Below are 112,443 nucleotides of genomic sequence, written 5' to 3'. Positions count from 1 at the left end.
TCCGTATATCTGAAAGCTGACTTGCTCATTTGAAGCTAGCGAGATTTTGCAATCTCTTTTATAGTCGATTACTCGACTGTGCTTACTCACTCGTTGTTCAGTTTTCAAAGATCAATTATTCTTTCGTACGCTGTCGTGTTACCGAAGCAGCGAGAAGTAATATACCATGTTCATTTTTTATTTGCAAGCTTTTTTTGAAATTGTTTTTTAATTCTTTTTCGTTACCAGCCTGTCTGTCTTGCGGCCGGAGTGATAATATAGCATGGATGGTAAACACATGGCAATGTTTTATTTTTCCAATTACAAAATGATTTATTGGCATCAGCCACCACCAGTTACAGCTCCGAATATTTTGCAATCAAACAGATCTCTTCAACTTGGGAACCGCTCTGGTACGTCCACTGTAGTATTGGGTACCGAGCACGCCAGCTATGATGAATATTGAGCCAATAACATGATAGCGGGTTACTTCCTCTCCTAGGAATAATGCGCCCGCGGCAATTGTAACCAACGTGGAAAGATTCGTAAAGACGCTCATTTGGGAAGCCTCGATTTTGGACAAGACATACGTTGACGCTAGAGCCGTTACCAGTGAAGACACTAAACCTAAGAATAGAATAGACACGAGAAAGAGTGGGTGAGACAAAGGCGTTAATAAACTCTCAAAAGATCCTAACTTCCTATGTGTAAGCAAAGAGGAGATCAGAAACACTACAAATCCAGTGCTCAGCATCAAGTAACTGATTTCAGACGGACTAAATTGTTTGGATAAGGAGCGTGYCATTACGCTGTATCCCGCAAATGAAACACTAGTAAGAATTAGCAAGGAAATGCCTGTTATATTAGAGATATCTAACTCAGCTCCCTTCATTAGAAAGATAAATACAACACCGAACACCGAGCAAAATATTGCGAGCTTCTGAGCCCGATTGGTGGATTCTTTCAAAAAGATCGATGCGCACAACATGGTGACGATAGGTGTAAATGCGTAGAGGATCCCCGCCTCAGCGGCCGTTGCGTGTTTTAAGCCATATGCTTGTAAGGTGAAGAAGCCCAATGGATACATAGATGAGAGTAAAAGTGCTTTGCCAATAGGCTTGCCGCGATAACGCAATTTTACGATTCCCAAAGCAACTGGCAGCGATAGTCCAAGAAACGATACGGCGAATCGGTACATCAGAGTATCAAGGGGGGGCGCGTAGTCCAGCGCTATTTTGGCAAATAGAAAAGAGATACCGATGATAACTGCATTAAGTACAGCTAATAAATAAGCAAGTTTTCGTTCTTTGTGGGATGTCATCTCTCCAACTCCTTACAATATAGAATACAAATTGTCTTACAACTGAATGAAACATTCTCTGATATCAGCATAAATCCGCAAGCCCTGCACAACAATCCTTTTACACAGCAACTGTACCGGTACAATTCAAAGTTGAAGATCGGAGATCCAACGCTCATGTACAAATATTTGCTTATTGTGAATGACATTGAACAGCAACTCGAACAGGGACAAATCAAAGCAGGACAGAAGCTTCCTTCTATTAGAGATCTCTCCCTCCGGTATGCATGCAACAAGAGCACTGTGATTCGTGCTTTTACCCTTCTGGAAAGTCGCCATCTCATTTATTCGATTCCACAAAGCGGCTATTACGCGGTTCAACAACGAGGAGCAAGTCTGAAGTTACCTGAGAATACGGTCTTTGACTTCTCCTCTGCTGCACCAGATCCCGAGCTGTTTCCTTACTTGGATTTTAAACATTGTGTGGATAAAGCCTTTGATATGTACAAAAATGAACTATTTATTTATGGGACATCGCAAGGCCTGCCCTCCTTATTACGTCTGCTATGTAAGCATTTGGCTAACTATCAGGTATTTACGAAGCCCGATCACATTCATATCACTTCTGGTGTGCAGCAGGCACTCGCTATCTTGGCGTTGATGCCTTTTCCAAACAAAAAGCGCGGCATTCTAATGGAGCAGCCTAGCTATCATTTGTTTATCCAATTAGTTGAAAGCTACCAGCTGCCCGTACACGGAATTCGTCGGTCACCTCATGGTGATATCGACTTGAATCACTTAGAACATCTCTTCTGTACGGAGGACATAAAGTTCTTCTATACGATGCCGCGTTTTCATAACCCGCTTGGATGCTCCTACTCTGAGCCTACGAAGAAAGCAATTGCCAAGCTGGCCAAACGATACGATGTGTATATTGTTGAAGATGATTATCTGGCCGATCTGGAACTAGATTCAAAATCAGATCCGATCTACGCCTATGATTCTTCTCACGTCATTTATTTAAAAAGCTACGCTAAAATCCTGTTCCCCGGGTTACGGGTTGGAGTTGCCGTTCTCCCATCAGCTCTGGATGACGTATTCGGTACATTTAAAAAGATAGCCGACATTGACAGCCCCATGCTTTCACAAGCTGCCTTGGAAATTTATATTCAGAGTGGCATGTTTGAACGGCGTAAACATGCCATCCGGGATGCCTATTCGAGACGATTAGAACAGTTGCACGAATCTCTGCATGCCTATAACGAGGATAGCTATACCGTGGCTTCCCCACGCCAATCCGGTGTACACACGCATATCACGCTCCCTCCTCACTTGCCGATTCCGCTTTTGTTGGAAAGATTGCGAAAGAAGCAGGTACTCATTCAAAACCTTACACCCCATTATTTACCGAGTTTTGAACCGCTGCCGCTGATGAATCTTAGCATCACACGCGTATCAGAAGAGCGCATCGACAGGGGTGTACGCATTATTGCGAATGAGATCAAGCATATGGTGAAACAGGGCTGGCGCGTCTAAATATAAAAGCTGAGCACCGGACACCGCGTCACTTCCTGCCGACACGGTTCCAAGGACTCAGCCCTTATGTGATTATGGTGTTATCGTTAACTTAGGTCGATCCGTACTGGTGATGCTCTCACTTGATGCAAAAGAGACATTCCCATTTGAATTTACTGCTGACCTGTGGATTGGCTTCAATGTGATCGTTGCGTTAGAGCTGTACCGCTATAACTATTAAAATCAAATTAAAATAACCATCCCGTTTGTGGCTGATTAAGTCGTTCTTCGTATCAACGGTAACGGCCGTTGTTCCTGCTTGATTCGTCGTAGAGTAAGTGCCCTCTCTCACATTCGCGTCATCCACGTCAATCCACGTATTCGGAGCCGTTAGGACAATACCAGCACCATTATAGGCGCCCCGATTCGGAGAAGTTCAAGATGAGACGGAGTTGCCCCAGTAATCTTTGCCTCCATTGCTGCTGATTAGAACCCCAGAGGACAAGGCTGGCGAACCTGTTCCCGGCATATAACCATCCACCGTATTTAAAAAGATACCACCACTGCCTGCCCCTGCGAGGAGCGGATCTGTCGTTAATTCATGCGCATCACTTGGCTCACTGGCAGGGTGGTTACTATAGAAAACATACTGGTTTATTTACTTAGTGGTTTTGCGTGGAATCACACTTTACTACCTATATTTTACACCAAATTGTTGCCTATTTCTCGAGGTACAGCGTTTTATAGAAACAGTAAGATTCATCAAGTATAAGAGGAAGATCCATCATTCTCGTCAAACCAGTACGCGGATTATAATAGTGTTTGTAAGCAATATAGTGATGGAGGCGGAGTACAGTGAACCAGGAGAAACAGTATGATATTGTAATTTATGGAGGGACGGCTGCGGGCATTGTTGCGGCTGTTCAAGCAAAAAGAATGGGCAAAAGTGCGGTCGTGATCGAGCCAAGTCAGCGGATTGGTGGCTTGACCACAGGAGGCCTGGGAGATACGGATGTGGGAATGAAGCAAGCTATTGGCGGCTTGTCCTTGGAGTTTTACAAACGAGTAGCTCGCAAATATTCGCAAGACGGGGCTTGTTGGCTTTTTGAACCCAAAGTAGCGCTCGAAGTACTGCAAGATATGGTTGCGGAAAACAACATCGAAGTCGTTTACGGAAAAAGGCTCGATCTAAAGGACGGGGTGACAAAACAAGGATCAGAGATTATCTCCATTCGGATGGAATCCGGCATTGTATATAAAGCTAAGGTGTTTATTGATGCTTCGTATGAAGGAGATCTGATGGGCAAAGCAGGCGTATCGTATGTTGTCGGCCGGGAGTCCAATGCACAATACGGGGAGACGTTAAACGGCATTCATCCCGGGGATGAACTTAATGAACTACCCAGAGGGATCGATCCTTATGTGCTTAAAGGTGTGCCTTCAAGTGGCTTGCTTTTGCGCGTCAATGCGCACCCMGGTGGCAACGTCGGCGATGGGGACACCAAGCTTCAAGCTTATAACTTTCGCATGTGTTTGACGAACAACCCAGACAACCGGCTGGAGATTGAAAAGCCTGAGGGATACAACGAAGCCGATTATGAAATTTTGTTTCGTGCTATCGAGCAAGGGCAAAACACAAAATTCTTTAAATTAAATATGGTTTCGCCGGATAAGACGGATTCCAATAACAACAGTGGCATTTCTACAGATTACAACGGTATGAACCATAACTATGCGGAGACAGATTATCGTACACGGGAAGAAATATTCAATGCCCATCGAATCTATCAGCAAGGCTATGCCTGGACTATTCAGAATCATCCCCGTGTGCCAGAGGAAATTCGGGCCGTCTACAAACCGTGGGGCTTGCCGCTCGATGAATTCATCGAAAACGGCCATTGGACGCCCCAGCTGTACGTCAGAGAATCCCGTAGATTAATTGGCGATTATGTGGTGACAGAGCATGTCGTCAGACTAGAAGATGAGGTGCCGGATTCCATAGGAATGGGTTCCTTTGCAATGGACTCACACCATACCCAATACTATGTAAACGAAGACGGGCATGTAAGCACGGAGGGCGGTTTCTATGTAAAATTAAAAGCGCCTTATCCGATCAGCTATCGGGCGATTGTACCGAAACGAGCAGAATGCACGAATCTAATCGTACCGATATGTGTTTCTGCTACCCATGCAGCATACGGTTCTATCCGAATGGAGCCTGTATTTATGATCCTGGGGCAATCGGCTGCTATCGCAGCTGCACTGACGCTGGATGCGGACGGCATCGTTCAAAATGTGAAGTATGAGCAACTTCATGCCCTACTTGATAAAGGAAATCAAGTCTTGTATACAGATGTCTAATACCAAGATCACTCATGATTGAACTGGAATCCGAATTTGCGCCGATATTCTCCTGGGGGATGGCCAAATCGTTCGCGGAACACCCGGCTGAAATGGGGGTAGTTCTGGAAGCCAGTCTTCTCGGAAACTTGCTCCAATGAAAGATTGCTGTACAGCACCTGCTGCTGTGCAAGCTTTAACCTAACATCAATACAATAGGCGAACAGGGATTGGCCAAAAGCAGCTTTGAACAGATACGAGCAGCGAGAGACGCTTAATCCGACGGAGGCTGATATTTTTTCCAAACGAAGATGTTCCTGGGCATGATTTTCTATGAATAGCTTAATTTTATATGCGGTATCCGCGCTCTTCGTGCGCTGCTTAATCTGAATCACTTGCTCCAGTGTCAAACAAAGTGCCCTCAACAGATAGTCCATGATCTCTTCATGGTTCTGCATCACTTTTTTCTTTTCGCTAATAATATGCTTCCATAAGGTAATGACTGTATCGTCAAAGCCGATATTGGTTTTGGTTGGCAAGCCTTTGTTATTCCACCACGCGTCTAGCCATTCCCCATTGCCAGCTAGGAAATAGTCTCCAACGGGTTGTACCGCACCCGATTCCGGTGCGCTTCGGGGCTGCACGTTTAGTTCGTTTGGCTGATCTGGCGGATAAATGAGCAGGTCGCCGGGGATGATGGTCTCATATTTCCCATCCACGAGCGCGCGACAGGTTCCTTCTACCTGCAGCCGAAACAGGTAGAAGGTCAGTCCATCTCCATACTTAACGGAATGAGGCTTCGTGTGCGTGAAATAATTCGCATAAATGACGCCGGATCCGTGTAAATCTGACTTCGTCATAGGTAAGGTTCCTCCTGGCAACAGCGATTCTTCTCCGATTGATTATATAATTTGTCTATAAGACAGTACAAGGAGCTGTCCCTTGCAGCCGTTACATGGCTTGAGGGGCAGCTCCTTTGTGACCTTAGACTGACACTAGTTGGAAGATACAACTAAAGCATCATCAAACGATACATTCACTGAGGTGGTTCTGAATCCGATTTTCCCTGTTGTTAATTCCGTTACAGGATTGGTCCATTCTGTCTTCAATGCGCCATCTACATAACCTTTAATCGTATTGCCTTGGATGGAAGCCTTGATCGTATACCACTGGTTCGCCTGAGCTGTGAAAGAAGTGCTGGATACTAAGGTCAACTGTCCATTCACAGCTTTATACAACTCCAGCTTTTGATTCGCTACATTGATTCGATACATATAATAATTATCTGCATTCTGCACCCTGAAGACGATACCTGCATTGGCATTGGTAATAGGCATTTTCACTTTGCCCTCATACGTATAATCTGTCCATGAATCACCAGCAGTAATAAGCGCAGTGGTCGAAGCACTCTGGAGCAGGGTTTTCGTATCTGCACTCACCACACTCCATGAACCTGAAGATGACGTCCATCCTGTCATATTTCCATCTTCAAAATCATCGTTCAAGGGGACAATAGGGTAAACCATCGCATCGTCAAAATGGACACCCATCGAGGTGGTGCGGAATCCGATCCCCCCTGTGGTCAATTCCGTTACAGGATTGGTCCATGCCATTTTTAACTCTCCATCCACATAACAAGAGATCTTGTTCCCCTCAATAACCGCCTTAACCGTATACGACTTCTTCTCTATGGCTGCAAACGGGGTACTTGTTACAAGCGTCATTAGTCCATTAATGGATTTGTACAATTCCAACTTCTGATTGGATGAATTGATGCGATACATATAATAGTTATTGGCGTCCTGGACCCTGAAGACAACGCCTGCATTGGCATTGGTAATACCCATTTCCAGTCTGGCCTCATACGCATAATCCGACCATGAACTTCCTGCATTGGCAGTAATAAGAGATGTTGATGTCTGACTGCCGCTAGACAGTACTTTATTTGTGCCGTCTGTCGGTACGGTCCAACTGCCTGTAACGGATGTCCAACCTGCCATATCTCCGTCTTCGAAATTGTCGCTGAACAACGGCTTTGTATTGGCGAAGATAATGCCACTTACATTTTCATTTATTACACTAACCTTCAAGTCGGTCAGGTTTGTTGCAAGCTTACCTTTCACATATACATCAGAGAACATGACACCGTTAACCATTCCGCCTTTGGTGACATTCCCGGAAAGTCTGGATTGCTCAGATCCTACCTCACGAAGATTAATGTTCTTTAATACGACATTGCTTACATTGCCGGAAGTGCTAGTACTAACTGTAAGCCAATGATTCCCGAATTGATTGATACCTACTCGTTCGATGTCAATATTTTCAAACGTAATATTTTGAGCGTAACCTTCCTCCGGAAGCGTATTAAGTGTGTAACCATGATCAATCAGCAATGCCCTTGCGCTTTGATACACATACGAATTTCGGACGGTCACTCCGATCTGCGCCTGGGCTACCCCCTGCCCAATTTTGAAAGCTGCGCATCTTGTCCATGCAAGGGCATCATCAAAGACTACATTTTCCAAATGTTCAAGTGCTCCAGGCCATCCGCTAGACATTCCCGTCTGCAACCAGGTTTTCGTAGAATACGTGTCATCATCCGATATGGCAATCGCATGTTTAACAAGCACATTCTGACTCTCATTGATATCGATAACATCATTCTCGATTTTGTATAAATCTTGGAATCCCTTGAGATTTTTGATGGTAACATTGTCGGAACGAACAACCATGAACGACCAGAAACCCGCATCCCGTAAGATTAAACCATCAAAATTAAAATTTGTAGTTGCCAGCGGGACTAACAAGTTATTAATAAGTCCTTCATTTTTATTCGGTGCTGGCATTTTCCGCTCTCGCATCGCTATGCCTTTTCCATCAATGGTTCCCCGTCCTCGTATGGTAATATTGCTGGAGTCTACGGCAGTACGAATATAATACGTGCCATCCGCATTTCGTGAATCTTTCCGAAAATCAATCGCGTAGTCTTCACCCCTGCCTGTGCCGACAATGACAGCGCCTCCGGCTAGGTAAAAGGTTACATTGCTTTTTAACGTTAGGTTGCCGCTTTTATAGACACCGGCCGGAACAAATACAGTGCCGCCGCCAGCTTGATAGGCGGCATCGATAGCCTGCTGAATCGCATTCGATGCCATCGATGTCCCTGTATTATCCGCGTTGTATGGCGATTGGGTCACATTATAAATCCCTGCGCCTGTGGACGGGGGAATATTCGTCTCCAAGGGATCTGCTGCAATGACAATCTTCTTCGTCTGGTCATTGATATTTACGATCACATATGTTGAAGAAGAAAGTGAAAACGTTAACTTGTTCCCATTGACCGTTCCCTCGATGTTTTTGGCCATTGGACTAATGGAATAAGATGTAATCGGCACATTAGCAGTAACTTCGATACTGACCGTGCCGGAAAAAGAAAATTCAGCATAGTCATAGTCATCCTTATAGCTGATTACAGGAACCGATTGGTTATCCGCTTTCAATGAATATACACTGGATGAGGTATAGATGGATGGCATCGGGTAATTCTGAATCGTGGCCGGAGCTGCTTCAGATGTCCGAGGTAAAAATCCAATGATTATTATGGCAAGCACTACCAACAAACTGACAGATTTTCTTGTAATTGCAAACATTATAATACCTCCTTAAAATTATTCACTGCCCACCGATAAAAAGGGAGCGAAGCTCCGTTCGTCATACAAGCTCCTTGCATTCCGAAATTTGAAAGCGTTAACATTTTCACGAAAACAAACAGATTTATTTTGGGGCATCCCCCCCTTTCTCTTTGCATGAAAACACAGATAAGAGGAGAACCTACGCCAGTCGTTGCAAGCAAGTTCTCCTCTTATTGTCATTTCATGATGATTACTTATTTTTTCACAGTTGCATACCAGTCATTTACTTCTTTGAAGCTTGCATCTCCGCCTGATGTTTTGAATTTAGCAATAAAAGCATCCAATCCTGCAAATTGCTCAGCCCCAAAGATCAACTTCGTTGTGTAGTCGTTTGACAACGTGTTAAGTTGTTGGAAATTTTTGGAGAATTCTGCCATGTATGGCGCATATCCTAATTTGTCGATCACTCTTGTTTTTTCTGGCGCCAAACCGTTCATAAGGTTCCAGCCATCGAATAAACGCATATCTTTACGTACGCGTGCTTGCCAGTAAGTTGGATAATTTTTATCATCGGATCCCATTAAGAAGTTGTTCGCTTGATTACGCTCATCGGTAAAGATCGGTTGAATCGGTGTATAGGCCCCGTCTTTGAACGTGTAGTGTTTGTTTTCTTCCCCGATAGCCATCGTTTTGAATGTTTCTTTCTCCAGCTTCGCGTTTATCCATTTAATGGCATCTTCAGGATGCTTGGAAGCCTTCGGGATGAATGTAATACGGTCAAAGCCTTTGGAAGCGGACAACCCTGCTTTACCATCTTTACCTGTCAAAGCTGGAATAAATGTTGCTTTCGCAGTTGGAATGTTTTTCGTTAAAGCATCAGCGATCGTAGGTACATCCGACCAGTTCATCATCAGTATGCCGGCTTTACCACTAGTAAATTTCTCTTTGGTTGTTGCGGCTTTATTCGCAGCAAACTCTTTATCGATAAGACCTTGTTTAAATAAATCGGATACAAAAGTGGCATAATCTTTGAATGCTGGGTCAAGCACACGAGGCGTTAATTTTCCATTGACATCATTCCAGAAATTCGGCATTCCGAAAGCGCCTACAATATTAGCAATGAAGGAAGAATCTCCACCAACAGTTAATGGAATATTCGTATCGCCATTTCCTCCTGGATCTTTCTCTTTAAACGCTTTCAATACAGTAACTAGCTCGTCAAGTGTTGTAGGCATCTTCAGACCGACCTTATCCAACCAATCTTGACGAATGTACAAGCTGGTAGATACGGTATTCAAGCTCTTTGTTGGGATACCATACAGTTTGCCATCGACTTTCGCTGCTTCTAATGCTTCTGGGTCAATGGCTGCTTTAATGTTAGGTCCATATTTATCGATCAAAGGTCCTAGGTCAACAAGTGCACCTTTTTTGGCATAGTCAGCATAAAGCGCCTTGAAGTCAGTGGATCCAGCTGTCGTAACCACATCATACGATTCCCCGGAAGCGATCAAGATATTCAGCTTATCTTGCGGTTTATCTTGAGGGAGCATGTCGTATTGAACCTTATACCCTGTTGCCTTTTCCAAAAATGTTGCAACCGGGTACGTGTTGTAGTCCTCCTTCTGCCAAATCTGTAAAGATTTGAGTCCTGGCTTCGGCGCTTCAGGTGTTGGTGCTGCTGTTGCAGCAGCAGTTGCAGGGGCATTGGTGCTACTAGTTTTCGTGTCACCTGAGGAACAAGCCACGAGCGATGAAGCGGACAAACCAGCTGTAAGCGTAACGAGCATCAGCTTTTTGTATCTTTTTAACATACATAAACCTCCCTAGTTCATTTTGTTATCATATCATTAGGCCCTCGATGAAAACATCTAAGGCGTTAACGCAACACTAGCCTTTCACAGAACCAATCAGAACGCCTTTGACGAAATGTTTTTGAAGAAACGGATACACAAGGAGCATCGGGATAATGGAAGCAATAACCGTTGCTGAGCGAATACCTTCTGGTGAAATATTCATCATGTCATCCACACTTTTATTCAATGCCGTTGAGCTGTCTGCATCCATAACAATATCCCGTAGATATAATTGAAGTGGTTTCAAACTTCCTTTTGAGATATACAGCATAGGATGAAAGTAATCATTCCAGAAGTACACCGCATAGAATAGCGCTATTGTGGCAACAACCGGCGTACTAAGCGGAAGAATGATACGGAAGAGAATCGTGAAATTGCGAGCACCATCCATTTTGGCTGACTCCTCTAACGCTTCTGGTAAAGATTCATAATAGCTCTTAATTACCAATAGATTAAACACACTAATCAGTGCAGGCAGCATTAAGGACCACAAACTATTGATGAGGTGGAGTTCTTTCATAAGTAAGTAATTCGGAATGATTCCACCGTTAAACAGCATTGTAAATATGAACATAATTAAAACAAATGGAATTCCTGGCAGATGCTTCTTAGATAATGGATACGCTGTCAAAGCCGTTAACATAATAGCAAGTACAGTCCCCACAACCATGACAATCAGGGAGACCGAGATCGAATGTAAAAACTGACTTGAAGATACAACATATTTCATCGTATCTAGCTGAAAACCTACAGGCAGAATACCGACCTTACCTGACAGAACAGCAGTTTCCTCACTTAATGCTTTGGATAGCACGTTGAGCATTGGCAATAGCGTAAGTACGCCAGACAATAACAGCGCAGCATATACGCAGATATCTAGGGTCAAATCTCCGATTGTTTTCTTTTTCATAGCTGCACCTCCTACCAAATGCTTCGCTTGACCACTTTTTTGCTGAGCTCATTTCCCAACACGATCAAGAGGAATCCAATTACGGAATTGAACAAACCTACTGCTGTACTAAAGCTATAATCTTGCTGTCCAAGACCTACCCGATAAACGTAAGTCCCTATGACATCACCTGATTGATAAACAACCGAATTATACATGGTTAGAATTTGTTCCGTACCCGCTTCTAGCAAGTATCCCAGTCGCAAAACCAGAATCAAAATGATCGTTGGCACGATACCTGGTAGGGTAATGTGTGCCATCTGACGAATTCGCCCAGCACCATCAATGGAAGCTGCTTCATATTGTTCTTGTTCGATGCCTGCAATGGCTGCGATGAAAATAATCGTGTTCCAACCGGATTCCTTCCACCCTGCGGTAAATACCAGCACACTTCGGAAATAATGGTTATCTAGAAAGAAAGCAATGGGTGTTCCACCGAAATATTGAATCACATTATTAATTAAACCACCGCTCGGAGAAAGGATCGTTAGAAATAACCCTGAAATGATGACCCATGATAAGAAATGAGGTAGAAATATAATCGTTTGAATCGTACGTTTGAACCAGCTCTTCCGCACTTCATTTAATAAGAGCGCGATGAAAATCGGAACTGGGAAGAGCAGCACGAGCTTGTACAAGCTGATTAAGAGCGTATTGATAAACACTTGTATAAATTCATCCGAATGGATTAGCTTCGTGAATTGTGCTAAACCAACCCATTTGCTGCCCGTAAAGCCATCGAAAATGTTGAAATCCATAAACGCGATGATAATACCGTACATAGGCGTGTATTTGAATAAAAGCAGAAAAAGCAATCCAGGAATGAGCAGAACGTAGAGATCTATGTTCGTGCGGAAAAGCTTCCATCTATTTTTGCTGACCTTCGTCGTTTCCACACGTTGTTTTACTTCTGTTGTTGCAACACTCATTTCGCGTTCACCTCCAAGTTGTTATATCTGTATTATAAAGAGCCTATGAACCTATCTGTAGATGGTGATCTTTGTGTTTCTGGTACTATCTTATGGTGTTTTTACAAATAACGACATGAAAGAGACTCGCGATATACTCGCGAGCCTCTTTCGGTAATGCGCTTATTTCTTAACGCTTATATACCAAGCATTCACTTCTTGGTAACTCACTTCGCCACCAGCATCTTTGAATTTCTGCCGAAATGCCTCCAAATCATGAATAGCCTCAGCACCGAAAACAAGCTTCGTGGTGTATTCAGCTACAAGCGTATTCAGCATTAGGAATTTCTTCGAAAATTCAGGCAAAAATGGCGCGAATCCAAGGGGATCGGGAATTCGGGTACTAGCCGGTTCTGTCACATTAATGAATTTCCATGCTTCAAATACTCGTATGTCTTTACGAACACGAGCTTGCCAGTACACAGGATAGATCTTATCATCTGTCCCCGTAAGGAAGTTGTTCGCCTGTCCTCGATTCTCATTAAACTGAGGTAGAATAGGTGTGTACGCGTTATCCTTCACCGTATATTCCTTATTCTCTTCACCAATGGTCATGGTTCTGAATATCGTTGGATCCAGCTTGCTGTTCATCCATTTCATCATATCTTCTGGATGCTTGGAAGCTTTGGGGATAAAAGTCAAACGATCAAATCCTCTACTTTCGCTAAGTCCTAGCATGCCATCCTTTCCTACAACGGCAGGAATATATGCCGTTTTGGCAGTAGGTACATTTTTCACCAAAACATCGATCATTGCTGGTATGTCCGCCCAATGTACAACAATCATCCCCGCTCTACCACTTGTGAATTTCTCTTTGGCTGTCACATCTTTATTCGCGGCAAACTCCTTATCTAACAACCCCMGATTAAAGAGATCCGACATGAAAGCGACATAATCTTTATAATGAGGGTCCAATATACGCGGCGTCAGGTTACTATTCACCAGGTTCCAGAAATTCGGCATGCCAAAGGCGCCTACGATATTGGGAGCGAACACGGCTTCGCTTTTCATCGTAAATGGTATGTTTATATCACCATTACCACCTGGATCCTTATCTTTAAATGCTTGTAAGACAGCAACCAATTCATCAAGGGTCCTTGGTGCCTTCAAACCAACCTTGTCGAGCCAATCTTGACGTATAAATAAGCTCTCGCCAGAGGAGGAAAGTGACTTCGTTGGAATGGCATACAGCTTGCCATCAATTTTGGCAGCTTCCAATGCTTCTGGATCCACGCCAGCCTTAATGTTCTGCCCATATGTATCAAGAAGAGGTCCCAAATCAAGAAGGGCCCCTTTCCTGGCATAATCGGCGTATAGTGATTTGAAATCTGTTGTTCCAGTCGTCGTGATTGCATCGAAGGGTTCTCCAGAAGCTATCAGAATATTGAGCTTATCTTGAGGCTTATCTTGCGGAAGCATCTCATATTTCACCTTATAACCCGTAGCACTCTCTAAATACTTGGCCACAGGATTCGAATTATAATCTTCCTTTTGCCATAATTGAAGTGCCCTTAGCTCCGGCTTATTGGGATTTGCCTGTACAGACGGAGTATCTTTAAGATTTGAGCTGGTCCCTGACTTACAGGCTGCAAGGCTTGTTGAAGCGAGACAGACGACAATCGCAATCAGGCATTTAATTCTAATCGAGTTACGCATGATGATCCTCCCTGGAATTCCGATGCTGTCTGCATATGCTACAGCTGAACCTTGCGGTGATTGTCGTCCCTTCCCCAGGTTGTGACTGTATACTTAATCCGTGGGATTCTCCGGAAAACAAACGAATTCGCTCGTTCACATTGAATAAGCCATACGAGCTGCCTGAGCCGTCAGTTCGCACAACAGGCCTTGGTTCAGTAAGCAGCGTTTGGGCAAAATCAGGCTCCATCCCTATGCCATCATCGGTAACGGATAATAGCAATTCATTTCCCTCAATCCAAGCACTAATCGTAATTTTGCCCGACTTTCCTTTTGATTTACGTATGCCATGAAGCAAAGCATTTTCTACGATAGGCTGCAAGGTAAGCTTCGGAATGAAACAAGATTCTAAAGAAGCTCTGACTTCATTCACCTCCTCCATTCCATCTTGGCCTCCTAACTCAAACACAAACTCAAAGCTTTTGGGAAAACGTGTCTGCTGAATTTCAAGATACACCTTCGCTAGCTCTAGTTCATCTGTCACGGTTACCACGTCTTTGCCTTTGTTCAAACTTAGTCGGAAATATCGGGCAAGTCCATCAATCATCTGACTAATATCATGCGCTTTATGCCCAATTGCAATCCAATTAATGGTATCCAGCGTGTTATACAGGAAGTGCGGATTAATTTGAGCTTGCAGCGCACGGAGCTGCGCTTCACGCTCTAAGACTTTTGATTGATAGGTTTCCTCCATCAAATCCCTAACCCGATGGATAAGATGATCCACACTTTTCTCGAGTAGATAAAAGTCGCCATCTGATGCCGTAGTCCTTTCATCCAGCCCAGCCATGCCCTCACGCTTAATAACTTTAATAACCGTCTGCACACGGCGATTCATCCCGCGAACGATGAACGCAACCAGAATGAAAACAAGAATGAGAAATAACACCGTCACACCGGTTAGTGTCGCCACGCTCGAGAATTGATTCAGCGTTGCAGCCCGAGAGCTGATTCCGTTCTTGGGAACCTCTGCAACGATCTTCCAACCGGTCGCTTTGACAGTTGTATATACAACATATTGTTGATTATCGTCCTCGATAATTGGAGAAACACCCTCCACATTGCCTTCGATTGCTTTAAGGACTGCTTCTGATTTGAACTTATTGCCTAGCAAGGATTTATCACTGTGAAAGATGATCGTACCATCCTGCGCCACCATGAAGACATGTTGATCTTTATTAAGCGAAATGCTGGAGAACATGTTTTCAAGCGACTTCGCATCCACATCTATGGATAAGAAACCTGACAAATTCGTATAATCTTCTGGATTTTTTAATAATCGGATGCCTGAATATATATACATTTGTTGCTTATCTGGATCTATAAAATTCTCTAAATAAACCCCCGTCCAAACAAGCTGTCCACCCGCGTCCACAACATTTTGATACCAAGGACGCTTTTGAAGCGTTTCGATCGGGAAGAAATTTACTTTTTCATKGGAGAACAGTTTTTTCTCATCGACATACAAACGCACACGGAACACATTTGAATTCGTTTGCCMGTTATCAATTAAATAGCGTAATTCTTTCAAAGCGTCAATTTGTTCGCTATATGTCGTCGAATTGTTTAGGTATTGCTGCAGTTTGGGATTTAAAAACAACGAATTTGAGGTATCCCGTAAGGAATCCAATTGATGATCCAAATTAATTTCAGCCTGTTTGAGAGTTTGAAGCATCGATCGCGTCACTTCTTCTTCCAGAATACGCGAATAACGCTGGGAATACGCATAGATGAAAATGGAAGCCGGAATGAGAATTAGCACCACGTAGGCAATGAGCCAGAATCTAGCTGCGAGAACGTTTCTGAGAATCATCGCGGTAAATGTCCTGCTTCTATTTTTGAGAATCATGATGGCCCCTACTCTCTTTACATGACTTGATCTCGATATGTGCTTGGTGTGTAACCGGTATATTTTTTAAAGATTTTGCTAAAATAACTAGGATCCGAATACCCCACTGCATAACACACTTCATAAAACTTATTCGCTGGATCCTTCAATAGCGCTTTCGCCTGCTCCACGCGTACCTTGGTCATATATTCGTTAATGGTTTCCCCCGTTTCTTGTTTAAAAAGCAAACACAAATACGTCGTGGACAGGAATACTTCCGTCGCTATATCACCTACTTGCAAATTCTCCGCATACCGTTTATCGATAATCGCTCGCGTTCGTTCTATCACATTTTTAGATTTGCCATTTCTTTTCTCACCAATGCGCTCACATACTTCCAACAAAAACACTTCAACAAGACGATGCAAAGCACCTAACGTTTCTTGCTGAAACACTTTGGCCATGAGCTCGTTCTCTTTGCTTTCGAGATCTTGCTTCTGTACGTGCAGCTCCAACAATATTCGGCTGGCTAGAAGCAGCAGTTGAAGACTGATGTTACGTCCATAAGCAATACCATCTGTCCGATTACGTGACAGCGCATTGTATATCTCGTTTAGCTCCTCTTGCACTTTCAACGTATCTGCAGACTTCAAGGAGGAGACGATACGCTCTTGCTGTGAGGCATCAAACCGATATACACTCTCCTCGGCTTGTTCCAAATTATCCATAGAAATGATCTGATTTTTGCCTAAAAACCATCGTTGATCGGCCGCTTCCTTCGCTTGTGAATAGGATTGCGGCAGGCTGGCAAGTCTGGAAATTCGTTCTCCTACCCCGATTGTAACACTGATTTTCAAATAATTATGAAGGCTTTCGCGGACTTCCTCCGCCAAGGTGAACAGCAAGCTTTCCTGATCAACTTCCTGAGTCATGCGAAGAATCCCTACGAATTCGCCGATCTGATTTTCAAAAACATAACCGCCAATCTCTCTCTCAATGAGCTCTTGCACAATATTCAGAACCGAATAGGACAGCAACTGTTGGTCTCTTTCAGACCTGGTTTGCGCAACCTCTGTAGCATCATCGATACGAATGGCAATGACCCAATAGGCTCCCTCCATCGGCAAGTTCAAATGAAGGAAATCAATACGATCCTGCACACGTGATGGGTACATAACACCTTCCCGAATCAGTGACATGAGGAATTTCTCCTGCAACAGGGGCATGCTCTGTATGAGCTTGACTTGCATATCTTCAATGAGCTTGCGCTCTTGATGCTCCGCATTGAGAGAGCTTACTAATCGTTCGATAACAATCTCCAGCTCGCCTAAATTGACTGGTTTAAACATATAATCAACCGCTTTAACCTTCAGCGCAGATTTCAAATACTCAGCATCATCGTGACCGCTGACGAACACAATTTTGATATGAGGAAACCGTTCACTTAATTGGTTGGACATCTGAATCCCATCCATATTGGGCATTCGTACATCTGTTAAGATGAGATCCGGCTTCTCACGCTCAATCACCTCAAGCGCTACATCACCATCATCTGCTTCGCCTACAACCTCAATTCCGAATGCCTTCCAGTCAAAATAATTACTTAACCCGAAACGAACTGTCGGTTCATCGTCCACAATGACAAGTTTATACATCTGGTGTCGGCCTCCTTAGTAGCAGTTCTCTCTATTATAACTTGGACAAAGTCATGAGACATAGGAGGATCTTATGATTTCTGGTGCGATCTTAAGGTGCGGATAGGAGGGCTGTTGTATGACCAATATAGAATTCTCCTTGAATGCGAATATGTTCAAAAGGCAGTGTCGGATTGGCAATCCGCCACAGCATCCGGTCCGCTGCGCGATATCCGGTTTGTGAGATTGGAAGAAGCGGACGTGTAAATTCCGGCAATGTTTCGGGTTGCTCATTGAGGAAGCCGACTAAAGAGATATCATCTGGGATTCGGAGCTGAAGTGCCTTGCAGGTGTCATAGACCACAGGCACTTCATGATCGATGCCGCAAATGATGGCCGTTGGCTGTAGTTGTTGAATTTGGTGGAGGAGTTCATTATGCCACTCTAAGTTGGTGTCGCGGGGGCCGATGCAATGCTCGAAGGGCGCGATCGTGATGCCAGAAGCTTGCATCGCATAGCCAAACGCCTGCCAACGCAGAATCGATCCTCGCTGCATTTGGATGTCACCCACATACATAATGCGCTCGTGCCCTTGACTTCGCAGATAAGCAACAGCCTGGCAAGTCGCTTCATAGACATCCCAGATCACGCTGTCAATTTTGACACCGGATGGTGGAAAGCTTAGCAGAATTCGGGGCATGGAAAGGTTAAAAAGCTCCGTCTCCCACTCCTGGGGCAGAATGCTCGGTGCAATAAATATACCGTCCGCATATAGGACTCCTGCTTCCTCTAGCCAAACTGCCATTTTGTCTTGTTTTAAGCGCTGCGGCAGCATAAGCAGCTCAATGCGATGCCCGAAGGAAAAGAATCGTTCTTGCAGCCCTTGCAGCAGCAGGCGATTATACGACACAGATTCCGCAGTCTGAACAAGCAGAAAACGCAGGCGCTCATTCGGGTAAGGCGCGATATGATCCAGTCTCAAACTGCGGATCTGGTCCATTGTGTAATAGCCGAGTTTCTCGGCGGTTTGGACAATAAGTTGGCGGGTCGCTTCCGACATGCCATGCTTGCCCTTCAGTGCTTTATTCACGGTTTGTACCGTTAAGCCAAGCTCGATGGCAATTGTTTTCATGGTGACTGCTTTGCGGGTTGGCATGGGGTTGTTGCACCTCCAGGACGTTGTTAATAGGTTACTCTATAAAGGACATGACTGACATTACGAATTAATGTCACTATATCATGCTTACTTTTTAGATGAAACAAAAATTAAACTAGTTCCTTCGTTACAGCGATCTATAATGAAAACAAAGACGGTCAACATAAACAACTGTGAAAGCATTGCGAAGCAAAGGTTGGCCAATGTCCACCCATTAGGAGGGAAATTCGAATGACGAACTCATCTACAAACAACTTAACCGTAACCATACCTGCTCAAAAGCTAACTGTCAGTCACACCCCGGATGTCGTCGTTGTTGGCGGCGGTGCTACAGGTATTGCCGCAGCAATTGCGGCTGCACGTAATGGTGCCAGCACGCTCCTAATAGAGCAACGGGGTTATCTAGGCGGCATGGGAACTGCTGCACTTGTACCTGCATTTTGCCCCTATACCGATGGAGAGAAGCCTGTTATTCGAGGTATCGGCCTCGATTTGCTAGAAAAAATGAAACACGCAGCTGGAGAGGATTTCCTAAACCGGTATGAACAATTGCTGGACTGGGTTCCAATCGATGTCGAAACGCTCAAACGCGTCTATGATGCCGAAGTACTTGCTAGCGGCGCACAAGTGCTATTTCATACCGTTGCTGATCAAGTGCTGCTTGACGGGGATCGCATCAGCGGTCTTGTCATTAGCAATAAATCCGGCCGTTCCGTCGTACAAGCGAAGCTGTACATTGATGCATCTGGAGATGCGGATCTTGCGGCATTGGCAGGGGTCCCTTTTCAAGTTGGCGGTGAAAATGGCGAGCTTCAGCCTGGTACGATGTGCTATGTCGTGACGGGTGCAGATAAGGAGCGCTTCAGTCAATTTCTCGCCGAAACGGGTCAGCATCCGCAACTTGAAGAACTCGTGACCTTAGCCCAGCAAAATGGTGAACTGCCAGAAGGGCGCAAACGCGTTTCAGGGATGGCATGGATTTCGAACTCCGTAGTTGGCTTTAATTTTGGCCATGTATTCAACATCGACGGAACAAAAGCAGAGGATTTAACTCGTGCCGCGATCGAAGGCCGTCAGTTGATTGATACACAAATCCGATTCTTGAAAAAGTATGTGCCTGGCTTTGAGAACATTTTCCTTGTCCATTCTGGCGATCAAATCGGTATTCGTGAAACTCGCCGCATTCAAGGTGACTACACCCTTGTCGTGGATGATTTCCTCTCGATGCGTACTTTCGAGGACGATATTGCCCGTAATTCCTACTTTATTGATATCCATTTGGCGAATGCCGGATCTACAATGACGATTAAGCATCTGCCAAAAGGAAAATCCCACGGCGTGCCTTATCGCTGTATGCTTCCGCAAGGCAAATCGAATCTCATCGTCGCAGGTCGTTCTGTTTCATCTGATCGTCCCGTGCAAGGTTCACTTCGCGTAATGCCAAATTGCTTCGCTATGGGTGAAGCGGCAGGCGTTGCTGCTTCGATGGCGAGCGTTATGGATATCGGCTTCCGCGAGGTGTCCATCCCTGAATTGCAGCGTAAATTGATCGAGCAAGGTGCCTACCTGGGAGATAATCCAGGTCTGGCGTATGCAGATCTTGAGGTCGCTGTCGGTTCTATTCATTATGAAAAAGAGAATTAATTGAAAGGGGACTCACTACCTTGCTTAACAAATGGTCGGGAAAAACCTGGGGTACCCTCGGAGATAGCATTACCGAAGCTGGCGGGTATCAGCCGCTTGTTCAGGAAGTACTGGGCTTCGCGAGTGTGATCAACTATGGCAAAAGCGGCTGTCCTATGACAGCCGGCGGTGATCGCGACTATGGTGCGACAACTCATGTTGGTCGGTTAATCGACACTACCTTGGATTGCGTCACCATCTTCGCTGGTGTGAATGACTATCGACTAGATAAGCCGATCGGGGAGTTAGGAAGTAAGGACGTGTTTACGTTTCACGGCGCGTATGCCGCTTTGATTGAGGACATTTTGACGAAAAATCCGAAATGCCGGTTGAATGTATGGACACCGCTGCAGCGGGATAAAGATCAATATGACATTTTCTATGTCAACGCTGCCGGTCATCGCCTCATTGATTATGTGGACGCTATCAAGCAGATTGGTTTGCTGTATGGGTTGCCTGTTCTTAATCTGTATGCGGAAAGCGGATTAAACAAGCTGACGCTCCCTCACTTCACTTCGGATGGCCTGCATCCGAATGAGGCTGGCCATCGGCGGATTGCTGATATGGTTGTACCGTTTTTGTTGGGTTTGTGATGTGCATAGGAACAGCTGCTCCAGAGGGTTTAGCGACCTGGGGTGGCTGTTTTTTTGTTACTTGAGAGAGTCATGGTTGGCGGGGGGCGAGGTGGCGTTACTAGGGGGAAATCTGGTGGGCGTGGTGGTGTTGATGATTATTTAGAGTTCTGATGGGCCGTGGCGGATGGTGAGTGACTAGCTATATTGAAAAAGTTTGCGAAATAACTGGATTTGTTACAGCTAATTCAGCGACTTCAGCCTATTTATTGAGAATAGATGGAAAATGTCGATCTATTCTCAGCATTTTTAGCACATCTAGTCGTATTCGCTAAAATTAACTACATAATTTCCATCTAATTGGATAAATCGAAGATTTTGCGATAAATTAACTGGATGTTTTCCATTAATCTATGTTGGCGAGCAATCCACTCCCGGCTAATGCGTACTTAACGATGCGCTGCCCCTTTCCGCTATAGGCAGGTGTGAGCATACCCTTCGAGCAAAGCTTCTTAAGCATCATGACCGCAGTCCGATGGTCGATATCAAAATGCTGCTCCACATCCTTCGGCCGGATCGGCTCTGCACGCTGAACGGCGAGACGAAGGACTTCTTTTTCTGCCATGTGGGCGCGCAGAACAGGTGTCGAACTCGCTTGATATCTCGCCATCACCATTCGCAGCAGGGCTATGCACAACTCCGGCCTTTGCTCAACATCATCATAAGCGAAGGAAATAACTTGATACCCCATCGCATGAAGAAACGTTTCACGATTCAATTCATTGCAAAATTTCTGCCTGTCCAGATCACGAACGTGTGAAGTGTAGCCTTTTATTTCGATAAGCAGCTTCACAAAGCCTGGCAACCAAGCAAAATCCGCAAAGTAGGAACGCCCGCGCCAATCGAGCACCTCATATTCAGGGTGAAGATGCTCGAAGTCACCACGTAAAATCCACCAAATTTGTTTCGCAAAAAGCGCCTCCCCATGCCCATGTCCCCTCTCCAATCTGCCGCGCCGCTCCCCACTACGATTGTTCAAATGCATCCGAATAAACGTTTCATGCTCTTCTACAACATTCATTATTCTCATCACCCTCCTAAATAAACAGAAAAACGCCMCTCATCCACTCGATTGAATGGAACGGGACGTTCTTCGTCACTTATTTGTCATTATAAGGGAAATGGGAAATATTGGTGGATGACTAGTCCTGATTAGCTAGATATAGCGGCCGCTTAGCAGGTAGCCTTCGATGCATTTCTAGAATAACTGGATTTCCTGTAGTTAAATCACAGCTTTTCACCTAATTAATTGGAATAACTGGAAAACCTACATGTAATATCGGCAGAAACTCAGATATCGCACTCAAACACACTAATTAGCTGTATATTTTCCATTTAAATGGAAAAACCAACGTTATTCCTGATTATTAACTGTAGTTTTTCCATCTATTGCGCGAGTGGGGGGCGTCTGCGTATGTCGGCGTTCTTGTGAATGACATATTTGTATTGGCGTACGTGTGAATGGCTTTCTTGTATGTGCGTACGTGTATTCCAGTACGTGCAATAGTTCCACGACTACAAGAAATAATACTGACTCAAATCCTTACCCTTCAAAGCATAGCGCTTGTAGTGTTGGTAATGCGCCTTATACAAGTCACCATCCTTCGCTGGTGCGTACGTTAGGAACAGCTGCTTGCGGCTTTTATCCGATGTATTCGTTCCACTTTGATGCGGTGTGAAAGAGTGAAAAATAATGACGTCACCCGGCTTCGTCTCAACGATTTCACCCGTAGTAGGGTCGATTTCTGCGATTTCCTGCGCGTTCATATTCCGCAGCTCCCCTGGCGTTGAGCGAAGACGCTCGTGGTACCCCGGGAACAACTCCAGCCCACCATTCACAACAGTAGCTCCGTCAATCGCAACCATCACGCTGATAAGTCCCTGGATCGGGAAGCCTTGCCACCATGCAGCATCCTGATGCATACTATAGCCGTTTGCCCCTGGCAGCTTAAAGATCAATTTATCCTTGAACAGCTGCGGCTCATCCAAATAAATGTCACGAAGCGGCGTTAGAATCCGCTCATCCTTCACCAAATCCGCGAAAACCGCAGAAATATCATGAACCGGGTCCAGTCGTTCAATTTTCACTTCACCGTTTGCATAACCTTTGTGCCCTGCTCGAACATTATTCGGTGCCGTGTACGCCTCTAGCGTGAGGAGCTTGTCACATTCCGCTTGAAGCACGATAGCCTCTTGCACGCTGAACACATTTCGCAGCACAAGATAGCCTTTCTCGTTATAGCTTTGGATCTGTTCTGTGGTAAGAATGTTAATTTTATTCATGTGTGTAATCTCCTTTGTTTGTTGCTTGTATTTGCTTCCATGACCTAATAGTACTCCGAGTTATTTACATTGCACATGCACTGGTTTATGATATTTCATATACTTTTTTGCAGTTGAAACTTCACGATGAAAGGTGAATTATGATGCCACCTATCCAAATGGTTCGATACTATTGCAGCGGAATTAGGGATAGCTTTATGATGGAAGAAGATATATATAAGGACTGGGTCCTGCTTGCCCCACAATCGGGCGGATTCTCTTACAACTTAAGTATCAATGCAGAAGAAGATTTCCAAGATGTTTCGGTTGGAGAGCTTGTCATTTGCCCGCCAGACACGTTGTTAAAACGTAAAGTAACGTCGCCTTTCTCCTTTATTTTCATAGAATTCAGTTCAGAGCACACGTATCCCCATGGCAAAGTTATGATCCGAGATATTCAGCGTTTAACATCTACCTTCACTTATTTGCGGCATCTATCCGATGAACCTTCAGACAAAAACGGAGCCTACGCAACTCACTTAATCGCGGATCTTCTGTTCCAAATTGAGAAAGAACAAGATCATACCCCGTCCTACCAGCAGGACAAAACAGACCCGATCACCTACCGCGCCCTCGCCTATATCGAGCAGCATGCGTTCGGAGCTCACTTTCAATTGCAAGACCTCGCGAAGGAGCTTGGCCTCAGCGCTTCGCAGTTAACGAGACGTTTTCAGCAGGTGTATAAGCTTTCTCCCATAGCCTATGCCACTACACTTCGACTTCAAAAAGTACGCTCCCTACTCGTCGACACCGATCTAACGCTCGAGGACATCGCTGAGCAGTGCGGGTATCAGAACGCTTTTTATATGAGCCGCATGTTTAAAAGCAAAATAAAAATAAGCCCCTCGACGTATCGAAGGACCTACCGTTTCTAAAAAGCTGTACCTACATCTTCAATTTATAGCTTACAAACGCTAATTTCTGGCTATCTGGCGACCACGAGTTGACGTTAATTGTCCCTTGTCCTCCAAATAGTGATACTAAGGTCCGAGAGGGACCTCCTGTACTTGCCATTAATCGGATTTCAACCTCTTTATTCGGGGGATGCGCATTAGGCTCGACATCTCCCTTGCGATAAACAATATAGGCAACCGTATTCCCATCTGGGGATACGTGTGGAAACCAATTATTACTGGGCTCATCTGTCATTTGTGTCTGCTCACTGCCGTCCACGTTCATTCGCCATACCTGCATCAAGCCGGATCGTGTGGAATTAAACCAAATATGCTGACCATCTGGTGAGTACTCAGGACCATCATCAAGTCCAGGAACATCAGTCAGTTGTCGCTCCACACCACCCTGAACGGGAATCGTATAAATATTGTACACACCATTCCGCTCCGCACAATACGATAATTCACGACCATCCGGAGACCACCCATGCAAATAGCTTGGGGCCATCGCTGTAATCAATGTAGGCTGACCTCCAGCCAACGGAAGCACGTAAATACGCGACTGCCCGTCCTCCTCGGTGTGATGACTCACCGCAATTTGCCTATTATCCGGGGACAACACATGGTCGTTATTACACCAATTCGCATAGCCAGAATCGATCACTTTACTTTCTCCTGTAGCTATTTCATAGGCGTAGAGCAAACCTCTCTGATTGTAAATGAGACGTTCACCATCACTCGTCCAATTCGGCGCCTCAATCAAATCATCAACTTCAGCCAATACCTGACGTTCCCCTGTGCCTACATCCACAATTTCAAGAGTACTAATGACATGTCTTTCTTCCCGCTTGCGAGGCTGCTGCAATGTATTCATGGGATACACCGTCCTTTATAGTCCCATCATACTCACTCCATAAAAGTAGTGTCAAATTTAACCAAAACGTACCTACCTTAAGCAAAAAAGAGCCGCTAAACAATCAGCAGCCCTTGCTCTGGTAAAAGTTGAACGGTCGTCGTATGACCATCTGTGGTAATCCCTAGGTGATCCTTACCAAGAAGGCCTATCGTCGCCCCCGCTCCAACACGATACACATGAATGAACCTTGCCTGCTTACCCATTTGGCGATGCAGCAATGCAGTCAGAGGTACGCTTGGATCGATGGAATGGCCCGGCGTTCGAACCGTCAGAAGCTCTTGGTCGGGAAGCACCAACGCCGTTTGATGAATCTGGGCACTACCATCCGATGAAAGCAGATACTTCATTTGAACATTGGATGCTACAGGGGTATAGCTCCCCACGATAGGCAAATCAGGCAAGTTTTCTTGGATGAGAATGGGTGGATACTGGACTTTATCTGCAAAAGAGAGCTCCTTCAGCTCCTCCGACAGCGGCGCGACCATAGGATGCATCCACCACTCGATTGACTGAGGATCATCTCTCTTGAGCGTAACCTCGAACCAATCTAACAGCCAGTCGCTTGTTAAAAAGAGATGACGATTCAGCCTGCAGCCAACGTAGGCCGAATCACTCTGCAGCCAAACGTAGGTGCTCGCTTCCGTTTGTTCAAAGCGCAGACACCGCCCTGTATGCTCGGCTTGCGATTTACCGCCTAGTGAAACCGTGTTATGACTGGCCGTTTCACCAAACCACGGACGCAACGTGGATCCATATGGAACTACGCCGAAATCTGGCGTAAGTGTTTGATCTTTATGCATCAACGACAAGTGCAGCTTATCGAGGTGTCCGTGAGCACCCCCGTGTTCGCCAAAATCCACAAGAAAAGACAGCGGGTTATCCGCATGTCTCCCGACAGCAAAACCGGATGATGGCCAAAGCTTCGAGCCACGCGGCTTCGTAAGAGCCTCAGGGTGAATCGCTATGGATGCCGTAGCGCTATACAGCAGCGCTTCAAGCCCGCAGCGCGAGCCGTCCGCCGAGCCCATCTGGCGATAGGCCTCGCGCAGAATCGGCATGAGGCCTTCCACGGCATAGTGGCTCAGCCCCAGCTCGGCTACCTCCGCGATTTCGCGGGCGTAAGGCAGCCGCTCCATCGGACCGTCGTGCAGCGCTGGCAGCACGCCTTGGTCATCGGCCAGCTCGGCTAGCGCTTCTACCATGCCGCGCATGGATTGACCCAGCGATCCCTCGCACGTGTACAGATCCTTCGCGCATCGCTTCGCCATCTCAGCGAAGATCAAATACGCCCGCAGCACGAAAACATGATAATACGTGCTGCCTTCGAACTCTAGCTGATCGGGTTTCACGCCGATCGATAGATGATGCCGGAAGCCGCCCTCGGCTTCTACTAATGCCTCTAGCTCATGCCGCTCCCCTCTGGCGGCATACACACAAGCGAGCGATGCGTTCAGCCAAGCGGTATAATTGTTCTCCGCATTGTTCCGCTCGTGGATCAAAATCCCGCGATACGCGCGCATGCTCTCTTCAAGCAGATGATGGAATGTATCTACCTTGCGCTGCTCATCTGAGCTAAAGATGACCCCTTCATCCATCAACAGGACATACGCACGAATCAGCGTCGTGGACCAGATCGATTCCGTCAGCGCTTGATGAAACGCGCGCCCCTTCAGCATCCAAGGCTGTGCATCTGGATGCACAGGGTACAGCGGAAACTGCGCCGCATACGCCACGATCAGTTGTTTGCTCAGCTCGGCATAGGCGTAGTCGCGCAGCCCCGCATAAACCGCAGCAGCCTGCAGCGCGATCCGCGCGAGCTGCTGGTGCTTATACACCAGCCATGCGCCTCGATACTCGGCGCCTTCCACTACACAGCCGTGCGGACAATGAAACTGCGTCGCATCGGCTATGAAAGGATCGAACAGCAGCTCCGTGTGGTGCTGCGGACACACATACTGGTGCCACCAGCCGCCTGGCTCCAGGGGAATCATCAGACTGCCGCTAGCCTGCAGCCCATCAATCTCTTCCTTCAGCGAGTTCGCCACCTCACTCGCCCAAGCTAAGCGCTGCACCTTCGCGCGAATCGTTTCGCTCACCTTAACGGCATCGCTCATCGCATCATCATCCCGCCGTTAACTTCAATCGTCTCTCCCGTCAGGTAGCCCGCGAGCTCCGATGCCAAATACAGAACCGCACCAGCTACATCCTCTGGTGTGCCTTCGCGCCCAAGAGGAATGCCACCGATGGTAGCCTGACGTGCTGCGTCACTCGTGAAGGTGGCGTGGAACATCGTGTTGCCAATGAACCCTGGCGACACGTTATTAACAGTGATGCCACTTGCCGCTACTTCCTTCGCCAGCCCCTTCGAATACGCCATCACAGCAGCTTTGCTGGCTGCATACACGCTAGAACCAGGCCCACCGCCATTATACGCAGCAACCGATGACATATTAATAATACGACCGGCGCCCTTGGCTTTCATGCCGGGCAGCACTCTTTTGCACATAAACACCGTGCTTTTCAAATTCACATTCATGATTCGTTCGTACATTTCCTCCGTCATCTCTGCGTTCGGCACTCGCTGCACCAAATGCCCTGCGTTATTCACCAGAATGTCGATGGAACCGCCAAAAGCTTGCTCAACCTCGTTCACAAGCCGATTAATCTGCTCAGCATCCGTCACATCGGCTTGGACAAGAATGGCCTCCCCACCAGCCGCACGAATGGCTGCCACCGTTTCCTCCCCCTGAGCTATGTTAGAAAGGCAATTCACACCAACTTTTGCCCCATTTGCAGCCAAAGACTGAGCAATCGCCCGTCCAATCCCCGCGTTCGATCCTGTTACAAGTGCAATTTTCCCAGTTAAATTAATTCCATGCATATGATTTCTGCCTCCTAATAAATAGTTTTTTATATGTTGATCAACCTTTTGCAGCCCGTAACTTATCCACAGTAGGTCGTAAAAACCCAGCCAATTGCTCCCCCATCCGACTGTGTCCATAATCCGAGGGATGTATCAAATCACTTGTCAAAGAAGTAAAATCAATCATAATCTGCGCCCCATCTAACAGGGTCAAATTCGGATGCTGGCGACTCTCCACGTATCGTTTTAGCACCTCATTAAATTGCTTTTCAGCCACGCTAAACGGATGTGCCGTATCATGAAAATACGTTGCCCGATTCGGATAGATCGTTGTCACAAAGATCGGTTTCGAAGGGTGTTTGCGAATGATCCCATCCAATAAATAAGTGACGCGATGCTGGAATTCCTCGACATTTACGGTTCCTCTCATGTTGACACCTAACTCCAGATAGGCGAGGTCCCAATCCTCCCGCTCCGCCAAATGATCCGCCAACTCTGGCTCACAATAGCAAGACCCGCTGAGTCCTAGATTCAACACATCAATATCAAGGCGGCGAGCTGTCTGCTGGACATAACCGTTATAGTGGCTCAACGCGCCAGCCCCTTGTGTAATCGACGAACCGTAGGCGAGCATGGTCAATTGCGGTACTTCCTGACGCTCAGGAGGCCTAATCGCAAAGCCATAAGCATCTATGTCAACAAAGATCGCTGTAAACCGGTCGCAATAGATACGCCACACGTTTGAAGAGAACGCGACATTATCCAATAACGCAAGCGGTACCTCAGCAAATCTTTCGGGTGATTCCAATTGTAAAGTGGTGATGACGCCAGCCTTTAAGTCATATGCCGCATGAAAAAAATCGCCCTTAAAGACGAGCACGCGTCCATCCTTTTCTTGCGCAGCCATCGTCACTCTGATATTTGTAGCCTCTGTCACAAATCGAATCTCACAGCCGCTAGACTCGGCAGCTTTGGTTCGGCCTTTTTCGGTTAATGATTCACGAACCTGCTTGGGAAACCGTTGTAGCCTAAGACCAGGCAGATACGCTCTCGATTCCAACTCCGCAACATTATGAAACACCACATTCTCCAGCATCGCTTCTCTCCACGCTTTCTCTCTATGTTTGAATTACGGGGTAATGGTTGTAAAAATCAAGGTTGGTGCCTTGTTAGTGTCCGTATATTCTCTGGTATATACTGTGGCTGGATTATCGACAGACACCATCGATAGACGGAAGCTGAGTGTGCCATCACTTTGGGTCTGAACATACTTCGTCACATCAAAAGTCACATAGCTGCCGGCAGTCACAGGAAGATCACCTGCATTCACATCCGTAAATGCTCTAGCTGGCTGATTCGCCGCAGTGATGAGTGTTGGATCCCAACTATCCGAGGCAATCCCATGGAGCAGCAGATCGGCTCCAGCTTGTGCACTCGCGACATACAAACGCAGCTGAACCGTATCGATGGTGCCTGACAAGGTCGGAACGGCTACTTTCATGTAACCCACTTGCTTCCCGCCATCTGTCTGAATGAGCATCGTGGTCGTTGTACTGTAGTTCGTATTCGCATTGGTCGATGTAACACTGTCCACATACGTATCTGCATCCACAACTTTCGTTGTTTGTGAAGGTGTTTTTACTGTAATGGTCAAGGCAGAAGACGTGAATCCGTTATACGATGCCGATACAGTAGCACTTCCTAATGCAACGCCAGTAATACCGCCACTGCTCGATACCGACACAACACTTGTCTGACTACTTGTAAAAGCAGCACCTGCCGCAGTTGCGTCTTCCGTTGATGAATCTGCGAAATGAGCCGTTACTTGAAGCTGCTTCACGCCACCGCCGAGCGCGATACTCGCAGGTACTCCTGAGATCGTAATGCCCGTCATAGCTGGTGTAGCCGTAGTGATGGTATTACTAGCTGTTGTGCGATTCGCTTGATCCATCGCTTCAACTTTGAACGTATACGACGTGCCTGGCAGAAGCTCAGTTGCGGTATACGAAGTCTTATTAGCAAAAGTAGTATCGTACAGAACTCCGTTTCGATAAATGCGATAACCAACGATGTTCGTATCATCATTTGCCGCAGGCCAGCTGAGAGTTACTTGTCGCGGAGTTACCGTTCCAAGCGATAAAGGTGTGCCTGAGCTCCAGCTTGGTGCCGTGAGATCTGTTAGAAGATCAGCGGTATACTCATCCGCTCCGACATCAGGAACACCGGCTCTGGCTTCGCGCTCAACATCTTCCGTCACGAAGGACAGTGCGCCACCACTGCCATAATTGCCAATCGAGCTATTGATTGCGAGGCTGTTGGCTGCAAGCTTTTTATAAGGTATAGATTTCAGTCGGTCATACTCACTTGAGGTCCAAAGCCATGCATAGTCAGCCTGACTTAAATTCAGCACCGCTTCTTTCATCATCGGATAAGCAACTTTCACTTCTGTTTCAGTAAGTGCAGCCGAATTCCCCGTAATTAGGGGCACGCCGTGCTGTGGGAACATGATATTTCCAGACCAGCTTAAGCCTGGGATTGGCGTCATAATTTTTATAAGTTCTTGCTGACCTCCCACCACCACATTATTGGCAAAAGTTAAATTCTGCGGAGCCATGCCGTAACGCACAAATCCCAGCTCGATACCGCTTTTATTGTCCACGAGCGTGTTGTTTGCGATCATGATATTCTTGGCAATGTAGTGATTATTGCTTGGGATCGGCTGCGTCAGATTATCGTTATCTCCCGTCGTTAAGGCAATCGTCGCGTCCCATTCTGTCCCTGTCAAACCTTGAAAATAATTGTTATAAACCTTATGATTCTGGCCGTAAACCCGCACACCGCCTGTACCTAGCGTTCGACTGTCAGGGTTTGTCGGGAGCACTTCACGACCATTTCCAATAAACATGTTGCCATAGACACTCGAACCGTTCCCCGATCTAAGGGACACTTCGCCTAAGGATTCGATGAAATAGTTGTAGCGAATGACATTGCCGCCGCTTTTGACTGAGACATATTCAGGGTCACTATCGACATGGTCGAAAATGTTGTACTGAATCGTCGCATACGCATTCAGATGCACCAAATCCGTCACGCCAAGGCGGATGCCTTCGGATTCATTTTCCTGACGAGGCAGGGTATTGCGGAAAACATTGTACTCCACCACATCGTACTGGGTAATTTCGTATGTCCCCGCTACGGTGTCTCGGTTGCCGTCGAAAAGAATAAACTTCCCGCGATCCTTTTTATTTTCCATCAAATTGTGATCCACTTGGTTGTGATGCGAACTCCAACCATCGATGTACACCCAGCTGGATTTGGTTGCATCCGTTGCTGAGCTTGGTGAATGAAAATAATTGTTCGTGATCCGCATATGGTTACAGCCTGTAATTCGAATCCAATTCGAGGCTGTGCTGTCCATAACGAACGTCATATCTTGGATAGTGATGTAGGAGCTGTCTGTGAATTTGATCGGACCTGCGTTGAATACGGCCATTCCTTTGTTCTTCGCTTTGATGACGATCGGATTGCTGGCGTCGCCATGTTTGCCCGTGATGCTGAAGGAAGCATAATTCCCATTCTCCAATTGGATCACAGTGCCCGGATTCGCTGCATTAATAGCTTGCACAAGCTGGGTTGAGTTGCTTACGGAGACAGGAGGATTCGCAATAGTTTGCGGTATCGCTGATATAGCTGGCGCGCTATTCGAACTTTCACCCGCTGTATTCACAGCACTAACGACGAAATAGTAAGTCTGACCAACCGTTAAACCAGTCACCGTGTAATTCGTTGCTGTGATCGGTGATCCGTTCACCGACGTGAAAGGTCCACTCCCACTGGACGCCATCTTCACATTGTAGCCAGTTGCTGTGGCTGATGCTGTCCACGCTACGTTAACTGCACCTGTGCTAGGTAGCGAAGTCGTTACGCTCGTTGGGGAGCTTGGTACTGTCGGAGATGACGTTGAGCCACTTGTTGCCGTTGCTGTAATATCGTCAAAAGCTGTCGCACCCGCATAACTGTAAAGGCCGACTTGACCGGATGTGTATGGCGTTGTGTCCGTCCCTGAAAGGACAAGCGTGCTGCCGTAATAGCCTTCGAGCTTCAGGCTGCCATCCGTGTTTTGAGTCGATTGGAGCTTCATAGGCAAGTAGCCGAGACTATCAAACTGGGCGCTCAGCGTCGTGTTCGTGACGGAAACGCCGCTAGCGTTCGGGGTGCCTGCCGTTTGAGGAACGCTGATCTTCGAGCTGCCTGTTACCTTTTCCAAATAAAATTGATAACTGGATGAGTTCTTCTTCATCGTAAAACGGTAATACGTCGCCGTCGTTCCACTACCTGAGTACCTAGCTACGAGTCCAGCATACGTGCTGTTGGCGCCAGTCACCTTGAGTTTGCCTGATAACGTGAGGTCACTGTTCGTGATGGCCGGTGTTGCTGCGCCCCACTGGTCATTTGTTATTACATACGTGACACCTGTAGTTGCATCCGTCTGTCTTAGAAAGTGATTCTGTGTCGCTCCACCGGATGCGGCTTCCGCATCCATGGACCAAGTCGTGCTGCCGCCAACGACAGATTTCCACGGCTGGGTGCTGGTTGATGTGCTCCCCACTGGTGAACTATAGCCTGTTGTTGCGTTGCCGTAGCTTTCGAAATCCTCCGTTAGCGGCAATCCTGCTGCTGAGGCTGCAGGTGTAGGGATGATGGCCAGACACAGGGATAACAGCAATAGTACAGATAACATGCCACTCACAAGCTTCCGTTTCCTAACCATCATTTCATTCATAAATATAAATTCACCATCCTTTTCATTGAACTAAGACCAATTATAGTTAGGTGTGACGCTGAAACATATGATCGAATTTAAGCAGTATTGTGTTTTTTTAAACAGGGGGTACAGGTGAATTAGCAGGAAGATTACCAGTCTGATAGCTAGAGCAGCCTCTGAGGGGAACGTTGGTGCGCTATTTTACTAATTCTGCCTTTATTCGATGGTTAGGGGAACGTCGGTGCGCTATTTCTCTCATTTACGTGTGAATACGAGATTTTTGGGTGAATAGCGCATCCTTGTTCCCTTTCGGCTAAAAATAATCATATTTCACCTAAATAGCGCATCCTCGTTCCCCTCGGACGTAGGTATGACGTTCCATTATGATTTGGACCCAACCAATCTAGCTACTGGTAGGATCCTAAGTGGTGTTTATATAGCTCATTCCTGCATAGTTTGTGTGAAGAGTGTACTTTTGGTGGGAAACGTGTTTTGGAGTAGCATATAAAAAGCCCCGCTCCCACAGCTCGCTGACGGGGCGGGGTTACAGGGTTGCGAGGTTCTTGGGTTGCCTCTGAGGGGAACGTCAGTGCGCTATTTCATTATTTCTGCCTTTATTCGATGATTAAGGGAACGTCGGTGCGCTATTTCTCTCATTTACGTGTGAATACGAGATTTTTAGGTGAATAGCGCATCCTTGTTCCCCATCGGCTAAAAATAATCATATAACACGTAAATAGAGCATCCTCGTTCCCCTCGGAGGAAGGTATGACGTTCCATTATGATTTGGACGCAACCAATCTAGCTACTGGTAGGATCGTTAGTGGTGTTCATGTAGCTCATTCCTGTGGGTTTGTGTGAAAAGTGTACTTTTGGTGGGGAGCGTGTTTTGGAGTAGCATATAAAAAGCCCCGCTCCCACAGCTGTCGCTGGCGGGACGCGGTTACAGGGTTGCGAGGTTCTTGGGTTGCCTCTGAGGGGAACGTCAGTGCGCTATTTCTCTCATTTACGTGTGAATACGATAAATTTGGATGAATAGCGCATTCTCCTTCCCTTTCGACCAAAAATAATCATATTTCACCTAAATAGCGCATCCTCGTTCCCCTCGGACGTAGGTATGACGTTCCATTATGATTTGGACCCAACCAATCTAGCTACTGGTAGGATCCTTAGTGGTGTTTATGTAGCTCATTCCTGCATAGTTTGTGTGAAAAGTGTACTTTTGGTGGGGAGCGTGTTTTGGAGTAGCATATAAAAAGCCCCGCTCCCACAGCTGTTGCTGGCGGGGCGGGGTTACAGGGTTGCGAGGTTCTGGGGCTCTTGGGCTCTTGGGCTCTTGGGCTCTTGGGCTCTTGGGCTCTTGGGCTCTTGTCTTTCTGCGTTCCTACGTTGCCAAGATGCCGAGAAACACAGGGTTTGACTCAGCTTTACAAAGCCCCACCACCCCTCACGTCCCTATATTCGGAAACCGAATATAGATCCGCGTACCAACGCCGAGCTCGCTTGCGATGCTCAGGCCGTACTGCTCGCCGAACACCAGCTGGATGCGGCGATGCACGTTCATCATGCCGATGCCGCCACTGTTGCCGGCACCCTTATGCAGCTTCGCTTCCGCCAATTGATTGGCGCTCAGCTGCTTGTTTAGCGAAGCTAGATGCTCCGGCGACATTCCGACGCCGTTATCCTCGAGGACGATAATCAGATCATCGTCCTGCACCCACGCATCCAGCCGAATATAGTGATGCTCCTCGATCCCATCCGCGAAGCCGTGCTGGAAAATATTTTCGATCAACGGCTGCAAGGTAAGCCGGGCCGTCTTCTTCAAGAAGAATTCCGGCGGAATTCTTACGTCCAGCTCGAACTCCCGCCCCACCCTGTGCTTCATGATCGTCATGTAGTTCAGCACATGCTTAAGCTCGTTGACGATTGCCGTCTCTTCGATATGTGTCTGCACCGAGTAGCGAAACATCGTGGCGATGGCATCCACAATCTCCGTTATTTCGGTGGATTGTTGAATGACAGCGTAGACGATAATATTTTCCAACGTATTGTATAGAAAATGCGGATTGATTTGCAGCTGCAGCGATTGCAGCTCGGCCTTCTGTCGCTCCAATTCAGCGTCCTTCTTGCTGAGCTCCGTTCGGTACAAGGTGTCCATTAATTCCGACAATGACACGACCATCAAATTATAGCGCTGGATCAACTCATCGAGCTCATTCTTCGTTTGCAGCTGGGGGATTTTCACCCAGTTTCCTTTTTCCGTTTGGCGCATGCCATTTTTCAAAATTTGAATCGGCTTCGTAATGTTTCGGCCAAATCGATAGGATAGCAACAAGGCCAGCAGTAAAGTAATGCCACCCACCCAGAAGGAGGAGTAGCGAATGCTCGATAAGGGCCGATTAATATCCGCCGTCGGAATCGACACCATGAGGTTCCAGCCCGTATAAGCCGACTTGGAGCTAACGACCATGCGTTCTTCCCCAAACGACGAATCCTTGAAGGATTTCAAGTCATTCCCTTCTATTTTCGCCATCAGCGCCTTGTTCACCGTAGTACCGATTCGCTGCTTGTCCGGATGATAGACGATGCGCCCGTCATTATCGACAATGGCAAAAAATCCGCTCGGCCCCAAATTGATCCCCTTCCACAAGGTTGCGAACTCATCCGCTTTAATCTCGATAGCCAGAATCCCCTTGAACTCATTGAACACTTCGCCATGAATTTTACGCGCTAACGTTATGAATTGGTTATTGCTCTCCGAGAAGACACTGTTGCTAATGATAGTCATGTTTCCAAGCGCATCGGTCTCTTTGTCGAGCTCTTCCATCGTAAAAGCAGGCACTGGATCAACGATTGGCTTCAGCGCTGGGTTCTCGTAATACACATAATTATCAAAATAATCGGCCAAATAGACGGTCATAATCTCTGGTGATTTAATAAAGAGCGGATTAATAACGTTATCCATCAAGTTATCCGTGAACTGATAGTACTCGTAATCGCCTGTTGGCGGGTCGTCGAGGAACTTTTTGACGGAGCTATTGGTAAAAAGCGACAGATGCGCGCGCTCATAATTTTTCAAATATAAATCTGTATGATTGACCGCGTTCGATACAATTTCCGTCAAATGCTGCTCCGTTTGCTCCTTCAGCTTATTCGAAGAAATATAGTAAGAGGAGAACCCGATCGACATGACAGTGATCAGAACAATAGCAGCCACATAGGCAAAAATGCTGCGAGCTAACGATGGCTTCATTATTTGATCCCCATCATATGCCGGTATTCAAGCGGTGAAAGGCCTGTGACTTTTTTGAACATCCGGGAAAAATGCGGGTAGTTCTCATAGCCGATCTCATACGCGATATCGTTCGTGCGGTAGTGCGGCATTTCCAGCATCCGCTTCGCCAGCTCAATTCTTTTGGTAATGCGATATTGCACAAAGGTTTCCTTGAACACCTTCTTGAACAACAAGCTCAAGTAAGGCGGCGTAATGCCCAGATATTCGGCAACGTCCTCTAGGGAGAGACTATTGGTGATATTGGCATCCATATAAATTTTCGCTTTCTGCATAAGATCCTGACCACCTCGTTGCAGCGCCAGCTCATCGATCATCTTCATGATTTGCTCCTGAAGCTGCAGGAAGTAAGCCATCATATCCGTAGTATCCGTTATTTCTTCCGTTTTTGGCAGAAAGCTGCGAAGAGATAATCGMTTTTTGAGCATAGGCAGGCAATCCTGCAGCAGCTGAATGAACGCAGAATCCGAGGAGGAAGCCGACTTGCAGTACAACCGCAATTCCTCCAAATGCGCCTCTACCGCATCAATCCGCAGCGTCCAGATGGCCTCTACAATTTTCTCAATCCAATCCTCATACTTGGAAATGGATAACATCGCATGACCGCTCTGTGAAATCAGCTTCGTCAGCAGATCATGGATTTTGACCGGCGTAAACGGTTTCAATACATATTCTTTAACCCCATAAGACATACCCGCCTGGGCATATTCGAAGTCACCATAACCGGAAATAATAACTTTCTGAATCAACGGATATTTCTCATGCACCTGCTTACACAGCTCGAGTCCATCCATCTTCGGCATCCGAATATCTGTAAAAAGCAGCTGCGGCATCGATTCTTCGATCATTTGCAGCGCCTTCACACCATTGCTTGCCGTGCGTATGGATTCAAATGTATGTGAATGCTGTTTCAACATAATAACCATACCTTTTAGAATAAGCGGTTCGTCGTCTACAATCAGAATTTGCTTCATCCAGCCGCCCCCCTTTTATGGCAAAAAACATTTATCCTCAACCCGAGAATAAATGCTTTCCACCCAATGCACAAGCTATTTTTTAGTCGCCCATCACGACGCCGTCTTTTTTGTTGTAACGTTCTGTGGCTTCCTTGATGATTTCATTTCCACCTTTGGCTTTCCAATCTTCCAATGCTTTCGGCCAATCGGAAATCGGTTCCTTGCCATACACCATTTTCAGCATATGATCTAGAATGACTGGTGGCATATCGGAGAACTTCAGACCCGCATCTGTAAACTTCGCTGTCGTTGTAAGCTCCGGTGCGAAGGAGATCCCATTTCTTCCCTCTTTGGTCACGATGGTGTCAAATTGTGTAATTAGCTTTTTACCATCTTCGGTTGTGTTCAAAAGTGTTCTATTCAGCGCTGTATCTTCCACCAGTCTCAGCATGACGGAGCGGAACTGCTCTTCAAGGGAGCCTTCTGGAGTCGTCGGTTGTTTGTAAACGACTTTATTATCTTGCATCGTGTACGTGTCGCCTTCAATCCCGAAGTTAAAGAATCGATCGCCCGCTTCTGTCACCATGTAGTTCATCATTTTCACAATCGCAATCGCTTTCTCCTTGCTGACCTTGCTATTGATGTAGGACAATCCGCCAGTGTAGCTGTATTTCATCATGCCGCCCTTGCCATCATCACCGACTGGAGACGGAATAATGACCACTTCGGATTTCGCGTTGGCAGGCTTCGTCGTACTGATCCAGTTCATCAGCAGATTCGCGTTGTGGTTCCATACCCCGGATTTACCGGCATTAATGTTATTCGTCCATTTGTTCCCGTCAAGACTTGCGAAATCCTTCGCCATTAAGCCTTCATCGTACATCGTTTTGTAGACGGTCAGTGCTTTTTGCATCGCTTCCACTTTAAAAAACTTTGGTACAACTTGATCGCCAATTTTCTCGAACATCGTGCTATACGGCATAACGTCATATGCTCCGAAAATCACATCGGAATAGACGAAATCTTTCCGGAAGGCATACGGTTCAGCAACACCATTCTTCTTCATTGCCCTTAATACGTTGAGGAAATCGTCAACCGTCTTGGGAACTGGCAACCCTGTTTGATCCAGCAAATCTTTACGGATAAATGTGGAGCGACGGCTTGCGTTGGACAAATATTCAGGAATCGCATAGATCTTGCCGTTGTACTTCACTTCGTTCCACGCTTGCTCGGGAATCGCTTTCAATAAATCTTTGCCATATTCTTTGAGAAGGTCATCAAGCGGCATAAACAATCCGCCTTTGATCGCTCCGCTCATATCTGGACCCTGCGGGAACATCCCTTGAATCGTGTTCATGACATCCGGCAGATCCGTGCTGGCGAACATCAAGGCTGTCTTCGGTTTGAACTCCGCATGCGGCACAAGACGAAGATCAAGCTGCGTATTCGTCAATTCGCCTAGCTTTTTCACCCATTTATCATTGTTGATGTCTGTGCTGCTGAGTGCATATTTATTCAAGGAGTCACTTAAGGAGATGGAGATTTTCACCGGTGCTTGCGCTTTTGTGGAACTTGCAGGGCTTGCAGGATTTGCTGGGCTTGCACTAGTTCCAATCGTACTCGTTGAAGAATTGGAGCAACCCGCGATAACCGCAACCATGAGCGTTGAGACGAGACCCGTTTTCAACCAAGCTTTCATTGTATATCCCCCTAATCGATATGTTGTTGATTCGTGATCATCTTATCGTGAAAGAAAAACTTGGAACATTGTGTTTTTTAAACTCAGTTGATCTTTATTATACAGCTTTTACGATTTTATCGAACCGATTAACATCCCTTTGATGAAATGCTTTTGCAGGAATGGGTACACGAGCATGATCGGAATCGTCGCAATGACGATAACGGCCATCTTCAGTCCTTCGGGCGATAAATTGGCGATATCCCCTGCTGTATTGGCTAAATCGGAGGAATCGGTTACGACAAATTCACGTAATTTCACTTGAAGCGGGAACAGCGCACGATTGTTGATAAAATAGAGCGCATTCGAATAGTTGTTCCACAACGCCACCGAATAAATGATACTCATCGTCGCCATCGCTGGCTTCGAAAGCGGCAAAATAATGCTCCAAATCGTGCGAATCTCCCCAGCACCGTCAATCCGTGCGGACTCGATCAGCTCACCGGGAATGGAAAGGAAGAATGAACGCATCACGAACAAGTTAAATGCACTGATCGCCCCAGGCAGCATTAACGCCCACAAGCTATCCAGAAGGCCAAGATTACGAACTAGCAAGTAATTCGGGATTAGCGGAGCATGAAAAATCATCGTTATGAGCACGAGCAGCAAAACATATTTGCGCTCTCGATATTCATTTCTAGACAGCGGATATGCTAAGCTTGCCGTCATGATGAGACTGATGAGTGTACCGCAAACAGTAATAATTACGCTTACACTAAAAGTGCGCCATATCGCGATTTGCTTCAGAACCGTTACGTAGTTATCCACCGTAAATTGAACAGGCCATAACACGACCTTCCCCGCACTGAGTGCAACAGGTCCACTGAAAGACTGAGCAATAATATTTAATATCGGCAGCACCATAATTAAGCTGATCAGAATGAGCCCAATTGGATTCAATAAGGATATAGTGCTTGGTTTGTGTAGGGCTGACTTGCTCTTAGACATACTTAGGAGCCTCCTTTCTTCGATTGGTTAATATAAACCCTCGCCGGTTGCTTTTTTACTGAACATGTTGGCAGTTACGATAAGAACGAACCCAATTACCGACTTAAATAGACCAATGGCTGTCGTGTAGCTGTATTCACGCTGAATGAGCCCCACACGATAAATGTACGTATCCAAAATATCCCCCTGCGAATTGTTCAAAGGATTCAAAAACACGAATACGCGTTCAAAGCCTAAATCCAGAAAATTACCAATTTGCAATAGAAAGAGGATCGTAATCGTCGTTAAAATACTCGGGATCGTAATGGCCCATGTTTGTTTCCACCGTGTTGCTCCATCAATTTGCGCTGCTTCGTACAAGTCTGGATTAATTCCGCTCATCGCTGCCAAATAAATAATGGTACTCCAGCCTGCATCGCGCCAAACGCTTGAGCTGACGATAATGGTCCGGATGAAGGAATCTTCCCCCATGAAATAAATCGGTTCATGTCCGAACAGCGTCACGATATAGTTAACGACTCCGCTTGTCGGATTTAAGATTTCAATCACAATGCCGCCAACCACCACCCAAGACAGAAAGTGAGGCAAGTAGACGGCCGTCTGGACGAAACGTTTGAAAATCTGGTTGCGCAGCTCATTCATCATTAATGCCAATAGGATCGGGATCGGGAAGGCGAAGAACAAGGTGTAGAAGCCGATGGCCATTGTGTTTTTTAAAATACGCCAGAAATCCGCGTACTCGAACATGCGCCGGAAATTGTCCAAGCCCACCCAATCGCTTTTCCATATCCCCGTGAAAATACTGTAGTCCTGGAAGGCCATCACGGACCCCGTCAGCGGGATATATTTGAAGATTAAAAAGTAAACAATGCCCGGAATCGACAGCAGGTACAGCACCTTGTAGCGGTTGTAGTAGGTCAATACCCCTGATTTTCTCACCGTTTGCTCTTGAGGTTTGCTCGCTGTCTGCTTGACCTCTGAATAGCTCATATTCTCCATCACCCTATCGTCGTTGTTATGTATGAAGTGTACCGTAGGCGAGCCGAAAGAGGGATACCGTGAATTAAGGGCACTTATCTTTTTTTAATATTTGACTCTACTCTTCCACCATCTCCACCATCTCCATCATCTCCATCATCTCCACCATCTCCACCATCTCCACCATTTGAGTACTCTAACTAAACCTCTTAGTCATTTCATCGACCCCACTCCTTCCACCATTTCCACCATCCAAGCTCCTTCGCTTCACCCTTGGTCATTTGAGTAGCTTGATTTTGAAGTGACTGCTTCACCTATTGCCTCGTCGCCGAAATAACTGGATTTTCTCCAGCTAATTCCGCTCATTTCGCCAGGTAATCAGGATTAACTGGATAAAGTACATCTAAATTTGGCCATATGCGCGATATCGAGCTAAATCAGCAAATTTAACTACATGTTTTACATCTAATTGGTGAAATGTGGTATTTACGACGAAAATAGCTGTATGTTTTCCAGTTATTCGTTGCTAGGGGGCTGACTGAGGCATGATGGACAAGAGGTACTGGGGAGGGCTAAGGAAAGCTACTGTAGTGAGACTGAGGTAAGTTACTGCGCAGCGTTACTTCTACGGGAGGTGCGTTACTTCGCCCCCCACTACTTAACTCCACGTAACTAAGTGAACTAATAGTGCCTTCTTGTCGGCCAACCCTGCCTCCCTTATACTTACAGCACAATGGTAAATGAGAGGATGATTGTAACAGATGAAATATAGAAACATGGGACGCAGTGGGTTAAAAGTAAGTGAAATCGCCTTAGGAAGCTGGCTAACCTATGGAACAGCTGCCGAGCAAAAAGCCGCGGATGCTTGCATCGCGAAAGCTTTTGAAAGCGGCATTAATTTCTTCGATACCGCGAATGCTTATAATCGTGGCGAAGGCGAGAAAGCGATGGGCGCAGCGCTAAAAGGGTACACTCGCTCGAGCTATGTGCTCTCGACGAAGGTCTATTTCCCGATGGGCGATGGCCCAAACGATCGCGGATTATCCCGCAAGCACATCTTGGAGCAATGTGATGCGAGCTTGAAACGACTTGGTGTCGACTACATCGACATCTATTTCTGCCATCGGTATGACGTTCACACACCGCTGGAAGAAACGCTTCGCGCCCTCGACGATTTGGTCACGCAAGGCAAGATTATCTACCCAGCCGTCAGCGAATGGAACGGTGCACAAATCACCGAAGCCGCAGCCATTGCTGAGCGTCTCCGTCTACGTCCGCTGATTTCGAATCAGCCGATCTATAATATGTTCGAGCGTTATATCGAGCGCGAGGTACTTCCCGTCTCCGAGCAAAAAGGGCTCGGTCAGGTCGTCTTTTCACCGCTTGCGCAGGGTATCCTAACGGGCAAATACAAGCTGGGACAGCCACTTCCTGCCGATAGTCGTGCTGCGAACGATTCTGTCAATGGGGTCATCAACAGCTATTTGAATGACCGTGTGCTGCAGACCGTTCATGAACTAGAGCAAGTTGCTCAAGGGCTCGATATCTCGATCGCTCAGCTCGCGATCGCCTGGGTGCTTCGCCAACCTGGCGTAAGTTCGGCACTAATCGGCGCGACAAAGCCTGAGCAGATCGAGGAAAACGTGAAGGCTGTGGATGTTGAATTAGACACAGCAGCGTTAGAGCAAATCGAAGCTATTCTCAAAGGTGTCGCAGACTTCTCTCCAGCACGATAAATAAGCTAAACAAAGAAGCCGCTCCTAAGGTCAGAAGACCCGAAGAGCGGCTTTTATGGTAGAGTAGGGTTTATTTCCCATAAGTAGTCTTGTAATAAATACCCAATACGAGGCGTATTACTTCTTATCTAACAAATTAGAAAAGTGGGAGGCTTTTATGGATAACCGACAAATATTATCCGCTTTAAGCTATTTCAGTGTATTTTTTGCTCCTTTTCTTTTGCCCATCGTTATTTATTTCGTAGTTTCGGACCGTGAGGTTAAGCATCACGCCAAATGGGCGTTCCTCTCACATTGCTTGCCCGTCGCAGGCTTCATTCTTACCTGGATATTGGGTTTAAACAGCATAGTTAATGGCGGTCACATGTCACAGTTCGTCATACCGTTGATACTAACCGGGCTTGCCTATTTGGTGGTGTTTATCTGGAATATTGTGATGGGCATTAAGGTGTTAGCTCGTTGAAAAGACCACCTAACACATCCGCGCATGGGGAAAGTTACTGCCCCCTCTTTGCATACACATAGAAATAGTACGTATACGGATTCGCTTCATCCGTAATTCCTTGTTCGACAGAAATTTCATCCCACTCCGAATAATCTACCTCAGGAAAATAGGTATCTCCATCGAATTCATGATTGATTTTGGTCATATAGAGCTTGTCTACATAAGGTAAAAATAGACGATATATTTCTTCGCCGCCAAAAATGAAAATTTCATCTTCGCCATGGCACATCGCTAGTACTTCTGCAACGGAATGGGCGACCTCGCACCCCTGGGCGGAATAGCTCGTATCCCTAGTCAGGATGATGTTCCGTCTACCAGGCAACGCTTTGCCGATGGACTCGAAATTTTTCCTCCCTAAAATGATCGAATGCCCCATCGTCGTTTTCTTTACATACTGCCACTCTTTGGGCAGTCGCCACGGCAGGTCATTATTTTTACCAATCACACGATTCTTGTCCATAGCTACTATGAATGAAATTGTCAAATAGATCACTGCCTTATCTTGAATTTACGGTTCCGTAACAGATAATTTCATCCGTATGCCCGCTATGGTTTGCCCTATATGATTTGTTTTCTTCTCTACCAAATAGGGCTTAAACCCTAGCTTGGTATAAAATAGCAATCCTCTTATGTTCACATTATGACAAACGAGATGCAGCTCTTGCACCTTCAGCTCATCTTTCGATTTGGCAATCATCGTGCGAATTAAGGATTCGGCTGCTCCCGTACCTCTGGCTTCTGGAGAAACAATGACGTTGCCAAGCCAACAGTGCATATCTACCTCTAAACCATATATGTTCGCGTACCCCAGTATCTGCCCCTTCTCATCTACCACGACAGTTTGCTTCAATCTACTCTTAGTTGACTCCACGAGTTGTTCAGAAGTAAGCGGGTATTGCATCAAAGGTGACATATAATACAGCTCTTCCGCATTGCGCGGAAAGGAGCTAATTGTCTCGAAATCCTCGTTAGTTGCTGATCTACATGTGAACATGGACATCCCTCCTTTATCAAAAAGCGGAAAATGATAGCGACTATGCCCGGTTTGAGAATTAGGGGTAGCGGCGGCTGCGAGAGCACTTTAAGGCCCGAAATGGGCCTTATTTCGCCGGCGCAACGGCGCGAGCTGCACGTTAACGCCCAAAATGGGCGCTAAAGGGACTTTTTCGCGCTGCAAGGCGACCGCGGGAGCACTTTAAGGCCCGAAATGGGCCTTATTTCGCCGGTGCGCCGGCGTGGGCTGCCCTTTAACGCCAAAAAGGCGTTAAAGGGGCTTGCACATAGCCATACAATTTCGTGAGGCAGCTCACGTTTCCTTTATTTATCTCCGCGACGCTATCAAACGACAAAATGAGAGAGTTTATGTCGAATAAGGAAATATATGGGTGGGTCCATGTGAGCAGGACCATAAGCACTTACTAGATTAGTCGAATCTAGTATTTAATTGAAATGACCATCGGTCAAATACATAGATTGATTTTGTTTTCGATTTTGTTTTCGGTTTCTCTTTCAGTTCCATACTCTATTTTGCAGGAGGTCTCCTATTGAAAAACTACACCGCGAAGATGACTAGAGTTTTACTGGCAACAAGTTTAACCGCAGGACTTTTCTCAACAGCCGCTTTCACAACTGCAACATCTGCGTTTGCAGCAGAATCTGATTACGCTGACGCACTTAAAGCACCCCCTGTCGATTTGAATATCGTCGATGATGACCGACTGGCCAAAGGCTTAATGGACCGAGGGCTGTTAAGTAAAAGCGCTACGCCTGAACAAATCAGTAAAGCTGTCAAATCGTATGTTGCTGCCAAGAACAATAAAATGGCGCCAACAACCAAAATGGACAAGCAAAATAATGAAATCGACAGAAGATCGAAGGAGTTCATTGCGAAGCAAAAAGGTAAGCTTTTATCGCAGCTGAACAAAGGCCATCAGGATTTGAAGAATGGTCTCCCCAATGGCATCCCAATTCCATCCGCCAAACAAGCTGCCTACAACGGCCCCGTGCGTGAGGACAAAGTCCTCGTTCTTTTGACCGAATTCTCGGATTTTAAGCATAACAATGTGAAGCAAGAACCTGGATTCATGTTTGCCAAAGATTTTAACCGTGACCATTATCAGAATCTCATGTTTGGCAATAAAGATTTCACTTTATTCGACGGTTCTAAGATCAAAACCTTCAAACAATACTACGAAGAGCAATCGGGTGGGAGCTATACGGTGGATGGCTATGTCTCCGATTGGTTAACCGTTCCAGGCAAAGCTGGGGAATATGGGGATGACAACCCAGCTGGAGGCCATGATAACCTCAACCCCAAAGGGCCTCGAGATCTGGTGAAGGACGCGCTGAATGCTGCAGTTGCAACCGGCCTTAATCTTGCTGACTATGACAAGTTCGATTTATATGATTTGGATGGCGATGGCGATCAGAATGAACCCGATGGTCTAGTCGATCATCTGATGATTATTCATGCAGGTACGGGCCAAGAAGCTGGCGGCGGTCAGTTAGGCGATAATGCCATCTGGTCTCATCGTTGGACGCTAAGCAGTGTGTATGCGATTCCGGGAACAACGGCGGGGGTTGACTATTGGGGTGGCCGAATGGCTGCATATGATTATACGATCCAGCCTGAAGATGGCGCTGTGGGGGTATTTGCTCATGAGTACGGTCATGACTTAGGATTGCCAGATGAATATGATACCCAGTATTCCGGGCAAGGTGAGCCGATTGCCTCTTGGTCCATCATGAGTGGCGGCAGCTGGAACGGCAACATTGCGGGGACAACACCAAGCTCTTTTTCACCTCAAAATAAGGAGTTCTTTCAGAAAACCATGGGTGGCAACTGGGYCAATGTGACTGAAATTGACTCTTCCAACATTACGAAATTAGGTAAGGCTGCCATCATTGATCAGAGTGTAACGAAGTCCAACAATCCAGGTATCGTCAAAGTGACTTTGCCAGATAAAGCAGTGGCAGGCATCCAGCCAGCGTTCGGGACGAAGTATTATTACAGCACGAAAGGCGATAACCTGCATACGACGCTTTCCACGCCCGAGTTTGATTTATCCCAAGCACAAACAGCTACATTTGATTTTAAAACGCTCTATGATGTCGAGTTTGAATATGACTATTTAACAGTTACAGCTTCGACCTACAACGAGCAAGTAACCCTCGATATCATTGGCGACAATGACACGAATGGCGACGCGCGTGCAGAAACCACGAACGGAGCTTGGGTAGACAAGTCCTATGATTTAAGCCATTTTGCTGGTAAAAAAGTAACTCTCCACTTCGACTACGTCACGGATGGCGGGCTCGCGTTGAATGGTTTTGCGATGGATAATGCGAAATTAACCGTGAATGGTCAAGTCGTATTCTCCGACGATGCCGAAGGCGCTTCTCATTTTAACCTTGACGGCTTTGTCGTCTCGAACGGTATTGAATTTAAGAAGCACTATTACTACCTGGAGTGGAGAAATTACGCGGGGTCCGATAAAGCTCTTGCCTTTAGCCGTGGTGTCAAATACAATACCGGACTTCTTGTGTGGTACGCAGATGATAGTTATTTGGACAACTGGACCGGTATTCACCCTGGAGAAGGATTCCTTGGCGTCGTAGATTCTCACGCTGATGCGATGATTTTCAAGAAAGATGGACAAGATTCTGTCTCACAAACAACACGTTATCAAGTAGCGGACGCAGCCTTCTCGCTGGACAAAACACCATCCTGGTACATCAACAACCCTACCCGTGGTGAATATACGTATAAATCTCTGCAAGGCGTCGAGGAATTCTCTGATTCCAATAGCTATATGAACGCATTGATTCCAGATGCCGGGCGCCTAGTGCCGAATTTCGGATTAAAGTTCCGAGTCGTTGGTGAAGCCAAGGATAACTCTGCTGGATTGATTTGGATTCATAAGTAAGGATAATATGAACAAGACAAGAACCCCTAGCCTACTCAGCTAAGGGGTTCTTGTTATTAGTAACCTTAAGGTACGTATTTTTATTCTACTAGCTCAACAACCACTAATGTCCATATATCAAGACGAGGGATTGTCAAGACGAGTGTTTTGCCGCGATCCCTTTCCTCTATCTCGTATTGTGCTTGCTGTGGCCTCCCCATCTCGTCATCTGGAGTCGAAATAAAGACCGATTTCACATCCGATTCCAGCAAAATAGTTAATGAAAAATCATTCTGCGGAGTTGGTTTTTCCTTCCCTGTATTCCAATAATCGTCTGATACACCACAAAGGTTAATCAGGTTCACCACTTTCATTCCCGGCTTTTCTTTGATTAGTGTCCAAACCTTGTTCGCTTCACCGTAAGTACTGTATGAAACATTCTCGAAAACATATTCAAGATTATCGCCATCCACATGTGTCATCGAAACGTCCCTTAACTCTGGGTCAAATAGGACAGTAGCATACCTGATGATGAAATCGTAATACACTCGAATGTCTCGGAAGAAGGAGTCAGACAACACAGAGTAATCCACATAATAGCCTTGGGTTAGCACACCCTTATTCTCGCCCAACAGCAAATGGTAACCGCCGCTGGCCGAGATCACTGCCGTTAGAATCAGCGCAGCATGGTTTGCTCGGTCCATGGATGCATCACCTGTCTCCATGAAGGGCTGTAAATAAGCTGCCAATATCACCGGCTTCCCCTTACCGTATTGCTGCGCCCAGCGTAAGATTTGAACGATATGATGATACCGCTCATAAGGTTTCCAAACCTCAATATAAATAACATCCTGTTCAGCGCACGCAACCGTGTCGACCGGCCAATTCCCCACATTATTGAAAATGAGGCATAAGTCCTCTGTACTCTGCTCAAGTAGTTTACGCGTATTATTGATCAGTACTGGAAAGTGCTCATCCAGCCTCACAATCTTATCCTCATTAGCTAGCTTGGAAATGGCTATTTTCGGTGAACCATACGTATCCATGTGAATACCGTCAAATTGCAACTCCTCAATCGTCCGCTTATACTGCTCAATGATATGGCGATGCCACGGTGACTCTTCAGCTATGTTCATCAAGTAAAAAATGCGAATAAAATCGAGAACCTTTCCATTGCTGCCATAAAGCGCCCAATCGGTATGCTGCTCATAAAACTCTCGACTTGCCGCATATACAGCGCCATAAGCAATCGCCTTCATACCAACGCTGTGACACAAGGCAATCTTCTCCTCAATCACTTTCCGGCTGGACACCTTGCCCATTAAATCTGAATAGACATCCACCGTTGCTACCAGGTCATCATGACGATACATCCAATCGTAGAACTGTACGAGGTTGATGTGAAGCTTGGTCATTTGCTTGATATCTTCACTGTCGCCAGCTTCATTCGGGTGAAAGTCACTTAGAAATCCATACCTTGGCGATTGTCTCCAGTTCGTAACCACATCGAAGGACGTTGAATTTACCTGGAGCCACTCCTCTTCCAGATACAAATGAACATCAACACCGTAGCCTTTAAACGTTACATCCTTAGGGCTAATCATCAACTGGATGGTTTGCTGTCCAGGACCTGATCTTCCAATCTTGTGACGATAGACTTCAATCTCCAGGTTCAAATCGTAAACTTTCGCTTCCAATTCAACTTGCCCGTCATCCAATGCAAATGGAAGATCTAACTCAATGGCAATGGAGATCGGTTGATTTCTCAGAAACTGTGCTTTTTGTGGATAGACATCATGTACAATTGGCTTCACTCTTCTCATCCCTTCAATGCACCTGCCGTGATGCCTTTAATAAAATATTTTTGGAAAATAAGAAACGCAAGTACAGCTGGAGTGAGCCCAATCACTGCTGCGGCGGCCATTAAATTCCACTGTGCCCCATATTTTTGAAAAAAAATGGAGATGGCGAGGGGGACGGTATGCATCGTCTGACTTTGCAAGAAAAAGACCGCCTGACCGTAATTGTTCCATATCCCAAGTCCCGATAAAATCACAACAGCAGCGGTCACCGGCTTAACGAAATGAAAGGTTATGCGCCAAAATGCAGTAAAATAGGTGCACCCATCCATAATTGCAGATTCTTCAACCTCTCTAGGTAGCTGCTTAATAAAGCTAGCATAGAGAAAGACAGATAACGGCAAAGCAGTAGCTGCGGTAAGAAGGATCATCGCCCAATGCGTATTTATACCGCCAATCGATTTCATCAAGGTGTACAGGGGAACCGTAATAATAATGGCGGGAATCATCATACAAAGTAAGAGCAGCTGAAATACAATCCGATTAAATCGACTGTTAAAACGAGCAATGGAATAGCCTGCTGCACTTGCAAACAGTACAATAATAGCCACAGATCCTACGGTAATGATCAGCGAATTTACAATGGCGTTGCCAATTTTGGATATTTTCCAAGCGTTCACATAATTAGCAAAGTGAAAATCCGGCAGGAGGATGTTGCCATCGAAGAAGGAGCTGGATGGCGTGTTCAGCGATAAATACAGCAGTGCGTAGAATGGAATGAGCGATAAGAGGACCATGAGCGTTACGACGATATATTTCCCTAGCCTAAGTGTTGAGTTTCGCATCGCCTTCTCCTCACATCTCAATCTCTCTGGATTTCGTTAAGCGCATAAAGATGATGACAGGAATCACAATGATGACAAATAAAATCAACGCCACTGCCGTTGAATACCCTGTGAAACTGCCATACAGCATGCGCAAAATATAAATACTTAAAGATTCTGTGCTGTAACCGGGCCCCCCATCTGTTAAGGCGACAATAATTTCAAATACGCTCAAGGAGCCTATGATATTCGTCACGACATTGATTTGGATAGCCGGGTAAAGCAATGGAATGGTGATAGAGCGTAAGGTGGCAAAGTAGCCAGCTCCATCGATTTTACTGGATTCATATAACTCTGCCGGTATGGATTGAAGCCCAGCCAGATAAATTATCATAGTCATACCTACGAACTGCCAGACGTTGACCAACACGAGTACCTTCAACGCAGATGAACTATCGCCAAGCCAATTCGTGTTCATAAATCCTAGGTTCAAATTCTCCAAAATATGATAGAGAAAGCCTCTTCTCGGCTGTAAAATAAAATACCAAACGTACCCCATAATCAATGGACTAATGACTGCCGGCAAATATACGATGGCTCTAACTACGCCCTTCCCCTTAAAATTGCGATCCAAAATAAGCGCGTACACGAGTCCGAAAATATTGAGCAGCGGCGCACTTCCGAGCGCAAAAAACAGCGTATTGTACAGATCGTGCTTAGCTCTGTCATCATGGAAGAAATCGATGAAATTATGCAGCCCGACAAATTTCGCTTGGGACACACCGTTCCAATTCGTTAAGCTAATTCCTATCCCCTGTGTGAGTGGGTATATGAAGAACATCGCGAATAATAGGATGGCAGGTACTGCCATAAATTTGTGCAGATTGGTATTAATGATGCGCAAGAGATACATTGCAATCCTCTCCTAAACCCGAATGTATGAACGGCTATGAGAAAGGGAAGAGATCGGTGATCCTTCCCTTTTCGCAGGTTCATTCTATTTTACTTAGAAGCTTTCCAGCCTTTATCCCACGTCTCCTTGTACGTCTTAGCGAACTCAGCTGGTGTCTTATATTTGCCGGCAATCAACTCTTGCACCATGCGGCCTACATCGTCGCCTGAAAAGCCAGAAGGTGTATCTGTGAAGGCAATGTTTACACCGGTTTTCAGTGCTTGCGTTGCTTGATCTTGCAGCGGGCCCCAATCCGCTTTCACATCGGTGAAGGCGGAAGGTGATTTAATCGCTTCGCTGTATAACTTTAAATTTTCTGCTTTGAAGAGGAAATCAAGGAATTTCTTAGCCTCTTCCGGATGCTTGGATGCAGAAGTGATCGCATATTTGGAATCCTCGGCGGATAATACGACTGGCTTACCTCCATCTTGTAAAGCTGGGAATGGGCTGAAGCCAATATTTTTGGCAAAATCCGGATTAATCTTGAGCAGATCACCCAGCACCCACATGCCTTGGCTGAACATAGCTGCTTTCCCGGCAACAAAATCCTCTTTTTCATTATCATAGGTAGCCGTCAAAGCATCCGCATTGATCAACCCTTCATTTTTAAGCTCCATGATTCGAGCAGCGAAAGTCTCCATACTGCCGCCAGGGGCATCAAACGCAAGTTTTGCCCCATCGTTGTTAATGAACGCTTTGCGTGATTCATAAACACCATACTGCTGCTTGATGATGCCATGAGCCATAAATTCGATCAAATGCCCCATCGACCATGCTTCTTTACCCGGTAAGAACATCGGTACGACGCCTTTTTTCTTGTCTTTGATTGTTTTCAAGTTTGTTTTGAAGTCAGCCCATGTGAGTGCTTCCTTTAAGCCTAATTCAKAGAAAATTTGCTTGTTGTAAAATATACCGCCCATTGTAACTGTTGCTGCTGCCGAGAACTGCTTGCCCGTTTTAATATCCGTATTCAAATCCTTGATAGCCGGCAGCACTCTCGACCAGAAGGCAGCGTTCGATAAGTCGAGGTATTTTCCTTGATCAATGTAATCTTGGCTAACGACCGTAGTGATATCAGGTACATCGCCGGATGCGAACTTGATCTTGATCACATTGCTGGCATCCTTCTGATATTCCTGCTCAACTTTGATACCTGGATTCTCGGTTTGAAACTTGGCGATCATTTGATTAACCAAATCTACCGTTTCTACTTTACCTGTCAAAAACTTCAGCGTGACGACTTCTTTTGGTTTCTCTGTTGGCTTTTCTGTTGCTTTGGCCGATTCAGTGCTAATAGCTGTTGTTGGCTTTACCTCTTCCTTAGTTCCGCATCCTGCGGCAATACCCAAAATAACTGAAAAACACATGACCATGGATAGAGCTCTGTTCAACATGATGTTTCCTCCCTTTTCGCTTATATATAAGAAAACTTAGCAAACAGTTCTTTCTATTTCATCTTACTTTCAATCCAAACATTCGTTAAGACCTCAATTTTCTTGATTGGAGTGCGATTTTTTTAGAAGTGCTGATGTGACTGAACCTGATGTGATATATTGGGCATAGAGGGGGGTAATGGAATGAAGAAATGGAGCATTAAGTTCAAGCTGCTAATCATGACTGGCCTATTTATTCTATTTTCCGTGATCCTAGTTTCCTTCGTCTCTTATCATCAGTACACCAAAGACTTCGAGAATCAGTCCACCGAGAGGGTTCAGCAGATTATCGAGCAAGCCTCTCTGAACATCGACAATTATCTGGATGATTTATCGCGTTTATCGGTCGCCCCCTACCGAAATCCAGCTGTTATGGCTGCACTGGAAACTACTCAACCCGATTCGGAGATCGAACAACTCAAGAAGACTCGTACGATTGAAGATTTTCTGGATGAGATTATGATCATTCCAAGAAATGATATTCTGACTGTTTTTGTATTAACGGATACGGCATACTCTAGCGGTAGAGTGCAGACCAACATCGATTCAAAGGTCGATTTCCACAACTTCAACTGGTATAAGGAAGCGCTTTCAACTCAAGAATCGATCTTCGTCCCCGCGCATATGCAGCAAATTATAAAGAACCCGAAGAATAAGGTCTTCTCAATTGTACGGCAGCTTCGCAGCACCAAGGATACGGAGAAAATTATCGGCATTATTAAGGTGGATGCTAATTACAGCGGTATTGAAGCCATTGGCAATAAAGTGAACATGGGCAGTAAGGGCGGACTCTTCATTGTGGATGCAGATAATAACCTCATATTTTCCAATGTCAAGGGCGGTCATGAGCTGGACCTCTATCAAACTATGCTGAAAACCAGCCATTCTAAGACAACGATCCGGTTGGATAATGAGAACTATCTGCTTAATGCCACTCCCATTTCACGAGCTAACTGGACCGTTGTTGCCGTAAACGCCGTTGCCGAGCTCAATCACAATGCCATCACAACAAGAAACATCGCTTTTTTAATGGCGATTATTAGCTCCTTTCTCGCTATTCTTGTCTATTTCTTCTTTATCAAAAGATTTCTGACACCTTTGCTCACCATTGTAAAGCTGATGAAAGAAATTGACCGCGGTAATTTATCCGTCACCTTTCCTAACTACAGGCATGATGAGATAGGCTACCTGGGGTCCTCGTTTAACGAGATGGTTCACCGCATTCAAGTGATGCTTGAAGAGAATACAAAGCTTGTCAGCGAAGTGTATGAGGCTAATTTCCTACAAAAGGAAGCGCAAATCAAAGCCTTATTTAACCAGATTAGGCCTCATTTTATTTTCAACACACTCAATATGATTAGCCTACTTATGCAGAGTGGCAAAGAGGAGCAAGCTGTAGACCAAATCAACAAGCTTAGTTCCCTCCTAAGGAGTATGACCACCTGGGATAAAGAAATCACGATTGGGCAAGAAATCAACTTACTTGAAGCTTACCTCAGTATTCAAAGCAGCAGATTCGACGGAAGGCTGGAATACACTATTACCATTGCTAATTCGCTGAGCAGTTATTATATTCCTGCGCTCCTCCTGCAGCCTGCCGTAGAGAATGCAGTTATTCATGGGTGTGAGATGAAGAAAGAGAAGACGATCATACACATTTATAGCGAGGAAGATGATACTAATCTCTATTTCTATGTTCGCGATAATGGGAAAGGCATAGATGCCGATAAGCTGGCAAAACTACGGCAACGTGTGGAATCGTTGGTTTATAACGAGGATCTCCAAAGTCTACCTAATCGGGCAAGTACGGGAGTCGGTCTTGTCAATGTGAATAAGCGGATCAAGCTGAAGTATGGGTCTGAGTACGGGCTTACGATTGATAGTACGCCAGAAGTAGGTACGTGCGTCACGATCATTTTACCCAAATTAGATGTTAGAAGGGAGAAGCCGCATGTATAAAATGCTCGTGGTCGACGATGAGTCGCTTACTAGAGATTATCTGAAGCTAACTATTCCGCAGATTAATGCCCGGTGGGAGGTTGTACATGTCGCCTCGGATGGCAAGGAAGCGCTCGAGCTTCTCGATCAATATGCCGTTGATTTAATCCTCACCGACATTAAAATGCCCGTCATGGACGGCCTCACTTTATGTAAAATCGTCTCGCAAAAGTCTCCTCGTCCGAGAATAGTCATCCTATCAGGCCATGATGAATTTTCCTTTGCTAAGGAAGCCATTACTTATGGTGTAAATGAATATTTACTGAAGCCMATTGTTAAGGATGAGCTGCGCGTCGTCCTCGAACGTATTATGAAAGATTTAGATAGAGAAAAAAGTCAGCTGCTTACCCAGCACTCGATGCATATTCTCTCAGAGGACTCCAAAAACCATGTGGTCAAAAATTTCCTCAAAGCAGTCATTGAAGACAGTTATGCTGAGATCAAAGTACTCTACCCGCTTCTCTTCCGACTTAAGGTGAGCTTAATCGAGTCTGAAGGTAATCTGATGATCCTCTCTTTGGATGAAGATAAGATCATTCGGAAATCTATTCCATATGCCGATATTCCTGTATTTAAATATATTTTGCAACAAATTGCAACGGAGATTGTGGAGGAAGGACGTGTGTTCTACGACTCAAAGGAAAATACAATAATACTTGTAACTGGTGAGAACCAAGATGACCTGATTGAACAATGCCGAGTCATTCATGCGAAAGTAGCTGACGCGATCTATAGGAGTACGGGTATTACGATCACTGGTGCTATTGGTACTTGTGTCAACGATGTACTTCACTTGAGCTCCTCTTACCGCAAAGCGCATAAGATGCTGCTGAGCCGTCTGTTATATGGCGGTAACTCCTGCTTCTCCTTCAGCGGTGAGCGTAGGGATATGCCTTCCATTCTAGAACTGGATAAAACCATGATGGCCATTCAATCTGGATTGCTTGATGGTAGTGAGACGAACTACATGGTTTCCGTCCGCCATTATGCCGAGCTTATGGACAATTACCATCCTCCCGTTGTTTACAGGTATGGCGTACACTTAATTAGATGCATGGCAGACATGAATCCGAACTTCACAGATGAAGGGATACAAACGGCTCAAACGATCCTTAGGAAACTGGAAAGCTTCACGCTACAGGAACCATCCAAGGAAGATGTGCTGCTTATCTTTTATGAAATTCTCAAATCCTTCAACCTGCATGCGATGCCTAGACCCACGAACGAGAACGAGCACGACCTTGTAGCTAAGGCCAAAGAATACATCTATTCGCACTATTCGGAGCCCATATCTCTTGCCATTATTGCAGATAAAATAGGCGTTTCAGCAAGCTACTTGAGCAATGTTTTTCATAAAAGCGTGAATGAATCTTATATAAAATTTTTAACTAGAGTGCGCATGGAGCAAGCCGCCAAGCTTCTGAKAGCAAGACCTGCTGAGAAGATTGTAGAAGTATCGGACAAAGTTGGATATGTAAGTGTCAAGCATTTCTCCCATGTATTCAAGCAGCACTTCCACATGCCTCCTGGAGAGTATCAAGAAAAGCAAGCTGCAGCGTTAAAAGGATGAGAAAAGCCGTCAGGGGAGCTCTTCCTGGCGGCATATTTTAGATTTAACATACGAGGGGATTTGCAATCCCCGTATTACTCTTTCAACCATTCGAGGCAACATATAATCTCTGAATACCTCCATTTATCTCCGTTTACCTGCCATTCCTGCGGTTGTCAACCTAGTAGGGGTCTGCTACTCTTTGGATAACAATACCTATAAACGGGAAAAGGGGCTACCCCTATGCTGAATCGGAATGTCATGTTAACGGATACGCAGCGATTTTTGCTTCGAAATGTGTCTATTATTGTACTCGGTCTCTTCATTAACCAAATGCTCCAAACCGTGGGAAGCATCGTTCTAGCTCGCGTCTTAGACGATCCAACCAAATTCGGCCAAGTGAATCTCCTTTTGCAAATTTTCGGCATGGCCTCCTTGTTTCTCAATGTCGGATTCAACTCCTCCTTAATCTATACTTTTTCTAGGAAACCGGCCCAGGCGGTACAAACCAATTTTCGCGTTGCTTTTTTCGGGAGCTCACTATTCGGGGTTATCTTCGGGATCATACTCGCGCTACTCGCACCAATCCTAGCGAATTATTATCATTTACCTGAGCTAGAAGGAGCCCTGATCCTGAGCTCAATCATGTTTGTTTTCAACTCCATCATCAATATTGGCGTCGCTTCTTTCTCAGGAAACCGCGATTTCGGTGTTCAGGCTTTCTTCATGGTCATCACCACAACACTTGCCACTTCGGGTACTGTTGTTGGCGTATTATTGCCAATTGGCTCGTTGAACCTACTCGAAAATATCTCGCTTTGGATGAGCGTGGGGGCGATCCTGACGGCTCTTTTTATTGGCTGGAAAGTTGAACGTGTGCATAATCCGAAATGGTTCGGCGGCATCCCTATGCAAGAGGTGAAGACCATGATGGCGTATGGTCTCCCTTCCTGGGCTGGGAACATTGCGAAAGCGTTTCAACAACCTTTCCTAGTCATGATGGTTGGTTCCAGTTCGGTTATCGCTGTCGGCTATTTATCCAATGGCTTCCGGATAACAGGCTTCATCGGTATCATTACGTGGGCGTTCATGATCGTCACCTTCCCATTCGTAGCTGAGAGTGCGCAGGATTTGAAGGAAAGCAAGCACCGTGGGACGAGCTGTGTCCGTTATAACAATATTTTTCTGTATCCGCTGACAGCGCTCATCTGTTTATATCCCGATCAGATCAACGGATTTCTATTCGGGGAGAGCTTCACATCCGGAGATTCCGCTGCTTATATTCGACTGATGGCTTTAGGCGTCTTATTCTCCTCCGTTGGTCGTCTTGGCGGAAGTATTCTAGCGGGAATTGGCAAAACCAAAGCTAACTTCTGGGTCATGATCGTCGCTGGGATTTTCGTTATTGCCATTGTTCCATTCATTGCAGCTAAAAGTCCCGTCTTGGCTGTTTGTATGTATACAGGGGGATGGGCTGTCTCCGCGCTCGCGATGATTGGTTTCTTTTACTACGAAAAGTTCCCGCTTGACTGGTGGAAAGCTTATGGACAGCCTCTTCTGCCTACGATCGGAATGATGGCCATCATGGAAGCCGGTTCGTTTGCGAAGGGTTGGTACCCCATTTTCATCGTCGCTGGTCTCGTAGGTTTGCTCATTTTAACAATCATGATTGAAAAACGCCCCCATACAGGGACTGACATACATACGACAGCAGCCCGCTGAATATAGGGTGGAAAGCAGAAAAGCACTTCAAAGGCAGCCATACCGCCTTGGAGTGCTTTTTGTTTGCAAATACTAGATTGAATTCGCGTATTTGTTATTTGTTGTAATCTCAAATTTTTGTCGTATATGTCTTACGAACCCTGTGTAACCTTTAAGGCGAAACGCCTTGTTCTAAAGAAATGGGAGGCCTGCTTAAAGTTTAGATGGAAAAACTACAGTTAAAAATGGAAAATCCCTTGTGTTTCAGTGATTAGATGGAAAATATCCAGTTGTTTTAACCGATATATGAGAATTTGAGCTATAGGCGGAATAATACCTGTAGAAAATACAGCTAGTTTGATAAATAGACGAATTACGGCTCAATTAGATGGAGAAAATCCAGTTAGTCATCCCACTGAAGGCCGCCAGCAGTCAGCCCTAGCTACCTGCACCCAACCTAGATACGCCCCATAGCGGAAATGGAAAGCCAACATGGAAAAGCCAACCACCACAATCAGCAGTTGGCACCTTGACTTCGGGTTCGAAAAGATGTAAGGCTAGCGCCTCTTACTCAAGTCCCACAAAACGTTTGATACGCACAAGCCGAAGGTTCCGGCAGCGCGGCATACTCCGCCTGCTCAGGTGCATGTGCGAAGGGGTTCGCTAGCACAGCAAGCAGTCGCTCCATCACGCTATTGTCACCATGTTCGACCGCGGCCTCTAGCGCTTCTTCTACTCGATGGTTACGCGGAATGACTGCAGGATTGCTGCTGCGCATCAGTTGCTGTGAGGCCGTTTGGTCTTCCTGTTGTCTGCCTAGTCTCGCCTGCCATTGTTCCTGCCAAGGGGCAAATTCTGGCGCGCTGAACAAGGCTGATTCCTCTATTTTATTAAACGTCAATGCTAAGAACGTATTCGTATAATCCGCACTATGCTTCTCCATCATGCTTAGCAAGCCTTCGATCAAGGCAAGATCTTCTTGCTCTTCATGAAAGATTCCTAGCTTCGCTCTCATTCCTGTGAGCCACGCTTGTTGATATGTCTTGGAAAATTCGGACAGCGCACCCTCGGCTAGTTTAATAGCTTGCTCCTCGTCAGCATGCAGCAGCGGCAAAAGGGTTTCTGCAAATCTAGCGAGATTCCATACCGCAATAGGTGGTTGATTGCCATAGGCGTAACGACCATGCGTGTCGATGGAGCTGAACACGATCGCTGGGTCATAGGCATCCATGAAGGCACAAGGACCGTAATCAATCGTTTCGCCGCTAATGGCCATATTGTCGGTGTTCATCACACCGTGAATAAAGCCAACGAGCTGCCATTTCGTAATGAGCTTGGCTTGACGCTTGATCACTTCCTGAAGGAAGTGAAGGTAGCGTCGCTCGCTCTCGTTCTCACTCGCATCAACTTCAGGATAATGTCTCTGTATGGTGTAGTCCGCAAGAGTCTGAACATCCTCCACCGTCCCATATTGTGCTGCATATTGGAAAGTACCAACGCGGATATGGCTTGCCGCTACGCGTGTCAGAACTGCGCCAGGCAGCTCGGTTTCACGGTAAATAACATCACCCGTTGTTACAACTGCTAAGCTGCGCGTCGTAGGAATGCCAAGTCCGACCATCGCTTCGCTGATGATATATTCGCGCAGCATCGGTCCAAGGGCTGCGCGGCCATCGCCTCGACGGGAGTAGGGGGTTCTACCTGAACCTTTCAGCTGAACATCCACCCGCTCACCTTGCGGAGTTATTTGTTCGCCTAGCAGGATTGCACGGCCGTCTCCCAGCATGTTGAAATGCCCGAATTGATGAGCTGCATAAGCTTGCGCAAGCGGTATCGAACCTTCTGGTATATGGTTGCCAGTGAGCATAGCAACACCCTCATCGCTTCGCAATGCTGAAGTATTTAATCCCAACGCCTCTGCCAATGGCTCATTCAGAACAATCAACTTCGGTGCGCGCCCAGGTGTGGGGTCAACCTTCGTAAAGAACGTTTGCGGCAGACGTGCATAACTGTTATCAAAGTTCCAGCCTGTATCTTGTTTGGCAATGTGTTCTGTCATTGTATCTCCTCTTTCTTGCTCCAACATGTTACTTTCCCAATTATATCATAGTCGACAAAAAAACCTCTTCATAAGCATAGTCGAAGAGGTTTTTCTTATCGTTAGTTTCTATTTCTGATGCTGCGTTGCAAATCGTTTTAATATGGTTATCGTATTAAAATGCATGCCCTCGTGATATAAGGTGAAGTTTAGGAATTCTCCAATTGTATTGAGGAGTAGACCGCTGCCTGTCGTAAATGGCTTAGCCACGCGTTCATCTAAGCGATCTTGCAGTACCTCCTGAATCCGTTTGGGTTGCTCAGCAAGCAACACAAGTAATTCCTCAAGCGAAGGGAGTTTCTCATGCCAATCTGCTGGTTTGGTACCTTTTGCAAATAACCGATCAAAGTTCTCTGGCAATTGCAGCGGCTCTCCGGCAAAATGAAAAGCAAACTTCTCTTGAACCGTGTAAATATGTCCCAAATTCCAGCGGATGTTGTTATTAAATCCTTCGGGTATGTGGTCTATTGTGCTTTCCGATAGTCCTGCAACTGCTTTGATGGTTGATTGACGAATAAAATCCAGTTGCTTGAGAGTGATTGATTCCATAAGTTATCCTCGCTTTTTTACTCTACTGTAGCACGTTTCCAGCAAGCTTGCGCTACATTTTTCAAAATCAAAGCTTGCTCCCACCGACTAGAGAGCTCCCGACCATCTTGCCCCTTGATCGCATAAGGTGCAGGACCCAGCTCGCACACGAAAGGAAGCACATCGCCGGGCTTAGCACCCTCCAGCCAATAACGCATCGCTTGGGTCCACCATTGCTCATAACGCGCTAATATCGCATCCGAATAGCCCACAACGACTTGAATTTGCTCACCAGACGATATACGGCTATGAATTGCTGACGTTCGTTGCAGTACCACATCAAGAAGAGGCTCCGCCTTTTCTTGCTTCTCCGTCATTTCCCCTGCCAGCACATAGTGGGAGATATCCAGCGTAAACCGCAGATTCGGCAGCGCTTGCGCGTATTGCACAGTGCGAATCAAGTCTTGTGTAATTTTGCCACGATGCGTCTCAACATAAAATGGCAGGCTATTCGCAGCCGACACAGCGGTGAGCCCACCTAGCAGATCAATCGCTGCTTCGTCTATCACAAAAGCATCCGCCACCTGCCCATTCACATACAACATATCCATATCAGCGGCATGCTGAATATGTGCTGATAAGTCGGTTGGGCTGAATGGGAAACAATGTGAGCCAAAGCTCAGACTGTATTGATTCAGCAGCCTTTTCCACTCATCCCTAGCATCGATCTCCGGCACTCTCGCCAAGATGCCAGTAAAGCCTGCGCCTGCGATGCGCTCAAGCTTTGCCTCTAGCGAAAGCTCAGATTCTAACTCCATCATCGCCCACATGGACTGATGAATTTCGAGCCGTGGAGGGCGATTAGAGCCATCATTGATCCTGGTTATATCGAATTTTCCCATCATTTGTATTAATAGCCTCCTAGGCTACCCGCCGGTTTATTTTTATTCAGATCACCATGCGCCTCCATGTATACGGCACGTTTCTTCACCGTTCGCTCAGCTTCTTCCTGTGCCGCACGCGCATCGCCGCCATGAACTTCTTCAATCATCCAACGCTGTCCAAAGCCTGCATGCACAACCTCATCTGCCCAGTCAAAATCTTGAAACGTCGTCATAAGCGGATCCTTCGCGATATCGCGGCAGAACTCCCACTCTTCGCGTTTGCCTGGCGGATACTTCATTGCTGCCTTCTCAATAGCGATTGTTAGATGCGAATAGGCCTCCGTTCCTTCAAAAAGCTGTGCTGTCATATCATACCACCCCGTCCAGTTAGGGAATTGATACACATCGTACCCCTTTGCACGAAGAGCAGCTTCGCCGAACCAACTGTGACGAACCTCATCCCACATATGCCTAGCGGTATCACGGTAGAAATGCCATGGTTTGCCCTCTGTTGTGACATGTACATAAGCTACGCCTTCCGCTGGTGACATCTCGTAATACCTCGACAGCATCATCGTCATAAATCTTCCTTCCGTATTATCAGGGAGATTCATGCCCTGCATTTTCACGACCTGTGGGATGAAACGACTGTCCCGTGAACTGATTTGCGGCATGACGAATGACTCCGTTACGATTCGCGCAGATGGATCTACGGGAACTCGTTCCTCCCATCCTGTTACACTCCCCGCTGCTGCGAGCAATTGTTCCACATACATTTTCCAATGCTGCGCTTGTTCCTTCTCCGATTCCGATGCGGATTCCAGTAGATATTGAAGCGCCTCGCGACCCCAGTCCATTTGCTCCTCGCGGTCGATGAGCTGATGCTTCAAGATATGAAGCGTAGGTTCATCAACGAGAGGCTGTGCTTTGCTTTTATAGGCATGAATGGCCGCAATTTGGGCAGGTTTCACCACGCCAAAGAGTGCAGTCAACAAACACAACGTTGTTGCTGAATTCAGCACCGTTTGCATAAGTTCATAGAGCGATGCGTCTGGACATTTATCGAATGCTACCGTGCTCATGCGCAGCTGCTTAATTCGATTGCGGAATTGATCGTGATGCTCCGCATCCTGCGAGCTTAAGCGTGCAAGCGCTCCTTTTATTTCATATTCAGGTCTAGCCGCCATATGCGCAGCCTCGATCCGCATAAGTTGACGATCGACATAAGCAATCCGTTGTAAGGTTTTGGCTGATTCCTCTACGGACATGCCGATACGATCCCAATCCTTGATTCCCATGAATGGATGCAACATAAGTACCCCTCCAGTATCTTTGCACTATAATATGAACTCATGAACTAATCATAGTGGTACTTACTATAAGAATACATGCATTGAATCACCTATAAATTTGCACTTTAATACATAACATCGCAGTTTACATTTCGTCATTTGGCCCGATAAAGCCTAGTCGGACTGTCATTGCCCATTTGGCAATTTTCAGTGTTTCAGCTATGGTCGAATACGATAACATCGATTGTTTATCAGTTCCTTGCAAACCCCATACAACAATACTTTCATTTTGCGGCACTCTGACGCTTTGTTGTAATTTCATTTCACCTGTCATGCCTATTGCCGCTGGTTTATCCACTCTGACTGTCGAGCTATAGTAACCATTACGTTCGATAATTGCATATTCCAGTTCGCTATAGACAGCGCCGTTAGGATCTTGGCGATCTTTAAACGAATAAACAAAATCACCTTCAAAATGGTAATTACCCATCTCGTCTTTGTTATTCTCCATCATGCTCATACTCATGCCCGTTGACGTATTCTTCTTCACACCATCATTCCAATAGTCGAAACTGACTGCAAGATTCTGTTGCGGCCCCTGATATTGAAGCGCAATTGAACCTGACATCAGCCCCATAAAGGGCTTCAGCTTTTCGTTATTTTTATGATCAAATAGCGGTTCAGGAGAAGCTGACCACGTCGAACTGTCTGTTTTATCATCCACCTGAAACTCAAGAGCACTCATAACTTTGCGGCTTGAGACGTCATTCACAACGGCCCAAGTCATCAGACCTGCCACTATGATAATTGAAAGTAGTTGCGGGATTTTATTTGTACTCATTCCTATGCACCTCCATGAAGTTATAAATACTTATATTTCATAATACTACCACAATATGGTTGGATCAGCGTATGAACGATTCCTCGTTTCCCAAATGATCCTCAGATTGCCATGGCAAATTCCAATTGCCAGAATTAACTGGATTTCCTACATCTATTTCCGGGTAAAACCAGCCTTTGGGGAGTTTAACTGGATTTCCTACATCTAATTTTGCTCAAAATGTCCCATTTGACCAAATCGGCCTGAAATAACGGGAGGAAATCCAGTTAGTTTGCGAAATGCCGCCTTTTCGCTTAAATTAGCTACAGAAAATCCAGTTATTCGCTTGGCCACCAGGATGCCCGGTTGTTAGCGCCGATGCTTGTAGTTATACATGAACATATGCTTCTGCTTGCACCAGCACGAGGAGTAATGCCTGCGCATGAGAAAAAGGACGATAGTCCGCTTCGTCAAATGACTTTACGGGTATCGTCCTTTTATTTAGCCTCTTTTAATCGGTGCTGCAAGCACGATTTTCCCTCTTGGATTATCTCCTACAGCATCTGGTTCAAGTGTAATCGCCACCGCATCGAAATTCTGTGGATTAAACGAATAATATAACGCCCCGTTTCCATCCTGAGATAAGAAGGTACCGGCATTATACGTATTCTCACCTTTGATCAGCCAAACTTGATAAGCTTCCGTGCCTTTTAGTTCTGGCAGATTCTCTGCTTGAACAACAAGATGAGTGCCACTCTTATACTGCCACATTCTGGATCGGCAAGCCTTACATGGAATTGAATGGACAGCGTAAAGAAATCGGTACGCCGATCTTCCTGCAAGGTGGACGTACGCAAGTTCCTCTACGTTTTATAACTGAGCTTCTCGGTTGGGATGTCAAATGGTATGAATCCGATTGGTCCATCACGTTAACGAAACTAATGACTACTATGGTGGAGATGGGACATTCTCATTAGCACGCCCATACTTTAGATTCTTTTAAGAAATAAATAAGCACCTGTTTAGATCTCCAATTTACAATAAGAGAGGAGTGAGTCAATGAACGGGGGCTATAGCCATATATGAGTAAAAAGCTAGGAATAATCTCGATTATCATCATTATGGCGGTTGCGATCGTGGCGATATTCCCTTATATCACCCTAAATCCAGCGAATAGTCGCGTTACGCTCCATGCGAATTTCCCGTTGCACTACATCGTGCTGACGAGTCATATCGCACTTGCTTTGGTTGCTCTGATCAGCGGCTTGTTTCAATTTCATGCACGCTTTCGCACCAACTATCCTGCCTGGCACCAAGCGCTCGGACGGATCTATGTCTTTAGCGTTATGCTTAGCGGATGTCTAGGTCTTGTCTTAAGCTTCTACGCAGAAAACTTCACGAAAGCCATGGCGTTCCTGGTCTTAAGTGTGCTTTGGCTGCTCACCACGTGGAACGGTTTCCGCTTTGCGATCAAAGGGCAGCTCGCCCAGCATCGGATCTGGATGATGCGAAGCTATGCTGTCACACTCGTTGCCGAAGCTGCCAGAGTTATCGTGCCGATCTGCATTCTCCTCTATCTGGCCATGCACGGGTTCCATCTTCCTGAAGGTGGTCGAGAGCAGATGGTTGCAGAGATTCTCAACATCAACGTGTGGTTCGGTTTGATCCTTAATCTTGTTGTTGTGGAATGGTATTTACTGCGGCGGCGGATGAAATGAAAAAGAGGGCTTTCCACCTAGTCTTGTAACTAGTGGAAAGCCCTTTCCTATGAGACGTATATCCTACTCCTCAGCATTGTCCAAAATAAGCATTTCCTCATAATTGATCGCCTGCAATAATCCAAGAACAGTGCCGCTTGAGAGTTGATCGGCTTCTTCCAACTCTTGAATCCCATCCCGCCTAATCTGTACGCTTCGCAATTGAACAAGTTTCAGTTGATGTAGGAATTCGACTTCCGAGTGCTCGCTGAACCGCTTGCCTTCGCRCTTCTGCATGCGAGCATAATGTTGGATAACGAGCAGCGTCTCTAACTGATGCTTCGACGACTTCACGTTGCGAATGGCCGTAACCGCTGCCTCTTGCAGCTGCTTCTCAATCGATTGCAGCTCTTCAAACATCTCGGTGACGGATCTAAATTTCTCTGGAAGCCCTTCTCTTCGGTGCTGTTGAATCTTGCGGTTCATCAGGCTCAGCTTTAATCTAACCCAGAGATACTGCAGCCTTGCAAGAAAGAACGATTCCGACTGCGGCTGATGCAATAACGTAAATACGGACTGCAATTGCGGTGAAATTACACCTTGCGCAATCAACTCAGCAAGCCTTGCGGCTTCGGCTGTTCGTCCAATTTGTTGAAGTTCACGAATGTAAGACCCCGATACTTTGACCGTCCCATAACAGTCCATCCGAATTTGCTCTTCCAGCTGTTGAACAACCGCGAGAGTCGCTTCCATATTCTCCTCATTCTTCTCCGATTTGAGCGCTTGAATCGTTTTCTTAGCCAGCTGAATACTTGCTTCTTTCAATGACAACGCTTCATGGTCGGGGGTTGCCGCGGTTACTGACTTTCCGATAAACGGCATTGCGAAGGTAGCAGCTAACATACTGATCAAGATCACACTAGCCGAAATAAACAAAATGGTATGGCGCAGCGGAAATGGCGTCCCATCAGATAATTCAAAAGGAATCGATAAAGCTGTCGCTAACGTGATCGTACCGTGGACGCCGCAGAAACTAGCCGCAAGAGCAAAGCTCCTCCTGCTCGTATAGGTATTCGGCTCTGTCGTACTTTGATTTGAAGGAACGAACTCATCGTGGAAAAGGTAGACCCAGATGTACCTAGCCGCAAATAGCGCCGCGAAGATCGCAACGGCTAATCCAAGCTCTTTCAAGATAGAAGCCTCGCCACTATGCACTAAACCTGTTATAACCTCTGGCAGCAATAAGCCAAGCAAGGCAAATACAAGTCCATTTAAAATGAAGCTTAACACTGACCATGTATTGGTCGAGATGATGTGCAGTTTGGTCGTTGTTTGCTGTAACCGATCACGTTCTAACCCGTGCACAATCCCCGCAACAACGACGGCTAAGATGCCTGAAACATGGATTTCCTCAGCAACCATAAAAATCACGAACGGTGTCAGCAACTGAATGGTGACGAGCGAGTTGACTTCTTCCAGCCCTTTTTTTCGCAAAAAGAGTCTGAAATTCACCAAAACTGCCCCTAGTACGAGTCCAACGATAATGCCGCCTATGGCGACAAGCAGAAACTCCCAAGCTGCTGATCTAACCGAGAAGACACCTGTCATCACAACGCCCAGAGCTACTTTGAAGGAAACAAGACCTGCCGCATCGTTAAGCAACGACTCCCCCTCTAGGATCGGCATTAAACCTTTTGGGAACGTCCTTCCCCTCGTCATCGACTTCACAGCAACGGCATCTGTTGGAGACATGACGGCTGCTAGAGCGAATGCGACGGGTAGCGGCATCGCGGGTATCAGATAATGAATAAAATATCCAATACCTATGACGGTAAAGACGACAAGCCATAACGCCATAAGCAAAATGGGTTTGCGGTACTCCAGCAATTCTTTGCGTGAGATGACACGACCATCTCCAAATAAAATGGGCGCAATGAGACAGACCATAAAGGCTTCTGGTTCGAAATCGAAATCCGTAGGAACGAATGGCAGCCATGACACTAAAGCGCCTAAACCAATTAAGTAAAAGGGCAACGGGATTCCGGGAAAGCGCTTATTGAGCAGTGTAGCTGTTACGATTACTGCTGCCACAATGAATAAAGGCAACAAAAGTTCCATCAAAACATGCCTCTCTTTCATTTCCTTGTAGAGGGAATTATTGGGTAGCATCCTCTATAATCCCTTGTTCTATTCTAATAGAAAAGGAGCAGTCAGAACATCCTGACTCCCCCTTAATTTTCCTTGCATAGAAAACCACTCAATACCAACTTGTAAACACAGAAGAAGTTCCATAAGCTAGCGGCACCGCTGCTCCCATCATCACGATCGGTCCCCACCAAGTGAACATCGAGATGCCCGCTACTAGGCTAATAACCATCATCGCCGGCAGCACTAGGATCGGAATGGCTGTCTGAATCGCTTGGTGTTTCATCGGATCTTTAATCGGGAATAAAGATAGGAAGGGTGTCGTCAGTTCATCCTTGCAGAACGATTTGCGCCAGAAGACCAGCATGACCGCCGCAAGAACCCAGACGAGAATTTTAATTGCACCTGGCAAAATAAACAAAGCTCCGCTGATAACGACAACAAACTGAATGGATTGCCGCCATTGCAGACCATTTCGGAAATACGATTTCACTAGCAGCTCCGCAATGCCTGTGCCAGCTCCCTTCCCTTTGAGCAACCGCTGCGACCTGCTGAACAGAAGCGGGTAGCGGCGGGTTGGCTTTCTTTTGCGCTCCATCACACGGATGAGCATGAGAGAAACGATTCGCATCCGCGCATCGCGTTCTCTCGCGACATCCGCGAAGAAGGTCCCTTTTTCACGCAGCCGCGTCCGAGTTAGAAGATAGAATGTTCCGATCAGCACCAAGATGACAAGCCAACTGTACAGAAGTTGATCCCTGATCTCCACGACTAACCATTGGAAGACGAATACACCGACTGCAAAAATCACAATACGCAGCAACCATAGTAGGAATCGTTGGAAGCGAAGCGCTAGCAATTGTCGAATGAGGCCGATGTTTAGCTTCACTACATAGGTCAACAGCCAAAAACACACGACCTGCGCGATGCTAAACGCGTAAACAGGCACTAATAGTGGTAGGAAAAGAAGCGTAGCAAGCAACGACGTAACCCCTTGCAGCACCACCGAATACCGATAGCCAAGATGCATGAGATGTCGAAACCAGCCTTCATTTTGCCGGAGAAACAACTGATCTCCTTCTTCAACAAAGTAACGCAACGTGCCCAGCCATGTGAACATGTAAAAAAGGGTAGCCACGGTATGTATGGATATCCCGCTTAACCATGCAGGAGGCGTCATGTACCACGCATAATAGTGATAGCCCGCCACGATCAGCAGAGGAATGACGAAATAAATGGCGATGACCCAATCCACAGCCATGCGTAAAGCTCGATACTGGAATTTCAAATCCGAACGTACTCTGCGTGTAAATACCTGAAAACTGCTGTTCAAACCGCTCTCGCCCCCTCTCATAGTAAGGAATGGAAGCAGTCGAATAACGTAGCATCCGGCATGTCGCATTGTTTTTGAATGTCTTGCAGGGTTCCGTTCGCTACCAATCTGCCACCCGAAAGCAGTACAAATGAACTGCAAATCCGCTCCGCTGTATCTAGTACATGGGTACTCATCAGAATGCCTGCCCCACGCTGCCGTTCCTCTTCTAGCATCCCCAAGAAATCCTTGATCGCCTTCGGATCTAGTCCAATGAAGGGCTCGTCCACGATATACACATCGGGTTTATTCAAAAACCCAAGAATGAGCATGATCTTCTGCTGCATCCCTTTGGAAAATTTCCCAGGCAATTGATGCTTCTCATCTAATAGGCGGAACCGATGCAAGAGATCGTCAGCACGCTCTAAGAACACGGTGCGGTCCAACTCATATACCGATGCCGCGAACTCCATATGCTCCCACAACGTCAACTCATCATACAGAATAGGATGCTCGGGAATATAGGCGTAGCTTTTGTTTTCACCCATGAAGGAGATTTTTCCCTTAAAATCCTTCAACAACCCGAGTAGGCTCTTGATTGTCGTGCTTTTGCCGGCACCGTTCGGACCTAACAATCCCACGAGCTCCCCTTGCCTCACTGTAAAATGAATCCCCTTAATAATATCCGGCACCTCATCGTAGCCGGCCTGTTCAATGTATACATCTAATACCGCTAATTGTTCATCTGACATTCCGCGACTTCCCTTCCATCCTCATCATGTAACCTATTCACATTGCTTTGCCATCATCGTATCATGAAAGTTTGCCCAAAGTATGAAATTTAGATAAAAACAAGAAAAAACCTTTAAGCGCGGTCACCCTTAGACGAGCGACCGCGTTAAAAGTTTATAACAAATGGAGCTTACACAATGTTCCCTCACTTAACCACTTGTACCCCTCTCGCCGATCACTAACTGTATAAACTACATTTATTTTTTGGTAATTCAGTATAAATAAGTAATTAAATGTAAAATGTACAGCTAATTTAGCCAAATTCCCTACTTTCGAACCAAATGAGTTCAATTAGCTGTAGGAAATCCTGTTATTCTTCAAAAATACGAAAATCAGCTTTTATTACCTGTAGAGAATACATTTATTTCACCATTGAAGCTACTTAGGCTAGTTGAGTCAGGATCGGCGGTGGCAGTACTAGGACTGGTATGAGGATGATGGGCACGGTAGGCACGGTGGGTACAATGGGTATGATGGGTATGATGAGTATGCAAGCTGCAGATGTCACTTCATTATTCCGCTCTAAAGCATCGCATCTCGCTGAACGTCCCTTATCTCCTGCACCTGATAACTATTAATGATGGCCGCCGCAAACGTTACGCGGTTGTTCTGAAAAAAATGATACAACACACGTGCCTCGGGACACTCTTCGTCATATCGTGGAAAGTTCAAAAAATCATCCGCCGTCCAACCTTCGCCACGCAAACTCTCAATGGACTCAGCAATTTTACTAGGAATGATTGGCTTTAGAATCGTTGACATCGAAACACTCCACCTTTTCACTAGATTTCTCACACTCTAGTAAAAGGATACCCAACTCTAGCACAACCTAAACTAGCTTCCCCACTTAAAACTCCACATAGCTCGTCACGGATTTACCCGGCAGCGTAACCGTAATGGCACCGCCTGTCACGGCAATATCCGTTAATTTGGCCAAATCCTCCGTGGCACTGGTGCGTCTTCCGGACACATTAGCCAACGTCAAACCGCTAATCGTTGTTGTAATCGCCGACGTGCTGTTATTGATCAGCACAACAGATGCGCGCCCCGTCCCATTCTTCCCACCAATAGTAACAAGGTTGCTGTCGCTCGAGGATGCCAGAATGCGGGTATCGTCCGGACGCAGGTAACGGCTGAATTGCCCCATGACATAGAGTCTTTTATTCACTGTGTACGTATTATTAGCCCCTAGATTAATGAGACCTTCACCGGAGGTACTTGCAGCCGGATTGACCACCCACCAGTACAGCCAGCCTCTCTCGCCTCGCTTCAAATCAGCGGCAATCATATTCGCCCACTTCAACCCATCCGTGATGCTCGGATCGTTGGCGGTTTGGAAATTGCTAACCTCCGTCCCGATCAACGGTTTACCATAATGGTTCACATCAACATACGTACTATAATCGTGGACCGAGACAAAATCCAGCTTCGCCCGCGTCGCCTCACTGAAACCGTTCATATAGTTGTTCGAAGCGGTTCGATTTGAGCCCTCTGGCGCCCCAACCAACACGCCTTGATTCAAGCTGTGAACCGCATCAGCAACCTTCGCAGATACTTGATCCAGTTCACTGGTCGTATACTGCGCCGACGCATACGGCGTCGCTAAATCGGGTTCATTTTGCACACTGACCCATTTGATATTGAACCCGAATACATTCCGATATTGATTCACATACGTCTTCATGTAATTGGCGAAATTATCGTATTGCGAGGTGCTCAGATGGCCGCCGTTGTTGGGCGAACCATTCGTTTTCATCCAGCCGGGGGGACTCCAAGGCACCGCATAGAACTGATTCATCCCGCGATTCTTCGCCTCTTGGGCGAACCATCTTTGATGCAGATCCGTGTTCCAATCCGTTACACCTGAAGAAGGCATGAACGTCGTTTGCACAGCATCCTGCGCAGCCGTATAGGGGTTGATCTCCATCCTGACGATTGACAACCCTGCGTTAGAAGCATCCGTGCGGAACAGTTTATCTAGAATTTGCCCTTGTGTTGTTGCATTGTAATTCGTTTTCAACTCATTCACCGGGTGATTGGCTGCAGCACCGAATCCCCAAATCGTTTGGTACGTCGTGTCTTTGTACAGCGTCACCGTACTTGCTGCCAATGCTGGGGGAGCCACGCTCACCAACATCGAAATCGCTAACCCAATTACACCATAAACCTTCTTTCTGCGTGAAATCATTCTGCATGCACCTCATTTCTCAAATTTGGCCCACGTTCAACCTCCCTAAATTTATACTGAAATCGCTTTCAACACACTGAGGTAAAAAGGTTATTTACTGCACGAATGCGATGCAAATACGGCAAGGTGCTTACTCTGCTCCCGATTCGTGCTTGCTCTGTGCCTACTGCGTCCTTGCTCCACGCCCACCCCTCACCTTAATCCCCTTTAAACCGGTCCTTATATTCCATCGGGTTCAAGCCATGATATTGTTTGAAGATACGCGAGAAATGAATGCTGTTTTCGTACCCAACCTGCAGGGCAATTTCGTAACTCTTCAAGGAGGAAGTGAGCAGCAAATCCCGTGCTTTGCGCATTCGAACATTGACGCAATACGTCCAGATCGTCATCCCTGCCTGCTCTTTAAAAAGCTTCGCTAAATACGAACGACTCATCGCAACATGATCTGCTAGTTCTTGTAAACCCCAATTCTCTGCATAATGCTCTTCGATATACCGTTTGACTTGGTCGACGACGCTCTCCTTCTGCAGGTTCTTCGCCTTGCGTGCGCGATCCATCAGAATGTTCGCCGCTTGTTCCAACCTTCTTACCGCACATAGTCGGAAATACTGCCGCACATCGGAGTGCTTCAAGCTATGCTCGCCAAGCTCGACATCCTCACCTTCCTCATACTTCACGTGGATATCCTGCTTCTTCAACTCTTCGATGACAAGTGATGTCCATGCCATGGATAGCTCGTTTAGAATCTCATAGCGTCCTTCCACCCATGACTCCAACATCGCCAAGGTGTCGACGATAATCAGCGGCTGCCCGTGCAAATAAACGGATAACACCATCTCCAGCCAGCTGTCCAGCATCGGCTTATAGACGGGCAGCTTGTGTAGCAGAAGCTGATTCGCCTCATTACGCCGGCTGCTGCGGATGCGAGCATTGGCTTTCTGGACAGCCTCTTGCAAGAGGCTGCTATCCGTAGGCTTCAGGACATAATCGACGGCGCCAAGCTCAATACTCTTTTTGGCATATTGGAAATCATCATAGCTTGAAATCACAATACAGATCATCCAAGGATACAGCTGATTAATCTCTTTCATTAATTGCAGCCCATCTACGAGTGGCATCCGAACATCCGTCATGCAAATGTCTGCGTAATGATCCTTGAGCCAATCCAGCGCTTTTTTGCCATTCGGGAGCGTTCCAGATACGGTAACTCCTTCCATTTCTGACACTTGTATCGACAGGCTTTCACGGATGAGATCTTCATCGTCTACAATAATTAGTCTGTTCATCTGATTGCGCTCCCCTTTCTATGTATCCAAACTATCTTGTAATGGCAATAAGACTTCAACAACCGCTCCCCCAGCGAAGGGATCATTAAAGAATGTAATCTTAGCTTCCCCCCCATAAAACATATGCAAACGGTAAATCAGATTCGATAGTCCGACTTGATTGTGTCTGTACTGATGGGCGTGTGAATCTGCTTGCTCTTGCGTTAATCTGACTAACGTCTCCGCCGAGAATCCAGGTCCATTATCAGCAACTGTGAGAAGCAACTTGTCCCCCTTGTCCCCCTGCACGACTTCCCCGCGAATATGAATATGTACGGATTCTCCCGTCGTTTCTCTCCCATGCTTAATACTGTTTTCCACCAGCGGCTGCAGAAGTGCTTTCGTACAGATCGCCTCCAAATGCTCCTCAGGCACCTCAATGCTATAAGTGACTTCATCTTTGAATCTGACTTTCATAATGGTCAAATAATTCTCCAAGTGCTTGATCTCTTCTTTGAGAATCACTTGCATATTCTTGAAATCCGACGTGTAGCGCAGCATATTGGAGAGATTAACAGCTACATGACCAATATGCGATTGCTTCGCAATGACAGCCATGGAATTGATCGTTTCGAGCGTGTTGTATAAAAAATGCGAATTAATTTGCGACTGAAGTGCCGAAATGACAGCCCGATGCTGCAAAACACGCGTCTCCGCGTGATCATGAATGGATTGCTCCAAATGGCCGAGCAGATTATTAAAGGAAATACTCAAATCAGCGACCTCATCGACTCCTTCTACCTCAGCTCGCAAATGGAAGGAGCTCGTCACTTGCATCGCTTTCATCATTTTACGCAAGCCTAGAATCCGTCTTGTAATGGAAGAAGCTGCAAAATAGGTGAGCAAAACCGAAATAATTAAGGCAGATATCGCAATAACAATCGTGACATTTCTCGTGTAGTTAATACTTTGGGCAATTTCTTGATAGGGAAGAATCGCAATAATTTTCCAGCCCGTCATCTGAATCGTTTGAAAAATGATGAGCTCTTTTCCCGTCTTGTCAAAAACAGAGCCCTCCTGCTGACCTTTGACCGCTTGCACAATATGGTCATCCATATGCCCCATCACCTCTGTGGAATGAGAATGATGAATAATCGTACCGTTCTGATCCATGACGACAGCAACGCCCGAGTTTGCAATATCAATTTGTGACATGACACTCTGCGACGGTTTCAGTGAAATATCGATTTTGACATAACCGTTGCTCAGTTGCTTGAAAAGAGTCAACACGGGGATCTTCATTTTCTGATTCGCCGCATCGATGTAATTCTCAGAAATGCCGGTTATAAATTTAACCTTCTCATAATTGCCGCTTTGGGCGAAATAAGGTTCATTTTTGATCGAGTATTTCAAAGGAAGGGCGTATGTATTGACGAAATGCTGCTCATTCCCGTTAGGGTTATATAAAGAGACGGATAATACCTCTGGGTATTGCAAAAACAAGCGATTCAAATAATTATCCTTAATCCTCTCATAGGTCCGAATGAGCTCAGAAGACACATTTGGTGAAGATACACGCATCCAATCCCGAACTTCAAGGCTGTTGCTTAGCATAAGGAAAGCCAGCTCATACTCGGAGTAGTAACGGTTTAAGTTCATATTTGCTTGTTTGAGAATCTGCATACTTAGATGATCAATATCCTTACGGACAGAACTTTTCGTCTGGATATAACTAGAAATACCAATGGTTGATACTGTAAAAATAAGAATGGTGACAATGATGGAGATGAGCCTCCATTTCAGGGAACGTTTCAGGCTTTTGACCATATAGTTAATCAAATTGATCTCCCCTTGTAGACAGACAGTAATGTGCCTAGAGTCTGGTAGTTAAATAATATGCCCAATTTCAGTCCTGAGCAATGAGGTAAGCGTTTTATTCACTGCAGGAATCGTACTTTTTTATTTAAAATACGACAAAAACCGCGCCTACGAATAGGCACGGTTGACGTACTTCAATTTATTGGTAGATAAATTGGAATAATCTGTACAACATAACGGCAGTTTCAGCTCTGGTCGTATTCCCCAGTGGATTCACTTTGCCGGCGTTGCCTTCGACTAAACCTTGCTGAACGAGGGAATTAATGGACTGGATCGCATAAGGAGCGATGTCGGCTCCATCCGTGAATTGACTTGCCTTATTCGCCGTAGGTAATGATTGGTTCACTTGAGCCAAGGCTCTCGTAATCATAACGAACATATCCTGACGAGTGATATTCGCTTGCGGGTTAAAGTGTTGATCGTCTACACCATTGGCAATGCCGAGTTTATTCGCGATGCCAATAGCTTTCTCATAATAAGCACCTTTCTGAACGTCCGTGAAATGCGCCTCAGACGCCGCTTGTAACCCAAAGGTTTCGACTAGTAATTTCGTGAAGTCTGCTCGTGTGATCGTAGCCGTCGGATTGAACGCTTGAGCCGTAACCCCTTGAATAATCCCTTTGGCAGCAAGTGTTTCAATGGCTTTCTGCGCCCACATAGTGGAAGCGAGATCCTGGAAAGCTGGCTTGTTGTAGGAAACTGCGTACCTACTGAAATGATTCGTGCTGAACTGAATCATGCCAGTAGCAGCGTTGTAGCTGCCTGTCGGTACAAGCTGCGCTTCACCCTGTGCGTTCACGTACCAGACATTTAGCAACTCAGGATGAGCTTTCTCTTCTGCAGATAGAACGTATGGAATGCTGACGGATACGAGAGCATCCCTGTTCTCGAATTTCACCGGTTGGCCGGATGCCGTGACTTGTAGGTCGACGACGATTCCTGTTTTACCCTTCAGATCTGTTTGTGCCGGCAGCTTATCGATCGAAATGTTGATCGTAAGCGTAGACTGCCCTGCCGCTGCTGCGTTATTAGCAAACATGTTGCTAGGTAGAACAACTGTGCCAAGTACCGTTGAAATTTCAAGCCCATGCTTTGAGGCTTGCTGTGTCAGATACTCCGTTGGCAGTACAAGTGCGTAGCTGTTCGCTCCTGCGACCTGCGGAACTTGCAGAGTTACCTTCGAATTCGTGCCACCAGCTTGTGCGTCCATCTTCTTAAAAGCTTCTTCCAGTGTTGTTTTATCAATAGTTGCAATGGCTTTCCCATCTTTTGTTGTTACGCTGGATGCTGGGAAAGTAATTTTCGCTTCCCCGTCGCTGACTGTAATCGTCGGCTTCTCAGGTTCTGGCTGCGTCCCTGTCCCTGTAGATGGCCCAGTTGGAGCAGGAACAGCTTGTGTTCTAATGTTTAAACTTGGACCGCTTGTTGACCAGTTGTTCGCAGCATCTGCCGCTTCAACCTTGAAATCATAAGCGGTATCAGCGGTCAATCTCGTTACTTGCCACGTCGTGTTTGGCGTAGTGGTAACTGCGTTGCCATTCATCAGCAGTTTATATTGGGTTACGCCCACGCGGTCAATCGCTTGGCTCCATGAGAGTTGAACCGAATTCGATGTCACTGCGTCTTCTGTCAACGCGCTGCCAGCTGGCCATCCTGGCGCTGTTGTGTCCGTTGGAACAGGGATTTGCGGATCATTTGTGCTCGGTCCGAAGACTGTCGTGTTGCCTAAGAAGTCCTGTGCTTCTACTTTGTAAACGGCTGCGTCGGTATCCTGCAGCACAATGCTTGTTGCTCCCGCAACAGAAGTCGCAAACCCGCCATTGCGGTATAGGTTATACTGCATAATCCCAACATTGTCCACGGCGGCATCCCACTCTAAGGTGATTTGATTACCTACCCTTGTCGATGTTATACGCGAGCCTGTCGGCCATTGCGGCGTAATTGTATCAGCTATCATCGTACCTTCATAAACTTGCAGCGGTTCGGAGACGTTCCCAGCTTCGTCCACAGCTCGGACCTTAAACATATAAGCGGTTTGTGCCTGTAATCCGTTGATGAAATAACTTCGAATATCTTTCGATACTTCGATGATCATTGAATCACCTTGCTCGATCCGGTAGCTTGTGACGCCTGAATCATCCACTGCCACAGGCCAGTTCAACTGAAGGCCATATGCGCTGATAAGCGTGGGATCCAGCTTACTTCCGATGCTCCAAGTTGGCAGCGTCACATCTCCAGCAAGTGTCGCCGAAGATAGTACCGAGCTGCTCACTGTGTTGCCTGCTGCATCGCGTGCCACGACATGGAACGAGTAAGTAGTTCCCGGTGTCAGAGCGGTCACCGCATACGTTGTATCGGTCACGGTACCCAGCAGCGCAGCACCCTGGTAAACATCGTAGGCCGTTACACCGTAATTGTCTTCAGCGGCTGACCAATGCAGGTTTAGCGCTTTGCGGCCCACATTTTGTGCAGTCAAACCTGCGCTTGTCGGCCATAATGGACTGACCGTATCGACGGCAGGCGTCGTGAATGATGCAGATGGCCCGTTGGTTGATTCTAACGCGATATCTACAGCCTCCACCTTAAAGGTATAAGCCGTCGCAGGCGTTAAGCCATTCACCTGATAGCTGTATACATCCGATGCAACGGTCGCAATTGCCGTACCATTCTGGTACACCTTATAGCGGTTAATACCGGAAAGATCTTGCGCACTTGGCCATGTTAGGGTCGCCGTATGCGGGGCAACTTGTGTAACCGCCAAATTCGCGCCTGTCCATGTCGGTGCAGTCGTATCCGTTGGAAGTTCTTCCGTTCCGAGCGTTAGATAAGGTCTAAATGCGACATTTGCTCCTGTCGCTTCCTTCGAATAGAAATCGACGTTCTGATCAAGCCAACTATCGTTTTGCAGCTTGAAGCTGATCGTCCCGTCGCCGCTCTTCTCTGCAGCAGCTTGACTGGTCACATTGAATTTCTTCCAATATCCAGCATTCCGCACAATTGTACTGCCGATCAGCGAGCCATCTACAGGCTTGTTCTGCCAATTGATTGACGCCCCACCTGCATCGCTTACTTCTCTCCAGTTGTCGCCTGTATTGTACAGATCCATACTAATGTCCATATTAGCCGTCTGAACTGCAAAAACGTAGAGATTCAAGGAAGCATCGTATACATTACCTGTGACCGAAGTCAGCGGGAATTTTAAATACGCTCTCCGGTTGTTACCTGTATTTTTATTCGCATCGCTACCCGATACACCGCCCGCATTCTTGAAGCGCAAATAATCCAAATTGTTAGTTGTTCCCGCTTCACCTAGCGTGCTAGGCGCTTGGATGAACGCATCAGCGCTCGGATAAATAACCGTCGACTTGCGAACTACGCCTTGATACGTCGTAACCGAAACGGCTGGTCCGTTCGTTGACCTGTTTCCAGCGGCATCTTCTGCTTCAACACGGAACGTGTATGCCGTACCGGCAGTCAAGTTCGTCACCGCAAAGGTTTGTATGTTGCCAGCGACAGTTGCAAGTAACGTATTATTCGCAAAAATCTTATAGCCTGTAACACCAATCTGATCAAAAGCTGCCGTCCAATTCAAATTCACGCCATGGTCGGCCAGCCCGCTGTATGTTAAGCTCCGATTAGCCGGCCATGTCGGACGGACTTCATCTGGTCCTGCTTCGGTTTTCACCGACAGCCCAGGACCTGTTATTGACCAGTTATCTTTGCCATCCCCCGCTTCAACCCTAAATACATGCGTCGTATTCGGTGTTAAGCCGGTGATGGTAAAGCTTTTCGCCAAAGCTGGCAGCGTCACAACCTGCTTACCGTCTTGGAACACACGGTATGCGGTCACTCCACCGCTATCTTGCGCAGTGTTCCAATTCAATTGCAGCCCCGTCGTCGTCACATCCGAAGCGGTCAAGCTTGCGGCAAGGTCCCACGTCGGTGCTGTCGTGTCTTCTACGCCCAGCGTACGGAAAGTCACGATGGGCCCGCCGACCGACAAATTACCATCGCTGTCTTTCGACTCTACGCGAATCGTATACAGCTTGTTAGGGTCCAATCCTACGAGAGTATAGTTCGTTCCGCTCACATCAGCCCAGATTTGCCCATTCACATAAATCCGATAGCCATCCGCACCATCATTATCCACGCCATTTGGCCAGGAAATCTGTGCACCGGTTTGACCGAGATCGGCAACCTCAATCGCAGAACCTTTATTCCAACCCGGCAGTTCACTGTCTACACCAGAAGTTGTGGATGTCTTGATCGGCTGACTAATCACGGACGTGTTGCCTTGTGCATCCAACGCTTGAACAGTGAATGAGTAACTGTGACCTGGCGTTAAGCCCGTGATGTCATAGCTGGTCACGTTCGCTGGTACCTGCTTCACCAACTCCCCATCCTTGTAAACCCGATAGCCGCTAACAGCTAGATTGTCATGCGCACTTGGCCAAGTTAAGCTGACCGACGTTGGAGACGTATTGGAAGCACCAAATGTGCTGCCATAGGGCCATACTGGCGCTGTGATGTCTGCACTCGGAACAGGTAGAGAGACTGGTACAAATGTTTCTGTCGTTCCACCTTGTGATGGTGCTCCCCATACGACTGAAACTTTATTGTCTCGACCCTGCAATAAGGAAGCTTTTACCGTCTGGCTTACGCCGCCACGCGTTACGATAATGTCATAGTCCCCATAAAATCCACGTGTTTGAAACTGACCATCGGCATCCGTTGTACCCATCTCGTTCGTCCACCATGTCCCGTAGATCAAATTGCGCCATTGCTCGCCTGAAGGCTTTAATGTCCAATCGGATCGGAAAAGCGGCGCATTATTCTGCCAGTGAGCCCCGTCCCAGAACCCCCACATCGTAAACGACTTCACATTGGGATGGCTAAAAGAAGCAAGCAGAATATCTCGAGTAAATTTCCCCTGGATATCTTCTTTGGGCGAGTTTACGTCAAATTCCGTAATTGCGATATCAGGCGCATACTGTGTGAAATGAGTAAGTTGATTGTAGAAAGCCATCGGACTCACCGGCGTACTGCCGAAGTGCGCCTGAATTCCGATACCATCTATCGGAGCGCCATTATCTTTCATCGATTGCAAAATACCTGAGAAATTCGCAATCACCGGCGCATCTACGCCAAGAATTTGCGTTTCATTGACATAAAGCTTAGCCGCAGGATCAGCTTCTTTGGCCATTTTGAACCAATTCGCCATCAGCGCGCCTTGGTCTGTGTACGTACTTCGGATCATACTGTTCAGAACAGGCTCATTCAGCACGTCCCAGTTATACAATCTGCCTCTGAAGAAACCGGCCAGTTCATGAAAATGATCCTGAATACGCTTCTCAAGCGCCGTCTTATTGCTCACAAGACCTGGAATATCTGCCGGTAAGCGAGTCGCTCCATCCCATAGCAAGGCATGTCCACGAATATCAAAATGATTGGCGCCCAACCAATTGTAGAGATCTACGGTTTTGCTACGGTTCTCCTCCCACTTAGGCCATTTCATCTCATTTTCCATGACGACAGAATTGAAATTTTCCTTAAGCTTGGTTCGATACGTTTCTGCATTCGCATCCGTACCATTAATCATCGTGCTATTGACAGCCGTACCAAACTTGAAGTCATGCTTCGTCATCTTCACTTGAACAGCTGCGCCTTGGATAGGATGGCCATCAGCGTCCTTCACTTCGACTTGCATATCCCCTTTGCGAATCTGCTCGATACGTTGATTGGCTTCTGCACGCCATGGCGCGTCCTCTTCCATTCCTTCGTATATGACCGGAGTGCTTGGTAACCCATCAAATGTAATCGCTTTCTTATAATTCACCACTTTAAGATTGGCGATTTCGATCTCCTGGGGCTTATAGCCAAGACGGAAAGCAATCTGTGGTGTGTTCGCTTCCATCAACAATGCCGCTTTAATCGGCACAAGAAATTTCTTCCACTGCGTAGGAACCGTTAACGTCTCGGTAATCGACTTTTCGAAATTCCCTCTTTTCTCCATGACCAATGCGACTGTACCTTCAGCTGTTTCAACCGTAGATCGCAGCGTTCTTGCGTAAAATGTCGCCAAAATAACATCGTCTTTCTCGATGCTCGCTTCAATTGGGAGTACATATTGTAAAAGATAAGTACTAGCTGGCTGCACGTTCGTCGTAAAACGTAATGCTTCTGTAAACGACTGCCCTTCAACCGTTGAGCTTGCAACCGTTCCGTACAACGCTGCCYCCGGATTGAGCGCTGCTCCCTGCTGTTTAAGATCAGAAATCAGCACTTCACTGCCAGGCAATGCCGCCAGTTCCTCTTCCGTCAGTGCTTGCGCCATGGACATATTCGGTTGGAACGGTACAACCAGCATCGTGCCGATTAACAGGAGAGCAAGTAGTCTTCCCATTTTCCCCATTCTCATCATCATCAATCTCTTCCTTCCTTTATTCACATCCATTATCGATAAAAGAGGACCCACCTGAGCGAGTGTCTTACCAGCTTCAGATGGGCGTGTCTCTAGCAACTACCTTATTTCTTACGGTTTGCGTTATACCAATCAGTCAATTCCTTGATCGCTTTGTCTCCACCTTGTTTCTTCCAATTAGCCACGTACTCATCGAAGTAATCCACCGGCTTCTCGCCGAGAATAATTTTCGCTGCTGCTTCTTGGAAAGAACCTCTGTACTGCAAGTCAGCATTCTTCGTCAGCGTATCAATTGGCGGCATTCCTGCAGTTGGGTTGGCAATACCMTCTTTACGGGACGTATCGATCGTTTGAAGAAGCTTGTTGTAAGCCTCATCGTTGTTAATCAACAACTTCTGAGCTTGCTCATTAAATCCATGCATTTGGAACACAGCAGAACGCCATTTCAAATCTGTATCTTTATCTGCCAAATATTTAATCGTGCCGCCTTCTTTGGTGTAAGATTGCCCCTCAATACCTAACTCTGAGAACAATTGACCTTCATCTGAGACGAGCCAATCAAACATTTTTACAACCGCTTCTGGATTTTTCGTATCCTTGTGTACAATGAAAGTTTTAAGTACTGGTTTCTCAACACGTCCTAGTTGACCTGTATAGCCTTCTCCTCTTGGAGTAGCGATGCCGATTACGTTAGGCTTTTTGTCTGGCAATAATTTGGTTAGATCCTTTTGCCATGAATCCCAAATACCTAATACGACGTGGTCCCATGAGCCAACAAGGTCGGACTTAATTTTTTGATCCCAAATTGCCCTAGTGTTCGTCAGGAATTCCGTATCAATCAATTTTTCTTTATACATCGTGTTGAGCATGCCTAATGCCTTCTTCATATTCGGATTCACATAGCCAGGCATAACTTCACCATTGTATAGGCTGTTGGAATCCAAGTTAACGCCGTACATACCGAAAACGTTATCCGCCCACTCAAATTTCTCACGGGAGGAGAAAGGAATTTCATCTTTTTTGCCATTACCGTTCGGATCCTTATCGCGGAAGGCTCTTAGCATATCAAGAAATTCTGCCGACGTTTTCGGCTCCTTGATGCCCAATTTATCCATCCAATCTTTACGTACATAAATCACACGTTCAGATGGCGCATTTCCTGCCGCAGGCTGTGGAATGGCTAAGATTTTACCATTGATCGTCACAGCGTCCCAGGCAGATTGCGGGATATTTTTCTTCAAATTAGGGCCATACTTATCAATTAACGGCTTCAAATCCAGCGCTAATCCATTGGTAACAATATCCGAAGTTTCGATTCCCCAGACCATATGTACATTCGGGATATCACCAGAAGCGAATTTCAGCTTCAGCTGATCTGCGTAGTTTTCATGAGGCAAGAAAGTAATATCCAAATCTGTATTTGTTTTTTGTGCCAAATATTTCACAGTAGCTAGGTCCATCGATTTACCAGAAGGAATTTGTTGTGCGTTATTGGATACGAACATCGTGATTTTCTCAGGCGCAGCAGGCTTTGTACTTGCCGTTGCACTTGCACTCGCTGCTGGTGCTGTTGAAGCTGTTGTCGTGGAACCTTTATCGGATGAACATGCGGCCACCGCCGTGGATAAACATACAACACATGCAAGCGTAACCATTTGTTTAAAATTTACTTTCATTTTTTAGACCCTCCCTAGTAGGCTTCTTCATTATAAATTAGATAGTTCGCATACATCATCTGGGTAATACTGGCTGGACCTATCCCACCTCCTGATCAGAATATGAAGTTAGCACGTCAATTCCTTATTCTTTAACCGAGCCTAACAAGGCACCTTTGATAAAATGCTTTTGCAGGAACGGATAGACAATAATAATCGGGATCGTTGCGATCACAATCGTCGCCATTTGCAATCCTTGTGGCGTTATTGCGCTGGATAGCTCCATTACCGACTGTCCGCCGGCAGAATCCATATCAAATTGCGAGATCAATTTATACAAATACAACTGCAAGGGCTGTAATTCCCGGTCTGTAATATAGAGCAATGGACCGAGGTAATTATTCCAATGTCCCACGGCATAGAAGAGAATCAATGTCACATTGATTGGCATCGATAACGGAGCCACAATGCGCCACACGATTCGGTACTCCGACATACCATCCACCCTCGCCGCTTCAAACATTTCTTCCGGAAGTGACCTCATAAAGGTGATGCACAGCATCATATTGAAGGCGCTAAGCGCACCTGGAATGATTAATGACCAGATCGTGTTGAGCATGCCAAAGCTTTTGACTAAGATATACATCGGAACCAATGGTGCCTGGAAGATCATCGTGAAGATGATAAAAAGGAGAATCACCTTGCGGCCGCCTAACCACCCTTTTGAAAGTGGATAGGACGTTAGAATGGTCAGCAGCATATTGATCGCTGTTCCTATCAATACAATTTGGACCGTAACACCGAACGACCTCCAAAAAACGGCATTCTTGATAACAAATTCATAGTTATGCAGATTGAATCCTACAGGCCATAGTGCCACTTCGGAATGAATAATGGCTTCATTTGAGCTTAACGAGCCTGCAATTACATTTAATAACGGAACTGCTACAGCCGCACAAAAGAGCAACAATAGCACAGCATTTGCAGAATCAAATATTACTTCTCCAATAGATCGTTTAATTTTCATCGTGTATGTTTCACCCCTTTAGTAAAGCCCTTCTCCTGTTGTCCATTTACTCACGCGATTGGCGATGACAAGCAATAGAAAACCTATGACTGACTTAAACAACCCAACGGCTGTCGTTATACTGTACTGTCCTTGCAGAATCCCTGCCCGATACGTGTAGGTATCCAAGACATCACCCGTCTCCTGCGTAGCTGGATTAAGGAACTGATAAATTTGCTCAAAACCTGAATCTAGGATATGACCTGTTTTCAGCATCAATAGAATCATGATGGCAGGCAGCATGCCTGGCACCGATATATGTAGAAACTGTTTCCAACGATTGGCCCCATCCATTTTGGCTGCCTCATACAACGAAGGATTAATTCCTGCTAACGCTGCGATAAAAATGATGGCATTCCAGCCCATTTCCTTCCAAATACCTGAAATGATAATGATGGATCGGAAGTACTCCGACTTCTGAAGAAACGCGACGGTATCACCACCGAAAGCCGTAATCAAATGATTCACAAGACCCTGCGTTGGCGAAAGCAACATATACGTTAGTCCGAAAACGATCGTCCATGATAAAAAATGTGGTAAATACAGCACCGTTTGCGTGATTCGCTTGAAAGCCATCGTTCGCACTTCATTGAGCATGATCGCCAGAAGGATCGGCAACGGGAAGGCAAACACAATTTGATATAAGCTGATTAACAGCGTATTTCGGAGCAGTCGTCCGAACTTGTCGTACGTGAATAGTTGATGGAACCACTTGAACCCAACCCATTCACTTCCTGTGAAGCCTTTGAAAATGTTGTAATCCTGAAAGGCAATGAAGCTCGCCATCAGGGGTACATACTTGAACACGAGGAAATACAGCAGTCCAGGAATCAGCATGATATAAAATGCCCGATGCTGCAGGACGTATTTCCACCAACCTTTTTTCTTTTTTGCTTGGGTTGACCGCTGAACAACCTCATTCACAGTAGCGGATTTCATCTGCTCTCACCTACACTATCTATTTGTCTTATGTGTTAATTATAGGTTTCAGGGCATGGGACCAACAATGAGGGCGGATGTCGATTTACTGTAGTAAAAGTCTTTTTGTGGGGGCTCGTAGCCACACTTTAACAACGTCATAACTTAATTCCACCTCTACAACTGCAACATAACAACATATTAGCAACTCCCTGCCACCACAAATTAACAACACCTACAGCCGCAACTCAGCAACTCCTGCCACTCACCTCACCACCATAACCTAGAAATTCCCAGCCACCACAAATTAACACACCCTACAGCCGCAACACAGCAACTCCTGCCACACACATTACCACCATAACCCAGAGATTCCCTGCCGCGCACATTCCAATCTCCCCTCGCYTCCCTGTGGAAAATAAATGGAATTTATACAGTTAAATCTTGCTGATTCATCTGTTTATTGCATATAGATGGAAATTATGTAGCTAATTTCGCCAAAATCGATAGTTCCCTCCGGAATGGCTCGAATTAACTGGAGGAAATACAGCTATTCGCTTAAAAGGCGTGTTTGGCGTGAAATTAGATGTAGGAAATCCAGTTATTGTTGCTGGAGTGCTGGAGGGAGCGACGTGGAAACAACGCAAAAAAGAGCTGTCCCCAGCAGTTATAGCTGCTGAAAGACAACTCTTTGATCAAATTAACCAGACCTACCAGAACAACTCGCCATGCCCGAGCAACCGGGAAAGCCCCTCTACGAAGTAGTAGTCGCCGTAGATGAGCGGCACGTCGATGTTTTTCCCCTCTGGATAGTGGCTTGTACCGTGGGTGACTAACCCTTCTTCAGTTTCGGAGTCCCACGCACCGTAGTTCGTGTACAGCGAGTGCAAGATAAGCTCCCCCGCTTCGCGGTAGAGGGATGCTTCTTGGCCGTTCACTTGCTCCGCGATCAGGAGCAAACCGCAAGCCGCACACGCGCCTGCCGAGGAGTCGCGGTACGCTGGAATACCATCTGGCAAGCGGAAATCCCAATGTGGCACATGATCTTCCGACAGGTTCGCCAGGAAGAAATGCGCAGCACGCTTGGCCGCATGCAAATACTTCTCATCGCCAGTGTACTTGTAGCTGAGGCTCATACCGTAAATCGCCCACGCGGTTCCACGCGACCAGGCCGATTCCGGCGCAAACCCTTGCCCACCGTTCACTTCGAGCTTTTCGCCGGTGGCAGGATCAAAAATCACGATATGATTCACCGACCCATCGGGACGAATAAAGTGCTCGACCGCCATATCCGCATGCCTTACCGCGATTTCTTTGAATCGCGGGTCGCCTGTAGTCAGCGTAGCCCAGTGCAGCAACGGCAGGTTCATCATGCAATCGATAATCGCCCAACCTGCATTGTCCTCGCCTTCGCGCCAAGGATTCCACGCACGAATGTAGCTGCCCTTCACATTGAAACGCGCTGCGAGCAGATTCGCCGCGAGCAAAGCGCGGCGCTTGGAATCATCTGCACCAGTTAACTTGTAGCGTGCAACACTCGTCAGAGTCCACATGAATCCGATATCATGATCCAAGCGGTAGTAGTCAGTAACAACTTGATCGAGCTGCTGTTCACAGGACTCGGCTAACTGCTTCAGCCCCTCATCCTTGGTATCACGATATAATAACCACAACAACCCAGGCCAGAAGCCCGCTGTCCACCAATAAGCAGGCTCCAGTTTATACTCTCCGTCTATACTTGCATGTGGGAACCCATCACCAATGCGTTTACTTGTTTTGTCTACTTTAGCTACGGTTTGTGCCCATGCTTCTTGAGCCCAACCCTTCTGAATTGTTGTCATCTGAAACACTCCTCACCAGGTTTGTTGAAACGTTTAACCTATTATACCACCTGGCTTCGCGGAATGCTCGCTTGTTTAAAATTGGTTATCCTGTTGTATCTATAACGACAATTCCCATGCGTCCAAACTTTCTAAACAAGCTTCACCTTGCCTTGTAAAAAGCTTAACTCCCAGACTGTCACCATTGGGATAAATCCGATTCGTTATCGTTTTCACTCCGTTATTCGCGAACAACTCCAACGAAGAGCGATCCACGAACAGATGCAGCCTGATGTTCCCATCCTCCATCGGTTCCACTTGTACTTCGCTCACACCTGCTTCACCTGAACCGGCGCACGTCCGATCAACGCGGAGTGTATGCTCCGCTACCGAGTACGAAACTTCCGTGTACTCAGATCCATCCTCTGAGCATCGAACGAGAAGTCCAAACACGGCCTCCACGCCAGATTCCTTCGTGTTAAACACGGCAATCAGTTCTAGCTGGTCGCCTTGAATATCTGCCAATGCAACGATCGATTCCGCAGGTATCACCTGTCGATCGACGAACTGCCTGCCCTTCCGCAGCGCCGCCAGTTCCCCCACAGGCTGCATCCGCAACGTGCCATCCACTGCCAGCGTCAACTCGCGCGGCAAGGTAAATGCCCCCATCCAACCATCTACTTGCTCTGGCATTTGAGCCCCCCACATGTTCATCCATCCCATCAGGATACGCCGTCCCTGTCCGTCCACCAACGTTTGCGGCGCATAGAAATCGAAACCATAATCCAATCGTTCCGCATAACGGTAATCGAATTTGCCTATCTCATAGTTTAATTTGCCAGTGAGGTACATCGTCTTTGTAGACCCCATGTTCATCGGAGATATAACAAGCACATGATCATCCCCATCACCGAGTGGAAAAACATCAGGACACTCCCACATATCTCCCATAGTACCGTCACTCTCTGCTGCAACACCCAAATAGCGCCATGTGAGCAAATCAGAAGACGTGTACATCAGCGCTTTGCCCAAGCCGCCCTTCCCATAACCAACAACCATGTACCACTGACCGTCACGCTGCCAAACCTTCGGATCGCGGAAGCCGAAACCACCCTCCTCCGGTGCGGCACCAATAATAGGATTAGCCCCTGATTTGTTAAAAGTAACCCCGTCCATACTGGTCGCGAGACACTGAACTTCCATCGGCGTACGACCATCTACATGCCCCGTATATAGCAATGTCAGAACGCCGTTATCATCGACTGCACTGCCCGACCAACAGCCATAACCACCCGTTTCCCCGCTATCATAATCTTCGGAAGGTGCCAACGCGATAGGCAAGTGCTCCCAGTGAACCAAATCCTTGCTTTTGGCATGCCCCCAATGCATCGGCCCCCATTTCGACTCATAGGGATAATGCTGATAAAACACATGATACTCTTCGTTCCAATATATAAGCCCATTGGGATCATTCATCCAGCCCGCTGGTGGCATAAGGTGATAACCAAGCCTAAACCCATCCTCCGTGATTGACTTTACGGCTTGCCCCAACGCTTGATTCGCTTGTTCCACTCGTTCCATGTGGCGCTGATTCTTTTCACTTTCTGTCCGCTGATTCATCCTAGAACATCCTCCCTCTCTCTATCTCGCATCAACGCGCGAATCTCCTCCAATGTACCCAGCGACGGAATCGCACCTTTTCGAGTCGTCGCCAAAGCTCCCGCCGCATTCGCAAAGCGCAATGCTAGCTGAAGCTCCTCTTCTTCCCACAACTGCAACGCCTTCCCCTTTTCCAACATTCCATATAACATTGCCCCGAAAAACGCATCCCCAGCACCAGTTGTATCTATCGTTTGAACGGAGTAGCTATCAACTTTGCCCCACCAATCCTTCATCTGATAAAAGGAGCCTGTCCCTCCTGCTGTAACCAATAGCAAAGCGATCCCATACTGCTCAACCAGTTGTCTCGCTGCTTTTTGCAAATCCTGCTCATCCGCCAAGAAGACAAGCTCCTCTTCGGAAACCTTAACCAGATCAGCCAAACTTAACCCCGCACGAATCGCTTCCAACGCGTGTTCCTCATTCCGCCACAACGAAGGGCGCCAGTTCGGATCGTAGGAAATAAGAGCACCATGTTCCTTCGCAAACTGCACGGCCCGTAGTGTAGCTGTATATGCAGGTTCCGCTGTCATCGAAATCGAGCCAAAGTGAAAAATCCGCGTCTGTGCTAGCATGCCGAGATTCACTTCATCCACACTCAACAACTGGTCAGCACCCGGATTTCTAGCAAAATGAAATGATCTATCTCCATTTGCATCCAGCTGAATGAAAGCCATCGTCGTATGAGCCTCATCCGTCTCGACCAAACCACCATCCGACACACCAACGTCCAGCAGTGCTTCACGCAAATAAGCACCGAAGGGGTCACTGCCCACCTTCCCGATGAATCCCGTTTTCTTGCCGAGCTTCGCCAAAGCAGCTACCACATTCACTGGCGCTCCGCCTGGATTGCGTTCAAACAAAGGGCGTCCCGCTTCGGAACGACCATACGGTGTAAAATCAATCAAGTATTCCCCAAGCGCTACTACATCGTAGTTCATGCCATCTGCTCCTTTCTTTTTACCCTAAACCATTTAACCCTTAATGCCCGACATCGTAATTCCCTGAATATAGTAACGCTGCAAAAATAGAAACAGTAGGAGAATGGGCACGGTAGATAACGTATTCGCCGCCAAAACCTTCGACCAATCTGTCCCCTCATTCGAGGAAAACGTAGAGATCCCGACTTGGATCATCTGCATTTTCTGATCATTGATCACAATAAGCGGCCACAGATAGGAGTCCCAGTTTCCTAAGAAAGTCATCAGTCCGAGCGTTATTAGCGCAGGCACGGCTGCTGGCAGTACGATCGCTACAAAAGTACGTGGCAAGCTCGCTCCATCAATCCGCGCTGCTTCCATCATTTCGTTCGGAACTTCCGCGAAAAATTGCCGCAGCATAAAGATGCCAAACACGGACAACATCGAAGGAATAATAAGTGCTTTATAAGAATTGAGCCAGCCCAAATCATGCATCAGCAAATAGTTAGGCACGAGTGTTACTTCACCTGGGATGATCATCGCTGACATAAATAAGGCAAATATAGCCGTTTTAAATGGAAATCTCAGCTTCGCAAACGCAAATGCCGCCATTGAGTTAATGATCAGCACCAGCACCGTTACGATGGATGCCACGAGCAATGTATTCCAGATATAGCGCAAGAACGGATTTCGCGTATTGAAAATGACATTATGGAAGTTCTTCCACGTCCATTCTACGGGAACTATTAAGTGAATATTCAACGATGTATATTTGAAAAGCTCCTGATAGGGTCGAAAAGCACCTGTAACCATCCATAGGATAGGAGCGACAGAAATCAGAGCAATCAAGATCATGACGATCATTGTTATGACGTTAGTTAGCCTCTTCACAGCGAATCCCTCCACGTTGTTAGTCTGTGTCTTTGTTAAAAAGCTTCATTTGGATCAGCGAAATGGTTAATACAATCGCGAACAGCACAAACGCCGCCGCCGTCGCATACCCCATCCTCATTTGCGTGAAAGCCTGCTTATAAATATAGAAAACAACCGTTTCCGTTGAGCTATTAGGTCCACCATTTGTCAATACGAAGACTAAGCCCGAGAGCTTGATCGCATCGATCGTCGTCATGATGACCACGAAGGCCATTGTCCGATTCAATAATGGAAGTGTGATTTTGAAAAACTGCTGAATCCGTGATGCGCCATCCACTCTGGCTGCTTCATAGAGATCGGGCGAGATATTGTTCAAGCCTGCTAGAAAAATAATCATGAAAAACCCGGCGCCCTTCCAAATGCCGAGCACAATGATGCCGTTCATCGCTGTTTTCGGATCAGATAGGAAGCTTGTAACCGGCATATGCAGCGCTTTGAGCACACTGTTCAGGATGCCAAACTCCTTGTTATAAATGAGTTTAAAAACCGTAGCCGCCACCGCCGTCGAAATAATAACTGGGATAAAATAAAGTGTACGAAACAACCCTGCTGTCGCAGTTTTCTTCTGAATCAATAGGGCTAGCCCTAACGCGATGCTCGTTTGAATCGGAATCACAATCAGTGCGAAATAAAACGAATGCTTCAAGCTATTAAAAAAGGCGCGATCCTTCATCAGATGCACATAATTGTCCATGCCGACGAATACGTCGCCAGCGCCGACCAAGGAATAGTTTTTGAAGCTGATTAAAAAAGCTTGCAGCATTGGATAAAACACGAAAACAAGCAGCAAGGCTATTGCTGGGAATATAAACCAGAATGCCGTAACTTGCTCGTGCGTGCGAAAGCTTTGCGATTTTTTCTTGCTTGGACTAACCGTTTTCATTGTTTCCATCGTTTCTGCAGTAGCCATAACTCACCTCTCCATTCTCATCTGTCATTTGCCATCATAAACAAACACTTGGAGACTCGACATGACAGTCCCATCCTGGCTAGTCGCCTTGATTTCAGCCTGCCCAGTCTTGACACCTTTCACCGTTGCCCCTCCGTCATCCACTGAAACGGACGCGATTCCTTCATCGCTAGAAGTCCACTTCAGCTCCTGGGGTGCGCTCAGTGGAATAACGGATGCTGCGATACGTTGGCTGCTATTCACCGCTACATCAAACGTAGTATTGTTCAATACTACTCTCCTAGGCGTTGTACCGTTCACATCTTCCTTACGCCAAACCGTCTCCATTGGATAAAACTGCGCTTTTTCCAGCGTGGCAGAGCCCTCTAACACAGTCAGTTCAAGTAGATTGCTCGTGGGATCAGGGAAGATCAGGTTAGAGACAACCACCTCACCATCATTGGCGAATACCTCCAAACTAGCCTCATCCACAAAAAATTGAAGCTTAAGCTTGCCATCCTTCAGCTTCAGTGGAGCCGATACTTGTTCAGCGAAGCCTTTCTCGAATGAGGTGATGCCAGAGTGAGTTCGATCAATCGATAGTTTTTCAGCGTTAGCGTCATAGATGACGTTCGTTGCTTGATCAGTTCCTTTACGCAACTGGAATTCGACCTTACTATTCGGCTGAACAGTAAGCTCCGAAATTAACTCATAAGATGTTCCTTTTAAACGGTAAAAGGGATTAACTCCTGCCGCTAACTGCTGTTTCGTTACGAGAACTTCTTTGCCGCGCTGCGTCTGCAATTCTTGGATTGGCTCTTGAATCAAACGTATGCCTTGATCGGGAATATTCCTCAACCGCAGCTCACGCGGGATCGACATATTGCCCTTCCAAGCTCCTGTCGGCATCGCGAACGGGTAACGCCAGTTGGACATCCAGCCCAGCCATATGCGACGTCCATCTTTTGCTGGAATATCCGAATAAGACACAGCCGCATAGAAATCCTTCCCATAATCCGTCCACAAGACATCGGAAGCTGGGTTATCGTTCTTAAACGTGTGACCGTCAAACGTGCCAACGAAGTATTGAGCTGTGGAGCCTTTGGTCGTGCTGTTGCTGCCGATACTGACGGCTAACACCCATTTCTTCGTTTTGGTGCCCTCTACAGGTAGCTCAAACAAATCCGGACATTCCCAAACTGCCGCATGGGAGCCTTGATCTTTCCCAAACTCACTTGCGAGCTTCCATGCTTTCAGGTCAGGCGATGTGTAGAATTGAACACGATTGTCAACCGACACCACCATCACCCACGATTTCGTAGGCTCATGCCAAATCACTTTGGGGTCGCGAAAATCCTTCAGGCCTGGATTAGGAATCACTGGATTCCCTTCATATTTGGTCCATGTACGGCCTTTATCTGTGCTATATGCGATACTTTGCGATTGCAGGCCGCCTTTGAAATGCGTAAAAATCGCGACTAGACCCGCCTTCCCCCCAAAGAATCCACTTGTATCCTTCGCATCCACAACCGCGCTGCCTGACCAAATCTCACCTAGCGAATCCCTAGCTAGCGCGACAGGCAGGTGCTCCCAATGGATCAAATCCCGACTAACCGCGTGACCCCATTGGCCGCTATTTTGATAGAATTGATGATACTCCCCTTCAAAATAGACCATGCCATTCGGGTCACTTAGATTGCCTGACTCCGGTGATAGATGATACTGTGGGCGAAACTTTTCTGTATAATAAGTCGGATCCTTCGCATAGGAGAAAGACGATTCATCCGCTGAGTCCTTCGATTTGCCTTCACTTGCTACCAATGCCGTCACCCCCCACCCCAGAAGTACGATCGCGGCGCTACCCGCCACCCATAACCCTAATTTCTTCCGCATGGTTCCTCCCTCTAATCGCTGTCTATTATGATGTATGGTTATTGTACCGAGCCAGCGAATAGAAAGATTTCAATATCATTGGGAGTTGTGTTTTAAAATGATTTGCAGGAGAGTGCCCCGTCCTCGCGTGCCGGCTGCTTAGCGCTGCCTTCAGGCGGCTGGGCGCATCCTCCAAGACGTCCCCCATTACTAACTAACTGGAAAACCTCCCGTTAATTTTCCGATTTCAGCTCGATTTTGAAGATTAACTGGAAAATAGGTAGGTAATTTTGGCGTTTCTGCTGGTTCTGAAACACTCGCTTGAAATTAACTGTATTTTTTACAGTTACATCTATAAAATCATGGATTCTCGCGGAATTTGCTGTATGTTCTCCTGTTATTTCGTACAAGGCGGCTCTTGACTTAGCTAGACAACAAAAAACCCCCAAAACCATTCACTTACATGGCTTTGAGGGCTTACTCACTCGCATCTCCTCCCGATACTCCTTCGGTCCCTTCCCGTAGAACTTCTTGAAAGCCGTACTAAAATAGCTCGAACTGGAGTACCCCACCAACGTAGCAATATCCGTTAGCTTAAGCTCACTTTCTTGGAGCAAATCCGCCGCCCGACTCAAACGCAACCTCGTGACATAGTCACTAAAAGTCACACCCACACTCATCTTAAACAACCCAGATAAGTAGGTTTCATTAATATGAAACATCTCGGCCAACGATGCCAGCGTGAGCTCATAGGAAAAGTTCTCATCCACGTAATTGCGAATAGCTTCCATCATTTGCTGACCACTGGAGAACCTGGTTTTCCTTACTTCTTCCATGACTAGCTGGGCCATGTCGTGCAGCTGATCGAGCACTTGCTCCCGAGAGGAGTAATCCCTCACACTCATCTGGCAGTTCCAGAGATAGCTCTGCAGAGACATATCTCCAAGTTCGAATTTCTTGGCAATGGCATTAAACAAGAGAATAATACGCAGCGTCAAAAAGGTGAATACAAACATTGGCGTATCTCGATCCGAAGAAAAAATAGCGTGCAGCTGCTTTGTAAAAGCAGACATATCGAGATTTTCGATGGTTTGCATCAGTTTTCTCTCCACCTCCGGTGAAAAGGCGTGCGTCATGGCGAGCATATTCCGATCCGGTTCTGCCTTATCGGAATGGATCGTGCCCTGACTCCAGGCAAGCATGCTAGATGCGTAGCCATCTTTGAGCTGCCTCAAACCGTTGATAGGCTCGCCAATACCGAGCACACTGTCTACTTTGAGAAAGCTTTGAATATCCCGCTTCAGCTTACGCACGAAGTCAGACAAGAAGCGGTCATGCTCGGCATTTTGAATCCGAATGACAAAATGTATCATCGCAGGGTGACTCATCGCGTAGAACGGATAGATGTGCTCCCATTTCTGCGCAGACTCCCGACACAACATCTGAAAAGCTAAGTACAGCAAGTCTTTGCGCTCACTCCAATCGTCCAAGCGCCCTGGCGGAATACGCATCTCTACAGTGACAAACTGAGCATGAACATCATCAACAGCTAACGCTGACAACTGCAGCTGCTCCATCCGTTCTTCCATGGCGGACACACTGAACCATTCATCCTTCACCAGCTGCCAAAGAAGCTGCTCCTGCATCAACTGAAGCTGTTGGTGATTTTTCATTTCCTCTTGATCTTGCTCCCTCAAGCGATTGCGATCCTCTTCCAACTCCTCGGCTAGCTTGCCGAGAAGTGCGGTCAGCTCACTGCGAACCACAGGTTTGAGCAGATAATCCTTCACCCCAAGCTGAATAGCAGCCTTCATATATTCAAAATCCGAGTAGCCCGAGAGCACAATGATGCGAAGCGCTGGGTACTTTTCCTTGCATGCGCTGACCAAAGCAATCCCGTCCATTTGTGGCATACGCACATCGGTTATAACAACATCCGGCAGAGGATACTCCTCCAGAAGCTGCAGAGCCTCCAGGCCATTTGTCGCCTCCAGAGCAATTTCGAACCCCGCGGATGTCCAATCGATTTTGGCTTTAATACTATTACGAACGCCGACCTCATCATCAATCAGCATGATTCTGTACATCTCAGTTGTCAGCTCCTTATCAACGGCAGGATTAAGTTCAGTTCCGTCCCCTCGCCCAGCTTGGCATGCAGCTCTAATTGAAATTGTTCGCCATAATTCAGCCGACATCGGGATAACACATTGCGAAGCCCGATACTCTGCCCCTCCGTACTGAGAATCGCTACAGGATCACCCGTTTTGATCTCTTCCCGTAGATTTTGAACCAATTCCGGAGACATGCCAATGCCATTATCCTTCACGGAGATCAGCAATTTATTCTCCTGCTGCTTCGTCCTTAGGGTTATCTGCGCGATGCCATCCTTCTCTAAGCTATACTTCACCGCATTTTCTACCAGAGGTTGAATGATGAATTTGGCGATCAAGAGATTAGCTGCCGCGGGATCTTCTTCGATCACAATTTGCAATCGCTCCTCATGCCTCAAATGGAGGATGAACAAATAATCCCGAATATACGCCATTTCTTCTGCTACTCGAACCAAATCACTACCCAGGTTGAGCGAGTATCTCATCATTTTGCCCAAAGCTTCCGTCGTATCCATCACAAGGTCTTCCCGCTTCATCGCCGCCAGACCGCTAATGATTTCAAGCGTATTATTATAAAAATGCGGATTGATCTGCAGCAGCAGTGCTTTGTACTCAGCATTTTTCCTCCGCAAATTCGTCTCGAACTCCGTCTCGATTAAATAGCGAAGCCGATGAGTCATCTGCTCGAACACCCTTGTCACATAGTTCACTTCACTATGGCCCTGGCCAACCTTCGGCATCACATGCAGCGCCTGATGAAACTCCCCGCGCTCTACATGCCTCATTGCTCTCCCCATCACACTCAGCGGCTTGGTAATGCCTGCGGACAGCCAAAAGGCTGTTAGTATCGCAACGATCAGCAACAAAATGCTAACGACAAGCATCGTTTGGCGAATGTGTGTGATTTTTTCATACAATTCAGCCTCAGGCACACTCCCGATAATCGTCCAATTCTGAGCAGGCAGCTTGCGGAAAAAGAGCAGATTCGTCTCTCCTTTCGCCTCCATTGGGAAAATTCCACTCGCTTCCCCGTCAAAACGTTCATCAATCTGCTGAAGCCCCTTCCCCAGCATGTCCTTGTCTTCAGACAGATTCTGATCCAGCACACTGTTGCCTTCATGTGTCAGCAAAACAACCTTGCCTGTCTTCCCCACATGAATCTTTTCAATCGCATTGCGAAGCAGGGTTGTTGGATAATTCACCTTGATGAAGCCCATATTTCTTAGCGATTGCAGCTGTACGAGTGGAAAAAGGAAGCTATTAATCGAACGCGCCCTCATAAATTCGTCCGACTGATCGACATCCTTGTGTGCGGTCGTCCAACGGTTATTTTCATTCATAAAATCCTGAAACCACGCGCTGTTCTTATAGGATCTGTCCTGCGTCCACACACCGCCAGCATCCTCGGTGAACGCACTAATGGAAATGCCGCTGGAGTTGTTTACCCCATAGGAGGAGAAATATTCGCGCAATCGTTGCTTCGTGAGAACGCGTTCCTGAATCGTACTGTCTGGATTCAAATGTACGGTCAACCAATCCTGCGTCGTTCGGGCGCTCACCACCTGATTGCCCGTATCCTCGACCTGCGTAAGCAATGTCCCCACGTGCGAGGCGAACTGCTCGATCGTTTGTGATGTTGAAGCTTCGATCGACGACTTGATTGTTTTGGTCGCTTCCTCACTAAGGATATAGGCCAAAGTGGCAAAAGGGAGAAGCAGCAGAACCGAGAAAACCGCCATCAAACGGCTCCTCAATGAGAAAAACATAATATCCCCCCGTGATGTCTGATTCTTTGTATCATACCTCTTTGCTGTCTGAGGAAACAACGACAAAGAGACGATCATCGAAATGATTCGTCTCACTTATCTAGAGTTGCTTACTTCTTCTGTTGAGCTAGAATATCTGCGTACGCTTTATCAATTGTCGTAACGGCTTCTGCGATGGACGCATCCATGTTTCTTTTGCCGATCGTGACATCCTCAAACATTTTGTTCACAGCATCTGACATTTGCGGGAAGATCGGCGTGATTGGACGCGGTCTGCCGTATTTCTGATTTTGAATAACGAAGATGTTCTTCGGATACTCATTCAGCTCTGGGAACGCCTTCGCAGAAGAATAACGAGATGGGATATCCTTCGTCATACCTGCATACGTTTTCTGTCCTTCTTCCCCAGTAACCCAGTTAATGAACTTCCAAGCTTCATCTGGATGCTTGCTTTTCCCCGAAATACCCAGCGCCCAACTGCCATTGGCTACCGCTTGTGCTGTTCCTTTTGGCAATGGTGCAATATCGTAGTCTTCGCCCAACTTGAAATTAGGGAATTTCTCCTTCAAATTAGCCAAAGACCACGAGCCGTCAATCGTAATGGCCAACTTACCGTTCGGGAACGGATCTGGTGGATACTCCAGCGCTGATACTTTATCTTTGTTATACAGATCGGAGAAGAACTGAACGGCTTTCTTCGTTTGTGGGGAATCTAGGTAGCCTTTGGACGTTTTACCGTCTGGGCTCATGATCTCGCCGCCGAACTGCCAAATGATAGGATATTTGAAGTAGGCTGTTGCACCTGCGTTGCCAAAGCCTTGTGCAGGATCGATACCGAAAATTCCGTTCGCAGGATCATTCACTTTCTTCGCAGCATCCAATACTTGATCCCATGTCCACGGCTCATCAGGGTTTTTGGAAGGAAGCGGAATGCCTTTCGCTTGGAAAAGTTTTTTATTATAGAACATCGCAATAGAGGATTCTGTCAGCGGTGCCATATAAATTTCATTTTGATACGTGTAGGTCGCAAGTGTTGATTTCGGAACATCCTCCATATTGCCGTCTGCTTTGAAGTAGGCGGTTAATGGTTTAAGTGCTCCCGCGTTTGCATACGAACCGACGGTTGGTGCATCTAATGCCATGATGTCTGGTGGACTTCCGGAAGCGATGGATACACGTAATTTCGTGTCATAATCCGAGTATGGAATCGGTGTCATTTCCACGGAAATATTCGGATACTTCTGCATAAAAGAGGCCACTAACTTGTCGTAAGCTGCATTCTCCGTATCATTCCCCGAATTTCTCCAGAACGTGAGTTTTACTTTTTCATCTTTTTTTACGGCAGCGTCTGTTTGGCTTGGTACTGATGATGAAGATGTGCTTGCTGTGCTTCCACTATCACTTTGGGAAGAACATCCCGCCAACAAACCACCAACTACGATAGCGCTTACGACTGTTTGACTAAGTTTCTTCATACGATTGTTGCCCCTCTCATTACTCTGTTGTTGTTCTTGTCATCATCTTATCAAAGGGGACGAAACATTAAATTCAAAATGCTCTGCTTCTAACTTATAAAATTATCATGCCTTGGCGGGAAAGTAAAAGGGGCGAAGGAAGCGTTGGGGGATATGGGGAAACTCGGGGGCTAAGCGGGTCTTAAACAAGCTAATTTGTGATGAAAGGGAACGTGAGGACGCTATTTGGCCAAATATCCAGCGATTGGCGAAGTTGCTGAACGTCAGTTCGCTATTTGACCAATTTAGGAGGATATCCCCCTCATCTAGCTTAAATAAGGGATCTACGTTCCGCATCGTTATGAAATTTGCCCTTTTGGCGAAAATAGCGGATCCTCGTTCCGTTTCGCCAAAGCATGTAACTATGATTGGCCATTAATTCTGTTGTAGCTACAACAGTCCCCCCTCAACTGAGGGAACGAACGCAACGAAACGAGCCCCAAAGGGCTCGCTTCGTTTTAATTTGTAGTTGTGGACACGCGCGTCACGGCTTGAGTCACGTCCAACTCCGCCTTCCGCGATTGGTAGCTTCCAATATGGAAAGCTTGCCAACAGCTGACGCCAAAGACGAGCATAGCCGTAATAAACCATCCACGTATGCCGAAATGAGCGACGATAACGCCGCCGAGCAGAGGCCCGGTTAGGCAGCCAAGGAACATCCATGAGTTCACCATGGCGAAGGTCTGCCCCTCCATACCCTTGCGGACTAAGCCTCGTACCTGTGCTTGAATGTTGGGCATCATGCCCGCTACGCACAGTCCGAGCGTAAACCGACATGCAAGGATAAGCGGATAAAAGTGCGTCACAGCTTGCACGATGCAGAGGAGAAACGCGGTGCTAGTCGCTATTTTGAGCAACAACAATGGTCCTACGCGATCGGAGAGCATGCCCAGCAACGGGGAGAATACGATAACGGCGAGAGAGGTCGCCGATAAGGTGATGCCGAGCAGCCACTGATCATTGAGAAAGGTGAGCGTATGTGTGGATTGCCGCACGTAGTAGGGGATAATCGGATTCGTCCCGACTAGCGCGAAATTAATGCATAGGCTACTAAGCAGCAGCGAGGGGAGCGGCTTCATCTGCCAAATTCGCTTCCAGTCCGAGAGCAATGTGCTCCGTTCCATTTTAGAAACGACAGGTGCACGCGGGCCTTCTTTGACAAAGCAAAGTACGCTGACGGTCGCAAACAAAATGCACACACTTATAGCCGGATACGCGCCTCGCACCGAGTAAAATGTAAGTAAAGAGGACGCAATTAGTGGTCCGATTAGCGAACCGGTCTCGCCCATCATTTGCATGGTGCCAGCCGAAACGCCAACCTTATTCTTGGCAGCTCCAATCAAGATCAGCACCATCGTGAATGGCAGGATGCCAGTGAAGCAACCCTGTGCCAATCGCAGCAGCGCCAACTGCCAAGGCTCTGTGGCCAATGACATGCAAGCCGTGACGAGGGTCATCCCAAATCCGGACCATAGCATCACAGGCTTACGCCCATAGCGATCTCCGATGCGACCGAGGAAAGGCATGAGCAGCATCATGATCATGAAATTGGCCGAAAATATCGCACCTGACCATATGTAAAGCGAATCCCCACTCACATGCCCAATCTCCTGAAGGAAGCTAGGCAAGAGGGGAACGAACATGCCGTGCGCGGTCGATACAAGCAATTGTACAGAAAGTAACGCTGCAAACTGCCGGTTCCACGAGTCCATCGAATTAGAAAGAGCCTTCGATGATACTCTCGTTCAAGGCGCGTCGTCCATTCGGCAGCTCACGCTGCTGAAAGTCCTCGGCCAACGTTTCACGTGCTCCACGGTAACCTAATGCAATCACGGCATGAAGCTCATACTCCGCCGGAACTTGAAGCACTTCACGTGCTATTTCTCTGTCATAGCCGCCAACAGCCCGCGTTGCCAGACCTAACAAGTGCGCTTGAAAGGCAATGGATGCCCAAGCTGCACCTGCATCAAACGCATGTGCTCCATTTGGCTCACCATCCTGACGGAACTTGTTAGACAAGATCAGCAACAGAACAGGAGCATGATCCGTCCACAAACGATTGTTTGGCTTAATAAACGATTGAAACTTCTGTTTCTGCTCCTCTGTTTGAGCGACGATGAATCGCCACGGCTGCAGATTCGAACTGGAAGGCGCCCAGCGAGCAGCCTCCAGCACCGTATATAATGTCTCTCGTGTTACTTCCTTCTCTTCAAAAGCACGCGACGACCAACGATTCAAAAACAGCGAATGAACAGCATAATCCGCCTTGCGATTGGCCTCCACTTCGGGAGTTAAAACAGCTTGATTAACTACTTGTGGGGATACAGTCATGACATCATTCCCTTTCCGAGTAGGCGTGTCCGCCTTTATTTAAGCAACCACTGATTCAGATCAAAATCCTTCTCCGCCAACTTCTCATCAACCAAGAATTTCTTCGTTCCATCAAGCAGCTTTATGCCATCGTCCTTAAAATTAACATCTTTAATCGTCTCAATCGGTGTAACCTTCTTGTTCAATTCTGGCGTGAACCCATTTAACTGAGATAAGAATTGGTAATATTCATCTGGTTTGGATTGTAAATCCTTGAGCGCTTTCTCCCTAGCTGCATTCCACACCTTCGGGAAATCCGGGAATTTCTTCAGGTAGTCCTCGGAAACAACCGTAACACTGCCTCCGATCAAATTCGGATGCTTAGTGGCATCATCAATTAATGGGAACCCATTCTCAATTTGTTTCAGAGCAAAGATCGCACTATTCGTCATCGCGTCCACTTCGCCACGAGACAATGCTGCTTCACCATCAGGGCGCAGCATATGGATGAACTTCACGTCGGGCACGTTCTGTTCTTTCACGAGACCGGCAATATAGCGGTGCATGAAGGAACCTTTTTGAATCGCGATCGTTTTACCTTTCAAATCAGCAATCGTCGTAGGTCCACCTTTTTTACCAATCAAATAGCCGATATTATCTGTTGAGGCTTGCGTAATGGCTCTCGTTTTTGCCCCTGTTGAACGAGCAAGCAACGCTGGTGTATCACCCAAGCTTCCGAAATCCAATCGACCGCTGATTAACGACTCACTTTGGTCAGGTCCGTTCGGAAAAGCTACAGGCTTGATCTCAGTGATGCCGTACTTTTTGAGCTCCTCTTGGATAATCCCTTTATATAAGCCCCAACCCTCTGCACCACCTGGAAAATTCAGCTTGTTCGTGCCAATGTAGCCATAATTGATCACTGCTGGTGGTTGCACCTTGGCCGCTCCTCCACTTGTCGCTGCTGCACTAGCACCTGCCGTCTTAGCGCCTCCATCGGAATTGCCACAGGCCGCTAAGAAAGCGACCATGGCTGCTAACAACATAACCAAATGTGTGGTACGGAAAAGTCCGAATCCCCTTTTACTCATCCTCTGTCTCTCTATCATCTTTCATTCTCCTTTCAAATTGACCACAAGAGGGTACGAACTGCCTTACCCAATAGAAGTTAGTTTCGCTAATTCATACATATAAGGATGCTCAGCAACTGGTTTACGCCCTCTCCCCCAGCCAACTTTCTCGCGATATCCACCAAAGAATCCTTGTTCATCTAAGACCTCTTCGCTCACATGCATCGGTCCTTCAGCATCCGGCGCCACATAGAGCGCATCCGCTGGGCAATACAGCTCGCACATGAAGCAGGTCTGACAGTCGCTTTGCCGAGCAATGACCGGAATCCCATTTTCAACACGATCAAATACATTCGTCGGGCATACCGACACGCAGAGGTTGCATTCTACACATTTAGACTCGCTGACTAACTCAATCATGGGGTAACAGCCTCCTTGTTCACTTCAGCCTTTTGCGTCCATACCTGATCCAGTCCTCCGCTAATTAACCGGTACCCTTGCGCAGCATCAATCTCTGGGAAATCCTCACGCTTGTGCATGCCTCTCGTTTCAGTACGCTCGCGTGCCGTGTTGTACATAAGGCGTGCCGTAGCTGTCATGGCCGCTGCTTCACGATGACGAACACCTGCTATATCTAGTGTCGTTACACGTTCACGCAAGTCGTTCCAAAGCCCATCCAGACGATTGATTGAGCCTTCCAACCCTTTCTGTGTACGGAACAAATTGCGGTCATACGGCATGACTTCCTCTTGTACCGCTTGAATGGCTTCGCCTGTTTTGCTTAAAATCTGACCCGATCCCGACTTCGTGAAGGTTGTCGTTGAGACACTTTTTAGTGTACGATTATCCACTTTATCTCCAAGATCCTTAGCAAATTTCGCAGCACCTTCCCCGGCAAATGAACCGGAAGACATCGCCCAAGCCGCATTATGGCTGCCACCTCCTGTGAAACCTCCACAGATCAGCTCACGCGTTGCAGCATCGCCAGCCGCATATAAACCTGGAACAATGGTTGAACATTGCTCATCCACAATGCGAATACCGCCAGTTCCACGCACCGTGCCTTCTAAGCGAAGGGTAACAGGGAACTTATCTTTGAACGGATCGATGCCAAGTCGGTCGAAAGGCAGGAAGAAATTCGTTTGATTCACACGCAGTAAAGGACGAATCTCTTCCGGCGCTTGATCCAAGCTGGCGTAAACCTGACGGCCTTGCAGCAAATTCCGCGCAATGATCGAGCGGCCACGTTGTGACCCTGCACCTTCTACGATGGAGCCATCTTCGTGGTAGAAGGATGCGTAGCGGTAGTAGGCTGTTTTGGTAACGGAAGAGAAAGTCGGGCAGATCGCATAGGCATTCGAGAACTCCATCCCGGAGAAATCGGCTCCTGCTTCAGCAGCCAATAGATAACCATCCCCGGTCAACACGTTCGTACCTAATGCTTTGCTCAAAAATGCACAACCGCCTGTCGCAATCACTACCGCTCCTGCACGCACTGTCCAGGTCTGCCCGCTCTGCGTTCTCACGCCAGTTGCACCACCAACGCCATGCTCATCGGCAAGCAATTCGAGCACAGGACTGTGATCGAGGATGCGCACGCCAGCTTTTTGAACCAATTTGCGCATTAACTTCATATATTCAGGCCCTTGCAAACCACGCTTATACGGATCGCCGATTTCATCCTTCGGAAACGGATACCCCAAGGAGCCTAGCTTATTCATGTTCTCATAAGTCCGATCGAGCACTCGGTTCATCCAAGGAACCTCCGCCAGCTTGCCACCCAACAAATAACGACTCGCTCTGGCTTCTTCTCTCAGCTTCTCGTCGGGCTTGATGTACCAAACCCCTGTACCCGAGGGCGCTGTTGCTCCACTCGTTCCACAATAGCCTTTATCCACCAAGATTACCTTGGAGCCATTCGTTGCAGCGGTTAAGGCCGCCCACGTTCCCGCAGGACCTCCACCAATTACCAACACATCCGCAATGAGACGTAAATCATTCTCTTCCAAAACCTTTGCCATCTACGTGACCTCCTCTAATATGAAAATAAAAAGAGGCATCCCTTATGTAAAGGAACGCCTCCGTGTGTACGGTTGGACAGGATATGCAATTGTATGTCGACAAAACCAAGTTGTTTACTATGATTAAACACATAGTAGCACCGTATTTCATTGCCGTCAACACTATTTATTACAATCAATCTATCGTCTTGAAGGTAAAATACGATCTATAAACGGTGTTGTGTCCAACTCCGCCAATGTCGTTCGCCCCTTGCCCCAGCCTAGCGTTTCTCGCCAGCTGCCGAGCAGATTAGCCTCTACCAACTCCGCTTCTGTCGGCACTTCCGCCAAAGGTGATTCAAACGGAGATACATACAGAGCATCTACGGGACAATACGCCTCACAAATAAAACAAGTCTGGCAATCTTCCTGCCTTGCGATGCTCGGAATGCCATCTACCCCTTTATCAAACACGTTGGTCGGACACACCTTCACGCATAGCGTGCAACCCACACACCGTTCCGTACTTACGAATTCAATCATCGTGTCGCAACCCCCAGATCCGCCGTCAGTTCTTTGCGCAGCTCAATCTCATCACTACCAGAGACAATCAGGCGGTACTGCTGCGCTGGGTCTGTATCCGGATACTCCAGAAGCGAATGCAAGCCCCGCGTCTCCTTGCGTGCTAGCGCAGCGGTGTACATCCATCTCGCCGTCGCAATCATCCCAGCGACTTCGCGTGCGCGAACCCGACCCTGCACCGTCGGGTTCACGGCCGTCCCCCGCAAGCTCGCCCACAGATCGTCCAATCGCGCCAGCGATTGACGGATCACGGGCTCACTGCGGAAATAATTGATGTCCAGCGGAAAGACCTCCCGCTGGACTGCCTCTACCAAGCCCCCCGCATCCAAGATGCGATCGGGGGCTGCATCAGGATCGACCAGGCCGTAGCGGCCCGCTGGTCGCAAATCTCTTGCGCTGCGCCCAAGCGCCAGCGCATGCTTCGCAGCTCCGCTACCTGCCCACGTGCCGGAGGAGATCGCCCAGGAGGCGTTGAACGCGCCTCCGCCTGACTTCGCACCCGTGACGCGCTCACGGGTAGCCGCATCGCCGGCGGCATAAAGGCCCGGAACCGTTGAGGCGCAGCTCTCATCGGTAAGGCGGATGCCGCCTGTTCCGCGGACGGTTCCCTCATAGCGAAGCGTGAGCGGGAACCGCTCTGTGAAGGGATCGATGCCTGCGCGATCCAAGGGCACGAAGAAAATGGCGTGCGATTTGCGCAAAATTTGCTGCTTTTCCTCCGTATCCGCGTGGTTTAGCACCGCGTACACCGGGCCTTTGCTCAGCATTTTCGGCAGAAAATCGCCTGCTCTAGGGCCACCGCCTTGCAACACCGTGCCATCCTCCGAGGTATAGGTCGCCCAGTTCAGCAAGCGGCCACGAGTCACCGTGCCAAAGGCTGCGCTTGGCGCATACTGACGCGTGAATTCCATGCCAGATAGCTCGGCACCAAGTTCTGTCGCCATCAGAACCCCCTCTCCAGTTAGGACGTTACAACCCAAACCTTTGCTTAGAAAAACACATCCGCCCGTTGCAATCACGACGGCATTCGCTCGAATTTCCCATTCCGAATCATCCAAGCGTGAAAGGCCACGCGCTCCTCCAACCCCATGCTCATCAACGAGCAGCTCTAGGGCTGGCGATTGATCAAGAATCTTCACACCTGCCCGATTGACCTGACGACGCATTAGCTTCATGTACTCGGGTCCTTGCAAGTGATCGCGCAAAGGAACACCCTGCTCATCACGGCGAAACGGATAGCCCCACTTCTCTACTAACAGTAAGCTTTCATACACTTGATCAAGCACGCGGTGAATCCAGGCAGGCTCTGCCAAATACCCGCTCTCTTTGTACCGCTGTTGGACAGCCTTCTCTCTTAATTCAGGATCTGGTGGCAGATACAATAAATTGGTGCCTCCTGGTGCGGTAGCTCCGCTGGATCCTAGGAACCCTTTGTCTACGAGGATGACCTTCGCATGCTGTTGGGCTGCGCTCCAAGCTGCCCATGCCCCGGCAGGACCTCCGCCGATGACTAAGACATCGGCTTCTAATTTCGTAATTTTGCCCGAGCTCATCGCAATCCCTCCTTGATGTATCCTAACCTTGGAAGCTGTCACGCCAGCTTAGCCATCTTCTTTCTAACCAACGTACAAGTGAATCCACAAGTTTCCCGATCACCGCAAAAATGATGACCCCTACGAAAATAAGCTCAGCGCTTGAATTTTGTTTGCCATAGTTAATGAGGAAGCCTATCCCTTCCTGCGAACCGATCAACTCTGCTACGACGAGACCCAGCCAAGAAATAGCGACAGATAGGCGTACACCTAGCAGAATGCCAGGTAAAGCGGCAGGGAGGATCAAGCGGAAAATTTGCTTGGACTTGCTAAAATTCAGCACTTTCGCGACCTCGAATAATTTGTGATCCACATTTCGAATGCCGAGAAAGGTATAGATATACATAGGGAAAAAGGCACCATTCGCAATGATCACGATTTTGGAAACTTCCCCAAAACCGAACCAAAGTATGATTAACGGCGCAATCGCGAGATGCGGAATCATGCGCAGCATTTGAAAGGAAGGATCCAGCATGAACTCTAGCTTTTGAACAAAACCAACAAGAAAGCCGAAAAGCAGCCCGATGGATCCTCCAATTAGAAAACCTATGACCGCTCGTTGCAACGAAATCGACAGATGCTGGGACAACTCGCCTGAAGCGATTAATGAACGGAATTCCGCAGCAATTTGTAACGGTGTGGGTAAAAAAGATGGCGAAAACAGCCCCAAATCCCCTGACACTTGCCAAATGACAAGGAGTAATACGGGCACGACCGCGCCGATGACGAAATTGTTCACTCTCTCCCACAACCATTTGAACCGAACAAACTCTAGTTTCTGACTTTTCGATTTCCCGATGCCCTGCGTAGCTTGGCTTAGCGCCTCGACACGATTGCTCATCCCTTCTCCCCCTTAGCTTTGTGCGGTATATCCCTTTTAGTGATCAGTGCCCTTTATAGCTATCTTGCCAGCTAAGCCACTTGCGTTCAAGCAGCCTCACAGCAGTGTCCGCAACGATACCGAAAACGGCAAATATGAGAATACCAACGAACACGACTGGTGTTTTGGAAAATTGCCGCGCATCCGACATCATATACCCGATCCCTGCGGTCGATCCCATTAATTCAGCTACAACAAGTCCAAGCCATGACACACCTAATGAGATCCGAACGCCTAGTAAAATATGAGGCAGCGCTCCGGGAATCGTTAACCGGATGATTTGCTTCCATTTGCTAAACCCTAACACACGTGTCACATCAAAAAGTTTGTTGTCCACGCCTCGAATGCCCAAGAAAGCATTAATATAAAGTGGAAAAAAAGCCCCTTTGGCAATGAGAAGTACCTTACCCGTTTCACCAATTCCAAACCACAAAATAAATAAGGGCGCGATCGCCAAGTGAGGCACCATGCGAAGCATTTGGACCGTGGGATCTAGCGCTTTCTCCGTTCTACGAAATAAACCAACAAGAATGCCGAAGGCAAGACCCAAAGAACCGCCAAGCAGGAAACCTGAAAGTGCTCGGAGGACACTAATTTTAATATTGTCATAGAGCTCACCCGTTTGAATGAGTCGAATGCCCGCGTTCATAATGCGAAGCGGCGTTGGAAATAGCAAGGATGAAATCACACCCAAATGGCCTAGAAGCTGCCAAGTAAGCAGCACGAGTAAAGGTACCGAAGCACCAAGAAGCACGCGATGTAATCGTTGCTTGTATCTCTGTTGATCAACACCTGCCAATTGTCCTTGTTGGCTCATTGAGATCTCCCCCTTTCTCCCTTAGATGCCCGAACTATCTATTAATTCCAGCTCTTCGATTTTCTCGAATTCACTAAGTACCTTAAGCCTCAGCTCCTGAAAAGACGTCGTCGTCTTCTTTCTCGGAATCGGCAGATCGATGGGTACGATGTTCCTTATGGCGCCAGGCCGCGGTTTGAGGATCACGACACGATTGGCCAAATAGATCGCTTCATCAATATCATGCGTGACGAAAATCATCGTCGTTTTATTTTTTTGCCAAATATCAATCAACACTTCCTGCATGTGCGTTCGCGTAAAAGCATCCAGTGCGCCGAACGGCTCGTCAAGCAGCAGCACTTTCGGATTGCGGAGTAAGGCTCTCGCTATGGCTACACGTTGCGCCATTCCACCAGAAAGCTCTTTCGGGAACGACTTCTGAAAGCCTTCCAGGCGAACGAGTTTAATCAGTTCATCCACTTTCTTGCGCACTTCAGGGTCTCTCAGCGAAAGGTCAGCGGCGATATTCTTCTCGACGTTCAACCATGGAAACAGCCTTGGCTCTTGGAAAATGAAGCCCTTGTCAATCCCTGGTCCTTGGATCACCTGACCGCCCAGTTGAACCTCGCCGGTATGCGTAACATCCAGTCCAGCGATGATCTTGAGCAGCGTGCTTTTGCCGCAGCCGCTGGGTCCTATGACTGTAATAAATTCTCCCTCTTTCACTTGCAGCTGAATATTGTGCAAGGCTTGAACAGACCCTTTGCTGGACTGAAAAGTTTTGTTCACATGCTCGAGTTTCAACAACGGTTGGCTCATCCCATTCAACTCCTCTTTTAATAAAAAAAAGACACTTTTCTCCCTAAAGAGAATAGCGTCTCCGTTCATACGGTGGTCACATTTCTAGAGTACCACTCCGGATGAAACTTCGTCAACCATAAATTATTATATTCATATAAGTTTTATCGGATTTAAATGTTCTGTCACAATTAAAGACCCGCATGCTCCTCTCGCATCCCCATGACTGGTTTGCCCGTTAAGCACTGCTCGAACATATCAATGATCGCTAGGAAGCGTTCCGCCTCACGGAATACGTGATCAGCCAGCAAGGGATGGATAATGCTCTTGATTTTGCAGGCTTCAATTAAATCGCGGGCTGTCTTTTTGAAATCACGCAGGGCAACGACGGATACACGATTCTGATCAAGGAACTGATCCAACAGCGGCTCGGTTTGGGATTGAGGCCTCATCCCGCTTAAATCAATAGCTTGAAAGAGGAGTTGGTCAAAATCATGACTAAAATTCCGCGCTTGTTCCACTAACTGGCGTTCGGATGGGTCCAACAGATGACCAATAAATTTGGCGTGATCCGCCATGATGCGCAAGAAGAATATATTTTCATCAATAATTGCGTCGGGTAACGGTTCTAAGCGTCCTGTGTTTAATTCGTGTAAACGATTCCGAAAATAGTTAGCCTCACGGCTCGTATGGTCGACTAGCAAGGGGAAGTTGTTACCGCCAGGCAGCTTGCATTGAATGATGAGCCCGAGAACTTTTCGTTTGAATGCCCAAATATGTGCAGCAGCCGAAGACACTTCCGTATTGAATCGTCGAATTTGTTCGGGGTCTGTCAACTCGTTATATGCGTAGGATCGGCCCTCGATATGCTCAAAAATATGATAATAATGATTCGCTTCTTGAATCAACGTCGTATCCTCACATCGAAAACCTAGTTTGAGAAACAAGGAATGCTCCTTCATAATACGCGACCAGAACCGGATCTCATCTAATGAACGCATCACAAACTCATTTGACAATTCAGGCACTCTCCTCACCATGATGTTCTCCTATCCCATGTATAATAAGCGAATGTTGTACATATGCTACGTCACCTCAATTAGGACAACACAAGTGCGGTATTCATTGGTGGATATACCTTCAGGCATGCCATTGCAGCAGATCATCTTTGCCAAAATCTAAATTTTCTTTTATACTTATACATAGATATCCGATGCATCGTAATACTATACTCAGGAAAGGAGTCATCCATGAAAATCAGTAAAGAGCTCATGAAAGGAAGCACCGTCATTCTGATTCTTACTCTTTTGGATCGGAAGGACATGTACGGCTACGAGATGACCAAAGAGATGGAGAATCATTCGGATGGCGTATTCACATTAAAAGAAGGTACACTCTATCCGATTCTGCACACGTTGGAGTCTGAAGGCTTTGTTGAAGCCTACTGGGATGAGAAAGACGGACGTAAGCGGAAGTATTATCGCCTAACGAAGCAAGGTAAAGGCGAGCTCAAAGTCAAGAAGCAGGAATGGTCGCTTTTTCGCAATACAGTAGATCGTGTACTTGGGGAGGGCGGCGTATGAGTAGCTTTCGTCATCATGAGGAGATCACTACATTCTTGAAACAGGTTTGTCGCGAAATTAAAGCAAAAGAAGTCCATACAGAAGTTCGTCTGGAGCTTGAGAGTCATTTGCAGGAATTAATTGAGGACAAACTAAGTAATGGGGTCGATTTGGATACGGCCGTTAAGGAATCCATTTCTCAAATGGGGACGCCTGATGTGATCGGGCAGCAGTTTCATCTTGCGCATCGGCCCCGTTTTAACTGGGGGCTTCTTGCTATCGTTGTGCTTTTTATAACGATCGGGTTAGTTGCCATATTTTCTGCTCAAACTGCGCTAGTCAGTCGTCTAGGTTTCACTTCTATCGGGCTCAAACAAATCGTTTATCTGTGCGTTGGTTCATCCTTAATGTTGATCATTGGCTTTAGTAATTATAAGAAGTTAGCCAAGTTCTCATGGGGACTTTATCTGGTTATGATTGCGTTGCTCATCTATGTCTACCTATTCGGGAATGAGGTGAATGGAGCTAGAGGTTATGTCAATTGGTACCCTTTCCAAATGAATATTCCAGCGCTCACCCCCTATCTGCTGCTCATTGCGCTAGCTGGTATTTGGAGTGCGCCACAAAGAGCCGTCGCCAACGAATCCTCCATGAACGCATTTATGCGTAAAAGTTGGACCCATGTGGGAACTGTTTGGCTGGCAGTTTTGCTTATTTTGAGTATACATGCTATAGACAATTTCGTTCTTTTCTTTATTGGATGTTTGACTTTGTTACTCGTTTTGAAAATGAAACGCACCATACTCGTTGCGCATTGTAGTCTATTTGCAGTTGCCCTTGGTTGGTTCTTGCTTAGTCAGTCCTATAAACTAAAACGCATTTTTGCTTTTATACATCCAACTGAAGATCGGCGAGGCATGAATTTTCTGTTAACTCAGTCCAAAATAGCGATGCAATCCGCTGGTTGGACGGGACATGGGTTTGGCTCTTCCCTTAACGCTTTGCCAGATCTTCAAGCCGAAATGATGTTTCCTTTTCTCATCTACTGTTTCGGCTGGGGAGCCGGGATAGCAATAGTGATTATGGTAACTTTGTTCGTCCAGCAAATGGTTGGCGTCTCTCGGAAGGCGAGAGATCCTTATGGAAAAGCTTTGGTATCCGGGTTATTGACCTTGTTTGTCATACAATATGTATGGAATATGCTCATGTGGATCGGTCTAGCACCGTTTAGCTCCTTCCATCTTCCTTTTATAAGCTATAGCGGGTCGCTCGTTATTTTTCAATTTATTGCTGTCGGTCTCATGCTTAGTGTGTATCGACGTAAAGACCTCGGCACTTGCCAGATGACATAGGCGTGCAGCTCGCACCTCTTTTTTCACCCACTCAGCAACTATCCCTTACCAATTTGTCCTACATACATATACTTAAGAGAATAACCTATGGGGGGGTTCTGTGTGACTATGAAATCAGACCGTCTCACCATCATTATTGAAAAAGGGAAAAAACGTATCATTACGCAATCGCCGATTCATGGTATCGATAGACTGGTATTCGTTATTAACCATCAATTCACGAATGCCCCGAACACGACACAACTCGCAAGTGGTGCAGGCCGCAGCAGCGCTGCTGGCAGTAACGCCGCTATTAAATCACCGCACAGTCAACAGCAGCAAAGCGTAGGGGCGGGTGGCAAAGCGAGGAACCGAATAGGGAAAGGCGCCAAAGGCAAGTTATCCAGCAGCAGAAGCCTCGCCGAAATCCGTCGTAAAGGCAAAGAAATTATCGTTGTCATTAACGATCAAATTGTTAAACTCCCCAAACATGCGGCAAATGCATCAGCCACCCAAGTGGCAAGCGGCGCTGGCAAGTACAGCACGAGTGGGACTAACTCCGCCATCGAAAGTCCGGGTACGAAGCAGCAGGATGCCGTCGGTGGGAACGGGAAGGCTTCTAACACATTGGCTAGCAAGCGCAGGAAGAAGAAGTAGCTTATAAAAAGGAGCTAAGCGATTTATGCGCTTAGCTCCTTTGACATGTGCTGCTAGAGCGGGATACTCTAAGGGCCCTTGGCGCGCTCGAGTTACTCCCCCCGCACTTAGTAGTCCGAATTTGCCGAACTAAACACACTGCCCACGACTTTACATATGAATTAGTCCGAAAAAACCCAACTAAACCGCCCCAAACAACTCTCACGCGAAGAAAATAGCTAGTTAGTTCGGCAAATTCGGACTATTGGTCTCTTTTTACAAGTAATCCTCGTTTTAATTCGGTGATATCGGACTAATGCTACTTCTTTCGGGCCCATAGCTCCATACCTCAAATCTTCCTATAGTTTATATCTGATCCCAAGCCACATACAGACATAACCCTGCAAGCACATAAAACGTAACGGAAACCTTCACTAGCCTTCGTAATTTTATCGCATATGTGCAAAAAAAGATCGCCGCAGCGAGTTTAGCTACACTTTGGACATTAGGCGAAAACCCAGAACCACTAAAGACAATCGATATCACCAAGGTGGTTAGGACAAGTATTTTAAACCATAGTGGCTCTTTCAAAAATTGCTTATACATAAACTTAAAGCGCTGCATAATCGCAAATCTCCTTCCTCACATGGGACTCAACTTACTAGGCATCATCCATTTACCTAATTATGCCATTACCTCAAGGATGAAAGCTACAATTACTGCAAGAATTTGCTACTCTACTAGTACTACTTCTACTTCTACTTCTACTTCTACTTCTACTTCTACTTCTACTTCTACTTCTACTGTACCCCCTAAGGCAACTAAAAACTGAGCTACCGCAATCCATTCTCTGCCCAATTTTACCTCAGCCAACAAATTAAATGGATTTTATGTAGCTATTTTCGCTGTTTCTACTCATTTAGACGTAATAGATGGATTTCATACAGTTAATTTCCGCCAAAAGCCCGTATACCGCCAGTTCTGCTTATATTAACTGTACATTTTCCATCTATTCACGGAATCTCAGGAAATTCGGCAAAATTAACTGTAGGTTTTCAGACTGTCGAGAAAGTCTCGACAGTCTTTATTATTTTCTTTTTAGTTCATCACATTACCGCGTTAATTTGGTATAATATAAGTATACTCTTGAAAGTGGTRAACCTCATGCTTCGCTCTAAACCGAATGACCCTCAATTAGACTAGACT

The 112,443-nt window shown here is 46.7% G+C and carries 83 protein-coding genes; 16 read left to right on the top strand and 67 right to left on the bottom strand.

The annotated features are described in order from the left end of the window. Positions 1–115: 115 nt before the first annotated feature. Positions 116–322, bottom strand: a complete 207-nt coding sequence (locus tag AB4114_RS26090; protein ID WP_441991084.1) for a hypothetical protein — start codon at positions 320–322, stop codon at positions 116–118. A gap of 36 nt (positions 323–358) precedes the next feature. Continuing rightward, complete coding sequence (locus AB4114_RS26085) at positions 359–1,300, bottom strand: DMT family transporter (protein WP_441991083.1); 942 nt, start codon at positions 1,298–1,300, stop codon at positions 359–361. A gap of 156 nt (positions 1,301–1,456) precedes the next feature. Between AB4114_RS26085 and AB4114_RS26080 the strand changes: the two genes are divergently transcribed. Further along, on the top strand, positions 1,457–2,815 hold the full coding sequence (locus AB4114_RS26080) for an aminotransferase-like domain-containing protein (RefSeq protein WP_441991082.1): 1,359 nt from the start codon (positions 1,457–1,459) through the stop codon (positions 2,813–2,815). Positions 2,816–3,008: 193 nt separating this feature from the next. On the opposite strand, the gene AB4114_RS26075 is transcribed toward AB4114_RS26080, so the two are convergent. Then, positions 3,009–3,161 carry a hypothetical protein gene (locus AB4114_RS26075; RefSeq protein ID WP_441991081.1) on the bottom strand — a complete coding sequence of 51 codons (153 nt, stop codon included), beginning with the start codon at positions 3,159–3,161 and terminating at the stop codon, positions 3,009–3,011. Between the two features lie 488 nt (positions 3,162–3,649). On the opposite strand from AB4114_RS26075, the gene AB4114_RS26070 reads away from it, so the two are divergent. Next, entirely contained in the window at positions 3,650–5,155 is a 1,506-nt protein-coding gene (locus tag AB4114_RS26070; RefSeq protein WP_441991080.1) for an FAD-dependent oxidoreductase, read from the top strand. 8 nt (positions 5,156–5,163) lie between these two features. On the opposite strand, the gene AB4114_RS26065 is transcribed toward AB4114_RS26070, so the two are convergent. The 9 genes from AB4114_RS26065 to AB4114_RS26025 all read right to left on the bottom strand — a co-directional run bounded on the left by AB4114_RS26065 (position 5,164) and on the right by AB4114_RS26025 (position 18,849). Further along, positions 5,164–5,994 carry a helix-turn-helix domain-containing protein gene (locus tag AB4114_RS26065; protein WP_441991079.1) on the bottom strand — a complete coding sequence of 277 codons (831 nt, stop codon included), beginning with the start codon at positions 5,992–5,994 and terminating at the stop codon, positions 5,164–5,166. Positions 5,995–6,129: 135 nt separating this feature from the next. Beyond that, positions 6,130–8,784: a family 16 glycoside hydrolase gene (locus AB4114_RS26060; protein ID WP_441991078.1), complete on the bottom strand. Its 2,655-nt coding sequence runs from the start codon at positions 8,782–8,784 to the stop codon at positions 6,130–6,132. A 236-nt stretch (positions 8,785–9,020) separates the two neighbouring features. Then, the gene (locus AB4114_RS26055) at positions 9,021–10,577 is read right to left on the bottom strand and encodes an extracellular solute-binding protein (RefSeq protein WP_441991077.1); all 1,557 of its coding nucleotides are present in this window, start codon (positions 10,575–10,577) and stop codon (positions 9,021–9,023) included. Between the two features lie 76 nt (positions 10,578–10,653). Next, complete coding sequence (locus AB4114_RS26050; RefSeq protein WP_441991076.1) at positions 10,654–11,529, bottom strand: carbohydrate ABC transporter permease; 876 nt, start codon at positions 11,527–11,529, stop codon at positions 10,654–10,656. An 11-nt stretch (positions 11,530–11,540) separates the two neighbouring features. After that, a complete protein-coding gene (locus AB4114_RS26045) occupies positions 11,541–12,497 on the bottom strand; it encodes an ABC transporter permease (protein WP_441991075.1) in 957 nt (318 codons plus the stop codon). 162 nt (positions 12,498–12,659) lie between these two features. Continuing rightward, entirely contained in the window at positions 12,660–14,192 is a 1,533-nt protein-coding gene (locus tag AB4114_RS26040; RefSeq protein WP_441991074.1) for an extracellular solute-binding protein, read from the bottom strand. After that, positions 14,185–16,044 (bottom strand): sensor histidine kinase, encoded by a 1,860-nt coding sequence (locus AB4114_RS26035; RefSeq protein ID WP_441991073.1) that lies wholly within the window; start codon positions 16,042–16,044, stop codon positions 14,185–14,187. The genes AB4114_RS26040 and AB4114_RS26035 overlap by 8 nt, the downstream gene beginning before the upstream one ends. 53 nt (positions 16,045–16,097) lie before the next feature. Further along, positions 16,098–17,714 carry a response regulator gene (locus tag AB4114_RS26030; RefSeq protein ID WP_441991072.1) on the bottom strand — a complete coding sequence of 539 codons (1,617 nt, stop codon included), beginning with the start codon at positions 17,712–17,714 and terminating at the stop codon, positions 16,098–16,100. A 91-nt stretch (positions 17,715–17,805) separates the two neighbouring features. Continuing rightward, entirely contained in the window at positions 17,806–18,849 is a 1,044-nt protein-coding gene (locus AB4114_RS26025) for a LacI family DNA-binding transcriptional regulator (RefSeq protein ID WP_441991071.1), read from the bottom strand. Positions 18,850–19,080: 231 nt separating this feature from the next. Between AB4114_RS26025 and AB4114_RS26020 the strand changes: the two genes are divergently transcribed. Next, positions 19,081–20,493, top strand: coding sequence for an FAD-dependent oxidoreductase (locus AB4114_RS26020; RefSeq protein ID WP_441991070.1), 1,413 nt, complete (start codon positions 19,081–19,083; stop codon positions 20,491–20,493). A gap of 20 nt (positions 20,494–20,513) precedes the next feature. Beyond that, the gene (locus AB4114_RS26015; RefSeq protein WP_441991069.1) at positions 20,514–21,125 is read left to right on the top strand and encodes an SGNH/GDSL hydrolase family protein; all 612 of its coding nucleotides are present in this window, start codon (positions 20,514–20,516) and stop codon (positions 21,123–21,125) included. Between the two features lie 385 nt (positions 21,126–21,510). On the opposite strand, the gene AB4114_RS26010 is transcribed toward AB4114_RS26015, so the two are convergent. Then, on the bottom strand, positions 21,511–22,185 hold the full coding sequence (locus AB4114_RS26010) for a hypothetical protein (protein WP_441991068.1): 675 nt from the start codon (positions 22,183–22,185) through the stop codon (positions 21,511–21,513). A gap of 494 nt (positions 22,186–22,679) precedes the next feature. Next, a complete protein-coding gene (locus AB4114_RS26005) occupies positions 22,680–23,447 on the bottom strand; it encodes a phytanoyl-CoA dioxygenase family protein (protein ID WP_441991067.1) in 768 nt (255 codons plus the stop codon). Positions 23,448–23,644: 197 nt separating this feature from the next. On the opposite strand from AB4114_RS26005, the gene AB4114_RS26000 reads away from it, so the two are divergent. Continuing rightward, a complete protein-coding gene (locus AB4114_RS26000; RefSeq protein WP_441991066.1) occupies positions 23,645–24,361 on the top strand; it encodes a helix-turn-helix domain-containing protein in 717 nt (238 codons plus the stop codon). Positions 24,362–24,371: 10 nt separating this feature from the next. Here AB4114_RS26000 and AB4114_RS25995 read toward each other — a convergent pair whose 3' ends face one another. The 10 genes from AB4114_RS25995 to AB4114_RS25950 all read right to left on the bottom strand — a co-directional run bounded on the left by AB4114_RS25995 (position 24,372) and on the right by AB4114_RS25950 (position 40,847). Then, positions 24,372–25,253 carry a TolB family protein gene (locus AB4114_RS25995; RefSeq protein WP_441991065.1) on the bottom strand — a complete coding sequence of 294 codons (882 nt, stop codon included), beginning with the start codon at positions 25,251–25,253 and terminating at the stop codon, positions 24,372–24,374. 95 nt (positions 25,254–25,348) lie between these two features. Continuing rightward, positions 25,349–27,409 carry a heparinase II/III domain-containing protein gene (locus AB4114_RS25990; protein ID WP_441991064.1) on the bottom strand — a complete coding sequence of 687 codons (2,061 nt, stop codon included), beginning with the start codon at positions 27,407–27,409 and terminating at the stop codon, positions 25,349–25,351. Beyond that, positions 27,406–28,176: an SDR family NAD(P)-dependent oxidoreductase gene (locus AB4114_RS25985; protein ID WP_441991063.1), complete on the bottom strand. Its 771-nt coding sequence runs from the start codon at positions 28,174–28,176 to the stop codon at positions 27,406–27,408. The genes AB4114_RS25990 and AB4114_RS25985 overlap by 4 nt, the downstream gene beginning before the upstream one ends. A 40-nt stretch (positions 28,177–28,216) precedes the next feature. Beyond that, complete coding sequence (locus tag AB4114_RS25980) at positions 28,217–29,254, bottom strand: SGNH/GDSL hydrolase family protein (RefSeq protein ID WP_441991062.1); 1,038 nt, start codon at positions 29,252–29,254, stop codon at positions 28,217–28,219. Positions 29,255–29,287: 33 nt separating this feature from the next. Next, positions 29,288–32,941: a chondroitinase-B domain-containing protein gene (locus AB4114_RS25975; RefSeq protein WP_441991061.1), complete on the bottom strand. Its 3,654-nt coding sequence runs from the start codon at positions 32,939–32,941 to the stop codon at positions 29,288–29,290. 1,429 nt (positions 32,942–34,370) lie between these two features. Then, a complete protein-coding gene (locus AB4114_RS25970; protein WP_441991060.1) occupies positions 34,371–36,176 on the bottom strand; it encodes a sensor histidine kinase in 1,806 nt (601 codons plus the stop codon). Next, positions 36,176–37,189, bottom strand: coding sequence for a response regulator transcription factor (locus AB4114_RS25965; RefSeq protein WP_441991059.1), 1,014 nt, complete (start codon positions 37,187–37,189; stop codon positions 36,176–36,178). Before AB4114_RS25965 ends, AB4114_RS25970 begins: the two co-directional genes overlap by 1 nt. A gap of 82 nt (positions 37,190–37,271) precedes the next feature. After that, positions 37,272–38,870 carry an extracellular solute-binding protein gene (locus AB4114_RS25960; protein ID WP_441991058.1) on the bottom strand — a complete coding sequence of 533 codons (1,599 nt, stop codon included), beginning with the start codon at positions 38,868–38,870 and terminating at the stop codon, positions 37,272–37,274. A 108-nt stretch (positions 38,871–38,978) separates the two neighbouring features. Next, positions 38,979–39,857: a carbohydrate ABC transporter permease gene (locus AB4114_RS25955; protein WP_441991057.1), complete on the bottom strand. Its 879-nt coding sequence runs from the start codon at positions 39,855–39,857 to the stop codon at positions 38,979–38,981. Positions 39,858–39,884: 27 nt separating this feature from the next. Then, positions 39,885–40,847 (bottom strand): ABC transporter permease, encoded by a 963-nt coding sequence (locus AB4114_RS25950; RefSeq protein WP_441991056.1) that lies wholly within the window; start codon positions 40,845–40,847, stop codon positions 39,885–39,887. 749 nt (positions 40,848–41,596) lie between these two features. On the opposite strand from AB4114_RS25950, the gene AB4114_RS25945 reads away from it, so the two are divergent. After that, positions 41,597–42,571 carry an aldo/keto reductase family protein gene (locus AB4114_RS25945; protein ID WP_441991055.1) on the top strand — a complete coding sequence of 325 codons (975 nt, stop codon included), beginning with the start codon at positions 41,597–41,599 and terminating at the stop codon, positions 42,569–42,571. Positions 42,572–42,728: 157 nt separating this feature from the next. Beyond that, positions 42,729–43,034, top strand: a complete 306-nt coding sequence (locus tag AB4114_RS25940; RefSeq protein WP_441991054.1) for a hypothetical protein — start codon at positions 42,729–42,731, stop codon at positions 43,032–43,034. Between the two features lie 34 nt (positions 43,035–43,068). Here AB4114_RS25940 and AB4114_RS25935 read toward each other — a convergent pair whose 3' ends face one another. Next, entirely contained in the window at positions 43,069–43,560 is a 492-nt protein-coding gene (locus tag AB4114_RS25935; protein WP_441991053.1) for a dihydrofolate reductase, read from the bottom strand. Between the two features lie 24 nt (positions 43,561–43,584). Then, positions 43,585–44,070 carry a GNAT family N-acetyltransferase gene (locus tag AB4114_RS25930; protein ID WP_441991052.1) on the bottom strand — a complete coding sequence of 162 codons (486 nt, stop codon included), beginning with the start codon at positions 44,068–44,070 and terminating at the stop codon, positions 43,585–43,587. Between the two features lie 571 nt (positions 44,071–44,641). Here AB4114_RS25930 and AB4114_RS25925 point away from each other — a divergent pair. Then, positions 44,642–47,002: an immune inhibitor A domain-containing protein gene (locus AB4114_RS25925; protein ID WP_441991086.1), complete on the top strand. Its 2,361-nt coding sequence runs from the start codon at positions 44,642–44,644 to the stop codon at positions 47,000–47,002. Positions 47,003–47,082: 80 nt separating this feature from the next. Here the strand turns inward: AB4114_RS25925 and AB4114_RS25920 are convergent, their stop codons facing one another. The 4 genes from AB4114_RS25920 to AB4114_RS25905 all read right to left on the bottom strand — a co-directional run bounded on the left by AB4114_RS25920 (position 47,083) and on the right by AB4114_RS25905 (position 51,950). Next, on the bottom strand, positions 47,083–48,804 hold the full coding sequence (locus AB4114_RS25920; protein WP_441991051.1) for a glycoside hydrolase family 66 protein: 1,722 nt from the start codon (positions 48,802–48,804) through the stop codon (positions 47,083–47,085). Continuing rightward, positions 48,801–49,625, bottom strand: coding sequence for a carbohydrate ABC transporter permease (locus AB4114_RS25915; RefSeq protein ID WP_441991050.1), 825 nt, complete (start codon positions 49,623–49,625; stop codon positions 48,801–48,803). Before AB4114_RS25915 ends, AB4114_RS25920 begins: the two co-directional genes overlap by 4 nt. Positions 49,626–49,635: 10 nt before the next feature. Continuing rightward, on the bottom strand, positions 49,636–50,517 hold the full coding sequence (locus tag AB4114_RS25910; protein WP_441991049.1) for a carbohydrate ABC transporter permease: 882 nt from the start codon (positions 50,515–50,517) through the stop codon (positions 49,636–49,638). An 89-nt stretch (positions 50,518–50,606) separates the two neighbouring features. Beyond that, complete coding sequence (locus tag AB4114_RS25905; protein WP_441991048.1) at positions 50,607–51,950, bottom strand: ABC transporter substrate-binding protein; 1,344 nt, start codon at positions 51,948–51,950, stop codon at positions 50,607–50,609. A gap of 183 nt (positions 51,951–52,133) precedes the next feature. Here AB4114_RS25905 and AB4114_RS25900 point away from each other — a divergent pair, with 183 nt between their 5' ends. From AB4114_RS25900 to AB4114_RS25890, 3 genes are all read left to right on the top strand, one after another. Further along, positions 52,134–53,948 carry a sensor histidine kinase gene (locus tag AB4114_RS25900; protein ID WP_441991047.1) on the top strand — a complete coding sequence of 605 codons (1,815 nt, stop codon included), beginning with the start codon at positions 52,134–52,136 and terminating at the stop codon, positions 53,946–53,948. After that, entirely contained in the window at positions 53,941–55,557 is a 1,617-nt protein-coding gene (locus tag AB4114_RS25895) for a response regulator (RefSeq protein WP_441991046.1), read from the top strand. The genes AB4114_RS25900 and AB4114_RS25895 overlap by 8 nt, the downstream gene beginning before the upstream one ends. Positions 55,558–55,779: 222 nt before the next feature. After that, complete coding sequence (locus tag AB4114_RS25890; protein ID WP_441991045.1) at positions 55,780–57,258, top strand: oligosaccharide flippase family protein; 1,479 nt, start codon at positions 55,780–55,782, stop codon at positions 57,256–57,258. Positions 57,259–57,808: 550 nt separating this feature from the next. On the opposite strand, the gene AB4114_RS25885 is transcribed toward AB4114_RS25890, so the two are convergent. The 6 genes from AB4114_RS25885 to AB4114_RS25860 all read right to left on the bottom strand — a co-directional run bounded on the left by AB4114_RS25885 (position 57,809) and on the right by AB4114_RS25860 (position 63,630). Further along, entirely contained in the window at positions 57,809–59,296 is a 1,488-nt protein-coding gene (locus tag AB4114_RS25885; protein WP_441991044.1) for a protein adenylyltransferase SelO, read from the bottom strand. 108 nt (positions 59,297–59,404) lie between these two features. Then, positions 59,405–59,884, bottom strand: coding sequence for a DinB family protein (locus AB4114_RS25880; RefSeq protein ID WP_441991043.1), 480 nt, complete (start codon positions 59,882–59,884; stop codon positions 59,405–59,407). Between the two features lie 17 nt (positions 59,885–59,901). Beyond that, positions 59,902–60,768 (bottom strand): sugar phosphate isomerase/epimerase family protein, encoded by an 867-nt coding sequence (locus AB4114_RS25875; RefSeq protein ID WP_441991042.1) that lies wholly within the window; start codon positions 60,766–60,768, stop codon positions 59,902–59,904. Between the two features lie 5 nt (positions 60,769–60,773). Further along, positions 60,774–62,060, bottom strand: coding sequence for a hypothetical protein (locus AB4114_RS25870; RefSeq protein WP_441991041.1), 1,287 nt, complete (start codon positions 62,058–62,060; stop codon positions 60,774–60,776). 124 nt (positions 62,061–62,184) lie between these two features. Next, the gene (locus AB4114_RS25865; RefSeq protein ID WP_441991040.1) at positions 62,185–62,880 is read right to left on the bottom strand and encodes a hypothetical protein; all 696 of its coding nucleotides are present in this window, start codon (positions 62,878–62,880) and stop codon (positions 62,185–62,187) included. Between the two features lie 480 nt (positions 62,881–63,360). Beyond that, positions 63,361–63,630: an anti-sigma factor gene (locus AB4114_RS25860; protein WP_441991039.1), complete on the bottom strand. Its 270-nt coding sequence runs from the start codon at positions 63,628–63,630 to the stop codon at positions 63,361–63,363. Between the two features lie 20 nt (positions 63,631–63,650). Here AB4114_RS25860 and AB4114_RS25855 point away from each other — a divergent pair, with 20 nt between their 5' ends. Beyond that, on the top strand, positions 63,651–63,836 hold the full coding sequence (locus tag AB4114_RS25855) for a stalk domain-containing protein (protein ID WP_441991038.1): 186 nt from the start codon (positions 63,651–63,653) through the stop codon (positions 63,834–63,836). A gap of 105 nt (positions 63,837–63,941) precedes the next feature. Then, on the top strand, positions 63,942–64,577 hold the full coding sequence (locus AB4114_RS25850; protein ID WP_441991037.1) for a DUF2306 domain-containing protein: 636 nt from the start codon (positions 63,942–63,944) through the stop codon (positions 64,575–64,577). A 63-nt stretch (positions 64,578–64,640) separates the two neighbouring features. Here the strand turns inward: AB4114_RS25850 and AB4114_RS25845 are convergent, their stop codons facing one another. From AB4114_RS25845 to AB4114_RS25695, 31 genes are all read right to left on the bottom strand, one after another. Continuing rightward, a complete protein-coding gene (locus AB4114_RS25845; RefSeq protein WP_441991036.1) occupies positions 64,641–66,674 on the bottom strand; it encodes a Na+/H+ antiporter in 2,034 nt (677 codons plus the stop codon). Between the two features lie 139 nt (positions 66,675–66,813). Beyond that, positions 66,814–68,034 carry an ABC transporter permease gene (locus tag AB4114_RS25840; RefSeq protein WP_441991035.1) on the bottom strand — a complete coding sequence of 407 codons (1,221 nt, stop codon included), beginning with the start codon at positions 68,032–68,034 and terminating at the stop codon, positions 66,814–66,816. 17 nt (positions 68,035–68,051) lie between these two features. Further along, positions 68,052–68,765 carry an ABC transporter ATP-binding protein gene (locus AB4114_RS25835; RefSeq protein WP_057308850.1) on the bottom strand — a complete coding sequence of 238 codons (714 nt, stop codon included), beginning with the start codon at positions 68,763–68,765 and terminating at the stop codon, positions 68,052–68,054. 562 nt (positions 68,766–69,327) lie between these two features. After that, entirely contained in the window at positions 69,328–69,567 is a 240-nt protein-coding gene (locus tag AB4114_RS25830; RefSeq protein ID WP_441991034.1) for a hypothetical protein, read from the bottom strand. An 85-nt stretch (positions 69,568–69,652) separates the two neighbouring features. Next, complete coding sequence (locus AB4114_RS25825) at positions 69,653–70,993, bottom strand: glycoside hydrolase (RefSeq protein ID WP_441991033.1); 1,341 nt, start codon at positions 70,991–70,993, stop codon at positions 69,653–69,655. Between the two features lie 197 nt (positions 70,994–71,190). After that, on the bottom strand, positions 71,191–72,279 hold the full coding sequence (locus AB4114_RS25820) for a response regulator transcription factor (protein ID WP_441991032.1): 1,089 nt from the start codon (positions 72,277–72,279) through the stop codon (positions 71,191–71,193). A gap of 18 nt (positions 72,280–72,297) precedes the next feature. Then, entirely contained in the window at positions 72,298–74,097 is a 1,800-nt protein-coding gene (locus tag AB4114_RS25815; protein ID WP_441991031.1) for a cache domain-containing sensor histidine kinase, read from the bottom strand. A 178-nt stretch (positions 74,098–74,275) separates the two neighbouring features. Continuing rightward, entirely contained in the window at positions 74,276–80,560 is a 6,285-nt protein-coding gene (locus AB4114_RS25810; RefSeq protein ID WP_441991030.1) for a fibronectin type III domain-containing protein, read from the bottom strand. 101 nt (positions 80,561–80,661) lie between these two features. Continuing rightward, entirely contained in the window at positions 80,662–82,233 is a 1,572-nt protein-coding gene (locus tag AB4114_RS25805; protein WP_441991029.1) for an extracellular solute-binding protein, read from the bottom strand. Between the two features lie 124 nt (positions 82,234–82,357). Beyond that, on the bottom strand, positions 82,358–83,239 hold the full coding sequence (locus AB4114_RS25800) for a carbohydrate ABC transporter permease (RefSeq protein ID WP_441991028.1): 882 nt from the start codon (positions 83,237–83,239) through the stop codon (positions 82,358–82,360). Positions 83,240–83,257: 18 nt separating this feature from the next. Continuing rightward, positions 83,258–84,217: an ABC transporter permease gene (locus AB4114_RS25795; RefSeq protein ID WP_056623360.1), complete on the bottom strand. Its 960-nt coding sequence runs from the start codon at positions 84,215–84,217 to the stop codon at positions 83,258–83,260. Between the two features lie 689 nt (positions 84,218–84,906). Beyond that, positions 84,907–86,037, bottom strand: coding sequence for a glycoside hydrolase family 88 protein (locus AB4114_RS25790; protein WP_441991027.1), 1,131 nt, complete (start codon positions 86,035–86,037; stop codon positions 84,907–84,909). Between the two features lie 99 nt (positions 86,038–86,136). After that, complete coding sequence (locus AB4114_RS25785; protein WP_441991026.1) at positions 86,137–87,636, bottom strand: glycoside hydrolase family 32 protein; 1,500 nt, start codon at positions 87,634–87,636, stop codon at positions 86,137–86,139. Continuing rightward, positions 87,633–88,616 carry a carbohydrate kinase family protein gene (locus tag AB4114_RS25780; protein WP_441991025.1) on the bottom strand — a complete coding sequence of 328 codons (984 nt, stop codon included), beginning with the start codon at positions 88,614–88,616 and terminating at the stop codon, positions 87,633–87,635. Before AB4114_RS25780 ends, AB4114_RS25785 begins: the two co-directional genes overlap by 4 nt. Before the next feature lie 33 nt (positions 88,617–88,649). After that, complete coding sequence (locus tag AB4114_RS25775) at positions 88,650–89,486, bottom strand: carbohydrate ABC transporter permease (RefSeq protein WP_441991024.1); 837 nt, start codon at positions 89,484–89,486, stop codon at positions 88,650–88,652. Between the two features lie 19 nt (positions 89,487–89,505). After that, complete coding sequence (locus AB4114_RS25770; protein ID WP_441991023.1) at positions 89,506–90,438, bottom strand: carbohydrate ABC transporter permease; 933 nt, start codon at positions 90,436–90,438, stop codon at positions 89,506–89,508. A gap of 24 nt (positions 90,439–90,462) precedes the next feature. After that, positions 90,463–92,310, bottom strand: a complete 1,848-nt coding sequence (locus tag AB4114_RS25765; RefSeq protein ID WP_441991022.1) for a GH32 C-terminal domain-containing protein — start codon at positions 92,308–92,310, stop codon at positions 90,463–90,465. Between the two features lie 434 nt (positions 92,311–92,744). Further along, positions 92,745–94,376 carry a response regulator transcription factor gene (locus AB4114_RS25760; protein ID WP_441991021.1) on the bottom strand — a complete coding sequence of 544 codons (1,632 nt, stop codon included), beginning with the start codon at positions 94,374–94,376 and terminating at the stop codon, positions 92,745–92,747. An 8-nt stretch (positions 94,377–94,384) separates the two neighbouring features. Next, positions 94,385–96,139 (bottom strand): sensor histidine kinase, encoded by a 1,755-nt coding sequence (locus tag AB4114_RS25755; protein ID WP_441991020.1) that lies wholly within the window; start codon positions 96,137–96,139, stop codon positions 94,385–94,387. Between the two features lie 137 nt (positions 96,140–96,276). Further along, the gene (locus tag AB4114_RS25750) at positions 96,277–97,641 is read right to left on the bottom strand and encodes an ABC transporter substrate-binding protein (RefSeq protein ID WP_441991019.1); all 1,365 of its coding nucleotides are present in this window, start codon (positions 97,639–97,641) and stop codon (positions 96,277–96,279) included. Positions 97,642–98,138: 497 nt separating this feature from the next. Continuing rightward, positions 98,139–99,392 carry an MFS transporter gene (locus tag AB4114_RS25745; RefSeq protein WP_441991018.1) on the bottom strand — a complete coding sequence of 418 codons (1,254 nt, stop codon included), beginning with the start codon at positions 99,390–99,392 and terminating at the stop codon, positions 98,139–98,141. Between the two features lie 4 nt (positions 99,393–99,396). Then, positions 99,397–100,011, bottom strand: coding sequence for a nitroreductase family protein (locus tag AB4114_RS25740; protein WP_441991017.1), 615 nt, complete (start codon positions 100,009–100,011; stop codon positions 99,397–99,399). Between the two features lie 35 nt (positions 100,012–100,046). Continuing rightward, entirely contained in the window at positions 100,047–101,099 is a 1,053-nt protein-coding gene (locus AB4114_RS25735) for an ABC transporter substrate-binding protein (protein WP_441991016.1), read from the bottom strand. Positions 101,100–101,144: 45 nt separating this feature from the next. Continuing rightward, positions 101,145–101,480 carry a 4Fe-4S binding protein gene (locus AB4114_RS25730; protein ID WP_441991015.1) on the bottom strand — a complete coding sequence of 112 codons (336 nt, stop codon included), beginning with the start codon at positions 101,478–101,480 and terminating at the stop codon, positions 101,145–101,147. Beyond that, a complete protein-coding gene (locus AB4114_RS25725; protein WP_441991014.1) occupies positions 101,477–103,081 on the bottom strand; it encodes an FAD-dependent oxidoreductase in 1,605 nt (534 codons plus the stop codon). Before AB4114_RS25725 ends, AB4114_RS25730 begins: the two co-directional genes overlap by 4 nt. A 180-nt stretch (positions 103,082–103,261) precedes the next feature. Further along, positions 103,262–103,603: a 4Fe-4S binding protein gene (locus AB4114_RS25720; RefSeq protein ID WP_441991013.1), complete on the bottom strand. Its 342-nt coding sequence runs from the start codon at positions 103,601–103,603 to the stop codon at positions 103,262–103,264. Beyond that, the gene (locus AB4114_RS25715) at positions 103,600–105,195 is read right to left on the bottom strand and encodes an FAD-dependent oxidoreductase (protein ID WP_441991012.1); all 1,596 of its coding nucleotides are present in this window, start codon (positions 105,193–105,195) and stop codon (positions 103,600–103,602) included. The genes AB4114_RS25720 and AB4114_RS25715 overlap by 4 nt, the downstream gene beginning before the upstream one ends. Before the next feature lie 22 nt (positions 105,196–105,217). Continuing rightward, positions 105,218–106,075, bottom strand: a complete 858-nt coding sequence (locus AB4114_RS25710) for an ABC transporter permease (protein ID WP_441991011.1) — start codon at positions 106,073–106,075, stop codon at positions 105,218–105,220. A 43-nt stretch (positions 106,076–106,118) separates the two neighbouring features. Next, positions 106,119–106,931: an ABC transporter permease gene (locus AB4114_RS25705; protein ID WP_441991010.1), complete on the bottom strand. Its 813-nt coding sequence runs from the start codon at positions 106,929–106,931 to the stop codon at positions 106,119–106,121. A gap of 21 nt (positions 106,932–106,952) precedes the next feature. Continuing rightward, positions 106,953–107,729: an ABC transporter ATP-binding protein gene (locus tag AB4114_RS25700; RefSeq protein WP_056623312.1), complete on the bottom strand. Its 777-nt coding sequence runs from the start codon at positions 107,727–107,729 to the stop codon at positions 106,953–106,955. Between the two features lie 170 nt (positions 107,730–107,899). Further along, positions 107,900–108,748 (bottom strand): DUF2935 domain-containing protein, encoded by an 849-nt coding sequence (locus tag AB4114_RS25695; RefSeq protein ID WP_441991009.1) that lies wholly within the window; start codon positions 108,746–108,748, stop codon positions 107,900–107,902. Between the two features lie 210 nt (positions 108,749–108,958). Here AB4114_RS25695 and AB4114_RS25690 point away from each other — a divergent pair, with 210 nt between their 5' ends. From AB4114_RS25690 to AB4114_RS25680, 3 genes are all read left to right on the top strand, one after another. Further along, the gene (locus AB4114_RS25690) at positions 108,959–109,291 is read left to right on the top strand and encodes a PadR family transcriptional regulator (RefSeq protein WP_441991008.1); all 333 of its coding nucleotides are present in this window, start codon (positions 108,959–108,961) and stop codon (positions 109,289–109,291) included. Then, the gene (locus AB4114_RS25685; RefSeq protein WP_441991007.1) at positions 109,288–110,622 is read left to right on the top strand and encodes an FtsW/RodA/SpoVE family cell cycle protein; all 1,335 of its coding nucleotides are present in this window, start codon (positions 109,288–109,290) and stop codon (positions 110,620–110,622) included. The genes AB4114_RS25690 and AB4114_RS25685 overlap by 4 nt, the downstream gene beginning before the upstream one ends. A 108-nt stretch (positions 110,623–110,730) precedes the next feature. After that, the gene (locus AB4114_RS25680; RefSeq protein WP_441991085.1) at positions 110,731–111,258 is read left to right on the top strand and encodes a hypothetical protein; all 528 of its coding nucleotides are present in this window, start codon (positions 110,731–110,733) and stop codon (positions 111,256–111,258) included. The last annotated feature ends 1,185 nt before the right edge of the window (positions 111,259–112,443 follow it).

Origin of the sequence: Paenibacillus sp. 2RAB27, assembly GCF_052115445.1 — a bacterium.
Lineage (GTDB): Bacteria > Bacillota > Bacilli > Paenibacillales > NBRC-103111 > Paenibacillus_E.
Note: the sequence above shows the minus strand (reverse complement) of the source record. Positions and strands in the feature narration are given on the sequence as shown.

Bases quoted from the DNA above. Each gene is read 5' to 3' on its own strand.
- AB4114_RS26090 (WP_441991084.1), bottom strand. From the start codon at position 322: ATGCCAATAAATCATTTTGTAATTGGAAAAATAAAACATTGCCATGTG.
- AB4114_RS26080 (WP_441991082.1), top strand. From the start codon at position 1,457: ATGTACAAATATTTGCTTATTGTGAATGACATTGAACAGCAACTCGAA.
- AB4114_RS26065 (WP_441991079.1), bottom strand. From the start codon at position 5,994: ATGACGAAGTCAGATTTACACGGATCCGGCGTCATTTATGCGAATTAT.
- AB4114_RS26060 (WP_441991078.1), bottom strand. From the start codon at position 8,784: ATGTTTGCAATTACAAGAAAATCTGTCAGTTTGTTGGTAGTGCTTGCC.
- AB4114_RS26055 (WP_441991077.1), bottom strand. From the start codon at position 10,577: ATGTTAAAAAGATACAAAAAGCTGATGCTCGTTACGCTTACAGCTGGT.
- AB4114_RS26050 (WP_441991076.1), bottom strand. From the start codon at position 11,529: ATGAAAAAGAAAACAATCGGAGATTTGACCCTAGATATCTGCGTATAT.
- AB4114_RS26045 (WP_441991075.1), bottom strand. From the start codon at position 12,497: ATGAGTGTTGCAACAACAGAAGTAAAACAACGTGTGGAAACGACGAAG.
- AB4114_RS26030 (WP_441991072.1), bottom strand. From the start codon at position 17,714: ATGTATAAACTTGTCATTGTGGACGATGAACCGACAGTTCGTTTCGGG.
- AB4114_RS26025 (WP_441991071.1), bottom strand. From the start codon at position 18,849: ATGCCAACCCGCAAAGCAGTCACCATGAAAACAATTGCCATCGAGCTT.
- AB4114_RS26020 (WP_441991070.1), top strand. From the start codon at position 19,081: ATGACGAACTCATCTACAAACAACTTAACCGTAACCATACCTGCTCAA.
- AB4114_RS26010 (WP_441991068.1), bottom strand. From the start codon at position 22,185: ATGAATGTTGTAGAAGAGCATGAAACGTTTATTCGGATGCATTTGAAC.
- AB4114_RS26005 (WP_441991067.1), bottom strand. From the start codon at position 23,447: ATGAATAAAATTAACATTCTTACCACAGAACAGATCCAAAGCTATAAC.
- AB4114_RS26000 (WP_441991066.1), top strand. From the start codon at position 23,645: ATGATGGAAGAAGATATATATAAGGACTGGGTCCTGCTTGCCCCACAA.
- AB4114_RS25995 (WP_441991065.1), bottom strand. From the start codon at position 25,253: ATGAATACATTGCAGCAGCCTCGCAAGCGGGAAGAAAGACATGTCATT.
- AB4114_RS25990 (WP_441991064.1), bottom strand. From the start codon at position 27,409: ATGAGCGATGCCGTTAAGGTGAGCGAAACGATTCGCGCGAAGGTGCAG.
- AB4114_RS25985 (WP_441991063.1), bottom strand. From the start codon at position 28,176: ATGCATGGAATTAATTTAACTGGGAAAATTGCACTTGTAACAGGATCG.
- AB4114_RS25980 (WP_441991062.1), bottom strand. From the start codon at position 29,254: ATGCTGGAGAATGTGGTGTTTCATAATGTTGCGGAGTTGGAATCGAGA.
- AB4114_RS25975 (WP_441991061.1), bottom strand. From the start codon at position 32,941: ATGAATGAAATGATGGTTAGGAAACGGAAGCTTGTGAGTGGCATGTTA.
- AB4114_RS25970 (WP_441991060.1), bottom strand. From the start codon at position 36,176: ATGAAGCCATCGTTAGCTCGCAGCATTTTTGCCTATGTGGCTGCTATT.
- AB4114_RS25960 (WP_441991058.1), bottom strand. From the start codon at position 38,870: ATGAAAGCTTGGTTGAAAACGGGTCTCGTCTCAACGCTCATGGTTGCG.
- AB4114_RS25955 (WP_441991057.1), bottom strand. From the start codon at position 39,857: ATGTCTAAGAGCAAGTCAGCCCTACACAAACCAAGCACTATATCCTTA.
- AB4114_RS25950 (WP_441991056.1), bottom strand. From the start codon at position 40,847: ATGAGCTATTCAGAGGTCAAGCAGACAGCGAGCAAACCTCAAGAGCAA.
- AB4114_RS25945 (WP_441991055.1), top strand. From the start codon at position 41,597: ATGAAATATAGAAACATGGGACGCAGTGGGTTAAAAGTAAGTGAAATC.
- AB4114_RS25940 (WP_441991054.1), top strand. From the start codon at position 42,729: ATGGATAACCGACAAATATTATCCGCTTTAAGCTATTTCAGTGTATTT.
- AB4114_RS25930 (WP_441991052.1), bottom strand. From the start codon at position 44,070: ATGTTCACATGTAGATCAGCAACTAACGAGGATTTCGAGACAATTAGC.
- AB4114_RS25920 (WP_441991051.1), bottom strand. From the start codon at position 48,804: ATGAGAAGAGTGAAGCCAATTGTACATGATGTCTATCCACAAAAAGCA.
- AB4114_RS25915 (WP_441991050.1), bottom strand. From the start codon at position 49,625: ATGCGAAACTCAACACTTAGGCTAGGGAAATATATCGTCGTAACGCTC.
- AB4114_RS25910 (WP_441991049.1), bottom strand. From the start codon at position 50,517: ATGTATCTCTTGCGCATCATTAATACCAATCTGCACAAATTTATGGCA.
- AB4114_RS25900 (WP_441991047.1), top strand. From the start codon at position 52,134: ATGAAGAAATGGAGCATTAAGTTCAAGCTGCTAATCATGACTGGCCTA.
- AB4114_RS25890 (WP_441991045.1), top strand. From the start codon at position 55,780: ATGCTGAATCGGAATGTCATGTTAACGGATACGCAGCGATTTTTGCTT.
- AB4114_RS25885 (WP_441991044.1), bottom strand. From the start codon at position 59,296: ATGACAGAACACATTGCCAAACAAGATACAGGCTGGAACTTTGATAAC.
- AB4114_RS25880 (WP_441991043.1), bottom strand. From the start codon at position 59,884: ATGGAATCAATCACTCTCAAGCAACTGGATTTTATTCGTCAATCAACC.
- AB4114_RS25875 (WP_441991042.1), bottom strand. From the start codon at position 60,768: ATGATGGGAAAATTCGATATAACCAGGATCAATGATGGCTCTAATCGC.
- AB4114_RS25870 (WP_441991041.1), bottom strand. From the start codon at position 62,060: ATGTTGCATCCATTCATGGGAATCAAGGATTGGGATCGTATCGGCATG.
- AB4114_RS25865 (WP_441991040.1), bottom strand. From the start codon at position 62,880: ATGAGTACAAATAAAATCCCGCAACTACTTTCAATTATCATAGTGGCA.
- AB4114_RS25860 (WP_441991039.1), bottom strand. From the start codon at position 63,630: ATGTGGCAGTATAAGAGTGGCACTCATCTTGTTGTTCAAGCAGAGAAT.
- AB4114_RS25855 (WP_441991038.1), top strand. From the start codon at position 63,651: ATGGAATTGAATGGACAGCGTAAAGAAATCGGTACGCCGATCTTCCTG.
- AB4114_RS25850 (WP_441991037.1), top strand. From the start codon at position 63,942: ATGAGTAAAAAGCTAGGAATAATCTCGATTATCATCATTATGGCGGTT.
- AB4114_RS25835 (WP_057308850.1), bottom strand. From the start codon at position 68,765: ATGTCAGATGAACAATTAGCGGTATTAGATGTATACATTGAACAGGCC.
- AB4114_RS25830 (WP_441991034.1), bottom strand. From the start codon at position 69,567: ATGTCAACGATTCTAAAGCCAATCATTCCTAGTAAAATTGCTGAGTCC.
- AB4114_RS25825 (WP_441991033.1), bottom strand. From the start codon at position 70,993: ATGATTTCACGCAGAAAGAAGGTTTATGGTGTAATTGGGTTAGCGATT.
- AB4114_RS25820 (WP_441991032.1), bottom strand. From the start codon at position 72,279: ATGAACAGACTAATTATTGTAGACGATGAAGATCTCATCCGTGAAAGC.
- AB4114_RS25800 (WP_441991028.1), bottom strand. From the start codon at position 83,239: ATGAAAATTAAACGATCTATTGGAGAAGTAATATTTGATTCTGCAAAT.
- AB4114_RS25795 (WP_056623360.1), bottom strand. From the start codon at position 84,217: ATGAAATCCGCTACTGTGAATGAGGTTGTTCAGCGGTCAACCCAAGCA.
- AB4114_RS25790 (WP_441991027.1), bottom strand. From the start codon at position 86,037: ATGACAACAATTCAGAAGGGTTGGGCTCAAGAAGCATGGGCACAAACC.
- AB4114_RS25785 (WP_441991026.1), bottom strand. From the start codon at position 87,636: ATGAATCAGCGGACAGAAAGTGAAAAGAATCAGCGCCACATGGAACGA.
- AB4114_RS25780 (WP_441991025.1), bottom strand. From the start codon at position 88,616: ATGAACTACGATGTAGTAGCGCTTGGGGAATACTTGATTGATTTTACA.
- AB4114_RS25770 (WP_441991023.1), bottom strand. From the start codon at position 90,438: ATGGCTACTGCAGAAACGATGGAAACAATGAAAACGGTTAGTCCAAGC.
- AB4114_RS25765 (WP_441991022.1), bottom strand. From the start codon at position 92,310: ATGCGGAAGAAATTAGGGTTATGGGTGGCGGGTAGCGCCGCGATCGTA.
- AB4114_RS25760 (WP_441991021.1), bottom strand. From the start codon at position 94,376: ATGTACAGAATCATGCTGATTGATGATGAGGTCGGCGTTCGTAATAGT.
- AB4114_RS25755 (WP_441991020.1), bottom strand. From the start codon at position 96,139: ATGGCGGTTTTCTCGGTTCTGCTGCTTCTCCCTTTTGCCACTTTGGCC.
- AB4114_RS25750 (WP_441991019.1), bottom strand. From the start codon at position 97,641: ATGAAGAAACTTAGTCAAACAGTCGTAAGCGCTATCGTAGTTGGTGGT.
- AB4114_RS25745 (WP_441991018.1), bottom strand. From the start codon at position 99,392: ATGGACTCGTGGAACCGGCAGTTTGCAGCGTTACTTTCTGTACAATTG.
- AB4114_RS25740 (WP_441991017.1), bottom strand. From the start codon at position 100,011: ATGACTGTATCCCCACAAGTAGTTAATCAAGCTGTTTTAACTCCCGAA.
- AB4114_RS25735 (WP_441991016.1), bottom strand. From the start codon at position 101,099: ATGATAGAGAGACAGAGGATGAGTAAAAGGGGATTCGGACTTTTCCGT.
- AB4114_RS25730 (WP_441991015.1), bottom strand. From the start codon at position 101,480: ATGATTGAGTTAGTCAGCGAGTCTAAATGTGTAGAATGCAACCTCTGC.
- AB4114_RS25725 (WP_441991014.1), bottom strand. From the start codon at position 103,081: ATGGCAAAGGTTTTGGAAGAGAATGATTTACGTCTCATTGCGGATGTG.
- AB4114_RS25720 (WP_441991013.1), bottom strand. From the start codon at position 103,603: ATGATTGAATTCGTAAGTACGGAACGGTGTGTGGGTTGCACGCTATGC.
- AB4114_RS25715 (WP_441991012.1), bottom strand. From the start codon at position 105,195: ATGAGCTCGGGCAAAATTACGAAATTAGAAGCCGATGTCTTAGTCATC.
- AB4114_RS25710 (WP_441991011.1), bottom strand. From the start codon at position 106,075: ATGAGCAATCGTGTCGAGGCGCTAAGCCAAGCTACGCAGGGCATCGGG.
- AB4114_RS25705 (WP_441991010.1), bottom strand. From the start codon at position 106,931: ATGAGCCAACAAGGACAATTGGCAGGTGTTGATCAACAGAGATACAAG.
- AB4114_RS25700 (WP_056623312.1), bottom strand. From the start codon at position 107,729: ATGAGCCAACCGTTGTTGAAACTCGAGCATGTGAACAAAACTTTTCAG.
- AB4114_RS25695 (WP_441991009.1), bottom strand. From the start codon at position 108,748: ATGGTGAGGAGAGTGCCTGAATTGTCAAATGAGTTTGTGATGCGTTCA.
- AB4114_RS25690 (WP_441991008.1), top strand. From the start codon at position 108,959: ATGAAAATCAGTAAAGAGCTCATGAAAGGAAGCACCGTCATTCTGATT.
- AB4114_RS25685 (WP_441991007.1), top strand. From the start codon at position 109,288: ATGAGTAGCTTTCGTCATCATGAGGAGATCACTACATTCTTGAAACAG.
- AB4114_RS25680 (WP_441991085.1), top strand. From the start codon at position 110,731: ATGAAATCAGACCGTCTCACCATCATTATTGAAAAAGGGAAAAAACGT.